This is a genomic window from Algimonas arctica (genome assembly GCF_014652695.1).
GTDB lineage: Bacteria > Pseudomonadota > Alphaproteobacteria > Caulobacterales > Maricaulaceae > Litorimonas > Litorimonas arctica.
On record NZ_BMZH01000003.1, the window covers coordinates 165,001 to 278,771 of the forward strand.

Annotated in this window: 114 protein-coding genes (1 of these 114 running past the window's edge); 50 read left to right on the forward strand and 64 right to left on the reverse strand. The window is 55.1% G+C overall.

Features of this window, described 5'->3' with window-relative positions; genetic code table 11:
* Positions 1 to 290: 290 nt before the first annotated feature.
* From IE105_RS04960 to IE105_RS04980, 5 genes are all read right to left on the reverse strand, one after another.
* Complete coding sequence (locus IE105_RS04960; RefSeq protein WP_189496045.1) at positions 291 to 1,610, reverse strand: serine hydrolase domain-containing protein; 1,320 nt, start codon at positions 1,608 to 1,610, stop codon at positions 291 to 293.
* 90 nt (positions 1,611 to 1,700) lie between these two features.
* The gene (locus tag IE105_RS04965; protein ID WP_189496047.1) at positions 1,701 to 2,768 is read right to left on the reverse strand and encodes an NAD(P)/FAD-dependent oxidoreductase; all 1,068 of its coding nucleotides are present in this window, start codon (positions 2,766 to 2,768) and stop codon (positions 1,701 to 1,703) included.
* Between the two features lie 82 nt (positions 2,769 to 2,850).
* On the reverse strand, positions 2,851 to 3,828 hold the full coding sequence (locus IE105_RS04970) for an alpha/beta fold hydrolase (protein WP_189496049.1): 978 nt from the start codon (positions 3,826 to 3,828) through the stop codon (positions 2,851 to 2,853).
* A 44-nt stretch (positions 3,829 to 3,872) separates the two neighbouring features.
* Positions 3,873 to 4,169 (reverse strand): SCP2 sterol-binding domain-containing protein, encoded by a 297-nt coding sequence (locus IE105_RS04975; RefSeq protein WP_189496052.1) that lies wholly within the window; start codon positions 4,167 to 4,169, stop codon positions 3,873 to 3,875.
* 140 nt (positions 4,170 to 4,309) lie between these two features.
* On the reverse strand, positions 4,310 to 5,185 hold the full coding sequence (locus tag IE105_RS04980) for a class I SAM-dependent methyltransferase (RefSeq protein ID WP_189496054.1): 876 nt from the start codon (positions 5,183 to 5,185) through the stop codon (positions 4,310 to 4,312).
* Between the two features lie 225 nt (positions 5,186 to 5,410).
* On the opposite strand from IE105_RS04980, the gene IE105_RS04985 reads away from it, so the two are divergent.
* Positions 5,411 to 5,923 carry an Hsp20 family protein gene (locus IE105_RS04985; protein ID WP_189496056.1) on the forward strand — a complete coding sequence of 171 codons (513 nt, stop codon included), beginning with the start codon at positions 5,411 to 5,413 and terminating at the stop codon, positions 5,921 to 5,923.
* Between the two features lie 130 nt (positions 5,924 to 6,053).
* On the opposite strand, the gene IE105_RS04990 is transcribed toward IE105_RS04985, so the two are convergent.
* The 3 genes from IE105_RS04990 to IE105_RS05000 are packed head-to-tail and all read right to left on the reverse strand — an operon-like array spanning position 6,054 to position 8,373.
* Positions 6,054 to 7,046, reverse strand: coding sequence for a 2-dehydropantoate 2-reductase (locus IE105_RS04990; RefSeq protein ID WP_189496058.1), 993 nt, complete (start codon positions 7,044 to 7,046; stop codon positions 6,054 to 6,056).
* Entirely contained in the window at positions 7,043 to 7,642 is a 600-nt protein-coding gene (locus IE105_RS04995; RefSeq protein WP_189496060.1) for a 2-hydroxychromene-2-carboxylate isomerase, read from the reverse strand. Before IE105_RS04995 ends, IE105_RS04990 begins: the two co-directional genes overlap by 4 nt.
* Positions 7,639 to 8,373 (reverse strand): SDR family oxidoreductase, encoded by a 735-nt coding sequence (locus IE105_RS05000; RefSeq protein WP_189496062.1) that lies wholly within the window; start codon positions 8,371 to 8,373, stop codon positions 7,639 to 7,641. Before IE105_RS05000 ends, IE105_RS04995 begins: the two co-directional genes overlap by 4 nt.
* Before the next feature lie 119 nt (positions 8,374 to 8,492).
* Between IE105_RS05000 and IE105_RS05005 the strand changes: the two genes are divergently transcribed.
* On the forward strand, positions 8,493 to 9,272 hold the full coding sequence (locus IE105_RS05005) for a thioesterase family protein (RefSeq protein WP_189496064.1): 780 nt from the start codon (positions 8,493 to 8,495) through the stop codon (positions 9,270 to 9,272).
* Positions 9,273 to 9,301: 29 nt separating this feature from the next.
* On the opposite strand, the gene IE105_RS05010 is transcribed toward IE105_RS05005, so the two are convergent.
* Positions 9,302 to 10,987: an amino acid kinase family protein gene (locus IE105_RS05010; protein WP_189496066.1), complete on the reverse strand. Its 1,686-nt coding sequence runs from the start codon at positions 10,985 to 10,987 to the stop codon at positions 9,302 to 9,304.
* 115 nt (positions 10,988 to 11,102) lie between these two features.
* Between IE105_RS05010 and IE105_RS05015 the strand changes: the two genes are divergently transcribed.
* Positions 11,103 to 12,074, forward strand: a complete 972-nt coding sequence (locus tag IE105_RS05015; RefSeq protein ID WP_189496068.1) for a polysaccharide deacetylase family protein — start codon at positions 11,103 to 11,105, stop codon at positions 12,072 to 12,074.
* Between the two features lie 12 nt (positions 12,075 to 12,086).
* Here the strand turns inward: IE105_RS05015 and IE105_RS05020 are convergent, their stop codons facing one another.
* Both IE105_RS05020 and ykgO read right to left on the reverse strand, forming a co-directional pair.
* Positions 12,087 to 12,908 (reverse strand): tetratricopeptide repeat protein, encoded by an 822-nt coding sequence (locus IE105_RS05020; protein ID WP_189496070.1) that lies wholly within the window; start codon positions 12,906 to 12,908, stop codon positions 12,087 to 12,089.
* Positions 12,909 to 12,962: 54 nt separating this feature from the next.
* Entirely contained in the window at positions 12,963 to 13,088 is a 126-nt protein-coding gene (gene ykgO, locus IE105_RS05025; protein WP_026942405.1) for a type B 50S ribosomal protein L36, read from the reverse strand.
* 191 nt (positions 13,089 to 13,279) lie between these two features.
* Here ykgO and IE105_RS05030 point away from each other — a divergent pair, with 191 nt between their 5' ends.
* Both IE105_RS05030 and mnmC2 read left to right on the forward strand, forming a co-directional pair.
* On the forward strand, positions 13,280 to 14,584 hold the full coding sequence (locus tag IE105_RS05030) for a lytic murein transglycosylase (RefSeq protein WP_189496072.1): 1,305 nt from the start codon (positions 13,280 to 13,282) through the stop codon (positions 14,582 to 14,584).
* A 64-nt stretch (positions 14,585 to 14,648) separates the two neighbouring features.
* A complete protein-coding gene (mnmC2, locus tag IE105_RS05035) occupies positions 14,649 to 16,331 on the forward strand; it encodes a tRNA (5-methylaminomethyl-2-thiouridine)(34)-methyltransferase MnmC2 (protein ID WP_189496074.1) in 1,683 nt (560 codons plus the stop codon).
* Here the strand turns inward: mnmC2 and IE105_RS05040 are convergent.
* From IE105_RS05040 to IE105_RS05065, 7 genes are all read right to left on the reverse strand, one after another.
* On the reverse strand, positions 16,312 to 17,220 hold the full coding sequence (locus IE105_RS05040) for a GIN domain-containing protein (protein ID WP_189496076.1): 909 nt from the start codon (positions 17,218 to 17,220) through the stop codon (positions 16,312 to 16,314). The two genes, mnmC2 and IE105_RS05040, sit on opposite strands and share 20 nt — an antisense overlap.
* The gene (locus IE105_RS05045) at positions 17,220 to 17,456 is read right to left on the reverse strand and encodes a hypothetical protein (protein WP_189496078.1); all 237 of its coding nucleotides are present in this window, start codon (positions 17,454 to 17,456) and stop codon (positions 17,220 to 17,222) included. The genes IE105_RS05040 and IE105_RS05045 overlap by 1 nt, the downstream gene beginning before the upstream one ends.
* Before the next feature lie 75 nt (positions 17,457 to 17,531).
* Positions 17,532 to 18,014, reverse strand: coding sequence for a PspC domain-containing protein (locus IE105_RS05050; protein ID WP_189496080.1), 483 nt, complete (start codon positions 18,012 to 18,014; stop codon positions 17,532 to 17,534).
* Positions 18,015 to 18,016: 2 nt separating this feature from the next.
* A complete protein-coding gene (locus IE105_RS05055) occupies positions 18,017 to 18,259 on the reverse strand; it encodes an envelope stress response membrane protein PspB (RefSeq protein WP_189496081.1) in 243 nt (80 codons plus the stop codon).
* 149 nt (positions 18,260 to 18,408) lie between these two features.
* Positions 18,409 to 19,113, reverse strand: coding sequence for a phage shock protein PspA (pspA, locus tag IE105_RS05060; RefSeq protein ID WP_189496083.1), 705 nt, complete (start codon positions 19,111 to 19,113; stop codon positions 18,409 to 18,411).
* A 72-nt stretch (positions 19,114 to 19,185) separates the two neighbouring features.
* Positions 19,186 to 19,320 (reverse strand): hypothetical protein, encoded by a 135-nt coding sequence (locus tag IE105_RS15505; RefSeq protein ID WP_267904659.1) that lies wholly within the window; start codon positions 19,318 to 19,320, stop codon positions 19,186 to 19,188.
* Positions 19,320 to 19,499, reverse strand: coding sequence for a hypothetical protein (locus IE105_RS05065; protein ID WP_189496085.1), 180 nt, complete (start codon positions 19,497 to 19,499; stop codon positions 19,320 to 19,322). The genes IE105_RS15505 and IE105_RS05065 overlap by 1 nt, the downstream gene beginning before the upstream one ends.
* A gap of 241 nt (positions 19,500 to 19,740) precedes the next feature.
* On the opposite strand from IE105_RS05065, the gene IE105_RS05070 reads away from it, so the two are divergent.
* The 3 genes from IE105_RS05070 (at position 19,741) to IE105_RS05080 (ending at position 23,755) form a co-directional block, all read left to right on the forward strand.
* Positions 19,741 to 20,796: a sigma 54-interacting transcriptional regulator gene (locus tag IE105_RS05070; RefSeq protein WP_189496087.1), complete on the forward strand. Its 1,056-nt coding sequence runs from the start codon at positions 19,741 to 19,743 to the stop codon at positions 20,794 to 20,796.
* Positions 20,797 to 21,127: 331 nt separating this feature from the next.
* Positions 21,128 to 23,305 carry a catalase/peroxidase HPI gene (katG, locus tag IE105_RS05075; RefSeq protein ID WP_189496089.1) on the forward strand — a complete coding sequence of 726 codons (2,178 nt, stop codon included), beginning with the start codon at positions 21,128 to 21,130 and terminating at the stop codon, positions 23,303 to 23,305.
* A gap of 87 nt (positions 23,306 to 23,392) precedes the next feature.
* Positions 23,393 to 23,755, forward strand: coding sequence for a hypothetical protein (locus tag IE105_RS05080; protein WP_189496091.1), 363 nt, complete (start codon positions 23,393 to 23,395; stop codon positions 23,753 to 23,755).
* Between the two features lie 40 nt (positions 23,756 to 23,795).
* Here IE105_RS05080 and IE105_RS05085 read toward each other — a convergent pair whose 3' ends face one another.
* The 3 genes from IE105_RS05085 to IE105_RS05095 form a co-directional block, all read right to left on the reverse strand.
* On the reverse strand, positions 23,796 to 24,917 hold the full coding sequence (locus IE105_RS05085; RefSeq protein ID WP_189496093.1) for an MBL fold metallo-hydrolase: 1,122 nt from the start codon (positions 24,915 to 24,917) through the stop codon (positions 23,796 to 23,798).
* A gap of 110 nt (positions 24,918 to 25,027) precedes the next feature.
* Positions 25,028 to 26,134: a sensor histidine kinase gene (locus tag IE105_RS05090; protein WP_189496095.1), complete on the reverse strand. Its 1,107-nt coding sequence runs from the start codon at positions 26,132 to 26,134 to the stop codon at positions 25,028 to 25,030.
* Positions 26,135 to 26,240: 106 nt separating this feature from the next.
* Positions 26,241 to 26,891, reverse strand: a complete 651-nt coding sequence (locus IE105_RS05095; protein WP_233353996.1) for a DUF2959 domain-containing protein — start codon at positions 26,889 to 26,891, stop codon at positions 26,241 to 26,243.
* A 206-nt stretch (positions 26,892 to 27,097) separates the two neighbouring features.
* On the opposite strand from IE105_RS05095, the gene IE105_RS05100 reads away from it, so the two are divergent.
* From IE105_RS05100 to IE105_RS05115, 4 genes are all read left to right on the forward strand, one after another.
* The gene (locus tag IE105_RS05100) at positions 27,098 to 27,604 is read left to right on the forward strand and encodes a nuclear transport factor 2 family protein (protein WP_189496096.1); all 507 of its coding nucleotides are present in this window, start codon (positions 27,098 to 27,100) and stop codon (positions 27,602 to 27,604) included.
* A gap of 208 nt (positions 27,605 to 27,812) precedes the next feature.
* Positions 27,813 to 29,405: a carboxyl transferase domain-containing protein gene (locus IE105_RS05105; protein ID WP_189496097.1), complete on the forward strand. Its 1,593-nt coding sequence runs from the start codon at positions 27,813 to 27,815 to the stop codon at positions 29,403 to 29,405.
* 98 nt (positions 29,406 to 29,503) lie between these two features.
* Positions 29,504 to 31,513: an acetyl/propionyl/methylcrotonyl-CoA carboxylase subunit alpha gene (locus tag IE105_RS05110; protein ID WP_189496098.1), complete on the forward strand. Its 2,010-nt coding sequence runs from the start codon at positions 29,504 to 29,506 to the stop codon at positions 31,511 to 31,513.
* 606 nt (positions 31,514 to 32,119) lie between these two features.
* Positions 32,120 to 33,292 carry an isovaleryl-CoA dehydrogenase gene (locus tag IE105_RS05115; protein ID WP_189496099.1) on the forward strand — a complete coding sequence of 391 codons (1,173 nt, stop codon included), beginning with the start codon at positions 32,120 to 32,122 and terminating at the stop codon, positions 33,290 to 33,292.
* Here the strand turns inward: IE105_RS05115 and IE105_RS05120 are convergent.
* Both IE105_RS05120 and IE105_RS05125 read right to left on the reverse strand, forming a co-directional pair.
* Positions 33,289 to 33,798 (reverse strand): CIA30 family protein, encoded by a 510-nt coding sequence (locus IE105_RS05120; RefSeq protein ID WP_189496100.1) that lies wholly within the window; start codon positions 33,796 to 33,798, stop codon positions 33,289 to 33,291. The genes IE105_RS05115 and IE105_RS05120 overlap by 4 nt on opposite strands.
* A gap of 364 nt (positions 33,799 to 34,162) precedes the next feature.
* Entirely contained in the window at positions 34,163 to 34,771 is a 609-nt protein-coding gene (locus IE105_RS05125) for a nitroreductase family protein (RefSeq protein WP_189496101.1), read from the reverse strand.
* An 82-nt stretch (positions 34,772 to 34,853) separates the two neighbouring features.
* On the opposite strand from IE105_RS05125, the gene IE105_RS05130 reads away from it, so the two are divergent.
* A complete protein-coding gene (locus tag IE105_RS05130) occupies positions 34,854 to 35,321 on the forward strand; it encodes a RidA family protein (RefSeq protein ID WP_189496102.1) in 468 nt (155 codons plus the stop codon).
* A gap of 364 nt (positions 35,322 to 35,685) precedes the next feature.
* A complete protein-coding gene (locus IE105_RS05135; RefSeq protein WP_189496103.1) occupies positions 35,686 to 36,030 on the forward strand; it encodes a DUF6481 family protein in 345 nt (114 codons plus the stop codon).
* A gap of 65 nt (positions 36,031 to 36,095) precedes the next feature.
* On the opposite strand, the gene IE105_RS05140 is transcribed toward IE105_RS05135, so the two are convergent.
* The 4 genes from IE105_RS05140 to ygfZ form a co-directional block, all read right to left on the reverse strand.
* Positions 36,096 to 37,241: a beta-ketoacyl-ACP synthase III gene (locus IE105_RS05140; protein ID WP_189496105.1), complete on the reverse strand. Its 1,146-nt coding sequence runs from the start codon at positions 37,239 to 37,241 to the stop codon at positions 36,096 to 36,098.
* Between the two features lie 78 nt (positions 37,242 to 37,319).
* Positions 37,320 to 37,949 carry a DNA-3-methyladenine glycosylase I gene (locus IE105_RS05145; RefSeq protein WP_189496107.1) on the reverse strand — a complete coding sequence of 210 codons (630 nt, stop codon included), beginning with the start codon at positions 37,947 to 37,949 and terminating at the stop codon, positions 37,320 to 37,322.
* Entirely contained in the window at positions 37,946 to 38,425 is a 480-nt protein-coding gene (locus IE105_RS05150) for a GNAT family N-acetyltransferase (protein ID WP_189496109.1), read from the reverse strand. Before IE105_RS05150 ends, IE105_RS05145 begins: the two co-directional genes overlap by 4 nt.
* A gap of 55 nt (positions 38,426 to 38,480) precedes the next feature.
* Complete coding sequence (gene ygfZ / locus IE105_RS05155) at positions 38,481 to 39,326, reverse strand: CAF17-like 4Fe-4S cluster assembly/insertion protein YgfZ (protein WP_189496111.1); 846 nt, start codon at positions 39,324 to 39,326, stop codon at positions 38,481 to 38,483.
* Positions 39,327 to 39,434: 108 nt separating this feature from the next.
* On the opposite strand from ygfZ, the gene IE105_RS05160 reads away from it, so the two are divergent.
* From IE105_RS05160 to IE105_RS05190, 7 genes are all read left to right on the forward strand, one after another.
* On the forward strand, positions 39,435 to 40,517 hold the full coding sequence (locus IE105_RS05160; protein ID WP_189496113.1) for a coiled-coil domain-containing protein: 1,083 nt from the start codon (positions 39,435 to 39,437) through the stop codon (positions 40,515 to 40,517).
* Between the two features lie 63 nt (positions 40,518 to 40,580).
* On the forward strand, positions 40,581 to 41,717 hold the full coding sequence (locus IE105_RS05165; RefSeq protein ID WP_189496114.1) for a hypothetical protein: 1,137 nt from the start codon (positions 40,581 to 40,583) through the stop codon (positions 41,715 to 41,717).
* A 5-nt stretch (positions 41,718 to 41,722) separates the two neighbouring features.
* Positions 41,723 to 43,666, forward strand: coding sequence for an ATP-binding protein (locus IE105_RS05170; RefSeq protein ID WP_189496118.1), 1,944 nt, complete (start codon positions 41,723 to 41,725; stop codon positions 43,664 to 43,666).
* Positions 43,666 to 44,340, forward strand: coding sequence for a hypothetical protein (locus tag IE105_RS05175; RefSeq protein WP_189496119.1), 675 nt, complete (start codon positions 43,666 to 43,668; stop codon positions 44,338 to 44,340). Before IE105_RS05170 ends, IE105_RS05175 begins: the two co-directional genes overlap by 1 nt.
* Positions 44,337 to 45,818 carry a DUF6638 family protein gene (locus IE105_RS05180; protein WP_189496121.1) on the forward strand — a complete coding sequence of 494 codons (1,482 nt, stop codon included), beginning with the start codon at positions 44,337 to 44,339 and terminating at the stop codon, positions 45,816 to 45,818. The genes IE105_RS05175 and IE105_RS05180 overlap by 4 nt, the downstream gene beginning before the upstream one ends.
* On the forward strand, positions 45,815 to 46,093 hold the full coding sequence (locus tag IE105_RS05185; RefSeq protein ID WP_189496123.1) for a hypothetical protein: 279 nt from the start codon (positions 45,815 to 45,817) through the stop codon (positions 46,091 to 46,093). The genes IE105_RS05180 and IE105_RS05185 overlap by 4 nt, the downstream gene beginning before the upstream one ends.
* Before the next feature lie 23 nt (positions 46,094 to 46,116).
* On the forward strand, positions 46,117 to 46,776 hold the full coding sequence (locus tag IE105_RS05190; protein WP_189496125.1) for a DUF1523 family protein: 660 nt from the start codon (positions 46,117 to 46,119) through the stop codon (positions 46,774 to 46,776).
* Here IE105_RS05190 and IE105_RS05195 read toward each other — a convergent pair.
* From IE105_RS05195 to IE105_RS05235, 9 genes are read right to left on the reverse strand one after another with little or no spacing between them, the layout of a single operon-like run.
* Positions 46,773 to 47,498: a M50 family metallopeptidase gene (locus tag IE105_RS05195; protein WP_189496127.1), complete on the reverse strand. Its 726-nt coding sequence runs from the start codon at positions 47,496 to 47,498 to the stop codon at positions 46,773 to 46,775. The genes IE105_RS05190 and IE105_RS05195 overlap by 4 nt on opposite strands.
* A gap of 31 nt (positions 47,499 to 47,529) precedes the next feature.
* A complete protein-coding gene (locus tag IE105_RS05200; RefSeq protein ID WP_189496129.1) occupies positions 47,530 to 47,871 on the reverse strand; it encodes a hypothetical protein in 342 nt (113 codons plus the stop codon).
* A gap of 8 nt (positions 47,872 to 47,879) precedes the next feature.
* On the reverse strand, positions 47,880 to 48,953 hold the full coding sequence (flhB, locus tag IE105_RS05205; protein ID WP_189496131.1) for a flagellar type III secretion system protein FlhB: 1,074 nt from the start codon (positions 48,951 to 48,953) through the stop codon (positions 47,880 to 47,882).
* Complete coding sequence (locus IE105_RS05210; protein WP_189496133.1) at positions 48,954 to 49,736, reverse strand: flagellar biosynthetic protein FliR; 783 nt, start codon at positions 49,734 to 49,736, stop codon at positions 48,954 to 48,956. It lies immediately after the preceding gene.
* A gap of 13 nt (positions 49,737 to 49,749) precedes the next feature.
* Positions 49,750 to 51,813: a flagellar biosynthesis protein FlhA gene (locus IE105_RS05215; protein ID WP_189496135.1), complete on the reverse strand. Its 2,064-nt coding sequence runs from the start codon at positions 51,811 to 51,813 to the stop codon at positions 49,750 to 49,752.
* Between the two features lie 15 nt (positions 51,814 to 51,828).
* On the reverse strand, positions 51,829 to 52,095 hold the full coding sequence (locus IE105_RS05220; protein WP_189496137.1) for a flagellar biosynthetic protein FliQ: 267 nt from the start codon (positions 52,093 to 52,095) through the stop codon (positions 51,829 to 51,831).
* Positions 52,096 to 52,128: 33 nt separating this feature from the next.
* Positions 52,129 to 52,443: a flagellar hook-basal body complex protein FliE gene (gene fliE / locus IE105_RS05225; protein ID WP_189496139.1), complete on the reverse strand. Its 315-nt coding sequence runs from the start codon at positions 52,441 to 52,443 to the stop codon at positions 52,129 to 52,131.
* A 2-nt stretch (positions 52,444 to 52,445) separates the two neighbouring features.
* Positions 52,446 to 52,841, reverse strand: coding sequence for a flagellar basal body rod C-terminal domain-containing protein (locus IE105_RS05230; protein WP_189496141.1), 396 nt, complete (start codon positions 52,839 to 52,841; stop codon positions 52,446 to 52,448).
* Positions 52,842 to 52,884: 43 nt separating this feature from the next.
* Positions 52,885 to 53,241 carry a flagellar basal body protein gene (locus IE105_RS05235; protein ID WP_189496143.1) on the reverse strand — a complete coding sequence of 119 codons (357 nt, stop codon included), beginning with the start codon at positions 53,239 to 53,241 and terminating at the stop codon, positions 52,885 to 52,887.
* Positions 53,242 to 53,364: 123 nt separating this feature from the next.
* Here IE105_RS05235 and IE105_RS05240 point away from each other — a divergent pair, with 123 nt between their 5' ends.
* Positions 53,365 to 54,696: a FliI/YscN family ATPase gene (locus tag IE105_RS05240; RefSeq protein WP_189496146.1), complete on the forward strand. Its 1,332-nt coding sequence runs from the start codon at positions 53,365 to 53,367 to the stop codon at positions 54,694 to 54,696.
* Between the two features lie 19 nt (positions 54,697 to 54,715).
* On the opposite strand, the gene IE105_RS05245 is transcribed toward IE105_RS05240, so the two are convergent.
* From IE105_RS05245 to IE105_RS05270, 6 genes are all read right to left on the reverse strand, one after another.
* Positions 54,716 to 55,552, reverse strand: a complete 837-nt coding sequence (locus IE105_RS05245; RefSeq protein ID WP_189496148.1) for a DUF1217 domain-containing protein — start codon at positions 55,550 to 55,552, stop codon at positions 54,716 to 54,718.
* A gap of 4 nt (positions 55,553 to 55,556) precedes the next feature.
* Positions 55,557 to 56,060, reverse strand: a complete 504-nt coding sequence (locus IE105_RS05250; RefSeq protein WP_189496150.1) for a flagellar biosynthesis repressor FlbT — start codon at positions 56,058 to 56,060, stop codon at positions 55,557 to 55,559.
* Between the two features lie 28 nt (positions 56,061 to 56,088).
* Positions 56,089 to 56,499, reverse strand: coding sequence for a flagellar biosynthesis regulator FlaF (locus IE105_RS05255; RefSeq protein WP_189496152.1), 411 nt, complete (start codon positions 56,497 to 56,499; stop codon positions 56,089 to 56,091).
* A 124-nt stretch (positions 56,500 to 56,623) separates the two neighbouring features.
* The gene (locus IE105_RS05260; RefSeq protein ID WP_189496154.1) at positions 56,624 to 57,850 is read right to left on the reverse strand and encodes a flagellin N-terminal helical domain-containing protein; all 1,227 of its coding nucleotides are present in this window, start codon (positions 57,848 to 57,850) and stop codon (positions 56,624 to 56,626) included.
* Between the two features lie 195 nt (positions 57,851 to 58,045).
* The gene (locus IE105_RS05265; RefSeq protein ID WP_189496156.1) at positions 58,046 to 58,432 is read right to left on the reverse strand and encodes a hypothetical protein; all 387 of its coding nucleotides are present in this window, start codon (positions 58,430 to 58,432) and stop codon (positions 58,046 to 58,048) included.
* The gene (locus tag IE105_RS05270; RefSeq protein WP_189496157.1) at positions 58,429 to 58,749 is read right to left on the reverse strand and encodes a rod-binding protein; all 321 of its coding nucleotides are present in this window, start codon (positions 58,747 to 58,749) and stop codon (positions 58,429 to 58,431) included. Before IE105_RS05270 ends, IE105_RS05265 begins: the two co-directional genes overlap by 4 nt.
* 61 nt (positions 58,750 to 58,810) lie before the next feature.
* Here IE105_RS05270 and IE105_RS05275 point away from each other — a divergent pair, with 61 nt between their 5' ends.
* Positions 58,811 to 60,295 (forward strand): flagellar hook-length control protein FliK, encoded by a 1,485-nt coding sequence (locus tag IE105_RS05275; RefSeq protein WP_189496159.1) that lies wholly within the window; start codon positions 58,811 to 58,813, stop codon positions 60,293 to 60,295.
* A gap of 23 nt (positions 60,296 to 60,318) precedes the next feature.
* Entirely contained in the window at positions 60,319 to 60,642 is a 324-nt protein-coding gene (locus IE105_RS05280; RefSeq protein ID WP_189496161.1) for a flagellar hook capping FlgD N-terminal domain-containing protein, read from the forward strand.
* A 44-nt stretch (positions 60,643 to 60,686) separates the two neighbouring features.
* On the opposite strand, the gene IE105_RS05285 is transcribed toward IE105_RS05280, so the two are convergent.
* The 8 genes from IE105_RS05285 to IE105_RS05320 all read right to left on the reverse strand — a co-directional run bounded on the left by IE105_RS05285 (position 60,687) and on the right by IE105_RS05320 (position 67,193).
* Positions 60,687 to 61,244 carry a flagellar basal body-associated FliL family protein gene (locus IE105_RS05285; RefSeq protein ID WP_189496163.1) on the reverse strand — a complete coding sequence of 186 codons (558 nt, stop codon included), beginning with the start codon at positions 61,242 to 61,244 and terminating at the stop codon, positions 60,687 to 60,689.
* A 10-nt stretch (positions 61,245 to 61,254) separates the two neighbouring features.
* Complete coding sequence (locus tag IE105_RS05290; protein ID WP_189496164.1) at positions 61,255 to 62,007, reverse strand: flagellar basal body L-ring protein FlgH; 753 nt, start codon at positions 62,005 to 62,007, stop codon at positions 61,255 to 61,257.
* Positions 62,004 to 62,423, reverse strand: a complete 420-nt coding sequence (flgA, locus tag IE105_RS05295) for a flagellar basal body P-ring formation chaperone FlgA (protein WP_189496166.1) — start codon at positions 62,421 to 62,423, stop codon at positions 62,004 to 62,006. Before flgA ends, IE105_RS05290 begins: the two co-directional genes overlap by 4 nt.
* A gap of 2 nt (positions 62,424 to 62,425) precedes the next feature.
* A complete protein-coding gene (gene flgG / locus IE105_RS05300; protein WP_189496168.1) occupies positions 62,426 to 63,211 on the reverse strand; it encodes a flagellar basal-body rod protein FlgG in 786 nt (261 codons plus the stop codon).
* An 89-nt stretch (positions 63,212 to 63,300) separates the two neighbouring features.
* The gene (locus IE105_RS05305; RefSeq protein ID WP_189496170.1) at positions 63,301 to 64,029 is read right to left on the reverse strand and encodes a flagellar hook-basal body complex protein; all 729 of its coding nucleotides are present in this window, start codon (positions 64,027 to 64,029) and stop codon (positions 63,301 to 63,303) included.
* Complete coding sequence (locus IE105_RS05310; RefSeq protein WP_189496172.1) at positions 64,022 to 65,362, reverse strand: hypothetical protein; 1,341 nt, start codon at positions 65,360 to 65,362, stop codon at positions 64,022 to 64,024. Before IE105_RS05310 ends, IE105_RS05305 begins: the two co-directional genes overlap by 8 nt.
* On the reverse strand, positions 65,359 to 66,225 hold the full coding sequence (gene motA, locus IE105_RS05315; RefSeq protein ID WP_189496174.1) for a flagellar motor stator protein MotA: 867 nt from the start codon (positions 66,223 to 66,225) through the stop codon (positions 65,359 to 65,361). The genes IE105_RS05310 and motA overlap by 4 nt, the downstream gene beginning before the upstream one ends.
* A 62-nt stretch (positions 66,226 to 66,287) precedes the next feature.
* Positions 66,288 to 67,193: a FliM/FliN family flagellar motor C-terminal domain-containing protein gene (locus tag IE105_RS05320; RefSeq protein ID WP_189496176.1), complete on the reverse strand. Its 906-nt coding sequence runs from the start codon at positions 67,191 to 67,193 to the stop codon at positions 66,288 to 66,290.
* 207 nt (positions 67,194 to 67,400) lie between these two features.
* On the opposite strand from IE105_RS05320, the gene IE105_RS05325 reads away from it, so the two are divergent.
* From IE105_RS05325 to IE105_RS05345, 5 genes are all read left to right on the forward strand, one after another.
* Positions 67,401 to 68,177 carry a flagellar motor protein MotB gene (locus IE105_RS05325; RefSeq protein ID WP_189496179.1) on the forward strand — a complete coding sequence of 259 codons (777 nt, stop codon included), beginning with the start codon at positions 67,401 to 67,403 and terminating at the stop codon, positions 68,175 to 68,177.
* Positions 68,178 to 68,331: 154 nt separating this feature from the next.
* On the forward strand, positions 68,332 to 69,606 hold the full coding sequence (locus IE105_RS05330) for a flagellar hook protein FlgE (protein ID WP_189496181.1): 1,275 nt from the start codon (positions 68,332 to 68,334) through the stop codon (positions 69,604 to 69,606).
* 25 nt (positions 69,607 to 69,631) lie between these two features.
* The gene (flgK, locus tag IE105_RS05335) at positions 69,632 to 71,014 is read left to right on the forward strand and encodes a flagellar hook-associated protein FlgK (RefSeq protein WP_189496183.1); all 1,383 of its coding nucleotides are present in this window, start codon (positions 69,632 to 69,634) and stop codon (positions 71,012 to 71,014) included.
* Positions 71,015 to 71,016: 2 nt separating this feature from the next.
* The gene (locus tag IE105_RS05340; protein WP_189496184.1) at positions 71,017 to 72,015 is read left to right on the forward strand and encodes a flagellin; all 999 of its coding nucleotides are present in this window, start codon (positions 71,017 to 71,019) and stop codon (positions 72,013 to 72,015) included.
* Positions 72,016 to 72,017: 2 nt separating this feature from the next.
* The gene (locus IE105_RS05345) at positions 72,018 to 73,142 is read left to right on the forward strand and encodes a flagellar basal body P-ring protein FlgI (protein ID WP_189496186.1); all 1,125 of its coding nucleotides are present in this window, start codon (positions 72,018 to 72,020) and stop codon (positions 73,140 to 73,142) included.
* A gap of 60 nt (positions 73,143 to 73,202) precedes the next feature.
* Here IE105_RS05345 and IE105_RS05350 read toward each other — a convergent pair whose 3' ends face one another.
* The 5 genes from IE105_RS05350 to fliF are packed head-to-tail and all read right to left on the reverse strand — an operon-like array spanning position 73,203 to position 77,626.
* Positions 73,203 to 74,219 (reverse strand): FliG C-terminal domain-containing protein, encoded by a 1,017-nt coding sequence (locus IE105_RS05350; RefSeq protein ID WP_189496188.1) that lies wholly within the window; start codon positions 74,217 to 74,219, stop codon positions 73,203 to 73,205.
* Positions 74,219 to 75,025 carry a flagellar type III secretion system pore protein FliP gene (locus IE105_RS05355; protein WP_189496191.1) on the reverse strand — a complete coding sequence of 269 codons (807 nt, stop codon included), beginning with the start codon at positions 75,023 to 75,025 and terminating at the stop codon, positions 74,219 to 74,221. Before IE105_RS05355 ends, IE105_RS05350 begins: the two co-directional genes overlap by 1 nt.
* Complete coding sequence (locus IE105_RS05360; protein WP_189496193.1) at positions 75,022 to 75,378, reverse strand: FliM/FliN family flagellar motor switch protein; 357 nt, start codon at positions 75,376 to 75,378, stop codon at positions 75,022 to 75,024. Before IE105_RS05360 ends, IE105_RS05355 begins: the two co-directional genes overlap by 4 nt.
* The gene (locus IE105_RS05365; RefSeq protein ID WP_189496195.1) at positions 75,375 to 75,977 is read right to left on the reverse strand and encodes a hypothetical protein; all 603 of its coding nucleotides are present in this window, start codon (positions 75,975 to 75,977) and stop codon (positions 75,375 to 75,377) included. The genes IE105_RS05360 and IE105_RS05365 overlap by 4 nt, the downstream gene beginning before the upstream one ends.
* Complete coding sequence (fliF, locus tag IE105_RS05370) at positions 75,974 to 77,626, reverse strand: flagellar basal-body MS-ring/collar protein FliF (RefSeq protein WP_189496197.1); 1,653 nt, start codon at positions 77,624 to 77,626, stop codon at positions 75,974 to 75,976. The genes IE105_RS05365 and fliF overlap by 4 nt, the downstream gene beginning before the upstream one ends.
* Before the next feature lie 153 nt (positions 77,627 to 77,779).
* Here fliF and IE105_RS05375 point away from each other — a divergent pair, with 153 nt between their 5' ends.
* From IE105_RS05375 to IE105_RS05385, 3 genes are read left to right on the forward strand one after another with little or no spacing between them, the layout of a single operon-like run.
* On the forward strand, positions 77,780 to 78,304 hold the full coding sequence (locus IE105_RS05375; protein ID WP_189496199.1) for a flagellar basal body-associated FliL family protein: 525 nt from the start codon (positions 77,780 to 77,782) through the stop codon (positions 78,302 to 78,304).
* Positions 78,305 to 78,314: 10 nt separating this feature from the next.
* The gene (locus IE105_RS05380; RefSeq protein ID WP_189496201.1) at positions 78,315 to 78,818 is read left to right on the forward strand and encodes a hypothetical protein; all 504 of its coding nucleotides are present in this window, start codon (positions 78,315 to 78,317) and stop codon (positions 78,816 to 78,818) included.
* Positions 78,815 to 79,399: a MotE family protein gene (locus tag IE105_RS05385; protein WP_189496203.1), complete on the forward strand. Its 585-nt coding sequence runs from the start codon at positions 78,815 to 78,817 to the stop codon at positions 79,397 to 79,399. Before IE105_RS05380 ends, IE105_RS05385 begins: the two co-directional genes overlap by 4 nt.
* Before the next feature lie 17 nt (positions 79,400 to 79,416).
* Here IE105_RS05385 and IE105_RS05390 read toward each other — a convergent pair whose 3' ends face one another.
* Genes IE105_RS05390 through IE105_RS05405 form a run of 4 tightly spaced genes read right to left on the reverse strand, consistent with a single transcriptional unit; the run spans position 79,417 to position 85,225 of the window.
* On the reverse strand, positions 79,417 to 80,928 hold the full coding sequence (locus IE105_RS05390) for a sodium:solute symporter family transporter (protein WP_233353998.1): 1,512 nt from the start codon (positions 80,926 to 80,928) through the stop codon (positions 79,417 to 79,419).
* A gap of 17 nt (positions 80,929 to 80,945) precedes the next feature.
* Positions 80,946 to 83,159 (reverse strand): alpha-galactosidase, encoded by a 2,214-nt coding sequence (locus tag IE105_RS05395; RefSeq protein WP_189496205.1) that lies wholly within the window; start codon positions 83,157 to 83,159, stop codon positions 80,946 to 80,948.
* Complete coding sequence (locus IE105_RS05400; RefSeq protein ID WP_189496207.1) at positions 83,159 to 84,940, reverse strand: sodium:solute symporter family protein; 1,782 nt, start codon at positions 84,938 to 84,940, stop codon at positions 83,159 to 83,161. The genes IE105_RS05395 and IE105_RS05400 overlap by 1 nt, the downstream gene beginning before the upstream one ends.
* A 3-nt stretch (positions 84,941 to 84,943) precedes the next feature.
* Complete coding sequence (locus IE105_RS05405; RefSeq protein WP_189496209.1) at positions 84,944 to 85,225, reverse strand: DUF4212 domain-containing protein; 282 nt, start codon at positions 85,223 to 85,225, stop codon at positions 84,944 to 84,946.
* Positions 85,226 to 85,414: 189 nt separating this feature from the next.
* Here IE105_RS05405 and IE105_RS05410 point away from each other — a divergent pair, with 189 nt between their 5' ends.
* The 16 genes from IE105_RS05410 to IE105_RS05485 all read left to right on the forward strand — a co-directional run bounded on the left by IE105_RS05410 (position 85,415) and on the right by IE105_RS05485 (position 104,180).
* A complete protein-coding gene (locus tag IE105_RS05410; RefSeq protein WP_233353999.1) occupies positions 85,415 to 86,539 on the forward strand; it encodes a Gfo/Idh/MocA family protein in 1,125 nt (374 codons plus the stop codon).
* Complete coding sequence (locus IE105_RS05415) at positions 86,536 to 87,588, forward strand: sugar phosphate isomerase/epimerase family protein (protein WP_189496211.1); 1,053 nt, start codon at positions 86,536 to 86,538, stop codon at positions 87,586 to 87,588. Before IE105_RS05410 ends, IE105_RS05415 begins: the two co-directional genes overlap by 4 nt.
* A gap of 54 nt (positions 87,589 to 87,642) precedes the next feature.
* A complete protein-coding gene (locus tag IE105_RS05420; protein WP_189496213.1) occupies positions 87,643 to 89,046 on the forward strand; it encodes an MFS transporter in 1,404 nt (467 codons plus the stop codon).
* Between the two features lie 3 nt (positions 89,047 to 89,049).
* Entirely contained in the window at positions 89,050 to 89,637 is a 588-nt protein-coding gene (locus tag IE105_RS05425) for a gluconate 2-dehydrogenase subunit 3 family protein (protein WP_189496215.1), read from the forward strand.
* A 2-nt stretch (positions 89,638 to 89,639) separates the two neighbouring features.
* A complete protein-coding gene (locus tag IE105_RS05430) occupies positions 89,640 to 91,340 on the forward strand; it encodes a GMC oxidoreductase (protein ID WP_189496217.1) in 1,701 nt (566 codons plus the stop codon).
* Positions 91,341 to 91,409: 69 nt separating this feature from the next.
* Positions 91,410 to 92,315, forward strand: coding sequence for a sugar phosphate isomerase/epimerase family protein (locus tag IE105_RS05435; protein ID WP_189496219.1), 906 nt, complete (start codon positions 91,410 to 91,412; stop codon positions 92,313 to 92,315).
* Between the two features lie 2 nt (positions 92,316 to 92,317).
* Entirely contained in the window at positions 92,318 to 92,848 is a 531-nt protein-coding gene (locus IE105_RS05440; RefSeq protein ID WP_189496221.1) for a gluconokinase, read from the forward strand.
* Positions 92,836 to 94,197, forward strand: coding sequence for a GntP family permease (locus IE105_RS05445; RefSeq protein WP_189496223.1), 1,362 nt, complete (start codon positions 92,836 to 92,838; stop codon positions 94,195 to 94,197). The genes IE105_RS05440 and IE105_RS05445 overlap by 13 nt, the downstream gene beginning before the upstream one ends.
* Positions 94,198 to 94,413: 216 nt before the next feature.
* On the forward strand, positions 94,414 to 95,940 hold the full coding sequence (locus IE105_RS05450; protein ID WP_189496224.1) for an efflux RND transporter periplasmic adaptor subunit: 1,527 nt from the start codon (positions 94,414 to 94,416) through the stop codon (positions 95,938 to 95,940).
* Positions 95,937 to 96,626, forward strand: coding sequence for an ABC transporter ATP-binding protein (locus tag IE105_RS05455; protein WP_189496226.1), 690 nt, complete (start codon positions 95,937 to 95,939; stop codon positions 96,624 to 96,626). Before IE105_RS05450 ends, IE105_RS05455 begins: the two co-directional genes overlap by 4 nt.
* Positions 96,623 to 97,858 (forward strand): ABC transporter permease, encoded by a 1,236-nt coding sequence (locus IE105_RS05460; RefSeq protein ID WP_189496228.1) that lies wholly within the window; start codon positions 96,623 to 96,625, stop codon positions 97,856 to 97,858. The genes IE105_RS05455 and IE105_RS05460 overlap by 4 nt, the downstream gene beginning before the upstream one ends.
* A 70-nt stretch (positions 97,859 to 97,928) precedes the next feature.
* Positions 97,929 to 99,269 (forward strand): TolC family protein, encoded by a 1,341-nt coding sequence (locus tag IE105_RS05465; RefSeq protein WP_189496230.1) that lies wholly within the window; start codon positions 97,929 to 97,931, stop codon positions 99,267 to 99,269.
* A gap of 518 nt (positions 99,270 to 99,787) precedes the next feature.
* Positions 99,788 to 100,483 (forward strand): histidine kinase dimerization/phospho-acceptor domain-containing protein, encoded by a 696-nt coding sequence (locus IE105_RS05470; RefSeq protein WP_267904660.1) that lies wholly within the window; start codon positions 99,788 to 99,790, stop codon positions 100,481 to 100,483.
* A 192-nt stretch (positions 100,484 to 100,675) separates the two neighbouring features.
* Entirely contained in the window at positions 100,676 to 101,830 is a 1,155-nt protein-coding gene (locus IE105_RS05475; RefSeq protein ID WP_189496234.1) for a hypothetical protein, read from the forward strand.
* The gene (locus tag IE105_RS05480) at positions 101,830 to 102,666 is read left to right on the forward strand and encodes a mechanosensitive ion channel family protein (RefSeq protein WP_189496236.1); all 837 of its coding nucleotides are present in this window, start codon (positions 101,830 to 101,832) and stop codon (positions 102,664 to 102,666) included. The genes IE105_RS05475 and IE105_RS05480 overlap by 1 nt, the downstream gene beginning before the upstream one ends.
* 80 nt (positions 102,667 to 102,746) lie before the next feature.
* Entirely contained in the window at positions 102,747 to 104,180 is a 1,434-nt protein-coding gene (locus tag IE105_RS05485) for an AMP nucleosidase (RefSeq protein WP_189496238.1), read from the forward strand.
* Between the two features lie 58 nt (positions 104,181 to 104,238).
* On the opposite strand, the gene IE105_RS05490 is transcribed toward IE105_RS05485, so the two are convergent.
* From IE105_RS05490 to IE105_RS05510, 5 genes are all read right to left on the reverse strand, one after another.
* On the reverse strand, positions 104,239 to 106,437 hold the full coding sequence (locus IE105_RS05490; protein ID WP_189496240.1) for a S46 family peptidase: 2,199 nt from the start codon (positions 106,435 to 106,437) through the stop codon (positions 104,239 to 104,241).
* 125 nt (positions 106,438 to 106,562) lie between these two features.
* Positions 106,563 to 107,012 carry a response regulator gene (locus IE105_RS05495; protein ID WP_189496242.1) on the reverse strand — a complete coding sequence of 150 codons (450 nt, stop codon included), beginning with the start codon at positions 107,010 to 107,012 and terminating at the stop codon, positions 106,563 to 106,565.
* A gap of 42 nt (positions 107,013 to 107,054) precedes the next feature.
* Complete coding sequence (gene pgi / locus IE105_RS05500) at positions 107,055 to 108,605, reverse strand: glucose-6-phosphate isomerase (protein ID WP_189496244.1); 1,551 nt, start codon at positions 108,603 to 108,605, stop codon at positions 107,055 to 107,057.
* Positions 108,606 to 108,728: 123 nt separating this feature from the next.
* Positions 108,729 to 109,478, reverse strand: a complete 750-nt coding sequence (locus IE105_RS05505; RefSeq protein WP_189496246.1) for a hypothetical protein — start codon at positions 109,476 to 109,478, stop codon at positions 108,729 to 108,731.
* A 339-nt stretch (positions 109,479 to 109,817) separates the two neighbouring features.
* On the reverse strand, positions 109,818 to 111,683 hold the full coding sequence (locus IE105_RS05510) for a ribonucleoside-diphosphate reductase subunit alpha (RefSeq protein ID WP_373299051.1): 1,866 nt from the start codon (positions 111,681 to 111,683) through the stop codon (positions 109,818 to 109,820).
* A 686-nt stretch (positions 111,684 to 112,369) separates the two neighbouring features.
* On the opposite strand from IE105_RS05510, the gene IE105_RS05515 reads away from it, so the two are divergent.
* The gene (locus IE105_RS05515; protein ID WP_189496248.1) at positions 112,370 to 113,518 is read left to right on the forward strand and encodes a glycosyltransferase family 4 protein; all 1,149 of its coding nucleotides are present in this window, start codon (positions 112,370 to 112,372) and stop codon (positions 113,516 to 113,518) included.
* Between the two features lie 158 nt (positions 113,519 to 113,676).
* Positions 113,677 to 113,771: the 5' portion of a YybH family protein gene (locus tag IE105_RS05520; protein WP_189496250.1), read on the forward strand. Its footprint extends 406 nt past the window's final position; the window shows 95 of its 501 coding nt (coding positions 1-95); the start codon lies at positions 113,677 to 113,679; its stop codon lies off the right edge, out of view.

Here is a 113,771-nt window from a genome sequence, read left to right on the forward strand (position 1 = left end):
AAAATTCAATCTCTGAACAGTCCGTCGCTCGCGCAATCAACCGTCCGTCTTCAGCTCGAGCGGGCCTCTAAAGAAACAAAACCAACAACGCAACACCCGAATTGAAACTTTCTCAACCCGACCTCAGCGCGCCAATAAACACCTCTTAAAAGATCCGCTCACCCCCTATACTGGGAGACACGTCTGAATTGGAAGAGGTGTCTCCAGACAGTTTGCAGTCACCACACCAACATTGGGGATAGCTCTGTGCACAAGGTTATAAAGCGGGCGATCTCAGGCGCGAAAACGCCTTAATCGTTGCTGATTTCATTGTCGTTTCGGGTTTCTTTCAACGTCAGGGCCTGAAAATCGCGGTGAATTTCAGGGTTCTCGCCACCGAAAAACTGCAGCATGATAATGCCATACGCATTGTTTTGCGGATCAATGAACATGTTCGTTCGCGCTGCGCCGCCCCAGCCCCATTGCCCCGGGTAACGTCCCGCGGTGAGTTGTTGGGCCTCCGTCGCAGTTTTCTGCACAGATCCACCATATCCAAAGCCCGCGCCTGTCTCTCCGCCGATCCAAGGAAACATCGTGACAAACCCGTCGCCCATATGATCCTGCATCATGAGACTGACCGTTTCGGGTTCCAAAATTGTAACGTCGCCTAAACGACCGCCATTGAGCATCATTTCAGAAAAGCGCGCATAGTCGCGCAATGTCGAGACCAGACCGCCGCCGCCAGAATTGGAGGCATAGTCAATCAAATAGGGGCTGTTTTGCCCGTCTTCGATCATATTATAACTGCCGTCGGGCTGAAGCATGTAATTCGATGCGAATCGGTCTTTTTGATCCGGGCGTACATAAAACCCCGTTTCCGTCATCTCGAGCGGCTCAAAAATACGCTCCGCCATCACCTCATCCAAGGTCTGCCCCGTGACCACTTCAGCGACACGGCCCAACACATCAATTGAGAGACTGTAATACCAAGCGGCACCGGGCTGTGCGACGAGTGGAAGGTGGCCCAACTTATTCACTTTTGTTTCCAGCGATTCGCGGCGTCCCTCCGGCGTATTCCCCCAGCTAAATATTTCTGAGGCGGCATAGGCCTCTTCAATCGGATTGCCGCCAAAAATACCGTAGGCCAAGCCTGCGCGGTGCAAGAGTAAATCCTCAATCGTCATCGGTCGTGCCTGTTGCGTATAGATCGGAACGCCGTCTTCGCCCAAACTGGCGACGCGCATCTCTGCCAGCGCCGGGATATATTTTGCCGCGGGATCAGTGAGCGCGAGCTTCCCTTCCTCAATCAAATCCATAATGACCACAGACGTGACCGGCTTGGTCATCGAATAGATCCGCCAGACCGTATCTTCTGTTACAGCCACGTCGCGTTCGCGGTCGCCGAGCCCAAAAGCGCCCTGATAGACGATCTGTCCCTCATCAAACACGAGCGCGGAGACGCCGATCACATCCCCCTCGGTGACAGCCGTCGACAGTAAACCGTCCATCGCCCCGGTATCAAAGGCAGGGATCTTAACGACAGCCGAATTCTGTGTGGGCGCGTCTGCGCCAGAGCTCGTCGCGCCGCACGCGGTTAAGAGCAAAGCGGGGATCAAATATCGTAATGTCATATGACTCAATAACGCAGCATTGGCCCCTCGCAAGCGCTCATTTGCCCTGCAATAAGGCACCTCACGCTAGGGAGCCTACCGCTAAGACGCCTATGTCAGCGCAAACCGAGTATCCGCCCGCCCGTCACACATCATATCTGCCAGAAGCGCGCCGGACCCGGCGCACAGCGTCCAGCCCATATGGCCATGACCCGTGTTAACCCAAAGATTGGAAACTCGCGTCTGGCCAATATAAGGACGCCCGGCGACAGACACGGGGCGAAGCCCTGACCAAACCTGTATCGGCGCATCCAGCCCCGCCATAAAATCCGGCGCAATGTGCCCCCAACGATCCAACAATGGCGTGACGCTGTCTTCTCCCCAGGTGCCAGACAGGCGCAATCGATCGGAAAAGCGCGTTAGAGCGGACCGGGACGACGCGTCCATGACCGGGACATCGGGAACCGAGGCCCCCTCAGGAAGCCTGAAATCTGCCGCCCAGCCGCGCACGGGACTAACGGGAAGATCAATGTCGACAGCCCGCAGCACAGTCGCACTCTGCGCGCCGCATGCGACGACGAGCCCGTCGGGCGTGCAGCGGTCTTGCCCAACCACAAGCGTCGCGCGGCCATCCTCATGCATTTCAATTTTTGGGGCCTGTGCGGCGAGCTGAATCTCTCCCCCTTGCGTTACGACCGACCGGGCCAAGGCGTCCCCAAACAGGCGGGCATCGCCGGACCGATCACTGGCAAAGAACAACGCCGGACGGTCAAATGTCTGCGAACTCTTGGCGCGGCGCTCCACCGGAATGCCGCGGGCTTGCAGCCGCGCAAACCCTTGATCGGCGTCAGCGTTATGATCAAAAATCTGAAAGCAACCCGGCGCGCGGGATCGCATAGCGGTGAGGCCCAAGCCCGTCATCCGGTCCTGCAAAAGGGTCATTGAGCGCAATGCGAGGTCTTGCACCGCCGCATCCACGGCGAGGTCATTGGCAGGCCCGGCCCAGTTACACGCTTGTGAGGGGTGGATCATGCCGGAGTTGGCAAAACTCGCCCCGCGCATAACGGTGGCTTCGCGTTCCACCACTGTCACCCGCGCCCCGCGCCGCAAGAGTGAGTCAGCGGTTGAGAGACCGATCAGACCGGCGCCGAGAATTACAATGTGAGGTGAGGACGTCATCGGACTGGCCCTCTAGCAGCGCGAGCGGGCGGGCCAAGGGGGCGGGGCAGTTGCGGGATGAATTTGCGGGGCGCCGAGCCCCCTAAAGCGCATGCTCTTCCAAGAAGGCATCAATCGCGGCGAAGAATTCATTGCGCATCACATCGCGCTCTAAGAACAGTTCGTGCTTTGCGCCGGGGATGACGTGAAAATCGGAGCCGGATTTCACCGCAAAAGTTTCGACCGAGGCCGGATCGACAATTTGATCGCCGCCCGCCGCGACCATGAGGCCGGGAATACCGAGCTGCGCCGCGTTACGGTTGATAAAACCCATGGAAATCAACGCCGCAGAAATCCACCCAAAGGTCGGTTCACCAACGCGAAGGCGCGGTGTGTCCTGAAAAAACGTCGCCCAACGCTTATAACGGTCCTTATCCGACGTTAGCCGATTATCCGCGAAGGGCACGGGTAGTCCGCTGCGTTGTTTTTGAAACGGCAGACTGCGGCGCGACAGCCCTAAGGCAGAGAGCACGCGAATGCCGCCGCGCATCAAACCGCTATCAATATCGACCAATCCCAACATCGGCGCAGAACAGATCACTGCGGACGGACTTAACACGCCAGATAGGGCCGCCTGCAACACAACCGTGCCGCCCATGGAATGACCCATAGCAATAAAGGGCTTGGGACAATGTGGGGCCAACGTGTCGCAAACCCACCCCAAATCATCGGCATAGTCTTGGAAAGACTCGACATAGGATTTTAGGCGATCTTCGAGTATCCGCCCCGAAAGCCCCTGCCCGCGCGGATCGGCGATCACGACCCAGAATCCACGCTGCGTTAGATCATCAACGACTTCGAGATATTTTTCGATGAACTCGGTGCGACCGGGGGAGAAAAAAATCGTCCCGCGCGGTTCCCCGTCAGTCGCCTGCGTCGCCAGAAGCACGCGCAATCGTTGCGCATGCCCGTGATCCCCCGCCGGCCGGTCGAGGAAATAGAGAGATAGTCGCGACTTTAAGCCATCCGGAACGACGTAGCCGCCCGGCTGGACCAACTCCGCCGTTTCAAAATCGAGCATCGAGATGCGTGTGATCGCAGATCCAAAAGCGGACCTGCAAGACCCTACATGTTCGAAAAGATATTTTGCAGGCCCATAGCAACGCTCATGTCGCCTGCGACTTTGAGCTTACCGGACATGAAAGCCATCATCGGGTCGAGATTACCTTCCGCCAGAGCGATGAAATCTGCTTTATCAACGCTAATCGTGCAATCCGCATCTTTCGCGGAATCGACTTCGGCAGTTGTGCCGTGTGCAAAGACGGAGCCTGCATCACCAAAATCGAATTTTACGGATTTGTCGAGGCCGCCAGCTTTGACCAGTGCGTCGTTCATGCGTGTTGCGATGACTGAATTTTCCATGGTGTCTCCATCAATGAATATTGGGCCCGTGAATATTTGGGCCAGTGTGTCGTTTGTCGTTGGGCCTATATGGGGGCGGGTTACGGACTCGCCAAGTCCAAATTTTGCTCGCCCCCTATTCGATAAAGTGAAGTGTGCCGTTACTCCGCAGGCTTGCGGAATTTAAGTGTCGCGCGATCGGACTCACCGATATTCAAATAAAGCTCGGCATCAAATCCGTTCGCATCCGCGGATCCATCTTCGGGCAAGCGTGAACGCGGCGGTAAAGTCCAAACGCCCATCGGGTGATCCGCCGTATCCAACGCATTGGCATTGACGTCAGAGCTTGCGACGAATTCCAGTCCAGCCTCGGCCGCAAGCGCCTTCATATAGCTTTCCTGCACATAGCCGCTGGACCCTTTGGGATCTTGCGTTCGCGTTTCTGGCAAACGGTGTTCGACGATACCGAGCGTCCCGCCCGGTTTCAGGGCCCGGGCGAATTCGGCGAAGGCCTCTTCCGCATATCCGCCGCCCATCCAGTTATGCACGTTTCGGAAGGTCAGGATTGTGTCGATTGAATTATCGGCCAGTGAGAGGCCCGCATCTTTGGAATAGCTGCCATAGCCAAGTGTGCCGTAAGCGGCGGTATCGCCGTATTTTTCTTTGAACGATGCGTTCCGTTCATCAACCCTGTCTGACACGCCATCCGGGAGTAGAACGGCGACATAGGTGCCGTCATTATTAGCCAGATAGGGCGCGAGGATCTGTGTGTACCAGCCCGGCCAAATCTCGGCGACCGTTTGTCCTGGGGCGATATCAAAGAAATCGAGTGTTGCTTGTGGGTTCCGGAATTTGTCGCGGGCGGCGTCATCCGCACGGCGCGGATGGGCGATGGCATCAGCCAAGGTCATCGGGGCTTGGACGGCCTCTGTCGTGGCCACCGCGGGGGTCTCGACCTCAATCGTTTCCGGGGCATCGGACGATGCGCCCGAACAAGCTGTGAGAAGGATAGCGGCAGTAATGAGCAATCGTTTCATGGAAAGGTCCTTATCCAGCGAAGGCGGGATGATTGTTATAATGTCGTACGCACGGTCTACCCACACTACGGATGATTTCAAGCCTGCAATCGTGTGGGGGCCTAGGACGTCAAAGTCAGCCTCCCTCTTGAAACAGGAAATCATAGCCCCACATTTTCGATTGCGCTGCGCCATAATGGGCGGCGCACCTATCGTTAACCGCATTGCTTAGAAAAAGGATGCACTATGAGAACCGCTACACACCCAGCCTATGATCTGACCCCGCTTTATCGGTCCTTCGTCGGCCTCGACCGCATGGCCAGCATGATTGACGCCGCCAGCGCCCAAGCCACAAATACGGCGAGCTATCCGCCCTATAATGTCGTCCGCCTCTCCGATGATGCCTATCGTATCGAACTCGCCGTCGCGGGTTTTACGGAGGATGACCTAAATATCGAAAGCGAACAGAATCGGCTGACCATTACGGGCAACCATGCCGATAAGAGCGCGAATGATACGGGCGATTACCTGCATCGTGGCATTGCCGAGCGAGGCTTCGAACGTCGCTTCCAATTGGCCGATCACGTGATCATCGAAGGAGCCACGCTCGCCAATGGCCTGCTGTCCATATCCTTGAAGCGTGAACTACCGGAAGCTCTGAAACCGCGTAAGATTGAAATTGGATCGAGCGCGTCGGCAACTGAACGTGGCGAAAAATTAATCGCTTCGAAAACTAGCGGAAAGCCAAAAGCTGCCTAAGTAAGATAGAGCGAACCGGAACTCCTTTTCTCCCCCTTAAGTGGTCCCGGACGCCACAAGCGACGCCGTGTGTACATCCCCCTCCCAGTCACACGGCGTCGCCCATTATTCTCCGCCCAAAATAATTTTATTATAAAAAGCGCTGAACCATTGCATTGCCGCTCATGCGCGGGGATGATTTTTGCGCAAAGGCCGCCTCAGTGGCAGTCATCACCGCGCGGGTGACCGGGACATCAAGACCAAGCCGTTCGGCGCGTCGCACAATTTCACCCTGAAGATAATCCAGTTCTGACGCGCGCCCCATTTCCAAGTCATCCAACATGGACGATCGCGCGGTCCGATCAACCTTCGCGACCCGGTCCATAATAGTGCGGTAAAGCCAGTCTGGCTTTGACATGATTTTGAGCAGCGCATCTGGATGACGCCCATTAAACGTCGCGACGCGCACGCTTTCGGCGTCCGCCACGGTAAGACCTTCTTTGATCATCCTGACCAACACCCGGCGGTAGCCCCGCTGCATCAATCCATCGCGCAGTGGGCCGCCCGACAGCGCGTTAAGTGCATTATTCAAATTGACCAGCAATTTCGCCCAAAGATTGCCTTCAATATCATCCACGACCTGCACCCCGACAGTGGCGCGTTGGAAGGGCGCCAATAAGGCGTCTGGCGCGTCTGGCCCGATGATGAGATCCCCGGTTGTGCCCCTGTGAAAATGTCCCGGCGATGGCGACGTCACATTAAAAGGCACGACCGCGCCGCTAATTCGTGCCTCTGGCAACGCGTCCCGCAGGGTCGGGAGATTGGACACACCGTTTTGAAACGAGATTACCCACGCGGTCGGGGCATATTGCTGGATCAGTTTAGCCGCCTCTTCAGTGTCCTGACTTTTCACGCAGAGCCCGATAATATCGGATCCGATCAGCGCGGACATATCCGTTTGAAAATCTATCCCATCCAGCTGCGTCGCGGGATCATCGAACTGGCTCAGCGACAGGCCGTTTTCAACGACGGCAGCCTTGTAACGGTCGCGCCCGATAAAGCGCACAGACGCGCCGCCTTCGACGGCTCGCCCGCCGAGATAGCACCCGATAGAACCTGCCCCGAAAATTGTGATTTGTGTCATGATGGCAAATGCCTTGGCTGCGCGCCGAACATCCAACAATTATCCTTGCCGAAATACATATCCTGAGCGTCAAACCATGTCGGCAGGCCGAACAGACCGCGATCAATCGCGGCTTGGGTTACATCCATTAGCGCTTGTTTGATCTCTGGCTCTTGCGTCCGCGCGACCATGGGTTCGCCGGGTAAGCCCGCCTCAGTCAGAACAGCCGCCAGAACGTCGGGCTTAGACACATCGCGGCCCGTTTCCCACATCGCCGTCTGCACGGCCTGAAAATATATCTCTGCCACCTCATCCGCATGGGCGACCATCGCTGTGCGCATCGCGAGGAGCGTGTTGACGGGGAAATGCGGGTTCATCTGAAATTCAGCGACATCATACATCGCGGCGAAACGCTTAATTTCGACCATCATATACTGCATTTTGGCTGGAACCCCGGCAAAGGCTTGCCACGGCGGCTGATTATTTGCGCCCTTGAATATGCCGCCAATTAACGCGGGTTTTAGGGTGAGCGTCAGCCCCTCGACCTGTGACAGCGCTTTCCAGGCCAGATAGACATTCGGACTGCCGAAATCATAATAGAAATCCAGATTCTTCATGACCAGTTTTCTCCATAGGGGCGCAGGTCCAGCTCGAACGTCCACGCGTCGCGCGGCTGGTGATGTAGATGCACATAACTTTGCGCAATATGATCTGGATTGAGGATACGGTCCTCGGCCCGCAACGCATCAACATTCGGCACATTGTCCCGTATGAAATTCGAATCAATCATCCCGTCAATAATCGTATGCGCAACATGGACACCCTTGGGCCCAAACTCCCGCGCCGCGCTTTGCGCCAGATTGCGCAGTCCCGCTTTCGCTGACGCAAAGGCGCTAAACCCAGAGCCGCCGCGTATCGAGGCGGTTGCCCCCGTAAAGATCATTGTCCCGTGGCCACGCTCCGCCATTCGCGGCAACACATTATGCGCGGTGAGAAATCCGCCAAAACAGGCCATCTCCCACACTTTGCGAAAAACGCGCGGCGTGGTCTCGACAATGCCAAAACGGACATTGGCGCCAATATTAAAGACGCAGACCTCAATCGGGCCGATCTTGTCTTCGATTTTCGCAACCAGCGCGGCCATTGCCTCTTCATCACGCGCATCAATTCCGAACGGCGTCGCGGCACCGCCCGCCGCGCGGATGGTCTCGGCTAAGCTTTCCAACTGATCCAGATTGCGCGGTCTGCGGGTCAGACACGCATGATAGCCTTGCGCGGCAAAGGCTCGGGCAATTGCACCGCCTGTGTCCGCACCGGCACCAATGATGAGGGCTGTTCCTTTATCCATACGTCCACTTGTGGGGCGAAATGTTGATGCGCACAAGTGAGAGACAGGCTTCAGAATTGTAGCCCTGCCAAACTCGGATAGGTCTGGAGCCCGCCTCTTTGACCCGCTAGGGCCGCAATATGAATCAGACGTTTCAAACTTTGGTCGAACAGGCCGCGACCCGATCCCCGGACCTGCCGGAAAGCTGGAAACAGGGGCGCACCGCGTATGGCGGGCTTAGCGCGGCCTTATTGCTGGCAAGGGCGCGCGGCGATCATTCCGACCTTCCGCCCCTCCGGTCCGCACTGGTGAATTTCACTGGCCCCGTCACATCGTCACCCGAGATTACCACCGAAGTGTTGAGGCAGGGCCGCAACGTCACGACGATCTATGCGCGTGCTGACGTTGAAGGCCGTGCAGTTTGCACCGCGACCTTTTCGTTCGGAGCGGCGCGCGACAGCCATTTGTCGGTGGACTGCCCCGCGACGCACACCCCCCACCCGGACGCCTGCGCGCCCTATACAGAAGACGGCTCAGCCTTCGTCCCGCCCTTCCTGCGCAATTTCGAAACACGATTGATTGAAGGCACACGCCCGATGGAAGGCGGCACCAAAGGCTATCTTCGGATGTGGGCGCGCCATTCGGATCCCGCATCGCGCGACGGCGAAATATCGCTCTTATGCCTCGCAGACATCCTCCCGCCCGCGACCTTCCCGATTATGAAAAAGATGGGTCCGGTCAGTTCGATGACGTGGATTTGCAATTTTCTCAGTGAACCCAAAACGCAAGACGGCTGGTATATGATCGAAGCCGAGCTCACCGCCGCACGGGACGGGTATAGCTCGCAAGTCATGCGGATTTGGAACACGGATGGCGATATAATCGTCGACGGGATGCAATCCATCGCGGTGTTCGTCTAACCGTCGCGTCTTGGTCTGATCAATGCGACCTAAGGCGTCGCGTTTGACAGATCATACAGGTCGGCCATCACGCTTTCTGTCGTCGGCCAGCGTCCGGCGCCTTTACCGCGAATGACGTAACGATCTCCATCCGTGAAATCGAAGACCGCATGCGCGTCTTCTCCGTCCGCTTTGGCGAGGAAATTATTGGGCGACAACGCGCGCAAACGAAGGTCCGCAACCAGTTTACCCGTATCCCCCGACACACGCGCGACCCGTTTTAAAATCGTGCCCGGTTTCAGCTTTTCATCCACTTGCGCCAACGTATCTCGCTCAATCTGCTCTGGCGTCAATTCCACGCCAAAGCCAAGCAAGCTGACCAGACGGATTTTCGCCGCGGCGTCATGACCATCGACATCGGACGTTGGATCAGCCTCGGCATAGCCCCGATCCTGCGCCAGTGTCAGCGCGTCGTCATAGGTCATGCCCTTATCCATCTCGCCGAGCATAAAGTTGGTCGTGCCGTTCAATAGCGCCTCAACGCGCGCAATCCGGCCTTTTTCACGGATGCACATTTCCAACACGGGCATACCGCCGCCCGCCGCACTGGAGAATAAAAGCTGCGCCGTGGACTGAGCGGCCAGATCAAGCAGCGCTTGCCCGCCTGTCGCCATCGCCTGTTTATTGGCAGAGACTACATGAACCCCTTTGTCCAGCATATCGCGGGTCATTTGTAACGCCGGCTCAATCGGGCCAGACACGTCGATGAAGATGTCAGGGTCAGCCGCGAATAAATCGGCACTCTCTGTCGTTAGCAGGGCTTCGGGATAGCCTTGGTCGATATATTTTTCCGGACTGCGGACCATGACCCGCACGATCTCAAACCGATCGGAATGTTCCGCGACACGACGCCAAACACCGCCGCCAACAATGCCGAGGCCCATCATGGCGATCCGAAGCTTTTTCGGAGACGTGATTTCAACTGGTTTGTCGGACACATCGCCCACTTGGCTTGACCCCGCGACGCCTGGTTTTCCAATGCGAAAGCGCTGTCCCGTGCTCTCGGCATAATCCAGCGCACGCGACGCGATCAGCGGTCCGGCTTTGCGGCGCACATCGGCGTAGGACACGCGACCATAACGGCGCAAAGGCTGGTCGGAGGCTTCGCGCGGATCGCGGTCATAGACACCGTCGACATCTTTGAGCAGTAAAGCCGGCGCGCCGAGTTGATCCGCGACATATAGGGCTGTGAGGTCGGAGCCGCCTTGGCCCAACAAAACAGCGCGATCCTTTTCACCAATCGCGACGAACCCCGGCATCACGACAATATCGTGATCTTTCAGGTCCTGCATCAGCTGGCCTGTATTTAACCCCGTCAGCACGGCGTTCATAGGATCGCCGTCTGCGGTCAGCCCGAGATCGCGCGCTTGGCGGACAAAGGCGGGCGCGCCGATACGCTCTAAAGCCAGAGCCAGCAACGCCGCAGACCGGCGTTCACCGAGCTGCAAAAGCTCGGGAAGATTACGGGCCCCGCCGCCTTCGGATGTGCCTTCCGGACCGATCCGGCGTGCTTCCGCCATCAAAACATCGGTTTGATCACCCTGTGCCGACGTCACCGCAACAATGTTCCACCCGTTGCGATAATGGCGATAAATCTCGGACGCCGCTTCCGTATAATCGGTGAGCGAGCGGAGGACCGAATGGCCAAAATTGAGGACGAGCGTAGGGACGGGCATGGGGCGGGCGTGTAGCGCGCTGGCGTGCCGACGCAACCACGATCACGCATGATTATGCCTTTTCTACGCTATTTTTCGTGTTGATTCGGATGGATTACCCAGCTTACCAGACGACATGATACGACTTGTCCCGATATTGCTGTCTTTCTGTCTCCTTGTTGGCTGCGCCGGACAAGGCGATCCAGCCACCGACACTGCCCCCGTGTCTGAAAAACGTATTGCGATGACCTATGATGATGCCCCGCGCGGGGATGGACTTGTTTTCACAGGACCTGAGCGGACGCGAGCCTTGGTTGAGCAGTTCGAAATCGCTGAGACAGGACCCGTCGCGATTTTCGTGACCACACGCGGGCTGGACACGCAAGTCGGCCAAGACCGCATTCATGCCTATGCCAATGCCGGACACCGGATCGCTAATCATAGTCACGCCCACATGTGGGCCAGCCGAACGGACACAGACGCGTATATTGCTGACATTGATCAAGCCGAAACAGCGCTTGAGCCTTTCGCCAATCGGCGGGCGTGGTTCCGCTTTCCTTATTTGGATGAAGGCGGTTACGGCGACGCTGACACAGCGACGCAAAAACGCGATACGCTGCGCGCGGCTTTGGCCGAACGCGACCTGATGAGCGGTTATGTCACCATCGACACCTATGATTGGCATCTAGATCGATTGTGGCAAGATGCACTCCGAGACGGCCTCACAGTGGATAAGGCGGCCCTGTCCAAAATCTACACGGATATGGTCGTTGATGCGGCTGAGCATTTCGACCGCATGTCGACCCCGCTGTTGGGGCGTCGCCCGGCGCAAGTTGTTTTGCTCCACGAAAATGATCTGGCCGCGTCTTTTACGGTGGATATGGTCAGCGCCTTACGCGCCAAGGGCTGGACTTTGATTGATCCGGATGAGGCATTTGCGGATCCCATCGCCGTGCAGCTGCCAGAGACACTGTTTTCGGGCATGGGTCGGATCGCGGCTTTAGCCTCTGACGCCGGTCAATCCGGTCGGGATTATTTCGATCACTGGTCGGCGAGTGAAAGCGGCATTGAAGCGCGCCTTGCCGCAGATGACGTGTTCAGCGAATAGCCTGCACCGTGATTAAAGAACGCCGCCATCCAAAATAGCTTCTAACGCATCGACACGATCAGATACGGATTTCAACGTCGGGTAAAGCCGCTGGGCTTCGCGGTAGGCGTCAAGCGCATCGTCCTGACGCCCCAAGCGTTCCAGCACATTGCCGAGCGTCCACAGCGCATAGAAATGGCGCGGCTCTAACGTTAACGCCCGTACCGCTTCGCCCGCCGCGCGCGCGAAATCACGTTCTTCCAACGCCAGTCGCGATGACCGCGCCCAGCCTTCAGCATAATTCGGTTCCAGCTCGGTCACATAGTCATACATGACCCGCGCGAATTGGTTGCGGTTGTGAGTTTGCGCGTCCGCTCCACGTCGTAATAGCAGGTTGACCGAGGCACTTCCGCTATTGAGCCAAACGGCCCAGATTTCCTCGGCGACCAAATTACCCGCATCCGCGTTTTCCGCTTCTGCCAGACGCGCGAACATGTCGTCCAGTCGCGCGGCGCGCTCTTCCATTGAGGACAGGCGGGAATAGTCCGGCTTATCAATACCAGGCGTCGGAGCTTCAGGGATGGATTGATCGGGCTCCGGCAAATCGGACACGTCAGGCGGTAGCTCTGGACCCGGCAATGGCTGTATAGGCGGTTGGATCGGGGCTATAAGCGACGGTCCCGGCTCAATCGTGATACGCGGGCGATCTCGCGGCTCAGTCTGTTCCTCCTCTGCGCCTCCTTCAACCTGCGCGACAACAGGCGCGGCGAACAACAGGCAGATCAAAAGGGCAAGAACAGGTTTCACACAAACAAAATGAAGCCCCTCGCCCGTCAAGGCAAGAGGCTGATTCATTGTAACCCTGTCACCTTGGCGCAAAAACGCCACGGTTACCTTAACCCTAAGGTCTTAACCTTGGCGGGCCTTAAAGCGGGGGTCAGTTTTGTTGATCACGTAAAGACGGCCCTTACGACGCACAATTTGGCAATCGCGGTGGCGGTTTTTCAGTGATTTCAGCGAGCTGCGGACTTTCATGGCTCGATGCCCTTTATATTAAATTCTGGCGCATTTTCAGCGGAAGCGGGCCTATATGGAGTGAGCCGAACGGAGTCAATGCATCGCCGCAGAGATCACGCGCCACAAAGCGCATCTTTAAGCCTTAAATCTGACATAACCGTCATAACTCCCCTCTATCGTAACAACTCACGCACTGGTAGAATAAAGTCATGCGTTATTTATTCTTTACCTTGCCTTTCGCCCTGATGCTGACGGGTTGCGCCACGTCCGATTTGACCGTGGAAGGCGGCGTCGGTCAAACGGCCGCCGTTACGGCGGAAGCCGTCGAACCGAAGACGGCCGTGATGAACGCCTCCACCGGCGCAAAAATGGACATTCCCAATATAGAACAGCGGTTTGCGATGTGGCAGTCGGACTTCACCACCCGGGCCGTGGCCAAGGGCTACGCCCCGCAATTACTCGCTGACACCGTCGGACGCGCGCGCTTTAATGCAAAAGCGGTGGAAAAGAACAACTCTCAGCCCGAATTTACCCGTCCCGTCTGGGCCTATATTAATTCAGCGGCAAACCCTGACCGGATCAGGACCGGGCAAGCCGAAATGGCGCAACATAAAGCTGAGCTGGATGATATTGAACGTATCTATGGTGTCCCTCGCCAGATCCTCACCGCGATTTGGGGACTGGAAAGCGCCTATGGTAATATCATGGGCACGCACGACATCATCGACAGTTATTCGACCTTCGCCTTCGAGGGACGCCGGGTTAAATTTGGCGAGACACAGCTTTATGCCGCGCTCGATCTCGTCCAGTCTGGGGCCGTGCGAATCGACCAGCTGACCGGATCATGGGCCGGGGCGATGGGTATGACGCAATTTATCCCGACCACGTTCCGCGACTATGCGGTCGATTTTGACCGCAATGGCAATACGGATCTCTGGGGCTCGGAAGCCGATGCGCTCGCCAGCGCCGCGAATTATCTGACCCGATCCGGATGGAAAGTCGGGCAGCCCGTCATGTCCGAAGTGGTTCTCCCGAACGGCTTTGACTATTCGACAACCGAAACTGTGCGCAAGCCCGTGTCCGAATGGATCGCCTTAGGCGTGAGGCCGGCCAACGGCCTGACCTATAGTCCGGCTGCCAGTGCTTTGGAGGCCAAATTGCTGGCGCCGGCTGGACATCGCGGGCCTAAATTCCTGACGTTTCGTAATTTCGACGCGATCAAGAAATATAATAACTCCACCAGCTACGTCATGGGCATTGCTAGCTTGGGTGACGCGCTCATTGGCGAAACGGCCATCCGCAATCCTTGGCCGGAAAGCGACCAACCGATCTCATTTGCGGATAAAGAGCGGCTTCAGCGCCGTCTGACCGCGCTCGGCTATGATACGGGCGGTGTCGATGGACAGGTTGGCCCTGCGACCCGCAAAGCCATACGCGCGTGGCAAAGCGCGAACGGCGTCCCGGCGGACGGCTATGTCGAACAGACTTTGTTGGCGCGGATTCTCGGTCAGTAGACGATTTTCGGCTTTGCACGATAATCTTTCCTCTTCATCGGGCATAAGGGCGCTATAGGCCCCTATGCCCGGCCCCACCCCCCTGACCCGAACCCCTGCTCCGTCACTTGATTTTTCGGTCCCCGGCACACCTGCCGCCGCTGATTTCGACGATATTTATTTCTCCGCTGACGGCGGACTGGATGAAGCCCGCGCGGTTTTTCTGACGGGCTGCGGCCTTCCGGAGCGGTGGATGGACCGCGATGTCTTCACCATCGCCGAATTAGGCTTTGGTTCGGGCCTGAATTTTCTCGCCACATGGCAAGCGTGGCAGACCAGCGGCGCGAAAGGCCGGCTCCACTATATATCGGTTGAAGGCTTCCCATTTGAGCAAGCCGATCTGCACAAGGCCTTGTCCCAATTCCCGGAACTCTCCGCGCTCGCAGCGCCGCTAATTGACCAATGGCCCGGTCCCGTGCGCGGACTTCATCGACGGCACTTCGGCAATGTCACTCTGACCTTGATCCATGACGCCGTCAGTCCGGCCCTCCGCGCGCAAACCTTCCAAGCGGACGCGTGGTTTCTCGACGGGTTTTCCCCGGCCAAGAATGCCGACATGTGGAGTCCAGCCATTATCGCTGAAATTGCGCGCCTGTCCGAACCAGGGGCACGGGTTGCGACCTTTACGGTTGCGGGTGACGTGCGTCGGTCCTTGAACGAGGCCGGGTTTGTCGTCTCGCGACAGCCGGGATTCGGTCACAAACGACAAAGATTAGAAGCCATCATGCCGGGCGAACCTATCGCCCCAACTGCGCCCCTCATCCCGACGATTATCGGTGACGGCATTGCGGGGGCATCGATTGCGCGCGCGTTTATGCGGCGCGGCCTCTTGCCTAGAGTTATTGCTGACCCAGATCATCTGGCGGCGTCCGGAAACGGGGCCGCGTTAATCAAACCGCGCTTTGATCTACAGGATAATCCGGCGTCTCGGTTTTTCCTGTCGAGCTTCCTTTATGCCCGTCACGCCTATCAAGACGCGATCCGGCATGAGGGGATTCTCCATCTCAATAAAAGCGCCAAAGAGCGTGATCGCCATCAACGCTTGGTGGATCAAGACTGTCTCGGCCGAGGCCATATGAAAATAAGTGATGAGGGCGTCTATCTCGGTAGTTCGCTTGTCATCGACACGGAAACGGCGCGGCAGTCTTTTCTCAAGGATATCAACGTCGAATCCCGCCATATCGACACACTCGATGCCCTCGACGGCCCGATTATTCTAGCGAGCGGCTATGGCATTCGCACCTTGCTGCCGGATACAACATTTCGATATTCACGGGGCCAGCTCAGTTGGACGAACGGTACTTTGGCCGGTCCCGTCACCTATGGCGGCTACGCGATTCCCATTCGTGACGAGATCCTTCTCGGCGCAACGCATGACCGGATCGAGGATCACAGCACAGCGTTTGAGTTAAGCCCCACAGCTGACGCGAAGAACCTCGGCCAAGCCCAAGCGCAGGGACTGTCCGTCGGACCAGACCTACGATCGTTCCGCACGTCCGTGCGCGTGAATTCGCCCGATACGCTACCCCGTCTCATTAAAATGAAAACGCAAAAGGCCGAACAGGATTTGTGGGTCCTGTCCGGCCTTGGATCGCGCGGGTTCACATTTGCCCCTCTACTGGGGGAGGCGCTGGTGAGCGCCTATTTAGGGGAGCCGTCGCCGCTCGACCAAAAGTTGGCCGCCCGGATCAGTCGTCTCCCCGGCTAAAATCGCTGGAACCCGACGTCGCTTCATCCAAAGTTCCGCTAATCGATTTGACGTAGACATCGCCAGAGCCTGAGGCCCGCACATAAGCGTCGCCGACAGCTGCATGAATATCAACATCACCGGAGCCGCTGTTGCGGATCGACAAGTCAGAGATCGTGCCGTCTTCGATGTCGACATCGCCAGAGCCGGATTTCTCCACGCTCAGGTCTCCTTCAATCCGCCCGACCGCAATGTCGCCAGAGCCAGATTTTTCAATGTTCAACGACCCGACTACGCGGTCAATATCAACTTCGCCGGAGCCAGATTGATCGAGCACAAACTGACCCGTTTGACCCACCTCAACATCGCCAGAGCCGGATTTTTCGAGATCAATCGTACCTGCGGATCCGATTTCTATGTCGCCGGAACCTGACTTTTCAATCCGCAACGTATCCGCACCGTCGATATAGGTATCAAAACAGCCTTGGATATCGAGATCCACATCGCCCAACATAATGTCAGAACGAAGTTGTAGCGAACTGTCGACGATAATAAGATTGGACCCCGAGGGGACACTCAAACGCACGTCAGGATAATCTTCGAGGCGTGTGTTGCCTTGGGTTCCGCGCCCGTTGAAATTCAAATTCCAACCAATGCCGGGACCGTCACAGGCTTTTCCGCGTTCCTTTTGAGAGAGCCCGCCATCGATGAAAATCTCGTTGCGGCTATCGCGGAAATCGATGGCATCTTTGCCATCGCGCAGAACGTCTAATCCGTCATTCCCCTCGACGATCGTGATCTGACCGACAAAGTCCTGGATCGTAATATCCGTCGCGCTCGCGGGGGCGACCATGGCACTGGTCAGCAACGCGGCGAGAATAACGGCCCGGCTTTTTATTGACTGAGCCATTAGAGCCTCACGCGGATGGGGGAACCGGACTTAAGCCGCAGTTCAATTTCAAAATCTGCCGTCTCGGCCGGATGTGTCTCAATTCCGTCGCCTGAAACCTCAAACCCAATTCCAGCGGCGCTTACGGATAGGCCGTCAAACGGGTTGCCTGGCAAAAGCTCGGTCAATGACGTGGCGGATGTTAAGGGTGTGGCGGCGAATGCGCCGGCCATCACAGTTGTTACGATGATATTCATGTGTCTCTCCCTTTTTATCGTGTGGTGTGTGTGGACCGGAGGCTTTCGTCTCCGGTAGTCAGCTTACTTTTGGCACTAGCTTTCGAGGTCCCGGAAATCGCGGCGGAGCTTCCACTCACGCGACGTCACAGAGCGCTCTAGGTCTTGCAGTCGCTCTTCGAGGGAGCGGAACTTGGAACGAACGTCCGAATATTTAGTCGTATCGCCCAGCTCGACGTCAATTTGTCCGTGACGTTTGGCCTTGCGTTTCGCGCGGCGGTGTTCGCGGTCTTCGCGGACATAAGGGGCGCGTTTATCGGACGGAATGAACATCCACATCAAGAAGTAGATAATGACGGGAAACCCAGCAAAGATGATGGCGAGTACAACCAGTATCCGCATCGGACCGTGGTCAATCCCGAGCCAGTCACCAAGACCGGCACAGACGCCGCCCAAAATACCGTCGATTTTATTGCGACGGAGTTTGTTTGGACCCGAATATTCATATTCGTCGTCAGAACCGTCCCAGTCCATGTCGAACAAGGAGCGCTGTGTTTTATTACGATATCTCTTAGTCATTATTAGCCCCTCCAGTTGGGGATCTCATCATCAAGAATGCGCTCTAGCACTTTGACGCGTTGATCAAGAATGTCGGCAATGCGCGACATTTGTTCGAGTTCGGCGCGGTGGGTTCCGTTTTCTGGGGTGCCGCCGCCACCCATACGCTCTTTGTGTTCATAGTGGGTCTTCAACATCGATGATGCGATGCCCATGACGATAGCGACGATGGGGATCATGAAGACCAGAACTTCGGGCCTAAACATTGTGGGGCTCTCTTTCGTTATACGTGGATCGGTTTGGTTGTGCCCGGGAGAGGGTGTGACCTAAGAAGGGTAATTCATGGCCACCGGGGGAAGGGTCTCCCCCGGACACGTTAGGTGCCTTGCCTAGTGTTTGCTAGGCGGCGTTCCGATCAGCTAGCCTTTTTGGACGGCTTTTCTGACTTGTTGGCCGCTTTAGGCTTGCTCATGCGCGCCTTGAGGGCTGTCAACTCATCTTCAAGTTCGTCATCTGACTCCAAGGCCGCAAATTGTGACTCGAGGCTTTCACCTTCACCGAGATCAAAGGCTTCAACATGCGCCTCTAACTCGTCAACTTTGCGCTCCATCCGCTCATAGCGGGACAGGGCATCATCAACGCGGGTGTCGACCAATTTCGTCCGCATCTTGACTTGGCTGCGAGCGACCGTGCTGCGCATTGTGAGCGCTTTATGTTTCGCCTTCGCTTCGTCGAGCTTGGTCTGAAGCTTTGAGAGGTCGCCGTCGGCTTTACCAATGGCTTCGTCCAGAACTTCGATTTCTTTACCAACCACGTCGGCCATGTCTTCGGCTTGACGGCGGGCTGTCAGCGCACCGCGAGCCAGGTCTTCCCGGTCTTTGGTGATCGCAAGTTCAGCCTTGGCCGCCCAATCGTCAGCGCGTTTGCGATAGTCGTCTTCACGACGTGTCAGCTCTTTGCGCTCGGCAATGTGGCGGGCGGCGTCCGTGCGAACTTCAACCAGTGTGTCTTCCATTTCTTGGATGATCAGGCGGGCGATCTTTTCAGGATCTTCCGCAGCCTCGATCATGGCGTTAAGGTTGGAATTAATGATGTCGCCCATGCGGGAAAAAATACCCATTGTGTCTCGTCTCCTTTGAGAATGGTGGGGTCGGAGGGTTAACTCCGAAGTCGTTAGTAGGGGTCTCAGCCTTTAGGCAAAGATGGCTGCGAGGAGGAAGCCTGCGGCGAAAAAGCCCCAGCATTCCTTATCGCGGGTGGTGACGTAGCGGACAAACCGCGCGCCTTTTGTCCGCCAATCGGTGGCACTTTGATTGCGATCATTCATTACAAAATCTCTTCGTAAGTGTTGACTGAACCGTGCAGGGTCATGGCGCCGTAGCTTCCAATCGTCCGGACGTTCATTGCGGCATAGCCGCGGCGAGCGCGGGCCCGACGGACGGAACGCGACGGTGAAGCCGCTCCGTTGATAGCATTCAGGTCATTATCGATGGTGCGATATGTCATCATCGTCTCCTTTCGTCTCTCTCGTTTCGTCCCGGGGTTCCGGGCTCTGGGTTGGCGGGGGTCTGTTGCCTCCGCTTCAGTGATTACAAGATGACCAATTGCGTGAGCGTTGTCACGATAAACTAAACGATTGAAATATAAGGGTTTTGCAGAATTGTTATCGGTAAACGGGAAATCGACTAGTATATTAAACTAATAATTGGCTAGATTTACCAATAACAATTAGCTAAATAATCCAAATATGACCATTCGCACCCAACCCATCGGTTCCGGCCCCACTTTTATGGCGCTCATGGACCGCGTTTCTGACTACGCATCGACCAACAGACCCGTCCTCATCGCCGGAGAGCGCGGTACTGGGAAGGAACTCATCGCCTCGCGCGTTCACTTTCTCTCTCCACGCTGGGAAAAAGAGAATGTTCACGTCAATTGTGCCGCCTTTACTGAAATCGAGCTCGACCGGGAGCTTTTTGGCCAAACCTTTATGGATGGTCGCGTCGATACGAACGGACGGTTCTTTGAAGCGGATAGCGGCACGCTCTTTCTGGATGCGATTGAGATGATGCCCCTGCGGTTGCAGGAAAAGCTGATGCACACGCTTGAGCACGGCAAGGTGCAAGCGACGGGTGAGCTTTATAATGAAGAGGTTGATGTCCGCGTGGTCGCGGCGACCGCGGTCGATCTCCCGAGCGCGGTGGCGCGGGGCGATTTTCGCGCTGACTTACTTGATAGGCTCGCTTTCCACGTCCTGACCCTCCCCCCCCTGCGCGCCCGGACAGACGATATCGCCGCGTTGGTGGATCATTTCGGACGCAGCGTGGCCCGTGAGCTGGGGGCTGAGCAATTCCCCGGCTTTACAGCGGAAGCGCAAGAAGAGATCCGGGCACACCGTTTTCCCGGCAACGTTCGTGAGCTGAAAAACGTGGTCGCGCGCAGCACCGTGCAGGCCTTCTTAGAAGATGAAAACCTCACAGAACCGATTGATGTGATAAATTTTGATCCGTTTGAGAGCCCCTACCGCCTCAGAGACGCGCGCCCGCCAATCGCACCGCCGACGCCCACGCCGGTAACGCCACAAGCGATAGACCCGGAGCATGTCAGCCCAATCACACCACAACCGGGGCCGACCCCAGCCGCGCCGGATAATTTTACCGATCGGGTGATGACCTTTGAGCGCCGCTTGATCGATGAAGCCCTGCGCGCGAGCCATGACCACCAAGGCAAAGCCGCCGAGCGGCTCGCGCTCAGCTATCATCAATTCCGGGGCCTACTCCGTAAACACGGGCTCAAGAAATAGCAGTCTTCGATATATAGAGAAAAATACCCGGCCTGCCGGGGGACGACAGGCCGGGAACGGAGGCAGACGATCAAGCCTGACGATCACCCCCATGACCGCCGCGCAAAATCGAACTCCGTTAACAGAACGGATGGCCCACAAACTCCATCCTTCATGCGAGGGTTGAGATGCCGCTCCTTGGCTGAATGCGAAATGAATACGCGCGGCGTTATATCGTTAAAACCGATTAAATACTTTGGAACCAACGATTGGACGGATGGAACATCATGGCCTACTCACGACTCAACCGCCCCTAGAGCGATCCACACGACAATAGCGAAGAGGACACCCCATGAACGAAATGTCAGTCAAAACAGGCGGGAAATGCCCCGTCATGCACGGCAGCGCGACGAGCAGCACATCGACATCCAACAAGTCTTGGTGGCCGGACGCTTTAAACGTAGAAATTTTGCATCAGCACGGGGCCCGGTCCAACCCAATGGACCCGGACTTTAATTACCGCGAAGCGCTCAAGACACTCGATTTCGATGCGCTCAAAGCGGACGTTAATGCACTGATGACGGACAGCCAATCTTGGTGGCCGGCGGATTGGGGCCATTATGGTGGCTTGATGATCCGCATGTCTTGGCATTCGGCGGGAACCTACCGCACGTCCGATGGGCGCGGCGGCGCCTCAACCGGCAATCTGCGCTTTGCGCCGCTCAACAGCTGGCCTGACAATGGCAATCTCGACAAGGCGCGACGTCTCCTGTGGCCGATCAAAAAGAAATACGGCAATGCCGTGTCATGGGCCGACCTCATCGTCCTGGCTGGCACAATCGCCTACGAAAATATGGGGTTGAAGACCTTTGGATTTGGCTTCGGACGCGAAGATATTTGGGCACCGGAAATCGACATCAACTGGGGTGAGGAGAAAGAGTGGCTCGCGCCAAGCGAAAACCGCTACGCCAATTTGGAAGACGCAGAAACGCTCGGCCCGAACTTGGCCGCCGTGCATATGGGTCTAATTTACGTCAATCCCGAAGGTGTGAACGGTCATCCCGATCCCGCCCGCACGGCCCAGCATATCCGCGTAACCTTTGAACGGATGGCGATGGATGACGAGGAAACAGCGGCCCTGACGGCGGGCGGCCACACCGTTGGCAAAGCGCACGGGAACGGCGACGCAGGCGCACTTGGCGCGGAACCTGAAGGCGGCGAAGTCCAAGATCAAGGCTTCGGTTGGATGAACCCCAACACGACAGGCAAAGCCAGCGGCCACATCACCTCCGGCATTGAGGGTGCGTGGACGACCAACCCGATCAAATTCGATATGGGCTATTTCGACATGTTGTTCGGCCACGAGTGGGAACTGACCGAATCGCCCGCCGGTGCGAAACAATGGAAGCCTGTCAGCATCAAGAATGAAGACATGCCCATCGACACGGATGATGGCACCACCCGCACCATGCCGATGATGACGGATGCCGACATGGCAATGAAGGTTGACCCGATCTACCGCGAAATTTGTGAGCGGTTTATGGCCGATGAAGCCTATTTCCGCGATACGTTCGCGCGCGCATGGTTCAAGCTGACCCACCGCGACATGGGACCGAAGGTCAATTATATCGGCCCCGACGTGCCGTCTGAAGATTTGATCTGGCAGGATCCTATTCCGGCCGGATCAACCTCCTATGATGTGAGCTCGGTCAAAGCGAAGATTGCGGCGACTGATCTGACGCCTGTCGACATGATCACCACGGCTTGGGACAGCGCCCGCACCTATCGCGGATCTGACAAACGTGGCGGCGCCAATGGCGCGCGCATTCGTTTCGCGCCACAACGCACGTGGGAGGCAAATGAGCCTGCCCGCCTGGACCGTGTTCTGTCCGTGCTAGACCCCATTGCCAAAGAGACCGGCGCGTCAATCGCGGACGTCATCATTCTCGCGGGTAATGTCGGGGTTGAGACCGTCGCCAAAGCCGGTGGGTTCAATGTGGATTTTCCCTTCACACCCGGTCGCGGTGACGCCACCGAGGCGATGACTGACGCCGAGAGCTTTGAGCCGCTTGAGCCTCTCGCAGACGGGTTCCGCAACTATGCGAAAGCACAGTTCGCCGGGTCCGCTGACGCTATGTTCCTCGATCGCGCGCAACTGTTGGGCCTGACAGCCCCGGAACTGGTTGTCTTACTCGGCGGGATGCGGGTCATTGGGGCCAATTACGGCGACGTAAAACATGGCGTTTTCACCGACCGGGAAGGCACGCTGTCGACGGATTATTTCGTCAATCTCACGGACATGTCCAACACATGGCATCCTGTGAGTGACGATATGTATGAAATCCGCGACCGCCAATCTGGCGCCGTGAAGTGGACGGCGACACGGGCCGACCTCGTCTTTGGCTCCAACTCGATCCTCCGCGCCTATGCCGAAGTTTACGCGCAGGACGACAATAAGGAAAAGTTCGCCAAAGACTTCGTCGCCGCATGGAACAAAGTGATGATGGCGGATCGGTTCGACGTGTCCTAATAGCTGCCATCAGAACAAATCGTGAGCCGCGTCACAAACTGTGGCGCGGCTTTTTGTTACATAAACATTCGATTGAATGTCGCCCATATGAGTTTCAATAACACACGGGATACGAGTAATATGGCAAGAAAATCGTCAGAAGACGTCCAAAAGCGGCAAGATGCGATCACAAAATTCAAGCGATTCGTGTTCTATTATGCGCTTGTGTCGGTGCCGGTCTGTCTCATAATCGTATTTTGGCCGTTAGCCGACAACGTCTCGGCCCATGGCAAAGCGGCTCACTATCTCGCGATACCCTTGGCCTTTATCCTCGGCTTGGTGTTCATGAGCATTATGTTTTTCTCATCGAACAGTGGCGGCGACGAACAGCCGAATTACGTTGAGATGGCCGAACGCAGAAACCGAAAACAACGCGAAACCGACGCGCTTAATGACAAAGACGCCTCCTAAAAGACCTTCGCGCCTTTAGCTTGAGCGTGCGACCCGACCGTCAACCGACCTTCGGAATCCGCGCCTTATAGGTAAATTGCCCCGCATCATTGAGCCGCCGCGACAGTAACCCGCGGCCTTTGAGGCAATTCAAATGCGCGACCGCTTCGCCAACAGCCATGATGCGGTTCGTGTCATCTATCGGACGGCGGAAGAGGACCGAGTAGACCTCGGTCGCCATTTTTGGCTCGACGCAAAATTCGTACAGGCGGTCGAGCGCTTTTTCGTGATGTTCGATCAGTTTGCTCAAACGTTTATGCGCGCCCCGGAACGGAACTCCGTGTGCCGGACCGATCAGCGTGTCCTCGGGCAGTTCTTTGATCAGTTTATGACAGGAGCTAATCCAATCATTGAGCGGATTACCTTCTGGTTCAGTCGGCCAAACGGAGACGTTGGAGCTGATGTTTGGCAACAATTGATCCCCTGTCAGGCAGAGACCCAATTCTTCACAATAGAGACAGGCATGTTCCGGGCTGTGGCCGGACCCGATAATAATCCGCCACGTATATTTGCCGATTTTGCCCCATTCGCCATCGGTGAGCCGGTCATAAGCGTGCGGTAATTCCTCGACGGCTTTCCCGAACCCGCCAAAGCGTTTCTTGTACAAGTCAATTTGCGGCGTGGTGAAACCCGCTTTGCGGTAAAAGGTGATGCCTTCCTGCGGGGCCGGATGGCCCGTATCCGCGACCAGCAAACGGCACAGCATATATTCGCCGCGTGTCATCAACAGGGGCGCGCCGAACTTGCGGCAAATCCATCCCGCGAGGCCCGTATGATCCGGATGGAGATGGGTGCAAATCACGCGGTTGACCGGACGTCCGCCCATCAGCTCTTTGAAATGCCCTTCCCATTGGCGTTTGGACTCGGCCATCGCGATGCCCGTATCGACCACCACCCAGCCATCCCCATCGCGCAGTGCGTAAAGGTTGATGTGGTTCAGCCCCGTCATCGGCAGAGAGAAGCGCAACCAAAATACGCCGTCCGCGATCTCCCGGACTTCGCCGGGTTGCGGTTTATCCTCAGTGACGAATTCCAACATGCGCGAGGACCGATCGCTCGGAATGAGCGAGGCATCTTGCGGGCTGGAGGGTTTTTTGGTTTTTAGGATTGAAGGGGTTTTCATGGGAATGTCTTATGCGGCCTCAATTGAAAAAGCCATATGCCGCACCTGACGTTCAAGAAAAGATCGCAACCGTGTAGCGCATCCTGCGTCTGAACGGCTCTGACGTCACATCATGTCGAGGCTATCCGAAAAGGAATTTTCGCATCCAACGTGTAGCCCCCCGTTGAATCGGGGCCTTGATCGACAATCCCTCCGTGTTGCGCGATGGCCGCCTTAAGAAGTCTTTGCCCCAGTCCGGTGGTTTCTTTTGGCTCTGGCGCCACGTCTTCGCCAGCGTCATTATGGCATAATAGGTGTATCTGCCGACCATCATGCGTTGCAGAGACCGTTATCTGGCCTGACTGTTGATTATGAAACGCGTGCTTCATCGCGTTGGCCACAAATTCATTGATAACAACACCTAGGCTTGTCGCGATCTTTGGCGGGATCATAATGGAGGCGGCATCAACTTCGAGAGATATTCCGGCTGGAATAGAATCGGCTAAATGGCCCGCGAGTGTTTGCAAATAATCGGATAGGTTAAGTGTTTCGCTTCCCTTCGAGCGGTGCAGTTCGCGATGAACCGCGCTCACAGCGTCGATTTGTCTGCGAACGGCTGAAAAGACGGCAGGCCAGTCGCCAGTCCGCGTCCCGAGACGCTCCTGCACATTCAGATTTGATGAAATTGTTTGCAGGCTATTTTTAACGCGGTGGTCCATTTCGTTGCGAAGCGCGTCTTGTGATTTCAGGGCCACACGCAATTCGAGTTCACGCATCACACGGCGAGCTAATATGCTCAGCACCTTTCGTTGCATGTCAGTCAGTTTATTAGGCTTTGTATCCAGCACACAAAACGTCCCGATCGGCAAGCCATTTTCAGCCCTTAAGAGCGCCCCCGCGTAAAATCGCAAACCATTGTCAGGTGCGAGGCAAAGTTCATTATCCGCTGTGCGTTCATCGATGAGCGTATCTTCAATTTCGACAAAGTCTTCTTCAAGAATGACGTGGGAACAAATGGACGTTGCGAGGGGGGTTTCCCGTACGCCCAGTCCCACTTCCGCCTTGAACCACTGTCGATGCTCATCAATTAGATTGATGACGGCAATCGGCGTACCGCATATCTCCGAGGCCAAAGCGACAATATCGTCAAAATCGCGCTCACGCGGCGTGTCCAGAATATCGAACTGGCGCAGGGTGGTCAGCCGGTTGTGCTGCTGTGGGTGAGGCTGGGCTTTCATGGCCTCTTATTCAAACATTATGTATGGGGGTGCAAGAAAAAGGGTTGTCCGTTTTCAGAGGCGGGATTTTATGTTGACCGTCAGTCTACGAGCGCGAAGATACCTACTATGCGCGCATATCTGAAATAAATGCATCGGCAGCAGAGATGGATTGTTCCATGTCGACGATTAGGCGCGCGACGTCGGTTTCGAGCTTTGCCGTCTCTCCCCCAATGGCCGCAATCGACCGCGCGTTGAGGTTATGTTTCAGGTACAGGACGCGGTCGTTGAATACGGCCAAAACGGGATCCATCGACGCGGTGGCCGCATCCATTTTAGCGGCGAGCACCTCATATCGTTGCTGGGTGTCGCGCAACTGCCGTTCGGATGTGCGGCGCAGTCCTGCATCGGAATATTGACCGAGTTCGGTTTCCCATTCTTTGAATAGATCGCGGGACACGCGTTTGACCGACGCGACGCGTGCGCGCGTTTCGTCCGCTTGGCTGTCGGCCCGGGCGTAAGCGCGTTTCAGATCATCATAGGTTTTTTCCAGATCGCCCCCGTCAACAGCCACGACTGCGCGGAAGGCTTCCAAAGCATCCGCGAATTCCTCTTTGGTGTCAGTCTGCGACTTGGCCACACCTTCGACGCGGTCCACGAGAATATCACGTTTCTCAATCCCGAACTTTTCTTGAACGGTGTACGCGACTGTCGAGCAGCCTGTCATCAGGAGGGGAGACAGGGCCAACGCCCCCATAAACAAAATTGATGCGCGCATTATTTGTCCTGTTTCTATCGATTTGAGGCACCCTAATCGGGCCGCGTCACTTATCTAACCCTGAATGTCAGGCTCGGTTCCGATCTGTGAAATTTTAGATCCTTGTGGCGCGTAAGCCGGGCAGAGCCCAAAGCCTGTATCTGACTATCTATTTCTGACAGTCTGTCGCATATTCCACGCACCAAACTTATAATCGGAGCGCGACCATGAAACCCCTTCTCTCTATTATGATGATGTCAGCCTGCGGCGCGGCCATGGTCGCCTGCACACATGCGCCGATGGAAACGATTACAACAACGACCGCCATGCCATCAGACGCCGCCGTCAGGGCGACCGTCCAAGCAGTTTATGATGGCTTTGCCGTTGGCGACATGGATATGGTCACACGTGACATGAGCGACGCCATTGTTTGGAATGAAGCCCAAGGCAACCCTTACGCCGATTTGAACCCCTATGTCGGCCCCAACGCCGTCCTCAGCGGATTATTTTCACGCATCGGCGGCGAATGGGATTATTTCACGGCAGACCCGATCGAATTCATCATGGATGTTCCGCGCGTCGCCGTGATTGGCCACTATAAAGCCCTTTACACAGCGACAGGCGAGACGCTCGACGCGCCTTTTGTCCACGTTTGGACCGTGCAAAACGGCGAAATCACAACCTTCCAGCAATATACGGACACACACGCCCATGTCACCGCGATGGGCGGGTAGGCAACGGATCAACCGACAAAGCGCCCTGCCGTCGATCACAACGGGCGCACGAGACGTCCGTAGAAACCTCCATAGTTTTCTCGAAAACCAAGAATAATGTTCTAGAGTGGAGGCGCGCAGCGTCCTCACAATTTGACGCAATGATCTTTCAGCTTGCGCCGAAATTCACGCATTGCCTTGCCTCCCTTCGCCCCGTAGTCAGCCCCTTATGCCCGTTATTGCCTCTAAAATCGACACCACCAGCGCGGAGTTCGCGCAAAACCGCGACGCCATGAGCGCGCTCACCGATGATTTGCAGCGACTTGTCGCGCATTACGCCCAAGGCGGCTCAGAACGCGCGCGGGAGAAACACCTGTCGCGCGGCAAACTCTTGCCGCGCGAACGCGTCGAACGCTTGCTTGACCCCGGCACGCCGTTCCTCGAATTCAGCCAACTGGCCGGACACGAGATGTATGAATTCGAAGTGCCCATGGCCGGCATCATCACCGGGATTGGCCGTGTCTCAGGCCGTGAATGCGTCGTCATCTGCAACGACCCGACCGTCAAAGGCGGCACGTACTTTTCCATGACGGGCAAGAAGCAACAGCGCGCGCAAGATATCGCGCTCGAAAACCGCCTGCCCGTTATCTACCTCGTGGATAGCGGCGGTGGATACCTGCCGCGCCAAGCCGAAATGTTCGCCGATAAGAACCATTTTGGCCGTAGCTTTTTCAATCAAGCCAAGATGAGCCGTGAAGGCATCGCCCAGATCGCTTGCGTTATGGGCAGTTGCACGGCGGGCGGAGCTTACGTCCCCGCGATGGCCGACGAAGCTGTGATCGTGGCCAACCAAGGCACAATCTTTCTGGCCGGGCCGCCCCTGGTCAAAGCGGCCACCGGCGAAGAAATTGACGCCGAGACCCTCGGCGGCGGGATGCTGCATGCGAGCCAATCGGGTGTCGTCGACCACCTCGCGGCCAATGACGATCACGCGCTCGCGATTGTGCGCGATATTATCAGCACGCTGGAACCCAAAGAACCGCACTTCCTCCCAACAGGTGAGGGCGACGCGCCGCTCTACCCGACCCACGAACTCGGCGGCGTTGTCTCAGCCGATATTCGCAAACCCTATGATTGCCGCGAGATTATCGCCCGCATCGTCGATGGATCACGGTTCACCGAGTTTAAAGCGCTTTACGGCCCGACGTTAGTCACTGGCTTTGCGGAGATCGAGGGCTATCCGGTCGGTATTCTCGGCAATAATGGCGTGCTCTTTTCTGAGTCCGCCATGAAAGGCGCGCATTTTATCGAGCTCTGCTGCCAACGCAAAATCCCGCTGCTGTTCTTACAAAACATCACCGGCTTTATGGTCGGGTCGAAAGCCGAAGCGGGCGGGATCGCCAAGCACGGCGCTAAGATGGTTCACGCCGTCGCCAATGCCCAAGTGCCTAAATTCACCGTCGTTGTCGGCGGCAGCTACGGCGCAGGCAATTACGGCATGTGCGGGCGGGCCTATGAGCCGCGCCTGATGTTCATGTGGCCCAATTCGCGCATCAGCGTGATGGGCGGCGACCAAGCCGCGAACGTGCTCGCCGATGTGGCGCGCGGCAGCGACGGCTGGTCAGACGAAGAGCGCGAAGCCTTCATGCAGCCGATCAAGGATAAATATGAAGTCGAGGGCCATCCTTATTATGCCAGCGCCCGCATCTGGGACGACGGTATCATCGCACCCGAAGATACGCGCACCGTTCTGGGCCTCGGTCTCGCCATGAGTGCCAATGCGCCCGTGCCTGAAATGAAATTCGGTGTGTTTAGGATGTGAGGATTTAATTTTATCCGGGGGATGAAATTATATCCGAACCGCGTGTCCACGCGGCAAAAGACAACTTCCTTTCTTTCAAGAAAAGGAATGGAGACATTATGACGACCAAAATCACCAAAATCCTGATCGCCAATCGCGGCGAAATTGCCTGTCGTGTCATTCGCACGGCCCGCAAAATGGGCATCAAAACCGTCGCTGTCTATTCCGACGCCGACCGCAGCGCGCTGCATGTGCGCATGGCCGACGAAACCGTCCACATCGGGCCAAGTCCCGCAGCGGAGAGCTACCTCATCGCGGACAAAATTATCGCCGCCGCCCAGCAAACGGGCGCGGATGCGATCCACCCCGGTTACGGCTTCCTATCTGAGAACCCCGCCTTTGTGCGCGCCTGCCATGCGGCGGGCATCACCTTCATCGGACCGTCGGCTGAAGCGATGGAAGCGATGGGCCTGAAAGACGCAGCCAAAGCCTTGATGACCAAAGCGGGCGTCCCTGTCACGCCGGGCTATCAAGGCGATAATCAAGACCCGGACCACCTCGCGGAGCAAGCCGGAAAAATCGGCTATCCCGTCCTTATTAAAGCGGTTGCGGGCGGCGGCGGTAAAGGCATGCGCAAGGTTGACGATGCCAAAGACTTTAAAGACGCCCTCGCCTCCTGCCAACGCGAAGCGACTGCCTCGTTCGGTAACGCCGTTGTCTTGATCGAAAAATATATCCTGTCGCCGCGCCATATCGAAGTCCAAGTCTTCGGCGACGCGCACGGGAACGTCGTGCATATGTTTGAGCGCGATTGCTCGCTGCAACGCCGCCACCAAAAAGTGATCGAAGAAGCCCCCGCCCCCGGCATGACCGAGGACGTGCGGGCCGCCATGACGACCGCCGCTGTAAAGGCGGCGCAAGCCGTGGATTACCAAGGTGCAGGCACGGTCGAGTTTATCGTCGATGGCTCCGGGAGCTTACGCACCGACGGGTTTTGGTTCATGGAAATGAATACACGCTTGCAGGTCGAACACCCGGTGACGGAAATGATCACCGGATTGGATTTGGTCGAATGGCAAATCCGGGTCGCACAAGGCGAAGCACTACCGGACCAGACCGAGATCACGTTGTCAGGTCACGCCGTCGAAGCGCGGCTGTATGCCGAAGATCCCGCGAATGATTTCGTCCCGAGCATTGGGCGTATTCAACATATAGATTCCAGCAGCCAGTCAGACGGCGACATAACCACCCGCGTTGATACGGGTGTTGAGAGCGGTGGAACGGTTTCAATATTCTACGACCCCATGATTGCAAAAGCGATCACCCACGCTGAGCATCGCGATGAGGCGATCTTAAACCTTGGACAGTTGATCGACGATATGGAGGTCACAGGGGTCAAGACCAATGCAGGCTTCTTAATCCGCTGCCTCTTTACCGATGACTTTATCGAAGGCCGGATCGACACGAGTTTCATCGCTGAACATGCGACAGAACTTACCGCGCCGGATTATATCTCACGCGACGAAACCTATGCGCTCGCTGCACTCGCGCTGCACGATCAGGCTACTGACTCGGCCTTTGGCGCATTTGGACGCCTCGAGGGGTGGCGACCCAACCTCCCCCCTCGCAACCGACATCACTTTATCAAGGACGGTGAGATGATTTCGGTCGACATTATTGACCAAAACCAGACCTCCGCGTCGCTTCTTGTTGAGGGTCGGGCCGTCCATATTTCCTTGGCCACGGAAGATGCGACTTTAGACAATGATGCTGCCCTCAGTCATTCTATATTGTGGGACAGTCTTGTTCAACGTGACGCAGTTTCGCTCACACGTATGGGCGATTTCATCATCGTCCCACGTTTCGTCCCCGGCGGGCAAAATGCCGCCACGTCCGGCAACGCCGTCATCGCCCCCATGTCCGGTAAAGTGATCTCTGTGCTGGTTGAGCCCGGCGCGACCGTCGCCGCCGATCAACCTCTCGTCATTCTCGAAGCCATGAAAATGGAAATGACATTGAAATCGCCGCGTGACGGGGTGGTCTCCGAAGTGACGGCGGTCGTCGGTGTGCTTGTTGATGATGGTCAGGCGTTAGTGACGTTAGAAGATATGGTGGCAGACGCGGAATAAACCCGCGTTTATTTCCGTACCCCAACGCCCCTGCACCGCATCTGACACAACCTCATCCCCGTCCACCCCTTTCCATGGTCTGTTAGCCTCACCCGTTTCGGACACGAGAGAGGCATTGCTCTTAGGCTGGCGGGGGTTTGGTAGGCTGGATTGTGGGCGAGTTAATGCGGCGCACATGATCCCATCCGGCAAAGTGATTGATGATCGGTTTGGACCTTTTGCACGTGACATTGGCGCAAGTTGATGTGTCGGGCTCTGGTTCAGAATGATCGGTAGACGGGACCGGACCGAAAGTCCGTCAGCTTGTCTCACCGTCCCGGACGTGACGAAGGTCTGCCGGGTTCACAAGGCTTTGATCGGGTGCGCTTACCAAGCGCGCGGACTTTGTCTGCTGAAAATGGTTCTATTCCCTCTTCCCCATCAGTGGGGAAAGTCCGCGCTCGTGTCACCTTGACCCGAAACGCCCGCTTGCCGACGCCTTGATGCGCGGTTGAACATGCCCGTGTGTCTTGTAATCGCCCCGACACTCGGCCGCGATATTTGGGCAAGACTTTCCCCTGCGGCTCGCGTTAGATAGGCCCGAACGATTTTCAAAATGAGACCCCGATGAGCACCACTTCTTACCCGACCCTCAAATTTGGCCATTCGGAAACGACCGACGCTATTCGCGAATCTGTCTATCAATTCTCGCAAGACAAAATCGCGCCGATTGCGGCCGAGGTCGACAGTTCTAATCAATTCCCACGTCACCTCTGGCCCGAAATGGGCGCGTTAGGATTACACGGGATTACTGTTTCTGAAGAACAGGGCGGATTGGGGCTCGGCTATTTAGAACACACAATTGCGATTGAAGAAGTCAGCCGCGCCTCCGCCTCCATCGGCCTGTCTTATGGGGCCCATTCGAACCTTTGCATCAACCAGTTGGAGCGCTGGGGGAATGCAGAACAAAAAACCAAATACCTCCCTAAACTCGTGAGTGGTGAGCATTTGGGGTCGCTTGCGATGAGCGAACCGGGGGCCGGGTCCGACGTTATGTCGATGAAATTGAAAGCGGAAAGCGCCCAGGGCGGCTATCTGCTGAATGGCAATAAAATGTGGATCACCAATGCGCCGACAGCGGATACGTTACTGGTTTACGCAAAAACCGATCCAAGCGCGGGTAGTAAATCCGTGTCCGCTTTCATCATCGAAGCAGGCTTTGACGGATTTTCAACCGCACAGAAGCTCGACAAACTTGGCATGCGCGGGTCTGATACATGTGAGCTTGTATTTGAGAATTGTTTCGTACCGGAAGAAAATGTCGTCGGCAAAATTGGCCAAGGCGCCGCGATTTTAATGAGCGGACTGGATTATGAACGCGTGGTGCTCTCCGCCATTTCCATCGGCATCATGCAGGCCTGCCTTGATGTCGTTCTGCCCTATATTCACGAACGCAATCAGTTCGGGAAAGCCATTGGGGAATTCCAACTGATCCAAGGTAAAGTCGCCGATATGTATGTCGCGCTCTCGACCGCGCGCGCCTATAGCTACGCTGTTGCCGCCGCCTGTGACCGTGGCGAAACAACCCGCAAAGACTCCGCAGGCTGTATCTTATATGCGGCGGAAAAAGCCACGCAAATGGCGCTGGACGCGATCCAAATTTTGGGCGGCAATGGCTATATTAATGACTACCCAACAGGCCGTTTATTGCGCGACGCCAAGCTTATGGAAATTGGGGCCGGCACCTCCGAGATCCGCCGCTGGTTGATCGGTCGTGAACTGTTCGGGGAAACGGCCTAGGTCGCAGTCGGGGTCGAATCGACACAAGAGAGACGCCGCACCCCCAGTTTAAAATCCCCGTCAATTCCGTCGGCGATGATGATCCCCATTTCGCGCACATCGGATGGGTCAAACGGGGCAACCCGGACGTTTCGCCCGAACACTGACGTTGCCATATCGGCAAATGACACCGTGACGTCGACCCAGTCCCCTGTGGGCGTTGTCGGAATGGGGGCTTGATAAGACACAGACCGGCCGCGCCAGCGTTCGGACGTGCGAAAGGTCATTTTATAATCGCGGCCGTCAGATCGAACCGTTAGGCGCAGACCGGTGGTCGCGCTCAAATCTCCCGGCGAGAGACGACGCCGTAGCGACGAAAATCCGCCGCCATTGGTATTTATAACGCCGCGAAAGACCATGTGATCGCCTTCCGCAAAGCGTGTGCCCTGCGACAGTCCGCCCATGACGCCGTCATTGACGATCTGCCACGGGGCGACGCTATTGGAATTGGAAAAGTCAATGTTCATGGCACAGCGCTCCGGTTGCAGGGACTGGGTTGGGCTCGCCGCACCGTTCATCGCGATCGCTAATAAGCACAGAGGAAGATAACGAAGGATCATATGACACCGGACAGCAAGAACAGATATTTGTTCTCAGGATACGCGCGCGGATAAGATCCGGTTTGTCTGGCCGATGGACTGAGCACAATTGGCTGAGTCAAAATAGGGGGCTGAAATGAAAAAGCCCTCGATCTCACGGGGCGCAATGGAGACCGAGGGCAAATTGGGTCGGGTCACCCCGTCCAACAATTTTTTGTTAGCCGCCTGACACAAATCTGTCACCTCAACAAAATGTGAATAGCTGTACTAACCTAGGTTTTTGCTATCAATATTACGTCTGTGATGACGCAAAGTGAATAACATCGTCACGGTGTGGCCGTTGCCGCGGTAAAGCGTCCTGTGTGGGTGTGCCGACATAGATGAAACCCGCGACTTGGTCGCCCGCGCTCATATCAAGCGCGGCATGAACCCGCGCATCATAGGCGTACCATTCCGTCAACCATTGCGCGCCAAATCCGGACGCCTGCGCAGCCAGACAGAGGTTCATACACACAGCACCAGCAGAGAGCTGCTGTTCCCAAACCGGCGTTCCGCGCAAGCAATCTTTTGGCGTGCTAATAACAGCGATAACGAGCGGGGCGCGTAAAAACCGGTCCGCTTCAAATGACACGCGGTCGTCGGGATGGTCAGGATTATCGGCCTGGTAAACGGCTGCAATATGGTGGCCAAATGTCGCGCGGGCTTCGCCTTGGAACACGACTAATGACCACGGCGTGAGCTTACGATGATCCGGAACGCGCGTGCCGATCTGTAGGATCGTGTCCAATTGATCGGCATCCGGCCCGGGGCCCGTCATCGCCTTGGCCAGATTGCTGCGTCGGGCGCTGAGAAAATCAAGGACAGCGGAATTATAAGACGGGAATGGAAACGAGTCTGACATGATAGCTCCTATACTGGACGATAGCATATAGACGGCTTAGGCAAGATACCAAGGCACGCCGCTATTAAATGGAAGTTCAAAAATGAACGTTGAAACACGCTTACAAGATCTCGGACTCACCCTACCGGAACCGATGGCCCCCGTGGCCAATTACGTGCCCTATGTGACTGTTGGAAATCAGGTGTTTATTTCAGGGCAAATCAGCAAAGTCGGTCACGAGCATATTACAGGGCGACTGGGAGATGGGCTAACGGTTGAGCAGGGCGAATATGCGGCGCGACTCTGTGGTTTGAATATTGTGGCCCAGCTCAAAGCGGCCTGTGACGGCGATCTCTCTAAGGTTCAGCGGATCGTGAAATTGGGCGGCTTCGTGCAGGCAACCCCGAACGCTACGGGGGCCGCGATCCCGCAGATCATAAATGGCTGCTCCGATCTGATGGTCGCGCTGTTTGGGGATGCGGGTCGTCACGCGCGCTTCGCAGTTTCCGCGCCGAGCCTGCCGCTTGATGTCGCCGTTGAAATCGATTGTATCGCGGTCATTGCGCCTTAGCGCGACCGTCATAAACACGGTTGAGGTCCGCCCCATATTGCGAGTAATTTTTAGTTGCAAGAAAACCGACCCTAAATTACCTTTGTTGCGAGTCGTTCGCACATAGGGGTTCCAGATGATTATACAATTGCCAGGGTCACAACTGATCAACCTCTTAGCGCAACTGACCGACGAACAACGACATCAATTCGCCTCAAAAGCCACTCTTGCGCCGCCACACCCCCTCTGTCCGTGTGAATGTGGCCCTGATTTCGCAAAAATCACAGATTTAGCGGAACGTTTCGTGCCCCCACGCCTTGATTTATAAGATCACACCCCCGATATAGCGGCCTTCCTGAAACCCGATGAAAAGAAACATGTCCTTATGAGCATACCCGGTCAGACATTTAACGACCGCCTTCAAGCGCAAAAAGAGGCCAAGATGGCTATGCTGAAGCGCGCGAAGGAGAAAGAACTCGATCCTGCCGAAAAAGAACGGCTGATGGAGGAGCGCACGGCCCGCAACGCGGCTCGAGAAGAGCGCGAACGCAAGCGTGTAGCGGAAAAAGCGGAAAAGATCGAACAAGAGAAAGCCGAGAAGGCTGAACGCGAGCGCAAGAAAACGCTGGCGGAAGAAGCCCGTAAAAAGGCTAAAGAAGATCTCGTCAAGACGCAAAAAGCGCAACGCGACGCTAAATACGCGGCCCGAAAAGGTCGCAAAAAGCGCTAAGCTGCGTCACAAAATTTTAAAATGCCCGGTCTTGAGCCGGGCTTTTTTTATGACGGATTTAACGTTTATCCGACTTTACGGACGAACACAGCGCCGGCGGAATATCCCGCGCCGAATGAGCAGATCAGCCCCGTTTCTCCCGCAACAAAATCATCAGAATGTTTGTGAAAGGCGATAATCGATCCGGCCGATGAGGTGTTGGCATATTCATCCAGCACGACCGGTGCCTGAGATATATCAACATCCTTACCCAGCACCCTTTTAGCGATCAAAACATTCATATTCAGATTGGCCTGATGGAGCCACATGCGTTTGAGACTATTGGGATCGAGACCGAGTTTATCCGCTTCGGCTAAGATCAATTTGGCGACCATCGGCACCACTTCCTTGAACACGCTACGCCCGTTTTGAGTGAACAGTTTATCGGTCAGGCCTTTACGACCGCGATCACCATACATGCCATCATCTTCCGGAGCCGTATGATTGAGGAAGCCAAAATTATTGCGAATATTATTGGAAAACTGCGTCACCAATTTGGCGCCAATGATTTCCCAATGGCTATCGGGGGCGACTTCTTCACGTTCCACAAGGATCGCCGTAGCGACATCACCAAAAATAAAGTGACTGTCCCGATCCTTGAAGTTCAAATGCGCGGTGCAAATTTCAGGATTAATCACCAGCACAGACCGCGCCTGTCCGCCATAAATCAAACCGCGCGCGGCTTCTAAGCCGAATGTCGCGGAGGAGCAGGCGACATTCATATCAAATCCAAAACCCTCAACGCCGAGCAAATCCTGCACTTCAACGGCGACGGCGGGATAGCCGCGTTGCAAGTTGGAACACGCCACAATGACCGCGTCCACATCGGCCGCAGTTTTTCCCGCTCGGGCGAGCGCATCCTTCGCCGCCTTCACGGCCATCTCGGCCAGAACGGAGGGTTCTTCATTTGGACGAGCAGGCAGGCGCGGGGCCATGATATTGGGGTCCAAGATCGGGTCTTTGGACAAAACATAGCGGCTCTTAATACCAGACGCTTTTTCAATAAATTCTGCCGATGAAGGCGCGAGCGCATCAAGCGTGCCAGCGGCAATGGCCTCAGCATTTTCGATGTTCCATTTTTCGACATAGGCGTTGAACGCGACAACAAGTTCCACATTGGAAATGCTGTGTTCTGGTGTCCACAATCCAGTGGAGGAGATGACGGCTTTCACGGGCGACGACCTTTTATGACTGTTCGGCTTTTATTATTACCCAGCCCGTCTAACGAACCTTGTGCGTGCGTCAAACAGCTAGATGAAGCGAGCAGTCAAACTCGGCTCACGTGCGCAACACTCCAATTCGTGATCATTGATCATCCCGACAGCTTGCATAAACGCATAAAGTATGACGGGGCCGACAAATTTAAACCCGCGTTTTTTAAGGTCTTTGCTCAGCAATTCAGAGATGTCGCTCTTCACCGGCGCGTCAGAAAAATTGGCCCATTCATTCACTACAGGCGTCCCGCCCACGTAATCCCAGAGATAGTCCGCAAAATCGATACCCGCCGCGCGCATATCCAAATAGGCCCGCGCATTCCCAATGGTCGCATCGATCTTTGACTTAGATCGGATAATGCCGGGGTCCCCCATCAGGCGCGCTCGATCTGCGTCCGTATAATGCGCGACAATATCAGGATCAAACCCGTCATAGGCTTTGAGCAGATTATCTCGTTTTCGCAGGATCGTAATCCACGCCAGACCCGCTTGTTGACCATCCTGAATCAGTTTGGAGAATAACGCCTTGGGATCCCGGATCGGACGCCCCCATTCCGTATCATGATAATGGCAGTACAGACGGTCAGAAGGCGGCACCCACGCGCAACGCGGACGGTCTCGATCATGGACATAATCATCTGGGGCCGTTGTGTTGGGTCCACTCACAACAGCTTCTCCATACCGATATTACAGCGCGCGTAGATCGGATGCGCGCCCTCATGATTGATCGTCCAACCATTGCGCGCATAAAGGCGAAGTGCGGCCGCATTACGGGTGTTTGAAAGAAGAAAAAGATGTTTCAGGCCCAGCTCATCGCGGGCATAATCTTCAACGGCGTCCATCAGCTTTTGCCCGACACCATTGCCCCGAAAGCGGCCATCGACCGCCATTTTAGTCAACTCCCATTGGCCTTGCTTATCGCCCGTCAAATGCGGTTTTAACGCCACAGCGCCCGCAACCTCGGTCTCAATATGCGCGGTAAAAACCTGTCCGCCATTGTCCAAATATATTTCTGGCGTCGCAACCATCACTTTGTCAGACAGCTCCAACACATGCAGCTCTTCGATCCACTCGGCATTAAGCGCGGCAAAGCGAGGCAACGAAGCGCGGTCATTGCGCCGGATTGTAACGAGGTCGGTCATAAGTAAAGATTGGCAGGATTGGAGAAAATGTAAACGGGGTGATTAATCCCCTGACCTAATCATCCGATCCGAGCACACTCTTCATCACCTCGACCCGCGCGTCCCGGACCGTCGGCCCTTCAGTCGCGTCACGCAAACGGTCCAAGCGCACCAAAGCCAACCCTTGGAGTCCGTTCACATGGAGGACTTGTCCGACCGAGCGCTCGCCGCATTTAATTTTATCGCCCGCCTCAGCAGGTGCGCTGAGGACGAGACCGCGCATCCGCTTCCTCACCGTTGTCATCCGCTTCATACGCGAGACAACTTCTTGGCCGACAAAACAGCCGCCGTTGAAATCAACGCCGTTTAATTGATCCATACAGGCATCTGCCGGAAAGGTCGTCTGGACGCCGAAATCCCATTCACTGTCCGGCACCCCGAGAGACAGGCGGTGCCTATCCCAATCGCCCGTATCAGGCGTCAGCCTATCCGCAATTAAGCGACGTCCCAAGGCGGGCATACGGGGGTCAGGGTCGCCTATCTCGCACCCGTCTTCGACGCCCCAAAGACAAGACACGTGATGCGTGTCAGACACATCATCAATCTCAATCGGGGCCCGCAAACGATACATTTTTAGGCGTTTGTGCAGAGCGCCCCCCATATCAGGCGTCGTATCAATCAGCAGGTGATCGCCTCGGTCCGTGACAAAGAAATCGGCGATAATCTTACCTTGCGGTGTCAACAAAGCCGCAAACGTCACGGGTCCGCGTAGTGAATTCGTGATCAGTCCAGAAAACCAGTCATGCACATTCTCCCCAGAAAGCTTCAAAACGGTTCGCGGACGGTGGTGGGTTAGCATGGTATGGAGATAGGGCGGGCCGACACGCCCTGCAACGTCGCGCCATGACGCAAGAGCGGCCAAAGACCAATTTCGATAAAAATCGTTGTGATTATTATTGAAAATCGATAAATGAATACCTACCTATTTGGTATAGAACACCCAAACATAGGGACGGAAAGGGATAATATTATGGCCACATTTGAAGCGCAGATTGAACAATCCAAGAAAGAAGTGGCCGAGGCCCAAAGCAAAATTTCGGAGCTGTCGAGTCGGATCGATACGGCGCGCGCCAAAATGAGCCAAGGCACCGATATTTCGCTTGATATCGAGAGCGCGTCGCTGGACGATGTCCATGCGCATACGGATCTGATGAACGCCAATATCGCTGAACTCATCATGGGTTTGGACGATGTCACTGCAGGTTTTTCTAAAGACTTCGACTCCATGCGGTCCAAAACTGGCTGGGAAAAATTCGTCGGAATCTTTTCAAAACAGCGCGCCGAAAGCCTGCGGTCTGAGCGCATTCGCGCCGCGACGATTGAGGATAAGCTGCAAGACCTGATCGCGAAATCCAACACAATCCAAGCCATGTTGCAAGAACAACTCAATGAGCTCGGCCGTCATAAGAACCAAGTTGAAGGCAACCTGCAACGCACGCTCGCGGATCGCGAAGCAGCCGTCGATACGTTGGAGCAAATCAAGGACGAGATCACGGCGCTTGATCCGACCATAATTGAGTTGGAAAACAAACTGTCGATGGCGACGGACGCCAAGGAACGCTCAAAATTAGAAAGTGAGCTATCCAAAGTCAATTCACGTCACAATGAGCTCGCGCAATTGGAGCAGGTCAAACTGTCGGAGTCCCAAACGCTGGAACGCTATATCGAGAAGGGGAAAACCTGGATGGATAGTCTGCAAAACCAGATCGCGACGCAGATGGTCCTACTCAACAAATTGTCCACCGACACGAAACAGCGGGTTGTCCTCTATGATGCGCTGTCGAAATCATTGAAGACCGCACAGCAACAAGACGTCGCGCATAAGATCAATGAAATCGGCGTGGCGACTGACAAGGAAGCCCAAGTCGCCATGGCGGCGATCGGCGCGGCCACAAATAATAAAATGGCCGAGATGATGGAAAGCCACGAAGAGCACATCGTCTTCGCGCGTAAGGTGCTGGAAGAAAAAGCCAAAGCTGATGAGCGTTTCGCCCGCCGGTTTGAAAAGATCGTCGAGAAGCACGACGCCAATGCCTATGGAGACGGGGCCTAGTTATTACACTGTCATCCCGCGCCGCATTTCATGGGGCCGGGACGGCAGAGTGAAACGCATTTTATGACCACACCCCAAAAACTCGATCTTACTTATGAGCACCGCGTCCTAGATAGTGCGCGGGCGGCCCGTCGCTATTTCGCAAAATTCGAACGTATCATCGGCCACCTTAGTGCGGTCGCCAAGCTCTCGGTCGAAGAACGTCAGCTCGGGAAAACCGAAGGCGATATTCTCGGCCAATATTTGCTCGATTTGAACAATAGTTTCACAGCCCTGTCCTACAAATATCTCATGACCAATCGGTCGGCGAGTTCGGGACAGATCAGTATCGACAAAACCGAGTCCGGATTTCCGATCTTCTCTGAGATCATCCAGCTTGCGAGCGATGCCACGCAAGCCAAAAAACACCTGAAATCCCTGCCCGATCAAGCGCGATTAAAGAAGGATATGGTCAGCCAGATTTTGACCGAGCTATCCCCACCCACTGCGCTGCAATATGCCTTGGCGCAGCGTATTTATTACGAAACCTTGGAGCGTGAGCCGCTTTTCCTGTCGCAGAACCATCCGCAGGCCGTTTGGGTTGGCAAAGTTTTAAAGCAACGCAAGCGCCGCTATATCATTCACTGGGCGGTCTATGACTCCAAGACTAATATCCCGGTTGTCTACCTCATGGAGGTCGATGATACGGGCTCTCGCGCGCTGCCCAATGACGAACGGCGCTGGCCGCGGCTGCAAGACGCCCTCATGGCGCAAGCCCTATCCGAACTGAAACTGCTGACGATTGCCAAAGGCATCGACACGGATTTCAAAAACCTGCATCCCAAACGGCTTAGGCGCTTTCATTTGGGCCCCATGCACAGCCATGCGTTTACCGAACAACATGGCCCGATCCGCGACGTGCTGGCACAGGCCGCAGGGAAACCGGGGCTCGACTGGGCCTTGGCCTGGACGGTCGAGACGTTGCAGTCTGAGCGGCAGGAATGGGTCAAAACGGGCGTATTTAATGCGGCGTGGCGGCAAGTGTTTAAGCTCGATGCTTACGGTCTTGATGGCAAGACGGACGGCTACACGGATATCTCCCGCGCGCTAATCCTGCCGCACCGCGCGTACCAAGTCCTCGAAGAAAACCACGCCCAGAGTTTCGACGGCATCCGAAAATATGTCGTCGGGCAAAACAACACCATTCTCAGCTACACATAGGCCTTATGTCAAACCCGTCCGACCTCATGGAAATCAAAGAAACTGCGATTGCAGACAAGATCGCAGCGGCGCAATCGCTGCTGGATGGGTTCGACCACACGCCGCGTTTAGCCAAAGCCAAAGACGTTGAACCAGCAGCCGGAAAATCCGCCGGCATCCCCGGACGCCGCCGTTTCCGCAGCACAACACCCGGCCTTGTGACACAAAGCACAGCAAAGGCGGAGGGCGTGAACCTCATCGCCCGCGTTGAAGATACGTCGCCCGATGATGCCTTGATGAGTCCGGTTCAAGCGGGCGTGCTGCACGCCCTGCGACGCGCCCTCGCCACGTCGCTGACCGTTGTGGACCAATATGCCGACGCGACCGGCCTGTCGGCGCTCATGAAAGATAATCTTCAGGGCAAATTATCCGGCGGGAAATCGGCGGAGTTCATCGAAGGCCTCGCCGCGTCTTCCGTTATCGCGCTGCATGTCTTTGCCAATATGGCGAGCTTTCTGCTCTCCACCCTGCACGAAACGGGCGAGCTGTCCGTTGACGTCGGCGACGTCGAAGAGGTGCTGACGGATAATCCACAACTGGCACTCACAGGCGCGCTGTGGGAACTCGACCAAGACCTCGCCGTATTCGCCAATAGCGAAGACACGCTCATCCCGACGGTCACAGCGTTCTTGGAACAGCTGATGGACAAAGCCGCGATGCGCGCGAGCAACCTGCCCCGCCTCGATGCGTTCACATCCGTCGCTTACCGCGTCGAGGAGGACGATTTTGAGATCAGAGGGTTCGAAGCCGCCTCCCGCGCGCGCTCGACCAAGCTGACCATGACGTTTAAAAAACCGCACGAGGTCGTCGGCAACCACATCGCCAAATACCAAAGCATGAAACTGTCCAAAATGCTGATGGCGTATGATTTTGAGCGCAAGCTTAATCCGTTCGCCGATCTCGGCGGTTTCATCTTCACCTTCATGGGCGACGGCATGCCGGGGACGGGCAAGACGACCCTGATCCAAATGATGGCGGGCCTGATCAATGACTATTGCAACAATGCGGACTACCCGTTCCGCTACGCCAACCTGTCCACCGATTCAATCGACAGCTACCAAGGTAAGTCGGCGCAAAACGCCAAAGCCTTCGTTAAAACCATCATCGATCCCGGCGTCATCGGCTTTGGCACGATTGACGATATTGACCAGCTCGCGGGCAAACGCGGCGACCGTCAAAGCTCCGCCGGACAGCTCGAAATCACCGCTGTGCTGATGGAAAGCTTCGCGGGCGCGAACACGGTCGTGCGCGGCAACTGCACCTTTGGCATGTTTTCCAACTATCCCGAAAATGTCGATGACGCGCTGCGCCAACGTGCCGCCGCGCGCTTCCTCGTCGATGGCCCGAAATCCCGCGAAGACTATATCGACATCCTGCACCTGCTGATGGGCAAGAACCACGACATCCCCGTCGGCGATCACGAGTTGTTCGAAGCCCAAGTGATCCAAAAAGCCGTGCAAGCGAGCTACGACAGCTACGCCCGCCCGAAGGAAGAAGGGCTCGTCGCTGTGTTCGACGCGATCCAGAAAAGCACAGGCAAGCTCGACACGATCGCTAAGCTCGGCACCTACCTCAAAGCCATTCAGGAAGCCGACCCGCGCTTCACCGGACGCGCGATCAAGAACATCACCGACGCCGTCAAAGTCCGCGCGATGGACTTCGAACTGCCGGATGAATGGATGGAAAATACTGACCTGTTCCTCACCAAAGACTATGACACCAAACGCGCCATGATCGCCGACCTCTCGACCGAAATCACCGTCGACATGGTGATCCAAGAAATCAACCGCTACGCCGATAGCGAGTTCCGCTATGCGGATAAAAGCGATGAGATTGCGATCGAGAACATGGTGCGGGATTACGGGCGTCAGGAAGAGGCAAAGCGGCGCTATTTGGGGGGGAAGGGGTGATGAAGAAAATTGATAGAAGTCTCACAAATATCAAATTTAAACTAGGATATTTAAGACTTAGCGCGAGTCAGCTTATAATTTTATTCGAAAAGATTGGCATCGAACATGAAGTTTCTGCTGAAAATAATGACTACGAGTTTGAGAACTTCCAAGACATGAAAGCAAATAAGGAACTTCTCGTTGGGCGGCCAAAGATACAATTGAGGCTCCCCAACCCCACCGATATCCACTCAAGCACAATATACATCGATCTAAGTGGTAACTGCGAACTGAGAGCTTATTCATTAGAAAGCCACACTCAATTGGCGGAATTGGAGAAGTTAAAGGAAAGATTATCGGCATTTAAAACCCCGTTTTCCTTCATTGGACTCTTGGGGTGGCGTGACGTAATATTGCTATTAACTTCAATCGCATTCTTCGTTTGGGCAGTTCTAACTGCTAATAGAAACAATCCTGCGAATATCGTTTTAATCACGTCATATTCCGTCGCCATTCTGGCAAGTTTTTTATTTTGGGCTTCATTTTTCTTAAATAATTTTTTCAGACCCATCACCAACAAAAATATTGTAGGCACATGGGATAGAATAAAGGACAACATCTATTCTCACGTTGTTATTAGCACTATAACAGCAATAGTTGTTTTAATTGCTGCATGGCTTGGTTTTAAACCATGATGCGCCTCGTCAAAGCCGGGCTGATGTTTGGCAACCTCTATGAGGTGTCGTCGCCGGCGATGGTCGAGCGGTATAATCGCGCGCTGGATTATTTGATCGGCAAGCGCACGGCGCTGACGGAATTCCATGTCGATATTGCGGGCTTCTCGCCTGAGGTGGCGGATGAGTTGGACGATCAATATTATCTCAACCCGCACGGGTCGAACCAAATGTTTATTCTGCTGTCGACCGATCAGAAGATGGCGCCCCTGCTTGGATCGGCATTCTCGACCTCGCGCTCGATCCTGCGCCAATATATGGACGAGAATGAAGATCAGCTATTTGGCCTGACCGCGCGCGAAGCGGTGGCGGGGGAGCTGCTCAATTCCGTGTTTAAGATCGACGAGCCCGCCGACCTGCTCGACATCAACCAAATCGAAGTCACGGCCGACACGACCCAATCCCATGTCGCCGAAGCCGCTACGCTCACAACTCAGATCGACCGCTTCCTGTCCGAGGACGATGCGTGGTGGGATGATGTGTTGATTTCTGAGATGATCGAGCTGGCCAAGCGCACCGGCAATATTCAACGCAATCCGGTCAAACTGGGCAGTAAAATCTACGAACAGGGCAATTATTTCACGACCCATCTGGGCGGCGTCTATGTGTTCCGGGATGCGGACACGCCGACCGTGATTGCGCGCACCAAAATTGACGGTCTGATTGATCTCGACGTTGAGCAAGTGCTGACGCTGGATGACCGCGAGGCGATTTCGGACTGGCTCTATGAAGAAGGGCTGACCGAACTGGTCGTGCAACGCCCCAATCAGGATAGCGCCTTGGTGATCCGCCAGAAGATGGATTTTATTGTCGCCACCGTCGCGGCGGAACAAGGTCATGATTTGGACGGGCTCTCGCGGCAGAATATGCGGCAGCTGGAGCGCCGCTACGCCAATGAGCTGCCCGAAGAATTTCTCGGCCTGATGGATGTGTGGCGCTGGGCTTCGATGGGCGGGCGCGTGCCGAAATTCAACGCGGACAATCCGGCGTTTTTCTACGCGCTGCGGGGCTCGCAGAATGCGGACCGTGACCTCGTCAACATGTTGCTGACTGATTTGTCACGGCTGGATTTTCGCCAACTGTTTATCTGTCACAAACCGCTCTTCTATGAAGCCTATCGTGACTGGTCCGACAGCAAGAAAGACTTTGTCGTGCGCTTTCTGGAGCAGGAATATGCGATGGATAAGGCGGGCGCGCGGGAGGACTTGTTTGGCGGTGAACCGTCGATGGAAGACGCACCGGACCCAAGTCAACGGAACACGCGTCCCAACACGAAGCGCAAAAACCCGTGGGACCCCGCTAAGCCCCACAAGAAAGACGGCTGGAAACGGGATGATGACGACGACGATGATGATGACGACGGCTGGCATCGGAAATCGAAACAACGCCGCGCCTATGAAAAACGGCAGCGAGAACAAGAAGAGAGGCGAAAACGATGATTGGCCTTATCCGCAATATTGTCGTGATCTTTTTGATCCTGACCGTCGTCTATGTGATTTTAAGTCAGTGGAGCCGGTGGCGGGAACGCGTTCGACTGGCCGAAGATTATCGCGCGCAGACCGAGCTGTTCCAGCAAAGCGAGACGGAAGACAATTTCGTGGCGCGCGGTATGGCGCGGTATAACCGGTCGCTGCGGTCCAAATTATTCTTAAGTGTCTATGCTATTCCGGGGGCGATTGCGACCTTGCTGGTTTGGCTGGCGCAGCATTCATAAGAAATTGAACAGAGGAATTTGAAATGAAATGGCTTCGACATATTCCGGCGCTCATCCTGCTGATCGTAGGGGCCGTGCTGCTCAATTATTATCTCCCCGACCGCGACGTGGTGCAGATCGTCGGGACCGAGGTTAAACGCATTGACGTGGAGTCTGGCGCGCCGTTCTGGGACCGGGCTGATATTGGCACCATCGAAGGCTCGACCCGAGATGTGCGGTTCATCAATGCCGAGTTTGAAAATGGCAACACGCGCGTCTACCGCAACGAAGATACGGGGTGGGGCTTTCCGCCCTATTTCAAATTCGACAGTGGCGACGTCACCGCGCAAGCGCAAAGCTTGGCCAAGTCAGACGGGAAATGGGTTGCCGTGCGCCACTATGGCTGGCGGATTAAGCTGTTTTCGATTTTCCCCAATGCCACGTCGATCAAACAAGTGTCCGGTCCGGACGCGTTGCTCATTCCCTGGTTCAATATCGTCTTTATCGGGCTGCTATTGCTGATCTGGTTCTTATTGTGGCGGATGATCACGCGTTGGAAAGCCAAACGAATTGACCCGACATTGGACGCTGTTGGTGATTCCATCGGTGACGCCGCTCGCGATTTTGGCGATAATGTCGAGGCTGGCAGTGACGAAGTCCGTAGCCGTTGGCGCAAGATTTTCGGGTCGAACAAACCCCGCTAGGCTGACCGTTTTCGTGCCCAACGGTCTGACAATATAACCCCGGCAAACAGAATCAGGATGGAGAAAAAGGCCAGCCACAGGCCCCACAACCAATGCGGACCAAACCACAGATCCGCGAGCACACCCGTGTCAGATCGGTAAAGACGTCCGCCCACTTCGCCCCCGCCGATGAAGAAATAGCCAAATGACGTAAGCGCGTTCAGGCACAAGGCGATGGCGATGATGGTCGTCACGTACAGCAATACCCGATGCGGCAACCTCCATCCTGCCAAGGCAAAGAGCCCCGCCGAGACGCTAAGCGTGATAAAGGTGAACCCATCGGCCGCCCTGAAGAGTGACAGAGCGAGCAGGGCAGCCAAAAGCAGCAGCGTGAACCGGTAGGCACTCAGGGCACGGGTTAGAAAAATCATGATCACACCCAAAATCGTCGGACCCATCAATCCAACGATGATCGTCGCCGCGCGTGAAAACGCGCTCCACGACGCTGTTTGCGCCAGTCCGGAAAAATTCGGGTAAATCGTCAGTTTGTAAAACTCGCCGCCTGTCATCAGCGCCCCTAGCCCGTGCCCAAGCTCATGCGCCCAGGTTGAGAGAAACATCACCGGCACGCGCACAAACGGGATTTGCATGACCATGAAGATGACAACACATAGCCCCCAAAATTGCGTCGCAGGGAGGCGCATCGGCGGTGTCTTGGCAGGCTTTAATTTCGTCACGGACATACGGTCTGTTAGGCGGTCATGGCCGTGTGCGCTAGACTCGGTCTTCGGCGCGAGACACCTCAAGCCGCGCAAGCTTGCGTGACTCAACAGCCAACTTCTTATCGGCAATATCGAGTGAGAGTTTTTCTCGCGCAAGGGTGAGACGCTTCGTTTTTAGGGTTTGGCTCTCGCGGTCTAGTCGCGCGATTTCGGCGCGCGCACTGCTGCCGGCCATGGCAGCAATTTGAAACCCCGCCTCGACTTCACCAAGGCCCAGCCCGTCGCCTTGCTCTTGCAGTCGCGCCCGTTGTTGCGTCAGCCCCGTTTCCTGCGCTGCCAAAGCGTCGATCCGTGTTTGAATAGAGGCCCGTTTTAGAGCTAAAATCTGACGCACGGGCACGGCTAGTATGCCCCTTGTTTCGACAGGGTTTCGGCCAGATGGATGGCTGAGGCGACGGCGGCATAATGTTCTGGGCGAATTTCTTCCCCGACCTCGACCGTGGCATGCATGGCCCGCGCACACGGCGGATCGGAATGAATAAGCACGCCATGTTCTTTGGCTTTTTCCCGGATCGCAAACGCGAGGCTATCGATGCCCTTTGCGACACAGACAGGCGCCCCACCGCCCGACCGGTCCCACCGCAGCGCGACGGAGTAGTGCGTCGGGTTCACGATCACAACGTTCGCTGTGGCCACGTCATTGAGCATTGTTGAATTTGAAATTTCCCGCGCCCGCGCCCGACGCTGGCTTTTCACCAGCGGATCGCCTTCGTTTTTCTTATGCTCGTCCTTTACCTCTTCACGGGTCATTCTGAGTTTCAACAAATGCGACCATTGCGCGAACGGTAAATCGACCGCGGCAATAAAAATTGTCGCTGCAATCATCCAGACGAGAAGCAATAAGCTCTCCCCTACAAGTTTTTGAAACAAATAGCCCGCCGGACGGCCGATCTCGTGACTGATTTCCCCCGTCAGCCGGATCAGATAATAGCCCGCTGCAACACAGATAACCACGAGTTTAACGGCCCGCTTGGCAAATTCAGCCATACCATCGCGACCATATTTTTGCTTTATATTGGACAGCGGACTAATCTTCGAGAGCTTCGGTTGAATTTTGTCAGGCGCAAAAATGATGGTGCGTTGCGCGATCAAGGACAAAAATACCGCTGTGACCATAACCAGCAATAATGGCGCAAATAGGAACGCGATCGTTCCAAACAATTTCTTCGCCGCACCGCCCGTTAGTAAAAGGTCCCCAGACCGTATCGGGTATTCAAGCAAGCCTGAGAGTTGTGACATGGCTTTAAGGCCGGTTGATCCGCCCAGCGTCAGAATCGCAATCGCAAGACCGCAGTAAAGCGCGATCGAAGACACTTCCGCAGACTTGGCAATATCACCCTTTTTGCGGGCATCGTCGATTTTGCCTTGGGTGGCGTCAAAACTCTTTTCCTGACTACTGTCATTATCACCGGACACCTACGAAGCCTCCGCCATAATCGCCAGGAACATATCGACCCACGCCACCAACATAGCGCTGGCGCAAATCACCAATAAGAACAGACCCGACATCGTCATGCCCGGCAGACCCACGAAGGAGACTAATAGCTGCGGCATCGCTCGGTTTAAAAAACCCAATATAAGGTTGTAGACGAAGTTCAAAATCACAAAAGGCAAAGCCAGCGACAAACACATCCGCAGCAAGGCGACAGTGAGTTCGGTCAACCAATTGGCCGAGACTTGTAAATCCAGCATGGTCCCGACCGGAATATCGGTAAAGCTGTTGGCGATCACGCCTATCAGCTCAATATGCAAGTCCATCGACACAAGAAGCGTCACCCCCGTCAGCATCAGTAGCGTGCTAATCGTTGTATTGGGTTCCGTCGCGATACCCTCGCCCAGCACCTGCGATAGGGACAGGGACTGAGATACAATCATACCCAGAATTTGCAAACCGTGTACGGCAAGGCGCAGGGCAAAGCCCATTACGAAACCTGTCATCGCCTCAGACGCGACCAAGGTAAGAATCCCTTGATCGCGCAGCAACGCCAGATCGTCCTGCAAAATAGGATAGAGCATAAACGCTGTCATTCCGGCGACAGCAATCCGGAATCGCGGCAGAATTGCGCGCTCCCCAAAAACGGGGACAAGCATGAAAAAGAGCGACAGTCGTGCAAATAAGCCAAAAATTGGCCACACCATTTCAATCAGCGGGCCAAAGGCTTCGGCCAGCTGCGCGAGGAATTCGCCGCCGCCCATCATGGCAGAACCCGCGTCATGCGGAGCCGAGAATAAGCGGCTTTTCGTTGGCCGCGATCTCGGCGTAGGACAGAACGGGGTTTTTCACGCCTTTGGTTTTCAGCACCGAGCGGATGAACCGACGCCAATGACCCGGGGCCGCGATCACCGCGTAACTGCCTTTGCGTGCGGCCGTATCGAGCTGGGCGCGCACATCATGGGCAAATTGATTAAATTCTTCCGGCGATAGAGCAATGTCAGAACGACCCACCTCGTCACGTGTCTCCCGTTCACCTAACTTGGCCGTCCAATCTTCACCGATCCGGATAATTGGAAGCTGTCCGGTTTCGTTCCGATATTGCCCGACAAAGTGACGGGACAAACGTTGGCGTGCCACATCTGTGATTGCCTCGGCATTCAGGTTCGCGGACTTCCCATCCGCAACTGTTTCCAGCAACAGCGGCAGGTTACGAATCGAAATCCGCTCTTCCAACAAGAGGCGCATAACGGAGTGCAGTAACTCAATAGGCGCTTTATCCGGGAAAAACTCATCGACAAGACGACGATTGCCATCGGCCCGGTCCGACTCGGTCACCCCTTTAAACGCATCCAATGTTTCGCGCAGGGCGCGGCGCGTAAGCAACGCCGGTAGATTGTCTTGGATGACTTCCAAAAGATGGGTCGCGAGCACTTCAACCGGAGCCACCGTGGTAACACCCAGCAAAGTGAGTTCATTTTCATGTTCGGGATCGACCCAACGCGCCGGAGCCTTGAAGACAGGTTCTTGCGTCGTGTCGCCGGGAATTTGCGTATGTTCATTGGCTTCAATCAGGGCCAGTCGACGGTCCGCCATTAATGTCTGTGTCGCCATATCTGCGCCGTGCAGCCGGATGCGATAGCTATGGCGTGGCAAAGCCGCATCGTCAGACAATCGGATCGGGGGCAGAATAAACCCGTATTGAGTCGCGATATATTTGCGGATTTTCTGCACGCGTTTATCGACACCGAAATCAGTTCCCATGACCGTAGCCACCAGATCGCGTGACAGCTCAACAGAGAGTTCGTCCAAGTCCAGCATATCGCCCATCGTCGGTTCGGGCTTAGGCGGCACGATACCGGCTTCTTTCTCTTCGAGCTTGGTCACGTTCTGGGCTTTCTGCCAACTCAGGTACGCCGCGATCCCGAGGCCAATTGAGCCCAACATGAAGGGCATGACGGGCAGGCCCGGAAACAGCGCGAAGACAGCCATAATGCCCGAGACGGAGGCCAGTGCGGCTGGGTGACGACCAAACTGTTCGAGCAAAGCCAAATCCACCGCGCCGTCACCGCGGCCGCGCGACAGCAACAGACCCGCCGCGATGGAGATGATGACGGCCGGGATCTGACTGACCAACCCATCCCCCACGGTTAGAATCGCGTAATTACTGGCCGCTTGACTAAAAGACAGGCCATGAACGCCAACCCCGATACCCATCCCAGCAATCAGGTTGAGCAAGGTGATGAGAATACCAGCGACCGCGTCGCCTTTCATAAATTTGGACACACCGTCCAATGACCCGAGGAAAGCCGTTTCTTCTTGTTCGCGTTCGCGTCGTTTACTGGCTTCTTCGTGGCTGATGGCGCCTGCGGCCAAATCAGCATCAATCGCCATTTGTTTGCCCGGCATGGCGTCCAACGCAAAGCGAGCGCCGACTTCCGCCATACGCCCCGCACCTTTGGTGATGACCATGAAGTTGACGATAACGAGGACCGAGAACACGATTAGACCAATGGCGATGTTGCCGCCCATGACGAACATGGCGAAGCCTTCGATAATCGATCCGGCCGCGTCTGTACCCGTATGACCCTCCCCGATAATGAGCTTGGTCGAGGACACGTTCAGCGACAGGCGCAGCAGCAAGGACGCCAATAAAACGGACGCAAAGGCAGAGAAATCGAGCGGCTTTTCCACAAACAAGGTCATGGTAAAAATCAAGATCGCAAAGGCGAAGGACGCCGCCACACCGATGTCCAAGACCCATGACGGCATGGGCAAGATCATCATGATGATGACGGCCATAAGGCCGACGGCGAGACCGATGGTGGCGCGACTAGAGTTCATTACCGGGCCGTCCGCCTAGCCGCCAACAATAGCAGGAAGGACGTGATTATTGAACAAAGACAGGCAAATATTCGTCATGTAACCAATCGTCATAAACATCACGACCAGCATGGCGGCCAGTTTTGGAACAAACGTTAGCGTCATTTCCTGAATCGATGTCAGCGCTTGGACAAGGCCCACAATCAGACCGACCACTAGCGCGGAAATCAGCAAAGGCATCGCCATCAACGCGGTCGCCCAGAGCGCTTCGCGGAGCAGGCTCAAAATGCCGAATTCATCCATGAGACGGCCTTTCCAAGACAGGCGTTGTGACCATTAGATCGGCATCCGAAGAAGCTCTTGATAGGCTTCGACAACCCGGTTCCGCACAGTCACGGCGGTTTCCAATGCCATCTCGGCATTGGCCAGAGCTTCGACGACAGATTGCGCGTCGGTTGTACCGGCCGCGTATTGGGTCGACGTTGTTTCCACCGTTTTCAAGACGTCGGAGAAACTCTCGACGCCTTTGGCCACGACACCGCCATCATTATTCGGTTTGGGCTGCTCAAGCCCCGCGGGGGCTGTAATCCGTTTGGCCGCGCCATAATGGCGTGAGGCGCCAAGCGCGGCAGCGTTTGAGGTGATATCCATGATTACTGCCTCAGAAGACCGAGCAGGCCGCGATACATTTCGCCAGCTTGCTTAAACGTTGTCAGGTTGGCTTCGAAGCTTCGGTTAGCTTCGCGCGCGTCGGCCATTTCAATGATCATGTCGACATTGGACGATTCCACGAGACCTTGATCATTCGCCAGAGGGTGATTCGGATCGAAAATCATCTCGCCCTGCGATCGATCAAGTGACGGACGCGACACACCCACCGTGGTCAGACCACTTTCGCGATCAACCTGTTGGGTGAAATTCATCAACTTGCGTTTATAGCCGTGTGTATCGGAATTTGAGAGGTTCTCAGACGCGACTGAAAGGCGCTGCGATTGTGCGCGCATGCCGGAACTCGCGGCATTCATGGTCTGTACAATTGGGTCTATCATCGGCGCGAAATCCTTTCTGCGCTTAAGCGGGTGTCAGAGGAGACTAGAGATTTTTGCCAACCGCTGTTTTCATCATTGTGAGGGTGGATCTGTATATAGAGACCGCTAATTCGTGATCCTGTTGGGCTTTGGAGCCGCGCATCAACTCATCCTCCAAGCTAACAGTGTTGCCATTGGGAGAGCCGACGGAGGGACGATCCAACGCCTCCAATGGATTGATGCCGGCGTCCGTGCCGGACAGTTTCTGTGATTCCATCACGGCGGAGAAATCAGCGACATCTTGGGCTTTGTAACCTGGCGTGTCCGCGTTCGCGATGTTTTGGGAGATAAGGGAGTGACGTGTGGCCGCGTGGCGGGCCATATTGGATGATAAATCCAGAAGCGAAACTGTGTGCGCCATGACTGCAATCCTTGCAAAGGGCGTTAATGCTGTATTGACGATTAGAGCCGAGGGTTGAATCAATGGTTAACAGACCTGTAACAAAATTTTTCCTGTCCATCCCGTCGCCTTGAAGGGCACCCCATGCCCAAGCCGCCCTCTGAAAACCTGGCTACACTGACCGCCCAGTTCGCTACGCCGCTGCCGCCGCTTGTTGTACATTCCGGTCGCGTTCTCTCCTGCGCCGGACAGACCGTGCAAATATCCGGCCTGTGTGGTCGCGCTGGGATTGGCGCGAGTATCATGATCGATGGCAATCGTCGCGGCGACGTCATCGCCGATGACGGTCACAGCGTGACCGTGGCCCTGTATGGATCCGGACAAGGGCTCACATCTGGAATGCGCGCAGATCTAGTGCCCGTTACGACGCTGGCGCCGGGGCCGGACTGGCTCGGTAAAGTGTTGGATTTTGACGGGCGGGATGCGGATGGAAAACGTCCCAGACAAGGCGCTAAACCAGCGGACCTGAATGCAGCTCCGCCGATTGCCGGACATCGGCGGGCGTTCGGAGACCGCATTTGCACGGGATATTCTGCAATCGATACATTTTTGCCGCTTTGCCGGGGTCAACGTGTGGGCTTGTTCGCGGGATCAGGCGTCGGCAAGACGTCCCTCCTTGGCGGCTTAGCGAAAAGCACCGGTCAAGCCAGTAGTGCCGACGTCACCGTGATCGCTTTGATCGGTGAGCGGGGACGTGAAGTTCGCAGTTTTGTTGAGGAGGTTGTTGGACCTGAAGCGATGAAACGTACCGTTGTTTTTGCCGCAACATCCGACCAACCGCCGGCCGCCAAATTGCGGGCTGCGCGGTTGGCTATGGCGACAGCGGAAAGCTTTCGTGACCAAGGACAGCATGTTTTATTCTTGTTTGATAGCCTCACCCGGTTTGCCCAAGCGCATCGCGAAGTTGCGCTTTCTGTTGGCGAAACGCCGGCTTTACGCGCTTTTCCACCATCGACATTTCCGACCCTCGCAGGGTTATGTGAGCGCGCCGGCCCCGGAACAGACGACACAGGCGGCGATATTACCGCCGTCTTCTCAGTCCTTGTGCAAGGCTCTGACATGGAAGAGCCGATCGCCGATACGGTCCGGGGTATTTTGGATGGTCACATTATTTTGGACCGCGCCATCGCGGAGGGCGGCCGCTACCCAGCGATTGATGTGGGACGCAGCATCTCTCGGTCCCTGCCTGAAGCGGCAACAGAGTTACAGAATGCCATTTTATCCCAAGGGAGAAGTCTTCTTCGGCGGTATGAGGACGGTCGATTGATGGTGCAATCCGGGCTTTATGTCGCCGGAACGGACCCCGTGTTAGATAAGGCTGTGGCCTGCCAGCCTAACTTGGATGGATTTTTGCGGAATGCCAACGTGGCAACAATTGACGAGAGCTTTATCGCGCTCGGCCAAGCGATTTCTTAGTGATTATGAGAGCGAACCGCTAAGTTGAATTTGATAGAACGAGACTAAACAAGCTCTGCGTTCCAAAGCCGCCCGTGAGCAAAGACAAGGCGCTGGCACCCGGTGTCAGGGCCGAGGGACCATTTTCGATTTGGCGCTGTAACAAGAAATCTTTGATGGTCTTGTCGACCCCCTCTGTCGTTGCGAGCGCAGCGCGTGGGTCATCGCCTAAGCGTTGTTCAGCCCGCTTTTGCAGGTAATCCGCCTGTTTATCGACATCGAGATTTGAAAATCCTGTCGGCAAAATAAAGGCCGCATCAAAGATTTCCATAAGTGGCGCGTTACCAATAATTTTATACCAAAAGGATCGGTCACTGGCGCTATTTGCGGCTAAATCAGAAATTTCACTTTCAAAATTAAGCGCTATACGTAGGTCAGGCTCTTGTTCCCCGACGGCTGTCTGGAAAGCTTTATCTGTATAACCATTAACCAAATCATCGACAGTGGCGGCGCTTAGCTGGATATTTCCATCGCTATCAGCCTCAAATACGCGCGCCAACTCAATGAAATCATCATTGTTCAACCGTTGCGCAAACCCTTTAGGATCATCGGGGCCTTGCGAAATGATCCGCCGTACAAACGCGCCTTTATCAATTTCGCTTTCAAGCCCAAAACTTTGCAACACAGGCAAAAGTAACTGACGGTCGCCCATCAGATCATCAAGTGTAAACGACTCTGAGAGTTTTTCGCGCATGCCATCGACATTGCGCTTAATATCTGTCGAGCTTTCAAACGTCGCCTGTTGCCGCTCTTGCGTGGACTTCAGAAACGCATACCCCGACAGGGACCCGCCAATCAGACTTGGCTGAATTGCCATCGCATTAACCTGCAGCCGCCACGCGGCGGCGTGTCACGGTCTGAGCTGAAACAGTCTGGATCACTGGTCGGCTCCGCGTCGAATTATTTCGAGACTCGTCTTTCTGAGTCGGCTCAAGGCCAAGCAAGTCCGCTTCAATCGGAATTAACGGCTTAAGACGGCAGAGAGCAGAATAAATTCGACCATCAACCCACGCTTTATAGGATTTCAGCAATGTGTCGGACAGGGGCGTTCCTTGAAAGACAGTGCTGAGAGAGCGGTATTGTTGCTCGACCGCATCACAGGCTTCGTCGCCTGAACTGTCGCCGGACAGAAGAATTTGAATCGCGCTATAAAGGCGCGTGACAGGGGTGCGGACTTCGTCAGGATGGATCACATCAGAGAGACGAAGCACATTTATGCCTTCGCCTTCGACACAGATTTGTCCGCGTTTGGGGCCATTCGATAGAAGGGCGCCGTTTACGATAAACTTTTCGTTTGGTTTGAGGCTGATAAGCAGGCCGGCCATGAGCAATCCTTTATGCGACTGTGAGTCTTTATGCGGCTTGCGAAGCACCAGAGCTTTCGCCCGGTCGACCCAGCAGGCCCTGCATAACAGCGATATTAATGTCCAAAAGGACGTCAACGGTTCCCGTTCCGGCATAGAGGCCGTGCGTATGGAAGCGAACAAAGCGAGCCAGTCCCCTCAATTGGGTCACCAACTCTGTACCGAGCTTATTATCCGGATGAACGAGGTCGACCGTAAGAATATCCCAAAGCTTGAGGTTTTCAGAGAGAACCTCTGCGGCTTCAGATGTCAGTTTAAAATCAGGACCGGAATATGGGCGCAGCTTGGAAATTGCCGTTTGAAAGACCTGAACTTCAACATCGCGGTCGGAGCCTATCGCGCGGCCCGTAGTGCCATAAACGCTTTGGGCGTTGAAGGCGTGGGCGGTCATAAGAGCCATAGCGAAATCCTGTGCTACCGAGGCGATCGGTCCGTCGTCGCCTTAAGCGGCACGCCGGAGATTTAAAGTTCCCCGGCCCGAAGGGCCGAGGGAATATTCGTTTTGGCCGAAGCCTAGGTTAAGCCTATCGGAAGAGGCTCAAAAGGGCTTGTGGTGCTTGGTTAGCGATCGACAGAGCCTGTACGCCTAGCTGCTGCTGAACCTGCAGAGCTTGCAAACGTGCTGACGCTTCTTCCAGATTGGCATCTGTCAGTGTCGATATGCCGGCTTTCAAGCTGTCGCCCAAAGAGGAGACAAAGCTGATCTGGCTGTCAATACGGCCCTGTTTCGAACCGAATGCAGCCGCCGCATCGATAGCGCTCGTGAGGAAGCCTTCAATGTCAGTCAATGCTTGTGCCGCTGTCGAGTCCGACGTTGATACGTCGAGAGCATCAAGACCTTCCAACAGCCCTGCTGGGGTTGCCGGCTTGGTTTGTGTCGCGGTCATTGTGACCTGAGTCGTACCCGCTGTGACGTCTGTATCTTCGATTGACAGCACATTGCCTGAGCTGACAGTCGCTGAAACGCCTGCGTCCAAGACACCATTCACATCGTCATTGATCGCCGCTGCAATCGCCGTGACATATTCTTCAACTGTTTGGCCTTCTGTGGAGACGACTGTAATTGCTCCGCCTGCGCCTGTACCCAGGTTCAATGTCGTTGATGTCCCGGTTGTCAGTTCAGCACTTGTATCAAAGACGAGTGACCCGACGTCAGTTGGAGAGGCATTTGGTGTATATGTGTCGTTCACGAAGGTGATATTACCACCGTCGCCACTCGACAAAGAACCTGAAGAACCAACGGCGTCAGTCGTGAGATTTTGACGCGCAACTGTGATTTTTCCTGTGCTCACTGCGCCGTTTGAATCACGGTTCAATGATGACAAAATTTCGATGTTACCTTCGCCTGTCAGAAGGTTCTGACCATTAAATTGCGCGCCCGCGACAGTTGATTGGATCTGCGCGACGGATTCGTTAATGTCGGTCTGGAGCTTACCACGGTCAACATTGCCTTCTTGAGCAGCAATGATTGAGTCGCGGATGTCTTTGAGGTTCGTCACGACTTCTTCAGCCGCAGTCCGAGCAACACCCACTGTGGCTGAACCCAAGTTCAGAGAATTACCAATTTGTTCGAAACCTGCGACATCAGTTTCCATCACTGTTGCGATTGACCAAAGCGCTGCATTGTCTTTAGCAGAGTTGATCGACTTACCTGTCGCAATTTCGTTTTGAACTTGACCGAGGTTCTTGTTGATCCCTTTGAGGGTATCGAGCGCAACCATTGCGCCTAAGTTTGTATTAATACTGGACATTGGATTTCACCTAATGAGCGGGACGTTGCCCGTGTTGAAATTGCTTCGTCAAAACCCTTTCGGATTAAAGTCGAAGGTGACCAAGTCGTCCTGACAATTGGGCGGAAAACCGACCGCGCTCTCCTGAGCTATTCTTCGTTTGTAACGCGTGAATTCTAACAAGTAGTGAATTTCGATAGTTTTCAAGACGTAAACTTAAATTGTCTTATTATACGGCGATCCCAGGTTCTTCATCCTGATTTGCCCCCCGGTCCGGTCATAGGCCCCAATGTCACCGTCGGCGCGGATCAACCCTTCAATCCGCGCCTTCGCATCGCGCGCGCCGTTCATGGCTGCGCCGATTAATCCGCGGGCCTGTTCTGCGCGTTGATTGATGATTCGCATCGCCGCCTCGATCCGCGATTTGTCAAACCCGGGCAGTTGAAAATCGATCCGCATGGCGTCGAGGCCGCGCATGGCGTCCGCAGTTTCCATTTGCACCGCAAGCAGGTCTTGAAAACGACCCTCACGAATAACGTCAATCTCCGCAATCAGAGCCCGATCAATACGGCTCAACATTGTTAGAATTCGCGTGTCGCTCATGATGTTTCCCCTGCTGCTCCGTAGCGCTCCAATTGCCTATATATAGAGTCCGCCATTCCAATCCCGCCTTGATCCGCCATTCGTTCGGCCAATTGTTCGACATAAAAACTGCCAAAAGCGGAGGCCATTTTACCCTCGCCAGACGTCAAAGATTCAGCGAGGCCGGAATGGGTCAGCATTTGTGCGATGAAGGCGGCTTCGAAATCCTTGGCCACCTCTTTTAACGCGGCTGTGTCCTTTGCCCCCGCCACCGTGCTCTCCGGCGTCGGTTTCACCGTTTTCAAAGGTGTCAGGGAATTAAGATCAGGAACTAACATAAGCCTTCTTTACCCACAGGCCGTAAACACTCGGTAAACCATATTCGTTCAATTTGACCTTATGTCGGCCCTTCCCAATGTTTTGATGACACAGACAAACCCGCGCGCAGCGTCGCCTGCTGCGGCTGGGCTAAAATTGACCGCCGACAGGAACAGCGATTATCAAGGGCGGAGTTTCGAAGAGACACTGTCAGACCAGACGGACGTTAACCCTCACGCTTCCGGCCAGACCACTGAGCCAGAGATAGGTCTAACAACACACCGAGATATTCAGCTCAATGACAATGATGTCGCCCGCAAATTGAATGTTCCTCAGCTTGGCGAAACGGAGGGATCCGTTGATCGAGCTGGCCTGATGCCTGCGGGAAACCTCTCATCAATCGGGCTCGACGTCTCAATTCCGGTTGAAGACACGCCCATCCATATTCCGATGACGGACAGTGTTCCTGTGCCAACGGCTCAGACGCTTCCGTTAGCTGACACTCCGATGGCCGACACACCGACCATTTTACCGATCACCCACATCGCTACCCTGACAAACGCCGATGCGATCTTGCCAACCTATGTGGTTGCCGGTGATCCGATTAGTGCGGCTCTGCCCCAAGCCAATGTGCCTGAAGGCCTGCCAAACCTCGCGCCCTTACCAACCCTCACCGCCGTCGGAACAGCGTCAATGCTTCCAATTTCGGCTGGAAACGGGGCCGCGCCACCAACAACCGCGCCCGCGTCAACATTGACCCCGACACCTGTTGCCCTTGTGAACCCTGTGCCAACAGAGGGCGAGCTACTCCCAACATCTATCGCCGAAGCGGGCGATAATACGCCAACTCCAGAATTTGACGCCATTGAATTTGACGCATCGGACCGGCCTCGCCTGTCCGAACGGGCCGCCGAAACGGCTGAGTATCGGGCCTTGGCGAAACCGACTGTCGGCGCCTCTGACCTCGCCAAGCTTGCCGATGCGCCAACACAATCCACACCGCTCTTCGCCAATAGTGACATGCCTGCGCCCCTAAAATCCGTTCCGGTCATTGCGACCGCGCCAACATTGACACCCCTCTCTGGCATGAGCGATCGATTGGCGGCGACGATTTTGCAAACAACGAACGCCCAACCGACCGTGACAATGGATAAGATACCGCAAGCGGTCGTCGCTATTGCTCTGTCGGCCAAAAGCGCGACCTTGCAGATTGATCCGCCTGAATTGGGCCGTATTCAACTCGATTATCAATTCGATAGTCAAGGCCGCACCGTTGTGACGCTCACGCCGGAATCAGATGCCGCACGGGCGGCCTTAATGGACCGTATGGCCATTATTACGGCAGCGCTGGAGCAAGGCACGAATAGTCCTGTTGATGTCAAACTCGGTGATGCCCGCGACTTCGGATCAGAATTCGGACAAGCCTCTCAGGAGGGTGATAATACCGGATCAGACCCGCAAGACAGTTCAAACGGCTCGGCCTCTACAACAACACAAACTGATGACCTTCAACGCTTTGTACGCGCCCCTATGGGCGAAGCGGAGCGCCTTCATATTCTCGTCTAGGATTGACCTAAGGATATACTATTATGGATCTCTCGATTCTTACCAATGCGGCGTCAGCGAAAACGACGACCTCCCAATCAACGACCTCACAGAGCACGGAATCTTCGTCCGTGTCGGAATCAGCTAACGCTGTGAATGAGCAGTTCGATACGTTCCTGAATTTGCTGACCGCACAAATCAAAAATCAAGACCCGCTCGCGCCGATGGATTCAACACAATTCGTCGAACAACTCGCGACCTTCTCCAATTTGGAGCTTCAGGCTAAAAACACGGCCATTTTGGAAGATATTGCGTCGATGATGGCGCTGCAGCTCGCCGCCACAACGACGCCCACACCAGAGAGCTAGCCCCCTCGCGATAAATCGCGCGGGTATTGCGGCGTTATGAAGATTTAGTGGTCCTGACGTGACAGGTCGAGGATCAGGACTTTATTGACGCCGCTTTCGCTAATATCGTTGGCCGCGCGGGATAGTGTTTCGCGTAAAATCTCATACGTGTCTGATGACGTCAGCTCTTGATCAAAATATCCATCATCTGAGAGCTGTAAGAGCTCGCGAATGAAGCCGTCACGAAAGCGTGGCTCTAGCCGGAACATTTCATCGCGTTGGTTCGACGGAACTTCCAAAGCGAGATTGAGTAAAATCAGAGCGTCAACGGCATTGTCTTTCAAGACTGGGACAACGAACTGACGCTTAAATTTGATGAAGTCCGTTTCCCCACTATAGCTTTCATCGTCCGCGCTGCCATGACCTGACGCTTTCTTCTCACTCTTCCCATGCGAGTCAGTTTTCACTGGCTTTCCGTGACTGTCGGCCTTTTTATCATGGCCTTTGTCATCGTGGGAGCTTGAAATAGGCGCAGGCGAACCGTTGCCGCCGATTTTATTCGCCGAAACGACTCCGCCGGCAGCAAAAACCGACAAGACGACAAGAAAAAGAAGGGCTTTCATTGCATAATTCCTAGAATGGGATGATTTTGTCTAGAACACGGGTTCCGGCGCGGTCATTGGCACTGCGCGACACAGCGCCGCTGCCATCATAACCGACTTGTGCATTCGCGATTTTGTCGAGTGTGATGACGTTGCGACGACTGATGTCTTCGCGGCGAACGATACCCGAGACGAACAACGTTCGGGCTTCCCCTTCAACCTGAACATTCTGACGACCAATAATGACAAGATCACCGTTCGGCGTCACTTCCGAGACTTGCGCGGCAAGCGTTAAGGACAAGGTCTCAGCCCGACGTAATTGCCCGCTGCCATCAACATTAGATCCGCGCGTGATCGACATTGCCGGATCCAGAGTTTCTCCGGAGGGCAAGATATCTTCGATGAGTTTGGTCAGCCCAAAGAAACTGGGAATGGACAAATTTTGGCCGGACTGGCGATCTGTCGCGACAGAAGCCTGCATGTCAGCGGAATCATCAATAGTGATCTGCACGGTCAGAATATCCCCCGGTCCACGCGCGCGGCGGTCCCCAAACAGGGAGTCAGGACTATGACTCCAGAGTGACGCGGTCTGATAGACGGCGGGCTCTACGCTTGGCGCAGGTTGCGCGTAAGCCAGCGGCGCTGTGGTCATTGGTGCTGCGGCCCGTTTCGGACCTCCCGTTGTTCCACACGCGCAAAGCGCAACCCCGGCTAGCAACATCGCCGCAAACCGAAACTGTATTCCACAATTCATCATTTGTGTCGTCGTTGGCACCCTACTCACGGCGTAACCTCCACTAATCCAGGGCCGATAATCCGACCGGTAACGCGCTTTCGCGACGTCGTATTTATGACTGAGACACGATCGCCCTCAGCTCCTTCACCAAGCGATCGCCCGGTTGTTTCCATGGTCAGCGACCCGCGTCGGAAAACCAACGTCACATTATCGTTGCGTTCGACCTGCAAAGGCGTCCGTACGTGACGCGGAGTCATGACGGCGCCAGCGCGCACAGAGCGAATTAACTCCTGCCCCACGTAATCCTCTGTCGCATAAGGTCCGGTCACATCGCCTTCGCGAATAATAGCGCCGCGTTGCAAAGGACGGTTGGTTGTGACTTGTTCGGAATTGTCGGCCATGGCGGCCTGCGGGACGGTCGCAAATCCGAGCAGCACAATGATGATCAAGATTAAACGGGTCATGATCAACGAATCCGTGTCGTCGCGGAGTACATTTCGTCTGCCGCTGTGATGATCTTGGAATTCAGCTCATAGCCCCGTTGCGCTTCGATCAGTTCCGAGATTTCTTCGACCACATCAACTCCGCTATCCTCGAGATAGCCTTGCCGCATGACGCCAATCCCGTCGGATCCGGCCGTGCCGTTAATCGGTGAACCAGACGCTTCCGTTTCGCGGTAGAGATTGCCGCCCAGCGCTTCGAGGCCTTTTGTGTTGGCGAACACATTAAGGCTGATATTGCCAACCGTTTGGCCCCGAGGAACATTATTGAAATATGCCACGACCTCGCCGTCGGGAGAAATCGTCACGCGACTAGCATCGGTAGGAATCGTGATCTGGTCTGCCAAGGACAGACCGTCTGAATTGACCATCAGCCCATCCGCATCGCGGTAGAATTTACCGTCGCGCGTAAAGGCCGACTCGCCGTCTGCCTGAATAATTTCGAAGAACCCTCGACCATTGACGGCCAAATCTAGATCGCCACCCGTTTCGCTTAGCGCACCTTGGACGATTTCCATAGAGACTGTTGTCGGACGAACGCCCATACCGATCTGGATGCCAGCGGGGACCACGGATCCGGTTTGAGAGGTCAGCGACCCCGGTGTTTGATATTGCTGATAAATGAGATCGGCGAATTCGGCCACGCGCGGCTGATAAGCCGTCGTGCTCATGTTCGCGATATTGTTGGCGATGACGTCGACCCGCATTTGTTGTGCGGACATGCCAGTTGCGGCGATTTTCAAGGCGTTCATCCTGAAGCCTCCTTTTCCCTGTTAAGTCTTGTTGGGTTGAAATTCCGTGAGTTAAGTACTGTTTGCGTGTGGTGTCTGAGTGAGTGTCATTATTGTCTGAGCGTTCTGGCAACGCTGCGGATGCGCTCATCTTCAATATCCAGCAGCGCCTGGCCCGCATCATAATGGCGCTGCACTTCGATCATGCGCGCCATTTCCAACACAGGATTGACGTTGCTTTCTTCCAAGAAACCCGAGGCGATGTTGGGAACATCCACGTTTTGAATGTTTTCGCCGGTCCAGAGATTATTGCCTTCGCGCTGCAATGTTTCTGTATCGGCCGTGAAAACGCCGACGCGGCCAAGTTCGACGCCGTCTGATGAAATTGTGCCATCGCGACTCACTTGAATGGACGCCGCTTCCTGCGGGATGGCGATTTCTCCGCCGCCTGTCCCCAGCACCGCATGGCCTTGTGGGTTGACGAGAATACGGTCCGCATTGAGCATGAAATGACCGGCGCGTGTCAGTCTTTCGCCATTCGGTGTTTGGACTTTAAAAAAGCCTTCGCCCGTCAACGCCATATCCAGTTCACCGCCTGTGGACTTCAAGCCCCCATCCGTCAGGTCCGTAGCGTGAGCGCCGAGGCGGCCCATTGATAGGCTGGTCGCGCCGTCAGGCGAGGAGGTTCCCGCTTCGATTTGACGAATATATTCCGAGAAAACCCCGTGTTCTGCCTTAAATCCTGTGGTGCCCATATTGGCGACATTATTGGCCACGGTTGAAAATTCGCGCATCAGACCCGACTGACGGGTAAGCATGGTATAGACGGCATTATCCACGGCTCAAAACCTCCCGGTAGGTGTCCATATCTACATTGACGGTGTCGAGATAATCCGTCAGCTCAGGGCCACTCAGATGGTCCGGGGCCGCCGTCTTTTGCAGAGATGATTTGAAATCAGCCGCGTCTACGGACAAACTACCCGACGTCAGGGCTTGCAACCGGGCTTCGGCTTTAGCCTTAAGAGCGGGCGAAAATTCGATACCCTTGCCTTCAAGCCGACCAATGACATCTAGCGCTTGAATCGCTTTAAGCGGGTCATCGGCCTCAATCGCTTCTTCCAGCCGGACCGCTAAGCGGGCGCGTGCCCCCTCATTATTGACCAGATTATTGGCGCTCGTCACGAGCTCTGCCACATAAACAATATCGTCATCTTCAATGGCTGAAGTCAGAAGTCGTTTTTTCGCGTTATCGCGTACCTGTGGGTCAGGACTTTCCGACAAGCGTTTTAATTCAGAGCGCGCAGCCGGCGCGGCATTAATTTTCCGCATCAGGTCAAGCGCAATCATTTGCTCTGGGCCATCACGTTCGGCGATCCATGACAATCGTGTTCTTGCGCCCACCGGGTCGCGTGACATTTTCAGAATCCCATCGAGCAAGATATGTTCCGGGTCGCGGTCATGATGCGGCTGCCCATGAAGTTTCGCATCGATAAGCGTATCTGAGACACGTCGGGTCAGACGAAGATTACCGGCCAGTCCCGCGCGTATGGCGATCTGAACGCCGAGTTGTCGGCGTAAGTGGGTATCCATACCGGCCAACGCAGCGGTTAATACAGTTTCATCCTTAGCATCGAGCACATGGGCCGGGTCCGCTAAGGCCTGCCAAGGCAGAAAAGACGGTCCACATTCACCCGCACGGCTCAGATCAACCGGGAGCGGCCGACCATCATAACTCGGGTCAATGAGGTCTGCGAGCGCTCCCGCAAGGACTGCATTTTCAGGCCAATCGACCCGCAATTCGGTGAATAGACCTGTCGCAAAACTGCCCTGCCCGCCGTCGAAAAGCGGGGCCAAAGTCATACAATCCGAGGCCGCGCCTGTTGACTGAGGATTTTTGCCGCCAGCCGTAATTTCTGCCTCGCTCAACTCACGGTTTTTAAGATCAACCAGCCCATTTCGTCCGGCAGCCTCAAACAGGTTGCGGAGGTTATTCACCTGGCTTTCCACGTCTTGAGACATGGCAACTGGCGTCTCTTTGAGCGCCACTGCGTGAACTGTGTCCGGCTCATCTGTGTCCGAAGGAGGATTCGCAAACGTACTAATCGGAAACGCCGAAAGCCCGAGCACGAGAACGCTCAGGCCAAATTTTGATATGCGGGTCTCTTGCTTCACGCTGCTTGTTTCAGCGCCTTGATGGCGTCCTCAACTTCGGAGAAGCTCGGCCTGCATCCATGCGGCGCACTTCGACGCGCCACTTCGATACATAATATCGTGTCGTTCTTATGGAGGCTGGAGACCAAGACCTCGCGCATCAGAGAATAAAAGTAAGCTTCTTGATCCCGGATCTGTTTCACTCGGTTCGCCAGCGGTCCAACTAAGGAGTAGGCGAGGAACACGCCGAGGAATGTCCCGACCAAAGCGCCGCCGATCATTTCACCCAAAACTTCCGGCGGCTTATCGATCGACGCCATTGTTTTAATCACGCCCAGAACGGCCGCAACAATTCCCAATGCGGGCAAAGCATCCGCCATATTTTGTAGGGCGTGACTGCCGTGCAGACGCTCTTCCGTCATCACTTCCAGCTGTTTGTCGAGCAGTTCTTCGACCTGATAGACATTGTCGAAATTCATCAGCATGGACCGCATCGTGTCGCAGATCAGTTCTACGAAATCTCTCGAGGCCAGGATGCGCGGGTATTTCTGAAATACCACTGAATTTTCAGGATCTTCGATGTGCGATTCAAGATCGACCGGGCTATCTTCTGATAGACGAACCAGCTCATGCATCAGGCAAAGCAAATCAGAATAATCCTGACGTTTCCATTTTGGACCTTTGAACACCGCAAGCAGGTCATTCATCGTGCTTTTGATCGTGTGCATGTCGTTGCCACAGACAAAAGCACCGATCGCGGCGCCGCCAATCATCATCATTTCAAACGGAAGTGAGTGCATGATGATGCTCATCTTCCCGCCTGCCAATATATAGCCGCCGAAGACGCAAATTACGGTAATAACAATGCCGATAATTGAGTTCATAAATGTTCGTTACACCAGCAGGTGTTAATTCAAAGCTAAGTGCGATAGAGTAAGATTGTGGATCATGCTGGCACAGGCTCGGCCTTGGGTGCGGTCCGCAAATTTTCTGGCGCCACGCGGAAAGATGGGTCTAACCCCCGATTAAGCCGAACGGCCTTTAACCCTTTATCCGCCCCTAAAGACGCATCGGTCAGCGGCACGGGGCCGTCGCCCATTTTAACGTTTAATTCTAAATGATCGAAGCGCAGACCTGGCAAGCCAATCACCTGCCCAATTTTCAAACGGCTACAATCCGCGACACTCATTCGAACGCGGTCTGCCACAGCTTGAATTTCGACATGGCAGGGACCGAGGCGGGGCGGAAGGCTTGGCGCCTTCGGAAGGGGAGACGCAACGGTGTCCTCAGATTGTCCACTGGCCAATAATTCCGTCGTGACGATCAGAACGATTCGCATGTCTCCGCCATCGCCATCAAGATAGGCGACTTCCATCGACAAAACCTCATAGGCAGTGAAATCAGCAAGCACCGTGTCCCGTTGCTCAACGGCCCAAACGTGTTCCGCCAAACCTGAATGCGCCATAATGCGGGTGTCGTTTATGCTGTCCCCGAGCGACAGCATATTCTCTTCAGCAAAGGGCCGGAGCACCGCAAGCGCAGCCGCATCAAGACCGGAATCAAGTTGCAAAACATCTTGTGCGGCCATTTCGACCAAGGGGTCTGTGAGGGCGACAGCGATACGGCGAGATCGACGAGATCCGCGCGTTGTCATTATAATGCCGGGAATTACATCCGCTTTCGGCATCGCCCAATCGGCGTGCGTGAGCTCAATTTGCGCGTCTTCTAGCGACAGCCAGTCGCATAGCGCACTATTAATACTGGGAAGAAGTGACATCGCCATATCTGTCGCGTTCGGACGATCTGAGTCCGGTTTGCTAGCAAATGCGATTTTCCGGGCAATGACGGACAAGACGATTCTTTCGTTCTCGGCCCATCCTGGGCCTGTACACTGTCCCAACTCTCATCAAAAGGTTGCGTAAAGGTTGACCGATTGACCTAAATCACCCCGAAACTTCATAAAAGATCAACCATGCCTCGTACCAATTTAGCAACGGCTCTGCGCTAAGACGGGATTTGAACCGATCCTCCGGACCATTATTATGCTGAGATTAGATTTATGAGCGCCGGACAAACCATCATCATCAAACGCCCCAAAATCGTTAAGGGGGGCGGCCATCATGGTGGGGCTTGGAAAGTTGCCTATGCTGATTTCGTGACAGCGATGATGGCGTTTTTCCTGCTGATGTGGCTGCTTAACGCGACATCCGAAGAACAACGCAAAGGACTCGCAGACTATTTTAGTCCCTCAATTCCGATTGCGGCCGTGTCTGGCGGCGGAGCCGGCGCACTTGATGGGGAAGAAGTGACCCGCGCCCCCGCCCTCTCAACGGCCAGTCCAACCGAAGGAATAAATGATAACCTCGCTGGCATGCCAGACGACGCGATGGTCGCCGCTATGCAAGCAGCCTTGATCGGAGAAGAAACGGAACTTAGCGATCATATCAGCGTCCGTATGAGCCCTGAAGGTCTTGTCATCGAACTCACTGACAGAGATAGCCGCCCCTTATTTGCTTCGGGCCGGGCAGATCCTTCACCCATTTTAATGAAACTGACGGCCGCCGTCGCGCAAGCCTTAGAAGAAGTCTCGAACACAATAAAAATCGACGGGCACACGGATAGCCGCCGCTATGGCAATGGATTGCAGGGGTATAGTAACTGGGAATTATCGAGCGACCGCGCCAATGCCGCGCGTCGGATGATCACACAAGCCGGCCTACCTGAAACACGGATTACGGAAGTCTCAGGCCGCGCCGCCACCATGCCCTTTGTCGATGATCCGCTTGATGCCCGCAATCGACGTATTTCGATTACCCTGTTACGATCCGGTGGTTAGTCACAAAACAGGCTCATTCGCGCGTCTAAATCCTGGGTTAGTAACCTCTGATTCATCCTATACCTTTTCTTAAGGCTGTTCGTTTAGTTCTGTCCTTGGTTCCAGAGAACCCCGTCCCAGCGCGTTGCTGGATTCGGATTCAAGGATTGAAACGATGACAATAACCTCCTCGCTCAATGCGGGCGTAATGGGCCTGAACGTGAACGCCACACGCCTCGCCTCCATTTCCAACAACATCGCCAACTCGGCTACTTACGGCTATAAACGCGCTGACGTCGATTTCAGCTCCTTGGTCGTTGAGCAAGGCCGCAGTGTCTATTCTGCGGGTGGCGTTCGCGCAACAGCCACACGAGATGTGTCTGACGCAGGCTCATTGATCTCAACCGGCCGGTCGACAGACATTGCCGTTAACGGTTCCGGCATGCTGCCAGTCACCACACTCGCTGGACTGGACCAACCCGCCGCAGAACGTGACTTTATGATGGTTCCCACGGGTAGCTTTTCACCGGATGCCGACGGTTACCTGCGGACAGAGAGTGGGTTATTCCTGACAGGGTGGGAAATTGATGCGGATGACAGCCCGATAACGACGGGTCGCGGCAGCACCACCGGACTTGTCCCAATCAATCTAACAGCCGGACAATTTAGCGCTGAAAATACCAGCCAGATCCAACTGGGAGTCAACCTTCCTGGTGATCCGTCGGGTTTACCAGCAAATAACACCCTGGATGTCCCAATTGAATATTTCAATCAGATTGGATTGCCACAATCACTCGACACGGTCTTCACGCGGAATGCGGGCGGAGATTGGGACGTTGTCATCAATGACAATTCCACAGGAACCTCTGTTCAGACCGCTACGTTCAACATCACGTTCGGTTCAGACGGAAGTCTTGACACCGTGACCCCAGGTGCGGGCGCTGCTTATAATGCGACCGACGGCGAAGTTTCAATCACGCTGCCAAACGGTCCGGTCGACGTCTTTGTTGGACGCCTCGGTACGACCGAAGGGATGAGTCAGATCGGAACAGCCTTTCAGACACAGAATGTTTCCGCCAACGGGTCGCCTGCTGGTGAACTACAGTCGATAGAATTTTCACCTGATGGCACCCTAGAAGCCATATATAATACAGGCGCGCGACGGGCATTATTCCAAATCCCAGTTGCCGTGGTCGCAAACCCCGATGGCATGCAAGCCACCGGCAATCAGGCCTACCGTGTGACACGTGAAAGTGGCGACATCTATCTTTGGGATGCCGGCGAAGGCCCATCTGGTGGTATTGCTGGATATTCATTGATGGAAAGCAATACGGATATTGCCGCAGAGCTAACCAACCTGATTGAAACGCAACGTGCTTATTCTTCCAACGCTAAGATCGTTCAGACGGTCGATGAGATGTTGCAAGAAACCACGAACCTGAAACGATAGGTTAGACCGCTAAAGGTCGCCCACTATGTCGCTCGTCAGTAGCCTTTCTAATGCCCGCGCCGGAATGGCCGCGACACAGGCCCGTGCGCAAACGGCATCGGCCAATATCGCTAATGTTTCGACGCCGGGCTATGTCCGGCGCGAAACTGATTTAAGTCAAAGCGGGCCGACCGGCGTTACCGTCACGGGGTCATCTCGGATTCAGGACAATATCGTCGTTCAAACCCGGCGCGATGCACAATCGCAAAGTGCGCGGTCTGATCTCATCGATACCGTTTTAACGCGCACGCTTTCCGCTTTTGGCAGTCCGGGGAGCTCTAACGGCGTGTTCGGTGCATTCACCCAATTCGAAAGCGATCTGCAAACCCTCAAATCAACGCCTGAATCGGCTGCCTCGCAATCAATTACAGTTGATTCGTTGAAAGATCTCACAAGCGCCCTGTCTGATGCGTCAGAAGCGTTACAATCGGAACGAACCCAAGCTGACGCCAGTATCGCGTCCGACATTAAATTTGCCAATCAACTCGCCGCGAATATTTACGACCTGAACAGCGATATCACCAGTGCCAAAGCCAATGGGCGCGACACGAGTCCTCTACTGGATCAGCGCGACAGTCTACTTGACCAGCTCTCCCTCATGATACCGGTGGACGTTAAGCATCTAGAAACAGGGGCTGTCTCTGTTCGCACATCGACAGGTCTTAACCTCGTCGGCGCGACAGTCAATAAAATCGAATTTACCCCGTCCGCCCGAGTCGGGCCAATAGACACGACATCGGCAGATGGCGGGCGGTTGTCCATTCCCACCATTGATGGCCGCCCCATCGCGCCCGGTTCTGGCCCTCATGCGGTCACAGAAGGTCGAATCGCGGCCAATCTTGATTTGCGAGATAGCGTCTTGCCCCAGCAAGCCGCCATGCTTGACAATTTCGCTTATGACCTCGCCGCGTCACTCGAGGCCTTGGGGGAACCGCTCTTACTCGATAATGGCGCGCCCATTGATGCCTTGAACAAAATCGGCCTGTCACAACGGCTGGGCGTTAACCCGCTCATTGATCCAACGCACGGGGGGTCCCCATCCCGCCTGCGCGATGGCCTTGCCGCGACCACCCCTGGTGCGCCTTCTGACGATACACGCCTGTCCGCTCTTGCGGATGCGCTGTCACCGTTTTCCACTCAGCTCGCAACAGTTGTTAGCGATGTCTCATCAGACGCTCTCCGGGCGCAGCGGATTCACACAGGAAATGTGGCACGAGAAATCACGTTGATCGAAGTGGATTCCCAACTCAGTGGCGTCGATCTTGATTACGAACTTCAAAGCCTGCTGGCAATTGAACAGGCCTACACCGCCAATGCGCGCGTCATTCAAACCATTAGTGACATGTTTGATACATTGGCGAGGATCTAATCATGCAATTCTCGCTCACACCTGACATTCTATTCAACACCCGTCAGTCACGACAGAACGCGACCCTGCGGGCGCGGCTGGAAACGGTCGGCCAGGAAGCGATCACAGGACGGCGCACCGATGTGCTGCAGGCGACCAATGGCCAAATCGGAGATGCCTTTTTGCTAGAAAAGGCATCGCAAGATATCTCCCGTCAAGTTGGCATGGCAAACCTCGCAACAGCGCGACTCGACGGCGCCACGAATTCAATCTCGACGATCCGCGAAACGCTAATTGATTTCTCATCCGATGCACGCGTCTCATTCGAAACAGGCAGCAGCAACGAATTTGCTTTGATGGCATCGGGGGCCGAAGATGCCCTGTCCCACGTGATGAGCTCTCTTAGCCTTCGTCATGGTACACGACACCTCTTCTCTGGCACACAATCCGCGGGGGGGCCTTTGGCTTCGCAGGAGGAATTGCAAACCGCCATCAACGCAGCCATTTCTGGTGCCGCATCAGGCACAGACGCGGTCACGGCCATCAACGATTATTTTGGTGCAGGCGGTGGCTTTGAAACCGACATTTATCAAGGCAGCGTGGAAGATGGACCCCGCTTACATATCACGGATACGGATAGCTTTGATCCACTGCCCAAAGCAGACGATCAACTCTTTCGCGACATGATGCAAGGCTTTGCCATGATAGCCGGCGCGAGTCAGGCCGCAACAGAGGCCGACCGAGATCAATTGATCGAAGCTGGTATAAACTTACTCAACGGTGCAGTCGACGGCGCGCTTGTTACAGAAAGCCGTCTCGGCGCGGCGCAGCAAAGCATCGAACGGATTGAAGCAGGCCTGCAAACCGAAGCGTCCCTTGTCAGCACGACCCTGAGCAAACTTTTGGGCCGCGACGTCTTTGACGCTGCCGCCGAATTGCAAGCCTTAGAAGGGCAACTTGAAGCCAGCTACACTGTCACCGGCCGCCTTGGCTCTCTCTCACTCGCAAACTTTTTGAGGTAATGATGCCCCGATCTTTCCTCCACCGCACCTTCTCCGCGCTCGCTCTTGGCGCACTCGCCCTTGTTCCCGCGACAGCGACCATGGCCGCCGAAGTCCGCATCAAAGACATTGCCGACGTGCAAGGTGTTCGTGGCAATGATCTTGTCGGCTACGGCCTTGTTATTGGGTTGAACGGCACGGGCGATACGATCCGAAATTCCCCCTACACCGAAGAGGCCCTAACCAACATTCTCGAACGAATGGGGGTCAATGTTCAAGGCACTGATTTCCGCCCCGACAATATTGCCGCCGTTTTCGTGACAGCCACCTTACCGCCGTTCGCCCGCGAAGGCTCACGGATTGATGTGAATGTTGCCTCCATTGGCGATGCGTCTAGCCTCTCCGGTGGGACGCTCATCATGACGCCACTCAACGCCCCCAACGGTGAAATTTTCGCACTCGCGCAAGGCAGCTTGTTGATTAGCGGTTTTGAGGCGGAAGGTGACGGCGCCAGCTTGACGCAAGGCGTTCCAACAGCGGGATCAATTCCTAATGGCGCCCGGGTCGAACGCGAAATCCCGTTTGACTTTCGCAATCAGAAAACCGTGCGTTTGGCTCTACGCTCGCCAGATTTCACGACAGCCGGCCGCATGGAAGCCAGCATCAATAAGGCTATCGGCCGCAATGTTGCGACTTTGATGGATCCCGGCACGGTTGAGGTCGACCTCAGCTCCCTTCAGGGCAATGCGGCCCATGCGATGGGTCGGATCGAGAATATGACATTGAAATCTGCTGAGATCGCCCGGGTCGTGATCGATCAGCGGTCCGGCACAATTGTATTGAGCGAAGCAGTCAAAGTTTCGTCTGTCGCCATCGCGCAAGGCAATTTGACCATTAAAATCGCAGAAACGCCCGTAGCCTCTCAGCCTAATCCGTTTGGGTTTGGCGAAACGGTGGTTCTACCGCGTACGAACGTACAAGTACAAGACGGCGAACCCGGTCAAATTGGAATTGTTCAAGAAGCTGTTGAATTGCCTGATCTTGTCGCCGGACTGAACGCGTTAGGCGTCTCCCCGCGCGAAATGATTGATATTCTTAAAGCGATTAAAACCGCTGGTGCACTTCATGCCGAACTGGTGCTGCAATAGCCCCACATAGAAACGCCGCCATCACGGCGGCGTTCATCGTCATCACGTCGTAAAGTCTAGCTACTCTTCTTCCGGCATAGGAAGGAGTGTGACTGTGCCGCGGCGGGACAGGCCAAGGATTTCGCGCACAAGCCCCCCTATGGCCCGGTCCTTAGTGCCCTCATCCATCTCTGGCAGCGCTTCTATATCTTCGCGGAATTGATCTGCCATACGCTGCGCAATATTGCCTAGGAGGAAGGCCGAGACCTCCGGCGCGGCGCTTTCAATTGCAGCCAGCCCATTGATAAGAATGTCCCGACCCACTTCGCGGAACACGGCTTGAACCGACTTGGTGGGTAAGCGCAGAGGTAGATCTTCGATCCGCAGCAAGGTCGCACGAATCGCGGCCGCCCGGATTTCGTCTTGTTGTTCCAACCGCGTTAACGCTGCATCGCGCAAATCGCGCGGTAATGTCCCTAAGGTCTCCCCAATCATGATGATTTTAGGGTCAGATGCGGGATCAATGGCCCCGTCAAGCAATTGCGTTTTGATCATACGTTCGGCTACAGCTGCGGCAGCAGGCGCGGGATCATTCGGACGAGACAGTTGAGCAATCGCCTCAACCGCATTCTCCGGTGACATCAAACCGAGAACGACGGGAATCCTGTCGACAGGCAAACGATTGAGCATGAGCGCAGCCACGGACCCGTGCTGCTTGTCAACATACTCAGCAACCACTTCAGGATCCAATTGGCCAAATTCAGCCCAAACATCTGACGGCGGTTCAACAAATACATTCGGGCCGCGAATTTTTTCGACCAGCGTTTCGCCAAGGGCCTTCGTAAGCAAATCCAGCGATTCACGTTCCCCGCCACGCAGGCCCGTCCGCCATGTCATCAACTGCGTAATAAACTCGGCAAAGGCCGCGAGCACCTCTTCCTGCGAAACAAATGGCATATCTTGCAGCGCGCCCCGAATACGGCGCATCGCAGGCAGGCCGAGTTGTTCGGCGAGTGGCTTAGCTTGCTCTGGCTTTAAGGAAACGAGCACAACGGCGGCGCGTTGTTCGGGCGTTAATCGGGACAAAACAGTACTCATCACGCATATCCCTGCAATAAGGCCTCAGTAATTTTCAGCCAACCATCCGCCAACACGAAAAAGCCCAGCTTAAACGGTAAAGAGACGACAGCGGGCGGCACCATCATCATCCCCATTGCCATCAAAACCGACGCAACGGCGAGGTCAATGGCCAAGAACGGCAGGAAAATGGCAAAGCCAATCTGAAACGCGGTTTTAATTTCCGAGAGCATGAACGCGCTGGTCAGCAAGCCAAGCGATGGCTCTTCGCCCGGTGTCCAATCGCGACCCGGAATAGAATCGGCAAGGCGTTGAATTGTGTCAGGCTCGACCCGACCACTCATGAAAACGCGGAACGGTTGAATCGCGAGATCAAACGCCATTTCCTCGTCCAAAACCCCGTCCATATAGGGTTGCACACCCAGCGCCCAACTGTCCGCAAATACGGGTTCCATAATAAAAAACGTCAAAATTAAACCAAGGCCCATAATCATAGAGTTGGGCGGTGTTTGTTGCAGACCCAACGCTTGGCGAAGGAAGGACAACACAATCACAATTAAGGGTAAGCACGTCACCATCATGGCGATGCCCGGCGCGAGGCTGAGCACTGTCACCATCAGGAACAGCTGAACAATTGATACGTCCAGAGCCACCGGCGCGTCCGCCGCATCGCGCAAACCATTGCTTAGCGCGTCGCCGACCGTTTCTGGATCTGGCGCAACTTGTGCCAGCACATCCGGCGCAAACCAGAGCGCAAGGCTGCCCAATGCGATCGCAGCTGCCAGACGGCCTAAAGGACGACCCAGAGTGAGACGTGTGAGTGTCATCCCAACGCGTCTTCGGCCACATCAACAACTTGCGTGATCCGCACGCCAATGCCGGCCCCATCTTCCATTTCGACCAATTCACCCCGCGCAATCACACGGCCATCAACACATAGGTCAACCGGGTCTTCGACCCCCCGATCCAGCGCCAAGAGGCTGCCTTCATCAAAGCCTAAAAGCTCCGTCACAGTGGGTCTCGCCGACCCGACGATAACATCGACGGTGACGGGTAATGCATAGATAGAGCGTTTGAATTTCGCGCCGCCTTGTTCATCGCGGCGCTCCAGCACAGGCGCTTCAGGTGCAGCCTTCGCGGAAGGGTCTGGAAGGGTGTTTGTTGGTGTATCAGTGCTCATGATGCGACCTCAGCAACGGGCGAAAGAGAATGGGTTTGGGGAACAGGTTTGCCGAGGCGAACCAGGCAAGCATTAATCAAGGCCTGCGCATCAATCCGTGTCGTCCCGTCGCCATCGCGCAAGTCGAGACGGTTCATTGGCACGGCGGGATCATTCTCGATTTTGACCGAGACTGTGTCTGGCATCGGCCCCAGATCGAGCGCAGGGTTTTTGCGCAAATGCAAGGGTACGGTTCGCAAGGAATCGGCGGCAACGGATAATTCATCCAACAGCGCACTGCGCAAACTTGCGTCCGCCAGATGCGGCAGCACACCCTCTAGAACGGCGGTAATAAGCTGAGTTTGTTCCGCTTCGATCCGCGCAACATGTTTCGCAAGCGCGTCTTCAACCAATTGCGACAAACGCAGGCCGAGGTCGGACGCCGTTTTCTCTGCCGCTTTCACAGCTTTTTCTTGCTCAGCCAAGCAGGCCGGACAGGGCTGGCAATGCGCGGCACATCGGGTTGTTTCCTGACTAATCAAGGGACGACGTAGCGCGGAGAGTGACGTTGGTGACGCGGGTTCAAACGGGGGAACCTGAAGGCGGACGACTGTGCTCATGCCGCAATCCCCGGCCGAGCATTACCCGACGGTGTCTGTTCGGATGTGGTTGGTTTATCAAGCTCGAGCCAGCTGGCGAGCAAGGCCGCCGCATCATCGAGATTTTCTCCTACCACTTCAGTCAGTTCCGATTTCGGGTCAGGCGCCGGTAAGCCTAAGACGGCGCCCGCAGACCCGCCAATAAGTCCGGCGGCCGCCACAGCAGCGGGATTATTCATATCCACGTTCGCGCCGTCCGGCCCTGACAAGCTCATCGGAGACAGCATGCCACCAGCGATTGGACGGGCTGACGTCACGCCGCCACGTGACGCTTTGATCAAGGGGCGAACAACAAGGAAACCCAGACCCAGTGCCAGCAAGCTTAGAATGCTCAATTGGGCCAGCCGACCGCCATAATTATCGACGAACCGTGTCCCGGCGCCCGGAAGCGTGATCATTTCGCCCGGTTCAGGACGGTTAAACGCCAGCGTATCCACGCGCAACACATCGCCGCGTTCCGCATCGAGGCCAGCCGCCGCACTCGCGAGGTCGCGCAAAACGGTCAGCTCTTCCTCAGTTCGCGGCGTATAAGTTACGGTCCCGTCTTCCGCGACTTCGCGGGTATGATCTAAAAGAATAGCGACACTCATTCGCGTGACTTTGCCCGGCAGGCTTTCCGTCGTTGTCAGGATTTCAGAGATTTCATAGCGGGTTGTTTCGCTCGTCTGAGACTGTTCGCTTGTTGAGTTCCCGCCGCCTGCGGCGCCTTCAGGCAAATTAGACGCAACGGTCACAGCACCCGTAGTGCCGTCACTTTGATCCGATCGATCACTCGTCGTGGTCGACCGAATGACGCGGCCATTCGGGTCAAATTTGCGTTGAGTTGTGTTGACCCGGTCTGTTTCCAGATCCAAGGCAACGTTCACCCTAACATTGCCAGCGCCGACGCGCGCTTCGAGCATGCTGAGCAATTCCGACTTTAAAGCCGAAGCGCGACCAAGTTCACCCGACGCATCCGCCATCGTCCGGTCATCGACACCGGGACCCGCCAAAAGTCCGGCCCGTGTATCAATAATCGCAACATCTTCGGGTTTTAGACCCGGCACGGCAGAGCCGATAATATGCTGCAGCGCTTGGGCATTGCGGGCATTAATGGGGGGATCGGCCTCGACGGTTACAGACGCCGTGGCGGGGAGACGGCGGGCAGTTAATCCCCGGCCCGCCCCTTGTCCGATATGGACCCGGGCAGAGCGAACGTTTGGCATCGCCAAAACTGTCCGCGCCAGCTCACCTTCTTTGGCGCGCCAATAGGCGGTGTCGAACATATCAGACGACATGGCGAAACTATTCATTCCGTCAAACAGCTCATAACCGACAACATCTTGGCGCGGTAAACTCTCCCGCGCGAGTTCTAAACGGAGCGAATCACGGCGCGATGCCTCGGCATAAATAGCCCCACCCTGAACGCGGTAAGCCACATCCATTGTATCAAGGCGGGCAATAATTTCACCGGCGGCTTGAGCTTCTAAATCGGCATAGAGAAGCGACAGTGTCGGCTTGGACACTTGTTGCGCAATCAGGCTAAGCACGAACAAAGTCGCGATAACAGCGGCGGCGCTGATGATCTTCTGTTGGAGTGACAGAGATTTAAGTACGGCAATCGGGTTCATCCTGAGCTCGCTAAACGTGCATCCTGCACACCACTTGCCAGAGCCGTGTAAACGTTAATTCGTTAATCTAGTGTTTACCGTAACCATTCAAAACAGTTTCGAAGCCATTAATTTGGATTCGCAACAGAAAGCCGAGCGCCGATTATGGCCATCATGAAGAAGAAGAAAGGGACTCCCGCCGCACCTGCGTCCGCAGGTGACAGCAACGCTGCGCCTAATTCTTCGCCTCAGAAAAACGGAAAACTGTTAACGATCCTGTCTCCTGTGCTCATTTTCGGCGCCACATTCGGCGCGACTTGGTTCACGAAGCCGTCTGCGCCCCTCCCTGCGCCAATAGAAATCGAAGATCATACAGCCGCGACACATTCCGCTGAATGGACGCCGCCGGAACCAGAATACACATTGGCGATGGATCCGATGACAATTACGGCGGGAACGCATGGGCAGATATTACGCCTCGGCATTGCCATCGAAGTGTGGGAGAAGGACCCCGATATTGATGTCGCCCGTCTGCGCGATGCGTTTACAACCTATTTGCGCGCGTTAGAGCCCAGCCAACTGGCGGACCCCAGCTTTCATATGCGTATGAAACGCGCTCTTTTACACCGCGCCCGCGTGGTGACCGGCCAGGACGTTATCGCCAACGTCCTTATCACCGACTTTCTGCTGACTAGCTAGGATGGACCCTATGGAGATCGAATTTATCAAGGATATCCTGCTGATCGCGCTATGTGGTGCGTCCGCCTTTTATTGCTGGATGCTGTCGCAGCGCCTCAAAAAACTCAATGACCTGAAAAGTGGCGTCGGCGCCTCTATCGTGACGCTCACTGAAGCGATTGAGCGCACCCACGCGGCCGCGACGACAGCGAGGGGCGAGTTGTTCGAATCGATCGAGGAAATTAAGGGTTTAGTTGCGGATGCCGAGAGCAAAGCCGTACGCTTAGAACGCATCATGACGGATTGTGATGTCAAAGTGGTCGAGGCCGAGCAGGCGACGAACGCGTTGAAACAGGTTGTCGAAATTGAAATCCCGGGGGCGCGTCGTAAAGCCCTCAAAACAACTGAAGGCTTGCTAAAGGTCATGGCCGATATGAAACGCCACACGGCCGCCATGCCGCGCATCGTCTCCAGCCAACCGCGCGCCGTCGAGACGAATAAGTCTACGCCGACACGCCGGAGCCATGTCGCATGAAATCGTCCATCCTCATTGCCTTAGCGATTGGCTTTGCCGGTTTTGGAGCCTTGGAAGTCGCGGCGCTGAACCCCGCTGACGCCATGACGCCAAAACCGACACCGGACGCGGCCCTGACGGACCCTACGCACGTGGCTGCGAAACTCGATACAGAGCATACTCAGGCCGCGTGCCTTACCCCGACTTTGGTCGCCGCGTTTGAACCCCGTCATAAGGCTTTAGAATCCCGCGAAGCCAAACTTGACCTGCGACAAGCTGAGTTGGAAGATTTGGAAACCACGATCCAAACCCGCCTTGGTGATATGCAAAAAACCCGCGATGAATTGAAAACTTTGACAGCGCAAATCGACGTCGTTGCCGGCAAAGATATTTCTCATTTGGTTGAAATGTATTCAACTATGAAGCCGAAAAATGCTGCCGCTATATTCGATCGCATGGACCCCGCCTTTGCCGCAGGGTTCTTACGGGAAATTGATAGCGCCCGCGCGGGCGTCATCATGGCGGAAATGGGCGAAGAGCAATCCTACCGTATCAGCCTATTGATTGCTAACCGCCACGCCGATTGGCGCAATAAAGGTTAAGTGTCCTAACGCGGACATCAAACGCTCATCTCCTCGTGACCGGCCCGCGCAAACACATTGTGCGCGTCCCAAATTGGCCGCTTGCCAAAGGCAGTGCTGAGCAAGAGCGCAAGCGCAACGCCGCCGAATAAAGTCAACGCCATCACGTGGATATAGTGCAGCGATATGCCCGGTGTCTCGCCCAACGGATTAGTTGCCCAACCATAAAACCCGACGCCCGCAATCACAGCGATGATCATCGCATACGGGTTCACATTACGGAATAAGAGCCCGACAATAAAGGCGGATAAGATCGGCATCGAGAGCAGGCCATAAAGTCGTTGAACCAAGTCGATGATGGATTGTTCTGGGTTGTTGAAAATCGGGATCATCGCAAAGCCGAGCAAGACCATCGCAATAGAAACCCAGAGCGACAGGCGCTTCACATTCGGTTTTTTATTCACATATGTTTCGTGAATATCCATGACCCATAGCGCGGCGGATGCATTCAAGATGGAATTAAACGTGGTCAACACAGCGGCGGCAATCGCGGCGGCAAAGGCCCCGGAAATCCACGTCGGCAAGATATCACCGACGAGCGTCCCATAGGTTTCGTCGCCAATATCGCCATAAAGCTTAAACGCGACGATGCCCGGCAGCACAATAATGGGCGGGATGATGAGCAAGCGTATGCCCGCGGCGGCTAAAATCCCTTTTTGCGCTTCCTTGACGCTCGGCGAGGCCATGGCGCGCTGCGTAATCGTTTGATTTGTTGACCAGTAAAACATCTGGATAAACAGCATGCCCGTGAACAGAGTCGCGAAGGGGATATCGCTATCCGGCGCCCCGATCATCGTCAGGCGTTCTTTGGGAATTCCAGAGAAATCCCAGCCGATGGCATTGAGCGAAATAATAGTGACCGCGACCGCCAAGGTTAGCAGCAATACGCCGGAAAACGTGTCTGAGACGGCGACCGCGCGAAGACCACCAAAGATCGCATAAGCCGCACCGACAACCGCGAACAGCGCCGCAATCACATACAGGTTCACGTCTAACCCGAACAAGTTGATTATAAACAGCGACCCGCCATAGAGGATCGCCGGCAGGAAAATAAAAATATTGCCGAGCAGGAACAGGATCGAGATCAGCGCCCGGATATGCTTATTATTATAGCGGCGTTCCAACAGTTCCGTCGTCGTCGTACACTTATATTTATAATAGACGGGAATGAAGATGAAGGTCAGCATCACGAGACCCGCGACAGCCGCCAGTTCCCACCACGCCAAAAGCGCCATTTGCGCCCCGTTCATACCGACCAGTTGATCCGTCGACAGGTTCGTCAGTGTGATTGAGCCCGCAACGAAATACCACTTCAGCCCCCCGCCCGCGAGGAAATATTCTTTTTCCCCGTTTTCCCCTTCGCCGCGTGCGGCGCTGCCGCGACAGAACCAATAAGTCAGAAAGGCGATTAGTCCCGTCAGCCCGAGGAAAACCACAAATTGGCTAACACTTAATTCCACAATTTTCCCCTGCCCCGTGTTCGGAGTCATAATTTCGTGGCCCTGCCCTATATTCGCCGCAGCACAAAGAGATAAGCGCTAAAATCGCCCTCGGGCATACATTGAACGCCGGACGCGACCTCTCGGGCGGACACGCGCGGCAGGGGCAAACCACTCTGCATCAACGCATCGCCGCGATAGATTACCTTGCTATCAGCGTGGTGATACGCAGCCGTCGGCTCCAGACCCACATAATAGACCCGACGGGCGGGCATATTCGGACCGGAGAGACTGTGGAAATAAGTCAGGTAGATCGTCTGTCCATCGCGGGAGGAATATTGCCACGCGACTTCATTTTCCGTCTTCTTCACTCGGTCAAAACGCCCTCCCACCATGTCCGCCTTCGTGTCTTGTGCAAACCGCATCCAATCGGAGAGCTCCCGCTGATGCGCGGCAATATCCGCCTGCCCCAGCGACACACCGCGCGCAGCACAGAAAGCCCCGGCCAGAAAGCGGGTCCGCACGGATGACACACGTCCATTCTGATGATTGGGTGACGGGCCGATATAGGCCGCCATGACGTCCAACGGAAAGAGGTGGGACGCGCCGCCGATAATGGCAAGCCGCCCAATCGGGTCGCACATGTCGGAGATCCAGCCTTGCGGCATGTAAGAGAGCATACCGAGATCAAAACGATTGCCCCCCGACGCACAATTCTCGAACAACACCTCAGGATAAGACGCCACGAGCCGGTCCAGCAACGCATAAAGGCCGAGCATATAGCGATGCGGCGTCTCTTGCTGACGCTTTCGCGGTAACGCCGCGCTGCCGACTTCCGTCATCGTGCGGTTCATATCCCACTTCACATAATCGACGTCGCCGCAGGATAGAATCGCATTCAGAGAGTCGAACAGATAATCCTGCACATCGGCGCGAGACAGATCGAGTGTCAATTGGTTGCGGCCCAGCGACGGCACGCGGTCGGGGACATGTAAAATCCAATCGGGATGCTGCGCGTAAAGCTGGCTTTGCGGATTGACCATCTCAGGCTCGACCCAAATGCCGAATTTCAATCCCTTGGCTTTCACCTTCGCCGCAAGCGCCGGAATACCGGACGGGAACCGTACCGGGTCCGCCCCCCAATCGCCGAGCGAAGACGTATCGTCCTGTCGCCCGTCAAACCACCCATCATCTAGCACGACCATGTCGACGCCGATCTGTTTCGCCGTCTCAGCCAGCGACAGAACTTTGTCTTCATCGATATCGAAATAGGCCGCTTCCCACGTGTTGAGATAGGTTGGGCGCGGGACATGACGGAACCGTTCCGGCGAGACGCGGTCGCGGATAAAATCGTGCCAATGGTGGGACAGCGCTCCAAGCCCGCGCCCGGAAAAAGTATGCAACGCTTCCGGCGTCGTGAATATCTTGCCCGGCTTTAACCGCCAATTGAAATTGAATGGATTGAGGCCCGCCAACACGCGCACATCGTCAAATTCCCCTTTTTCGACGCTGATGGCAAAGTTACCGGAATAGACCAACGTCGTGCCGTAACAGCGGCCAAAGCTCTCTGTCGCGCCCGCCTGTAAAATCGCGACGTAAGGGTTATGGGCGGATGAGGATGTGCCGCGCGCGCTATCGGCGACGAAACGCCCTTGCGGCAACGCGATGCGCTCTTCGTTAAACTCGCGTGACCATGTACCGTGGAAATGCTGGATTTCGTAATCGTCCGCAGGCAGGTCGAGCGCGCTGGAAAACACGTGCCGCAGATCAATGTCGTGATCGCTCAAATTCTCAAAGGTCGCTGACCGGGCAAGAACACCGTAATCCGCCCAGACCGTGTAGGAGAGCGTGACCCGCAAGCCGTGCAAACGATCATGGAGTGTCACGATCAGCGTCTGTGACCCGTCCCCTCGCGACGACGGTAGCCCGTGGAGAGGCGGTTTCACCTCAACAATTTCATGCGTTTCATAGAGCAAGGAAAAGACCGTATTCCCGTCTGCATTCTGTCCGTGAAAGGCGGGGAAACGATAATCAGACGTGCCAAAGCTTGAATATTCTTGCGGCGTATCGGACAGGGAATAATAGGGTGTGCCCTGAAACGTCGGCACAACATGTCGGTTCATCCGGCGAGGATGGCGCGGGACGCCAAGGGGGTCCGATAGCGGCCCGCCATAATGCAAATGTTCGAGAACGCCTTCCTGTGAGACGCGGAAGACATAGGCGAAATGCGCATTGGACAGCGCAAAGGTCAGATCGTCAGATATTTGGATCAAATCTGGCATTACAGATCTATGGCGGCTGGAGACGCACTGCGCGTTCCGGGAATGCGGATGTCTTCAACGAGGTCTTGTACGGCTTGGGGTGGTTCGGGGGTCAGTAGAGACACAACCACACCAGCAACCGTCGCCACCCACATAAAGACAAAGCCGATCCCTTCGGGCGAGACACCGAACAACCAAAGGTCCGGGTTGGTATTCACGAATTTGAAATAGTAGATATAGGCGAAGGTCGTCACGAGCCCGGTGAGCATGGCGCTGATCGCGCCTTCTTTGTTCATGCGTTTCCAAAAAATCCCGAGGAAAATTACAGGAAATAAGGACGCCGCCGCGAGGCCGAAGGCGAAGGCGACAACTTGCGCCACAAAAGGGAGCGACGTCGCGAAAATCCCGAGCAACCCTGCCAAGACCACCGCCGCCGCCGCCGCCCATCGCGCGGCCCGCATTTCCTGTTTCTCGGTCATATCCGGTGTGAAGGTTCGTTTGAGCAGATCATGGGACACAGCCGAGCTGATCACCATCAGCAATCCTGCCGCTGTGGACAGGGCAGCCGCCAATCCGCCCGCGACAACGAGACCAATAACCCAATTGGGCAATTGCGCGATTTGGGGATTGGCGAGCACGAAAATATCCTGGTTCGGTTCAACCTCGTTCGCGAGACCGTCCGGTGCATCAGGGCCGCGATACTGCATGACACCATCGCCGTTTTTGTCCTCATATTTGAGCAACCCCGTCGCTTCCCAATCCTTATACCAGACCGGAACAGGTTTGCCGCCATCGGCCAGAATTTCAGCGGACCGCACGTCATAGTTTTCTGCATCTGTGATGTAGATGGCCTCATTGACGGTATCGATAAAGTTAAACCTGGCGAACGCACCAACCGCAGGGGCAACCGTGTAAAGCGCCGCAATAAACAGGAGCGCCCAGCCCGCAGATTTCCGCGCCGCGCGAGCGGATTTGACCGTAAAGAACCGAATGATGACGTGCGGCAATCCCGCCGTACCAAACATCAACGCCGCCGTGATACAGAACACGTCTATCGTCGATTTATCGGTCGAGGTATATTCGCGGAAACCCAAGTCAGTCACCACCGTGTTAAGCTTTTCCAGCATGGAGACGTCTGTGCCGACTGCATTACCGATGAAGCCCAGTTGCGGCACCATGTTGCCTGTGATGGCGAGGCTCATGAAAATCGCTGGGACAGTGTAAGCAAAGATCAACACGACATATTGAGCGACTTGCGTATAGGTGATGCCCTTCATGCCGCCGAGCACAGCATAGACAAAGACGATCCCCATCCCGATCAAGATACCGACATTAAACGGTACGCCAAGAAAGCCCGAAAAGGCGACGCCGACGCCCTTCATCTGTCCGGCGATATAGGTGAAGGACACGAACAGCGCGCAGATCACCGCAATGACGCGCGCGACTTTCGAATAGTAACGATCTCCCACAAAGTCGGGTACTGTGAACTTCCCGAACTCTCGCAGAAACGGCGCGAGTAACAGTGCCAGCAGAACATAGCCGCCCGTCCACCCCATGAGATAGACCGAGCCGCCATAGCCCATAAACGCGATCAGCCCGGCCATCGAGAGAAACGAGGCTGCGCTCATCCAATCCGCGGCTGTCGCCATCCCGTTAATGGCGGGCGGCACGTCATGTCCGGCAACATAGAACTCTTCGGTCGACCCAGCGCGCGACCAGATCGCAATGCCAATATACACACTAAAAGTCAGGATTACGAAAAAATAGGTCCAGAACGTCTGATCACCAAAGACAATATCCATGACCTAGCCCCGAATTCCATGTTTGGTTTCGAGCTGGGTCATGCGCACGCAGTAAATGACGATGAGGATCAAAAACACATAGATTGACCCGTTTTGCGCGAACCAAAAACCGAGCGGAGCGCCACCGATAGAGAACGCATCAAGAGCATCACGGAACAAAATGCCCGCCCCGTAAGACACCGCAAACCAGACGATAAGCAAACCTATCGTGAGCCGCTTGGTCGACGTCCAATACGCGCGCTTAGCCGCCTCCGACGGTGGTGTTTTCGTTTCAATCTTTGCCATGCCTATTCCCCGCCTCACGCCTCGGTCTTGTGTCAGACCCTTTTATTGCTTGTTGCCGAACGCCGCGCGCAAGGGAAGCCGTGATTTTCAAACCAAGGATTTTCCGTCATGGCTTGACAGGCTCCCACACCGTCACGATAGTGATAGCGTTAACACCATAAATGATCAATTTGAGCGGGGAGGCTCGACGTGAATCAAAGCATACTCAAAATGGGTATGGTCGGAGGGGGCTCAGGCGCTTTCATTGGCTATATCCACCGCCTCGCGGCGCGGCTTGATGGTCAAATCGAGCTGGTATGTGGTGCGTTTTCCCGTGACCCTAAAAATTGTCGTCAAACCGGGCAGTCCTTGGGGATTGATCCGGCACGTTGCTATGATGACTATGAGGCGATGATGGCGGGCGAAGCCGCCCTGCCCCCCGCGCAACGCATGGACTTCATAGTTATCGTGACCCCCAACCACGTGCATTTTCCGGTCGCCAAAGCGGCCCTTGAGGCGGGGTTTCATGTTCTGTCGGACAAGCCCGCGACGCTCAATTTACAAGAAGCGCGCGATCTTTCCGACATCGTTTACAAATCCGGTCTCTCCTATGGCCTGACCCACACGTACCTGGGCTATCCGCTCGTCTCTGCGGCGCGCGCAATCATCGCCGACGGTGGCATTGGCAAGGTTCGCAAAGTGTTTGCGGAATATATCCAAGGCTGGCTGGCCGTGAACGTCGATAATAAACAGGCCGATTGGCGCACCGATCCGGCGCGGTCCGGCGCGTCTGGCTGCATGGGCGACATCGGCACACATGCCCATAATTTGGTTGAATATGTGACCGATAAAAAGATGACCCATGTCGCGGCTGACCTCACGATTTTTGTCGAGGGTCGACGGCTTGATGATGATGGCTCCGCGCTATTCCGCATGGAAGATGGCATCAAAGGTACGCTGTCGGCCTCCCAAGTCTGCGTTGGGCGTGAAAATAGCCTGTCGTTTCGCATTTACGGCGAAACGGGAGGGCTTGAATGGTATCAAGAAGAGCCCAACACGCTGATCCGCACTTATGTGGACCGCCCCACAGAAATCATTCGGTCGGCGCAAGGCTATTTGCCCGAACATATTCAGGCACAGTACCGCGCGCCCGCTGGACATCCGGAAGGCTATATCGAAGCCTTCGCGAATGTTTATCTCGAATTTGCTGAAGCCTTACGCACTGACGGCGGCGTCAAATCGGGCATGGACGCAGCCCTGCGCGGCATGGCGTTCGTGGAAGCCTTGGTCGAAAGCAGCAACAACGATTCAGCCTGGACGGAGATCAAACCATGAAAACGATGAAGGGCCCCGCGATCTTCCTGGCCCAGTTCATGGGCGACAAACCGTTTGATACGATGGAGAACGCGTGCCGCTGGATGGCCGAAGCCGGCTATCAAGGTGTGCAAATTCCGTCCGATAATCCGGTCTGTATCGACCTGAAACTGGCGGCCGAAAGCAAAACCTATTGCGACGAATTTAAAGGCCAATGCGCCGAATGGGGCGTGGAGATCACAGAGCTCTCAACCCATATTCAAGGGCAGCTTGTCGCTGTCCATCCGGCTTATGACACCGCGTTCGATGCCTTCGCGCCCAAGCATCTGCACGGCAAACCTGACGCGCGCCAAGCGTGGGCGGTTGAGCAAGTCATGTTCGCCGCCAAAGCCTCACAGAACTTAGGTTTGGACCGGTCCGTGTCCTTCCCCGGTGCGCTTGTCTGGCCCTATATGTATCCGTGGCCACAACGGCCTGCGGGTCTCGTCGAAGAGGGCTTCAAGGAATTGGCCAAGCGCTGGCGTCCGATCCTCGACTATTATGATGAATGCGGCGTCGACGTTTGCTACGAAATTCACCCCGGTGAAGACCTCCATGACGGCGTGACATTTGAGCGGTTCCTCAAGGAAGTCGACAACCACCCGCGTTGCAACATCCTTTATGATCCAAGCCACTTTATCTTGCAGCAACTCGACTACCTCTCCTTCATCGACCATTATCACGACCGTATCCGCATGTTCCACGTCAAGGATGCTGAGTTCCGACCCAATGGCAAAAGCGGCATTTATGGCGGCTATCAGGACTGGGTTGATCGTCCAGGACGGTTCCGCTCGCTGGGCGACGGTCAGATCGACTTTAAAGCGATTTTCTCAAAACTCTCGGGCTATGATTTCGATGGCTGGGCCGTTGTTGAATGGGAATGCGCGCTAAAGCACCCAGAAGACGGCGCGCGCGAAGGCGCACAATTTGTGAAAGACCATATGATCCGCGTGACGGACAAAGCCTTTGATGATTTCGCCGGCGGTGACCTCAGCGTTGAGGCCAATCGCAAAATGCTGGGCTTGACTTAAAATATAACATGACCGGTTCAGCATAAGAATGCGGACCGACAGGGGAGAATGAGAATGACAATAGTGGCCGCGGCGGGTCAGCCCGTCGGTATCAACCGCAACCGCCTGTTCTGGCTAAGTTGCCTGTCGTTGATCGTCACCGCGATGACGTTTGCTATTCGCGCGGGCATCCTCACACAACTCTCCGATGAGTTCGCGCTGACAGATACGCAGCTTGGCTGGGTCAACGGCATGGCCTTTCTCGGCTTTCCGCTGGCGATGGTTGTGTTCGGCTTCCTGTATAATGTGTTGGGGCCGCGCCTCATCATGATCCTCGCCTTTCTTGGCCATGTGCTCGGGTTGGTGTTGACGATCTATGCGGGCGGGTTTCTCAGCCTCTTAATTTCGACCTTCTTTATCGGCTTTGCCAATGGCTCGGTCGAAGCGGCCTGCAACCCGATGGTGGCGGATCTTTACAAGGACGACAAAACCAAGTGGCTCAACCGTTTCCATGTCTGGTTCCCCGGCGGCATCGTGATCGGCGCGGTGATTTCTTATATTATGACCAATATGGGCATTGGTTGGCAGCCACAAATCGCGATTATGCTGGTGCCAACGACGATCTACGGTTTCATGATCTTTACCACCGTGTTCCCTGATATTGATCCGGACAGCAAATCGATGCGTCTGGACGCCAAATCGATCCTGTTGATCAGTGCCGTGTTCGGCCTGCTGGTCCTGATCGGCACGCCCAACACACTCTTGGCGGCTGTGCCCGGCGGGATCTTGCTACCGCTGATCCTCGTACTTGGACTGGTCTATTTACTAACATTCGTTCTGACCGGGCGACACCGCGACGCAATCTTGCTGGTGGCCCTGATGGGGATCATGTCAATGACATCGACGTCAGAGCTGGGCACGCAGCAATGGGTTGAGCGTATTCTCGGCAGTTCTGGCGCACAACCTATGCTGATCCTCGCCATGGTCACGGGCATTATGGCGGTCGGTCGCTTCTTTGCCGGACCCCTCATCCATGCGCTGAATCCATTGGGCGTGCTTCTTCTTAGCGCAGTCATGACAACATTGGGCTTATTCCTGATGACGATTGTGTCCGGCGGGATGGTCTATTTGGCGGCGATCGTGTTCGCGGTCGGCGTCTGTTATTTCTGGCCGACGATGATTGGCGTGACAGCACAATATGTCCCGCGCAGTGGCGCACTGGGAATGAGCCTTGTTGGCGCGGCGGGCATGTTCGCATTAACGATCTGGAACCCCGTCATTGGTGGCTGGATTGATGCGGCGCGTATGACGGCAGAGGAAACAGGTTTGACGGGCGACGCGATTGAAGTCGCGGCCGGTCAAGGCGCATTATCCAAACTGGTACTGTTCCCGATCATCCTGATCGTCTGCTTCTTGATTCTTTATCTTTTGCGAGGCCGCTTGGCTGCGAGCGCAGACCCCATTGCCGAGGAGGGCTAACCCATGTCCGATCTTATCATGAACCGGCGCACAGCGATCACGTCGCTGCTCGCGATTTCAGCGGCTGGCGCGCTGGCCGCGTGTGGCCCGTCCGAAAACATCACGTCCTCATCCGAGGCCGGAATGGATATGGACTATGCGACCCCAACGCAGTTCTTCAGCGTCTCCGAAATGGCGTTTTTATCAGCCTTCGCACAGACAATCATGCCCAAGACTGAAACAGCGGGCGCCGTCGAAGCCGGCGTTCCGGACGTCCTGCAGGATTTAGCGTCTGTCTGGGGTGACAGTGGCTACCGTCAATATTGGCGCGAAGGCGTTGCGTCTCTTGTCGAAACCTTCAAGCGATCGAGCGACCAAGACTTCGCCGAACTGACGCCGCAGCAGCGGCTGACTATCCTTCGTCAATTCGATACCGACGTTTTTGACGGCAAGATCACTCATCCGTTTTACCGTGACGCCAAGGTCACGATTATTCAGGCCTTTTACATGTCTGAACCCGGTGCGTCCGAAGAGCTCGCTTACGAGCCCGTGCCCGGAGAATGGATCGGTTGCGTGCCGCTCTCTGAATTTCCTAAAGCATGGGCAACATAATTATGGCTGATTTTGATGTCATCGTCGTTGGCTCCGGCATGTCCGGCGGCTGGATCGCAAAAGAAATGTCTGAAAAGGGCTTCAAAGTCGCCGTGATCGAACGCGGACGGAAAGTTGAGCCGGAAAAGGATTATACGGATCACCTCAATCCGTGGGACAAGCCTGACCTTAATCGTCTGACCGAGCAGGATAAGGAAGACTATCCAATCCAGCACACCTCTTATGCCTTTCATCCCGACACAAAACAGTTTTGGGTGAAGGATAAAGAGCATCCTTATGAGGTGCCGGAAGGTCAATCCTTCACATGGCGGCGGGGCTATCACGAAGGCGGCCGTTCGATCATGTGGGGACGGCAAAGTTACCGCATGTCCGAGATCGATTTCGAAGCCAATAAAACAGATGGGCACGGTGTTGATTGGCCGGTTCGCACGGCAGATATGAAACCGTGGTACGACTATGTCGAGACCTTCGCAGGCATCTCCGGCTCGACAGAAAATCTAGAAATTCTACCCGATAGCGTGTTTCAGCCACCGCATGACCTGACCTGTGCCGAGTTGGATTTCAAAGACAAAGTCGAAGACACATTTCCCGGTCGTCGCGTTATACCGGGCCGCGTTGCGAATCTTACCGCGCCGACACCTGAGCAAACCGCCTTGGGACGGGGCCGCTGCCAAGCGCGCAATCATTGTTTTAACGGCTGTAGCTACGGCGCTTATTTCAGCTCGAATTCCGCGACACTTCCTGCGGCGCGGCGCACCGGAAATATGACATTCATCCCTGATACCGCCGTGCATAAAGTCGTGCATGACAAGACGCTGGACCGCGCGACAGGTGTTGAAACCGTCAACATTAAAACGGGCGAAACCAAAACCATCACGGCCCGCGTTATCTTCCTTAATGCCGGCACAATCCCGACCAGCATGATCCTGCTGAATTCCGCCAATGCGGATCATCCGAACGGGCTGGCCAATAGCTCGGGCCAACTCGGTCATAATCTGATGGACCATCATTCTGGCGCGCGTGGGCAGGCAACAATGCCCGGCAACCTCGACAAATACCATTTTGGACGCCGCCCGAACGGGTTCTACATTCCGCGCTTTCGGAACCATACCGAAGAAGCCGAAGGGTTTATTCGCGGCTTTGGTTATCAAGGCTGGGGCATGCGGTCGAGCTGGGGCAGCGGCGTTGGCAATAAAGGGGTTGGCACAGACCTAAAAGATCAACTGCGTAGCCCGGGCGCGTGGAGTATCGGGATGGTCGCGTTTGGGGAAGTCCTGCCAAACTTTGATAATCATGTTCGCCTTCACCCGACAAAAACAGATAAATGGGGTTTTCCAATTCCTATTCTCGACGCCAAATGGGGCGAGAACGAACGCAACATGGTCCGGCAGGCCACCCGTGATACGCGGGCCATGCTGGAAGTCGCTGGCGCGATCAATATCTGGACCGATGATCCGGAGACAGCCGAGCCGAATTCGCCCGGTAACGGCATTCACGAAATGGGGACAGCTCGGATGGGACGGGATGCGAAAACATCGGTCCTTAACGGGTTTAACCAAAGCTGGGACGTGCCGAACCTGTTCATCACCGACGGGTCCTTCATGGCGTCTGGTGGCTGCCAGAACCCGTCACTGACCTATATGGCCTTTTCCGCCCGTGCCGCGAACCATGCGGCAGAATTAATGAAAGAGGGCGTTCTTTAGCCGACAGGCTTGAGTGCCCTTTTTCGTCCCCACGATGAACACCGTACGATCAAGGAAGGTCGAGCCGCAATGACCCATAAGCTGAGTCTAGACCGTAGACACTTCCTGAGCGCCAGCGGGGCGCTTATGCTCGCAGCCGCCTGTCAGCCCGCCGCCATCGCCCCGGCCGGTCGCCAGCACATCACCAAGATCGGCTTGCAAACCTACAGCTTGCGCGAAGCCTTAGGCCTTGATTTCGTTGGTACGTTCCAAATGATCAAAGATGTTGGCTATGACTTCGTTGAGCTGAACGGTCGTAACTTTGCGGACCGCGCGCCGACTGAGCTACGCAAAATTCTTGATGATGTGGGCCTCCCTGCGCCCGCGACCCATGTCGATTATAAGAGCCTCTCGGAAACTCCGGCGCGGCTCGGCGATATTGCCGCGACGCTCGGCTGTGACTATGTCATCCTGCCGTGGTTAGCGGACGATCAACGCGGCATGGAGGATTACAAACGCCATGCAAAGATGCTCAACCTTGCGGCGGAAACTCTCCGTGCGACGAATATCAAGCTGGCTTACCATAACCACCATTTCGAGTTTTTCGATCTGGGACGCGGCATCACAGGCATGGATATCCTGCTATCGGAAACGGACCCGTCCCTCGTCTCGTTTGAGCTCGACTTTTTCTGGGCGGCGCTGGCGGGTGTCGATATTCCTAAACTGCTCGCCGCCCATCCCGGACGGTTCAAGCTGTGTCATATTAAGGATATGTCCGGCGACCCGGCCCCTTACGCGGCTAGCCTCGACTTCGCGACAACTGTTCAAGATTTGATGGTCAATGTCGGCGAAGGGACCCTGCCGTTCGAGACCTACTTCGCGCAGAATTCCGTCTCCGGCATGGAGTATTTCATCGCCGAACATGACAATCCTCCGCAACCGTTCCGACAGTCCATTCAAACCAGCTATGATGCGATTAAGGCCATGCGCTTTTAGTCATGTCGTCCTCACTCCGATCCCTGATTGTGATTATGGGCGTATCAGGATGCGGTAAGTCAACAATTGGACGGGCCTTAGCGGCAAAAAACGCGTGGCCATTTCTTGAAGGCGATAGGTTTCATCCCGCCGAAAATATTGAGAAAATGGCGTCAGGAACACCGCTCACGGATCAAGATCGCGTGGCTTGGATGGACGGGATTTGCTGCGCCGTGGATGCGCATGCGGCTCCGGTCCTTGTGTTGGCCTGTTCTGCCTTAACGCCTTTTGTCCGCAACCGATTGGGTCAAATCGGGCGCAATCTTATTTATGCCCACCTGAAAACCGATAGTGTCGATATGGTCGAGCGCCTCGGTTTTCGCGATCATTTCATGCCGGCGCAGCTTCTATCCAGCCAATATGCCGCCCTGTCTGTGCCTGACGGGGCGTATGAATTCGATGCCAGCAAACCCGCTGACAGAATCGTGGTGCAGATGATGGATCGCTTCATCGGCGGCCCGACTGACATGAGGCCCCCTCGATGGAATTCGTAACCACCTACCAGCCCGTCTTGGCCACCCTGGCCGGTATTACGGCGCTCTTGATCCTCATTTTACGCGCCAGGATGAACGCATTTGCGGCCCTCTTATTGGTTGCGATCCTCTCAGCTGTTGCCGCCGGAATGTCGCCTGACCGCGCGTTGGCAACGGTCAGCACGGGCATGGGCGGCGTGTTAGGCTTTATTGCGCCCGTGATTGGCTTAGGGGCCCTATTCGGAATTATTTTGGAAGCCTCCGGCGGCATTCAAACGCTGGCCAATGGGGCTGCCCGGTTGGGAAGTCCCAAACGTCAAAAATGGGCGATGGGGGCGTTAGGGCTGGCCGCAGCGACGCCTGTTTTCTTTGATGTGGCGCTCATCATTCTCATGCCGTTTATCGCCGGATTGGCCAAAAGAAGCGGTAAAGTTGCCCTTTATTTTGGTCTTCCGCTCTGTGCGGGTTTGGCCGTCGGTCATGCGTTCATTCCGCCAACTCCCGGTCCGATTGCGATCGCTGAGTTGATCGGCGCCAATTTAGGCTGGGTTTTGCTGTTCGGGAGCTTCACGGGACTGATTTCAATGGCTGTGGCAGGGCCGATCCTGACGGGGTTACTCCAAAAACGAAACGCCCTGCCCCATGGCGACCTCAAACTGTCAGATTTTTTCAAGGACGAAAGCGCCGTCGCCGTTAAAAACCCCATGCGCCTTCAAAAGGCAATCGGCCTCATCCTCTTGCCGCTGGTTTTGATTGTCGCCGGCACGCTCTCAAAGCTGGTTCTGCCGCAAGGACTGATCCAAGACATTTTCACCCTGATCGGCCATCCATTTTCTGCCCTACTCATTGCGAGCGGTACCTGTTGGGCCTGTGCGCGACACGCAGGTGTCAAGAGCGCCACAATCCAATCCGCCATGTCGCGCGCCTTTGAACCTGTAGGCGTGGTCATCCTCGTCACTGGCGCCGGCGGCGCGTTCAAACAAGTGCTCGTCGATACGGGTGCAGGCGAGCAAATCGCCAATGGCGTTCTGTCAATCGGCCTCACGCCGCTGGTGATGGCTTTTGTTCTCGCGCTGATTATTCGGGCGGCACAAGGTAGCGCAACGGTCGCCATGATTACGGCAGCGGGGCTTATCGCGCCAATCCTAGCCACGCTGGCTCTCTCTGACCCCCAACTGGCCTTGATCACCATCGCGATTGCTGCGGGGGCGAGCGGTCTGTCTTACGTCAATGATTCAGGTTTTTGGCTGGTCAGCCGCCTCTTTGGTCTCACAGAAAAAGAGACCTTAGCGACGTGGACTGTATCAACGACCCTCATCGCCGCGACAGGATTAATCTGCACGATGATCCTCTACCCTTTGGTCGGCTAGGCCTTTGTCTTAAAACCCCATCCAACCCTCAATCGGTCCGTATTAGATGTGTTCTATATCCATTAAACCATCGCTTTAAGAACTGATCGTCATCACCGCATTCATACGCCTCATAAAAGGTGCAAAACCTTCCGCCTATTAACTTGACGAACAGAATGTTGGCCGCGATGGCAACATTGAATATCGATAAATTGGCTTTAGGGGGCTTGCAAGCGGATGATCTTTTCCGACAAACAATCACGCTGGATTCAGACACCGCTCAATCCGATAGTTTTGTTCGGCGCGCTCGTCTTGGTGGCCTGTGGTAATGGCGGTGAACCCGCCCAGTCAGTCAGGTCCCTGCAAACCGTGTCTCCGTCGACGGGCGACATTACCCGAGTCGTCGGCGCCACCGGAAAAATTGTTCCTCGCCAAGAGGTTATGGTCGGGTCCGAAGTGTCTGGTCGCGTAATTGACGTGCTCGTTGATTTCAATTCCACCGTCAAAACGGGACAGGTCTTAGCGCGGATTGATCCGACATCCTTTGATAGCCGCGTTCAACAAATTGTAAGCCGGATCGATTCCGCTCGCGCCGACATTAATGTGCAGAAAGCATCGGTCGAGAGCGCACAAGTTAATCTCGATAATGCGGTGCTTCAGCTCACGCGCCGTGAAGGTCTGTTTGAACAACAAGCCATTAGCCAAGCACAACTCGAAAGCGCACAGCGGGATGTGGGGGTTTCCACCGCCAACCTAAAACTGTCAAAAGCGCGCGTCGTGTCTTCCGAGGCCAGTCTGCGCCAACTCGTCGCGCAACTCGAAGAGGCCCGCGCCGATTTGGAACGGACAACAATTTTATCGCCCATTGATGGGGTCGTGATCGACCGAAAAATTGATCCCGGCCAGACCGTGCAGGCGAGTTTTTCCGCACCTGAGCTATTCACGATCGCCGCTGATCTGTCGCAAATTCAAGTTGAAGCCGTGATCATCGAATCTGATGTCGCGGGACTAGAAGCCGGCGACACGGCGCGGTTCACCGTTGATGCCTATCCGGATGATCCGATTGAGGGTATTGTCGAGCAGTTGCGGTTCAAGAGCCAAGAAACCAACAATATCATCTCTTATATTGCCGTTATTGGCGCGGAAAATCCGTCCAATCGCTTGATGCCCGGCATGACAGCGAATTTGCAGATTATTACAGAAATTAAGAGCCGGTCGCGCCGCCTCCCCGTCAGTGTCGAGCGGTTCCGTCCATCGCCACGCGATCTAGAACAATTTGAAAAACGCAGTGAAGACAGCGCGGAAGACGAAAGCCTCCTCTCGCCAACATTTGCACGACTGACGACAATCGGACTGCCGCAAAGTCGCGTCGAGAGCTATCGTCAGCAAATCGAACCCGCCACGCAGCGCATGCGGGATTTGATCAACGACCCGACAAAATCCTTCATGCACACGCCGATGCGGATTGCGATGAACGAGCTGATCGACAATCAACTTAAGACATATTTAAATGCATCGGAGCGCCAAGCCTACACGGCCCAAGTCGGTCTAGAGCGTACAATCCGACCGGTTGAACTCTGGGTGGCAACGCCCGACGGAAAGATGAGTAAACGGACCGTGAAACTGGGTCTATCGGATGGATCCTTTGTCGAGGTCGTTGACGGACTTTCTGATACAGACAGTGTTGTCATCGGCGTTGGCGTGGCTGGCAACGATCAAGGTGGACGTTCCGGTGGAGGGCGCCCAGGAGGACAAGGGCGATGATCGTCACACGCAACCTCCGTAAAACCTATATCTTGGGCGGACAGGAGATTCACGCCTTGGACGGCGTCGATTTAACCGTTCCCGCCGGTCAATTTCTGGCCGTTGTCGGCGCATCAGGGTCTGGCAAATCGACCCTCATGAATATGCTGGGCGGGCTCGATAAACCTGATACGGGGGACGTTGAAATCGACGGGCAGAATATCGTTAAGCTCGGCCTTCGCGGGCTCGCCCGGTTTCGCAATGAAACATTGGGGTTTGTCTTCCAAAGCTTTCAACTCTTGCCCCGTCAATCGGCGCTCAGCAATGTCATGTTACCGCTGACCTATCGTCGTCCGGCTCCCGATAATGCCAAAGATGCCGCGCAAGCGGCCCTCACGGCCGTCGATCTTGCCGACCGGATGCTCAATAAACCGACCCAGCTTTCGGGCGGACAGCAACAACGCGTCGCCATCGCCCGCGCTCTCGTCGGTCAACCCAAGCTTTTGCTTGCCGATGAACCCACTGGCGCGCTCGATAGCAAAACGTCCGAGAATGTTATGGCTCTGTTAGGCCGACTGTCCCGAGACGGGCTGACTATCGTGCTGATCACTCACGACCCGGAGGTTGCGACCTATGCGGACCGTGTTGTGACGATGCGGGACGGACGGATCGTCGAAGATGTAATGAATGAGGCGGTGGCAGCATGAAACTCCTCAAGCTCGCCTTTAGCTCCCTGCTCGAACGCAAAATGCGTAGCCTTCTGACGATGCTCGGCATCATCATCGGCGTCGCCGCAGTCTATGCAATGTTGGTCATCGGTAACGGCGCCAAAGATCAAATCATGGATAGTTTGGGCGGGATCAATTCACGCTCTATTTCCTTGAGCCCCAACTGGACTCGTGGTCGGGCGTCCAACCGCAAACCCTATCGCCGCTTTACAGAAACGGATGTCGAACAAATTCGGGGTATTCGCGGCGCGGAAGCCGTGTCCGGCATGATTAATAGTAGTGAGTCCGTTGTTGTCCCCGGCACAGACTCGCAATCGGATATTCGCGGAACGGATCAGGATTACCTTGCAACCAACGACATGACACTGTCGGCCGGGCGCAATCTCAATCCTGAAGACCTTGAGTTCTCCCGCACGGTCGCCTTGTTGGGATCCAGCGCGTCTGAGCGGCTGTTTGGCAAGAGTTACCCCATCGGTGCAACGGTCGTGATCAAACGTATCCCGTTCGAAGTGGTCGGCGTCTTGGAAACCTATGAAGCGCAATGGTCGCGCGGCAATGATGAGAATGATTTCATTATCATTCCCCGCTCGACGATGCGGGCGCGCATTAGTGGCGATGATTGGTTGGTCAAAAACAAAGTCGACAATATTCAGGTTGTCGGAGAGACTACGGAATCGCTCACCTTTATCGAAACCGAAGTCGATTCCATCTTGCGACGATCCCGAAACCTCTCCGCTGCAGACGCGCCCGATTTTCGCATTTTCAACTTTAGCGCCAATCGACAACAGCAAGCGCAGGGTCAACAAATGTTCACCATTTTACTTGCCTCGATCGGAGTCATCACGCTGATTGTGGGCGGAGTCGGTGTGATGAATATTATGCTGGTGAGCGTCGCCGAGCGAACCCGCGAGATTGGTCTACGCATGAGCGTGGGCGCGCGCGGGTCCGATATTCTGCTACAGTTTCTTGTTGAAGCGCTGGTGCTCTGTGCGATTGGTGGGGCCATCGGTTTGGCGATTGGTTATGGCGCAGGCGAATTCGTCGAACGGTCCAGCAGTGTGGGTAATGAGTCGGTCTTGAAAATTCGTCACAGCCTGCCAACGGCAATGCTCGCTTTTGGGTCCGCGCTATTTACCGGTATCGTTTTTGGTTTTCTGCCCGCCCGCCGCGCGAGCCGTCTCAATCCTGTGGAGGCTCTGCGCCATGAGTAAGCCCGCTCTGAGGACGTTACCCCTCATGATTCCCTCGATGAAACAGGCGCTTTTGCGTGGGGCGGTTGCTATGTCCGCATTCGTTCTGATCGGTTGCGCAACATCACCCAATGGAGCCGAAACTGAGATTAACGCCTTAAATGGTACAATCCCCGTCAGCGCGCTTGGCAGGATCGCGGATCACCCTGCCGAGTCTTTCGCAGACCTTCTACCAGACCCGTTGCTCGCGGATTATCTCGCTACGGCACTCACAGGGAACAATTCCGTTGAACAAGCCCGCATCGCGGTTGAGGCGGCGGACCTGCGCCTGACACAATCCCGCGCACGCAGAGGCCCATTTATTGGACTGTCCGGCTCCACAGGCGCGTCGACTGGCCTCGATGATTTTGATTTGAATGATAGCGCAAGATTGGGGGCCAGCCTGTCTTTTGACCCAGATATATTTGGGGAGATTCGGGCCACGGTACACGGCAGCCAGGCGCAATTATTCCTCCGACAGGCTGAACTTGCGCGGTTGCAACGCGCGATTTTAGCGCGAACAGCCCAAGCCTATGTCCAGGCGATTGAAACCGACCTTCAGTTGGCCTTAGCACAAGAAAATTTTGAGTTTCTTGGCGAAACCCTTCGCGTGTCCCGGGCGCGGTTCGAGGCGGGAGACATTGCACGCTCTGATTATGCCCTCTCCGAAGCCGAATATGAAAACTCCCGCGCCAGTCTCTTTGCGCAACAATTGGGCGCGCGCGAATCCCGCCGGACGTTGGCGGATTTAGTCGGACGCTACGATGTTGAAACGCTCCCGGTCGCCACGACATTGCCCCCAATTGCCGCGCAGCACGCAACCATACGCGCAACGGCGGACCGAGCGGTCTTGGCCCGGTATGATATCGAAGCACAGCGTCTCGCCGTTGTCTCTGCGGCCGCTAATCTTGATGCCACAAAGGCCAGCACACTTCCCGGCATTAGCCTCAGCGGTTCCGCTGGTGGAGGGCTGAGCCTATCGGACCTGTTCGACATTGACACCTATGTCACGAGCCTCTCAGCAGCGATTAGCGACACGGTGTTTGATAATGGCCTTGATACCGCGCGTATCGCTGAATCCCGCACCCGTCTTGATGCGGCACTGGCCACTTATAGCGAAGCGTTGCGCGATGCTTACCGCGATGTGATATCGTCTCTGGACCGCCTAGAGGTCTTTCAAACACGGCTGATTGCCCTCGACGCTGCCAGTCGCGCGGCAGGACAAGCGTTAGAGCTGGAACAAGTCCGGTTCGATTTAGGCGAGGCGATCCTGCTGGATGTTCTGACCGTCCAACGTCGTGTGAACACGATCCAATCGTCGCGCATTCGCGAGGAAAGCGCCATTCGGACAGCCTTAATCGATGCCTATCTTGCCGCGGGACCCGCGCGTTAGCAAAAAATGAGCGTGGTCTGGACCAAAACCGACCTTGTTTCCCGGCGTAGCGCCTTGCCCTTAATGCGTTTATCAGACACTTCTCCCAAATATCGGCTGTGACGTCTCTATCCTATACAGAAGATTTCGTGGATGTTTGCGCTTCCGTAAAAAATGGGCTCTAGAACGGATTGCTACAGGAGCCGCAACTTGCACCGTGATCAGTGCCTTCTCATCTTGGAGAATCGAAGCCGTCATTTTTGCGCTTTGGTGTCTGTGTTCCGTCTGGGAAGTGATTGCCTTTCGTCGATTTGCGACTTGCCAGGATAGCCGAAGCGCAGAAGCGCACATGCTGATTGCAGTTTTCGCAAATATGTCCGTCACGTCGGCCCCGATTGTCGTGTGTATTGTTGAAAGAGAACTGGGGTTCGCTATCGGTCGCTTCTCATCGCCTCGGTCACGCCTTGTGCTATCGCAATCTTGATCACGACAGGGACACTCGCCTCCTATTATTTTCAACGCGGCGATCTATTTCTCGCATGTTCCATGTTTTTACGTCCGCTTTGTTATGGAGGAATGGTCCTTTTACTTCACCTGACGATGCGAATGCCGCAAAATCAGATTTCTTAGCCAGTATGAGTCATGAAATTCGAACCCCGGTGAATGGTATTCTCGGCATGAATGAATTGATGATGCAATCCGATCTGACGGACGCGCAAAAACAGTTCAGTCGCATTATCAAAATGTCTGGTGAAAACCTCATCATCATCATCAATGACATCCTTGATTTCGCAAAATTGGAGGCTCGAGAATTCACGCCCCATCCTGAATGGTTTAGCGTCAGTGAACTCGTTCAAACCGTGGCGACACTTGTCAGCGCGAAAACCGACCCGAACAAAGTCCGAATTGAATATTGGGTCGACCCGGCTATACCAGATTGGCTGTTCGCGGATGCCGTGTGCTTGCACCAAGTTCTAACCAACCCAGCCGGAAATTCTGTTAAATTCACAGACCAAGGCTACGTCCGATTGGTCGCTAGACCGAACCCTGATGCGTCTAATACCACGCAGCATAGCCTGCGATTCACTGTCGAAGGCACAGGCACAGGCACAGGCATAGGCATAGGCATAGGCATAGGCATAGGCATAGGCATAGGCATAGGCATAGGCATAGGCATCAACCTAAGAAAAATTGACAGGATGTTCGAAAAATTTAGTCAGGCCGCATTTACGTGACGAGCGAAGTGGGCCTTGGCTCTACATTTACAGTTGAAATTCCACTGGATGATGTGTTCCTCGCGTCGGTTCAATATTTCGGACGACAAGGCGAACATCGCAGCTTAATGTCATTATAATGACGCCCTGCATTATATCCTCCCCCGATAAGCGAGTGAGTCTGGATAAGATAAACCGTCTGGATCTTCCCGTATGAGTAAGCCAGCCCCCTTTCAACCGCTCGGAAAATTTGAGTGGCCCAGCACCACAGTCAACCGCGGCGTTGATCTGGCTCTGAGCCAGCTTCTAAAATCACTCCGACGATCCAATAAAGATGCGGGTATTGACCCTAATTTACTCTCGCCCGCACCGAGGGACCTGCTCGACAGGATCTGCGAACCGCCCGCCCATTTTCCTTTGTTGGCCGAGATGGACGCGACGCTGTCGGCATGGACGGCGGATGAGAGCGCCTCTGACAGAGTTCAAACGATCATTTTACCGCCGTGCGACCGAGAAGACCTGCTCGGGCAATGGGCGAAGACCCATACCCTACAGACGTTTGGCACAGATCGAAAGATGGCCGAACTTGATGCGCTGGATGATCCGCACGCCACGCCGCTTGTCATCCCTAAACTAGAGCGCCGCTTTCTACGCACGCGCAGCGGCTTGCACGATATTCGCCAATTGCTTGACCGCCTTTCGGTTATGGAACGCCGGATTATTATCGGTTGTAACAGCTGGGCTTGGCAATTTTTGCGCAAGAGTTGCGAGATCGACTTGATCTTTGACGCGCCCATGACCTTTCAAGCCTTTGACAAAAACAGGCTCAGAGTCTGGCTCGGGACGCTGGCGCTAGACCCGGCGGATGGGGCCAACCTCTGTTTCCGGTCCGCCAGTTCCGGCCAAGATGTGTTTAGCAATGGTGAAGGCGAAGCCGACGTGTCCGAGTTTATCAGTGATCTCGCCAAAGCCAGTATCGGCGTTCCTTGGGTCGCTTGGCACTTATGGAAAGACAGCTTACACGTTGCGAATGCCATCGAGGCCGATGAGATGTCCGTGGAGCCTATCATATCAGAGGCGGATCCGCGCGAGACAATCTGGGTCACAGATATTCGCCCGCCGTCTGTCCCAAGCCGCAGTGATCAAAATGCCTTACTCGTGCTACATGCCCTGTTGATCCACGGGGGCCTGACCGGGGACCAAATTGTCCAGACCGTTCCGCTCGTGACATACACGCATGTTCTGGCTTCGCTTGTGCGGTCTGGATTGATTGATAAGGTTGATGGACTATACCGCTGCCGCCCGGCCGCCTACCCGGTCATACGGGACGGGTTGAACAATAGTGGTTATCCGGTGGACGTTCTGTGATGCAATCTGGGCCTAAAACCACAAGCGAAAAAGCCGCTAACCTGCTCAATGACTGGCAGGATATCAGCTTTATTCAGATCGCCACTATCCTGTTACTGTGTTTCGGTACAATTTGGCTTCTTCGAAAGACCATTCCGTTTCTTGCCGAGCGCGTACCCAGCCGTTTACGGCTATATTTGCTTCGCGCGGTACCGATCTTGCGCATGATCATTATTATTTCTGCGCTGCTCTGGATAATTCCGATTATCTTTAACATCACGGTGCAAAACTTCCTCGTCATTGCGGGCGCAGCGAGTGTCGCCATCGGCTTCGCCTTTAAGGATTATGTCAGTAGTTTGATTGCGGGCATTGTCGCAATTTTTGAACGGCCTTACGGTCCCGGTGATTGGGTCGAAATTGAAGGCGACTATGGCGAAGTCATCAACCTTGGCATGCGTGCTATCCGGATACGAACCGCGACTGATGATATAATCACCGTTCCGCATGATGCGATCTGGTCGAACAATATTTCCAACTCGAATACCGGGTCACAAACGCTCATGTGCGTGGCAGATTTCTATCTGGACCCCCATCATGATGCGGCAAAAGTGCGCCGAGAACTCGTCGATGTCGCGCTGACCAGTGCCTATCTTGATTTCCGAAAGCCTGTACTCGTCGTCTTAAAAGAAACAGAATTTGCGACGCGCTATAGTCTCAAAGCCTATCCGTTTGATCTGCGCGACCAATTCAAATTCGTCAGTGACCTGACCGATCGGGGTAAAGGCGCGATCCGAGACGCAGGCGCAAAGCCGGTCTCTATGCCGCATTTTGCCTCAGAGGATGTCGCCAAACTATAAGCCCATCGTCACAAAAACTTGGCAAGCGCCTCATACATCGTTATGGGCGGCGAATTTTATTCGATTCCGAGAAATAGATCATGACCGATATTCAGCAAATTCACCCGAGTGATATCGTCGACCAATTAGTCGACCTGTACGACCAGCAGGTTGGGCTGCTGCGGACACGGTTTGATGCTTATGCGGCGGGTCATGTCGAGAATTTAGATTCCGTCCACGCCGTCTACCCCCAACTCAACGTCTCTATTCCCGCCGAAGAAGCGGTAATGACCAGTAATTTGGCGTTGGGGCGTGTCGCTACCCGCCATGAATTCAGCACCACCATTACGCAGCCTCAACTGTTCCGTCCCTATTTGGAAAAACAGATTGCAAAAGTGCTGAAACAATTTTCGGCCAAAGTGCATGTCGGTTTGTCCGACAGCCCAATCCCGCTTAATTTTGCCCTTGAAGCGGCGACAGCGGGTCTTGACCTCGAAACGCGGCAAGCGCTTCCGACTTATTTTTATACACCGAACCTTGTTGCGACGAACGACCATATTGTGGATGGCCGCCAAATTTTGGACCGCAATACAGATATGCCACTAGCGCTGTTTACAGCCGAGCGGGTCGATTACTCTCTGCATCGCATTCGCCATTATACCGCGACCAAACCCGAGAACTTTCAGGATTTCATCCTGTTCACGAATTATCAGCGCTATGTCGATGAGTTCATCGTATGGGCGCTCGAGGAAGTAAAAGCCGGACGCGCCACCCATCTGGTTGAGCCGGGTGGCCGCATAACCGGCGCTGATGGCATTCCGTCCTGCGATCCTATCGCCAAAGTGCCGCAAATGCCCGCCTATCACCTTGTTCGGGAAAAGCACCGAGGCGTCACATTAATCAACATTGGCGTCGGACCCTCTAACGCGAAAACCATCACCGACCATGTCGCTGTGCTTCGCCCCCATGTTTGGTTGATGATCGGTCACTGCGGCGCCCTACGGCGCACACAACGGTTGGGGGACTATGTTCTGGCCCATGCTTATTTACGCAAGGACAAGGTTTTGGATCACGTGCTCCCGCCGCATATTCCTTTGCCGACACTTGCTGAAGTCCAATTGTCGTTGAGCAAAGCAGTTCGCCTTGAAACGGGCGCAACCGCGGCAGACCTTAAAGATTTGCTTCGCACGGGCACAGTTGTGACCACCGATGATCGCAACTGGGAGCTGGCATTTGAAGACTATGCCGTTGATTTGAACAAGTCGCGCGCGATTGCGATCGACATGGAATCCGCCACAATTGCCGCCAATGGCTACCGCTACCGTGTCCCTTACGGGACCTTGCTCTGCGCGTCGGATCGTCCATTGCACGGCGAGATCAAATTGCCGGGCATGGCCGATGCCTTTTATCAGGAACGCGTCGGGCAACATCTACAGATCGGCCTGCGCGCGATCGATATTTTGCGCGAAGAGTCAGATGCTGGAACTCTCCATTCGCGTAAACTGCGTAGCTTTGACGAGCCGCTCTTCCGATAAAGAAAAAGCCGCCCGGGTCATGCCGGGCGGCTTTTTCATTTAAGTCTGTTGACCGGTCTTACCGGCCACGCGCGTTGACTATGTCCATTTCTTCGAGCAGGCGATCGGCATTGTCGACCTTCTCCATAACCCAGAGCATGTAGCGGCTATCGACATGGATCGAACGCACCGTACGCGGATCAAAATCCCAATCCGAATTCACGCTTTCAATCGTGCCGTCAAACAAGAGCCCAACCAGCTCACCGCGCGCATTCAGCGTCGCCGAGCCGGAGTTGCCGCCTGTTGAGTCAAGGTCCGTCAAAAAGTTGACCGGCACGGACCCAATGGAATCAAGCGCATACCGCCCATAATCCTGCGTCGCGATCAGATCGAGTTGCGATTGTGGAGAGTTGAACGGATCTTCGCCCGTCTCTTTTGCGGTGATCCCTTCCAGCGTCGTGAAAGGATCATAACGCATCCCGTCCCTCGGCGACCCGCCCATGACATTGCCATAGGTCACGCGTAGCGTGGAGTTCGCGTCCGGATAGGCGGTGAAGCCCTGATCCTTTTGCCACGCAATGATCGCTTCCATATATTTGGGCTGAAGCATAGCCAAACGGCCCGCCCGGTCCTTGGACGCGGCTTCTTGCTGACGCACATAATCATAGAGCGCGACGGCGAGACGCATAAATGGATCTGCGCTCGCTTTCAGTTCGTCAGGCGTTGCGTCCATCAGTGACAGGCGCGTGTCGAGATTACCCAGCACTGTCGAGGCATAGTAACGATCGAGGGTGGCGGACAGGGCGGCGTCGCTCATATCGTCTGTCAGACCCATAGCCATATCCAACTCAGCCACACGTCCAGATTTTGGCTGCGCCAGATAACCGCGCAGGAACATCATCCATTCGGCTTTGTCGACAGCCGCGTCATAACGGCGATCCATCGCCGTCATGGATTGCTTCATACGGCCCATGTCACGGTCCTGATAACCGCTTTCGCGATCTACATTGTCTTTCAGCTGTTCATGCGACAGGCGATAGAGGCGCTGTGCAACGCCTAAAAGCTGCGGACGGGTGGCGTTATTATACCAATAGGACGAGCGTTGTTCCTGTGCGCGCTCAGCACTGAGCGCGTCCAGAGCGACGAGCGCTTCGGCGTAACCCGCGTCCGGGGCTTCCGCCGCGATCCACGCATTTAACGCGGCCTCGCGCTCTGCCCGACGCTCCACAAGGCCGACGCGGCGCGCGCCTTCCATCTGACCGCCAAGGTTTTTCATATAATTGTTAATGCCGGCGAGACGGGATTCATATTTGATCCGCGCATCGCTGCCCGGCTCTGACGCGCCTTCGATTGCCGCAATCCAGTTTCGCATCCGTGTCTCGTCGGTCGGATAGCGCCAGCTAAAGGTGTTCTCGACCTCGGCTAAGCGCGTGTAGCGGGACGTGCGGCCCGGATAACCCGCGACCATGACAAAATCGCCGTCATCGAGTCCCGCAGCAGACACTTTCAGCGTGTGGGCGGGTGTGAACGGGACATTGTCTTCGCTATAATCGGCGGACTCGCCATCCGGGGAAACATAGGCCCGGTAGAAGGAAAAATCTCCCGTGTGACGGGGCCACATCCAGTTATCGATGTCGCCACCAAATTTGCCGATCGGGCCCGCAGGCGCATAGACCAGACGGACGTCTTTTATTTCCAGACTTTTGATGAGTTTATATTGCAAGCCGCCATAGAAGGACGCGACATTGCAACGATGGCCTTCATCCTCTTCACACTCCGCGACGATGGATTTACGCGCGCTATCAATCGCAGCGTAGCGGGATTCGCCCACTAGCGTATCAGACAATCCGCCCGTGATGTCAGCCGTCACATCATCAACATCAACGGTGACATAGACTCGCGAGCCCGGAGCGGCCGGCAGCTCAGCCTCAAAATTTGCGGCGAGGAAACCCTCTTCGAGATAATTATTCTCTTCCGTCGAATTATATTGGATCGAGCCATAGGCGCAGTGATGGTTTGTCACGACAAGACCTTGTGGCGAGACGAAAGACGCGCTGCATCCTCCCAGTGACACGACTGCGCCCATTGGAAAGCCCGTCAAATCCGAGATTTGTTCGGGTTTCATCTTCAGACCTTTTTTACGCAGATCTTTTGCAATTTCTGGCAGTTGGTCGGGGGTAAACATGCCTTCCACGGCGGTCGCCGGAAGGCTGTAGGCAAGACCCAAGGCCAGCAGTGAGCTGGCCAGCAAATGTGTCGCTTTAAGGGATTGGCGCATGAAGGTGTCTCCTGTCGAATGTTCTGGACCCGCGTTAATCAGACAAACAGGAGAGTAACAAGAACTAGAAGTCCCGAGAGACGAAACTCTATGCCCCGAATTCGCGGCCTCGCCGTTAAAACGCGTTACAGAGGACTCACTGCAGGACTGTTGGTTTGGAACATCGCGACAATGTCGTGGCGTGAATAGGGTTTTGTCAAAATAGGGTAGGCCTGATAGCGCACGGGAAAGAGGCTCGCATCGCTATAGCCTGTGGCGAAGATAAAGGGCACGCCCCGTGCGACCAACGCATCCGCAACACGCTCAGACGTTCCGTCCTCAAGCGTGAAATCAAGAATCGCAGCGCTCAGCGCTACTTGATCGATGATGTCCAATGCTTCATCACAGCATTTCGCCATGTGAACTGTGGAGGCGCCAAGCTCAGTCACGACTTCCTCGACATCCATCGCGATGATAAAATTATCTTCGACAATTAAAACATCACCGGAAAAAATCGGGCCGAATGAAGAGGAGCTGCGCAAAGCTGGAGGCAGCGTTGATGGCGCATTTCGCGCCACCGTTATGTTGTTTGTCATAAGAAATCTTAACCGATTTCACGAAGAACTCAATAACATAGGTTAACAGGCTAGACGAATGAGAGCCTTCGTCGAGGGGTCATGATCGCCAATTTCACGGCGCTCTAATTCTGTCAGGATGGTGTCCGCCAGCACTTTACCAAGCTCGACACCCCATTGGTCAAAACTATTAACGCCCCATAATACGCCCTGAACAAAGGCTTTATGTTCGTATAGCGCGATAAGGTAGCCAATGGCCGACGGCGTCAGTTCATCCAGCGTCAATGTTGTTGACGGACGATTGCCCGGAAACATTTTTTGTGGTGCAAGACTGTCAATATCGGCGCGGTCTGAATTTTCCTTGCGAACGACCGCTTCTGATTTGCCCATCATCAGCGCTTTACTTTGGGCAAAACAATTGGCCAGCAGCGCGCGGTGATGTTCTGGGCGACCTTCGTGATCGGCCAGAACAGCGACAAAATCAACGGGTGCGCCACCCCGTCCGTTCGGGCCAGTCCCTTGGTGTAACCACTGAAAGAATGCGTGCTGCCCATTCGTACCCTCATCACCCCAAATGACCGGACAGGTTAGACCTGCGGGTTTGCCATCACGCCCAAAGGACTTGCCGTTGCTTTCCATTTCGAGCTGCTGGAGGAAGGCCGAAAACTTACGCAAACGCCGACTATAAGGAATGACAGCCAAACTGTCATACCCGAGCGCGTTCCTGTTCCAGACGCCGATCAAGGCCATAAGAACGGGGATATTCTGTTTAAGCGGGGCATCACGGAAATGGCGGTCCATAGCCGCCGCCCCGTCTAGCATTTGCGAAAACGCATCAGGTCCATACGCGATAGCCAATGACAGGCCGACAGCGGACCAGACTGAATATCGTCCGCCGACCCAATCCCAAAAGTCAAAAATATTGTCAGAATGAATGCCAAACGCGATGGCCCGGTCCCGGTTGGCCGATACCGCTAGGACATGATCTCTGGGCGAACATCCGGCCTGCGCCAACCAGTCCCGCACAGACTCTGCGTTCATCTTTGTTTCTTGTGTGCCGAAGCTCTTCGAGACCACTATGACCAGCGTGCGCTTAGGGTCGAGTCCCGCCAGCGCGTCATTGACCGAGGCGCCGTCAACATTATTGGCGAAATGCAAACGCGGGCTCGCCGTCAAAGTCGCGGCAAATCCGTCCGCCACCAGACGCGGCCCCAGATCCGATCCGCCAATACCAATATGGACAATATCGTCAAACTTACCTGAAGCACGGATGTCGTTAGAAAATACTGCGATACGCGCGCGCATGGCGGTTACTTCGTCGGCAACGGCCTCACCGCCAACACCGCGCAGGGCTGTGTGCATCACGGCCCGTCCCTCCGACACATTGATCGGTTCGCCTGCGAATAGTTTTGCGCGCCATTCTTTGACATGTTTCGCATCCGCCAAGGCGAGCAAGGCCTCCAGATCGTCGAGACTGACGCGCTGTTTGGAAAAATCCGCTCGGATCGGGCCGATACGATGGGCCATTCGGCTCAATCTATCGGGCTCAGAAATGAAGAGGTCAGCGATATTGTCGGTCGACGCCGCACGCGCCTTAAGATCATCAAATGTCATGCCTTGCCTATGGGCAAGCCTTACAAAATGTTCAAGCGTTCAGAGATCGCATAACACTCAGTATATAGCAGATGACCGGATTATGCGTCGCGAGAGGCGATCTCACACTCAGACAAGGTCAGTCTAGCGTTTCCACGTAAAGGAGAGCGCGGCAGCGTCTTCATTATAGCTGAACCCTTCAGCATTCGCTTCCCGGCGCAAATAAGAGAGCGACACGTCAGCATCCCCAATCCGGTAACCGAGTCCCGCTTGCGCATCGCCGACAATGATCCGGTCCTGTAAATGAAACCGGCCTGAGGACAATTGCCGCATGCCGTCCGGTGAATAGGTCAATGCTTCGGCGTCAGCGCCCGCAAAGAGATACCACGTATTCGTCTTAATATCAGAGCCACGCCGCAAATCTTCGCCGATTTCAACAACAGCGCCGACAATGGCCGAGCTGCTGTCATCATCAAAGCGGAAGCTGGCGCGCGGACGCAGCACAAAATCGATGCCCCCGTCTTTTTTGGCCGTGATATATTCGGACAGGCCCAACGAGAGACGGTCAGTGCGACGTTCACAACGTCCCGCCCCAGACAGGCAATCTGGATCAGACACATCAAGTTTAAAGAGGGTCGACCCAATCGCATCAATCGGCAAATCGATTGTCGGCATATCTAAGCCAAATGTGGAAAGGGTCGTGAGATCGTCTAAGGCCCGAGACGGGCCCGTTGGCAAATTGTACGAAAGGCCCGACGCGTCGCGGCTCGATGACGCTTTCGGCAGCTGAATTGTGCTTAAATCCAGATCATCTTTTGTATCTTGGGAATGCGCCGCAGTTGCGAATGCGATTGATGCCAATAGGGTACAAGTAAAGGAAACAGTGCGGCGCACCGTCTTTTGAGCCTTTTTTGCGGCCCTGCGATGGCTGGAATCAGCCAACATCATCAATCCTTTGTTCAATCATGAGACACTAAATTTATTGTCTCAGCTCATTTCATACTCTTTCGAACCTGAATGGTTCCTATTATTGCCTCAAAAACTCGTATCCTTGCAACTGCAAGAATCGTTCCGTTTCACTTATCACCTGTGATTGGCACTAAATTGTGGCAATCATGTCACGGCTTTCTTAATTATACGCAAAAAAAGGCTCGGAGCGTACTCCGAACCTTATATAGGGTTAATATTCTATTCTAACTCGCCCAAACGAGTGATTTTAAGGGGGAATGGGCCTTATTGGCAGGCGATACATTCCTCATAATCTGTTGGGGCCGCCGCTTCCATTGCCACTTCCATTTCAGATTTCGTATTATCAGAGCCCGCAAAGCCCGCACGCTGCATCGATTTAGAACGGCAATAGTAAAGCGATTTCACGCCTTTTTCCCACGCCTGCCAATGCAGCATATGCAAGTCCCATTTATCCACATTACCGGGCAGGAAAATGTTGAGCGACTGCGCCTGACAGATAAGCGGCGCGCGGTCGGCAGCATGCTCAATCACCCAGCGCTGGTCGATTTCAAACGCTGTCTTGAACACATCTTTCTCATGGGCGTCCAAGCACTCGAGATGCGCCACTGAGCCTTCATTTTCCAAAATAGTCGCCCAGATACCGTCTGTATTCTTCCCTTTAGCCTCCAGCACTTCTTCCAAGAGCGCATTGCGAACTGTGAAGGAGCCAGACAGCGTCTTGTGAGTGTAAATATTGCCCGGAATGGGCTCAATACCCGCGGACGTACCGCCGCAAATGATCGAGATTGACGCCGTCGGCGCAACCGCCATCTTGTGCGAGAACCGCTCCATGATGCCTTGATCGGCGGCATCAGGACAGGCCCCGCGCTCTTCGGCGAGCTTGATAGAGGCTGCGTTTGCGCCAGACCGGATATGGTTGAACAGGCGCATATTCAGGGACTTGGCCATCGCACTTTCAAACGCGACGCCTTTTTTCTGCAACAAGCTGTGAAAGCCCATTAAGCCGAGGCCAACGGAGCGTTCGCGCATGGCGGCATAAACCGCGTCGCTCATGCCTTCCGGGGCGCGGTCGATGAAGTCCTGCAATACATTGTCGAGGCAGCGCATAATGTCTTCGATAAAGCCGTCGACATTTTTCCACGCATCGAATGTTTCCGCATTGACGGACGACAGACAACAAACCGCTGTGCGTTCCCGGTCAAATTGATCCCGACCCGTGGCCAGCATAATCTCAGCACATAAATTCGATTGCTGCACCTTAAGGCCGACAGCGCGTTGATGTTCGGCGAGCTGACGGTTCACCGTGTCAGAGAAGATCATATACGGCTCCCCTGTTTGCAGGCGCATCTCAATAATTTTTTGCCACAAAGCGCGCGCATCAACCGTCCGCATAACCTCACCAGACGCCGGGCTTATCAGCGAAAACTCTTCGCCATCGCGGACAGCTTCCATGAATTCATCGGTGATATTGATCCCGTGGTGCAAGTTGAGCGATTTACGGTTGAAATCGCCAGACGGCTTCCGAATTTCCAAAAACTCTTCGATTTCTGGATGGTGGATGTCGAGATAGACAGCCGCCGAGCCGCGACGCAGTGATCCTTGGCTGATTGCGAGTGTCAGGCTGTCCATCACGCGGATGAAAGGAATGATACCGGATGTTTTGCCGGCCCGACCGATCTTTTCACCAATGGAGCGCACAGCGCCCCAATAGGTGCCGATCCCGCCGCCATTGGACGCCAGCCAGACATTTTCGTTCCATGTGGTGACGATACTTTCCAAGCTATCGTCAACGGCGTTGAGGAAACAGCTAATCGGCAGACCACGCCCCGCCCCGCCATTGGACAGCACAGGCGTCGCTGGCATGAACCAGAGCTGGGACATGTAATCATAGAGCCGCTGTGCATGGGCATCGTCATCGGCATAGGCGACAGCGACACGGGAAAACATATCCTGATAGGACTCACCGGGCAGTAAGTAGCGATCAACCAGTGTTTTCTTGCCAAAGTCCGTCAACAACGCATCGCGTGAGCGGTCCTGCTTCGGCGCCCGAATATTCCGCAGATTTTTAGCGGCTTTGGGTTTCTGGCGCTTGCGTGAATCACCGCCTTTGGGGTTGATCACCGCTTGCATGAGCTGCTCAGCAGTCTCCGTCGCATGATCCAGCTCGGCCACATCCAGGTCTTTTCCAAATTCGTCTTCACTCATCATCACAGCGTTCTCTTCCCTGGCGTTACCAGCCCTTTAAGACCCAAATGACCCTGCAACCCGACAATAAAACGGGCGCTTTCGTTAAAGCAATGAAAACGAAGCAGGTCACTTCTTAACTACATATAGTGGTCAGCCTACCCAACTCGTCAACACCTAGTGTCGTTCCTCGTGCGCGTAGATGGTGAACAAGTCGTTAACGCCTTGGTTTCACGACAAAGTTTTCGCCTTCTTGTCATCGGCACGTCATATCGATCACTATTGATTCGAACGGTAAGTCTTTGAACTTTTTGAAAGAATCGAAAGCGAAATGAAAGGGGCTCAGCCGTGTCTGATTGTGTATGACTCGGTATAACCATCCCGCCTGCGGAACGATCCTATCCGTGCGGCTCAATAGACCCCGCTTATAGTCCCCCAAAACATAGGAACTGCGTCAACAAAGCCAATATTATGACCCTGTCTTTACCCCGGCCTCGAATCACGGCTCAGACTTTGCTCTATCTAGAGCGCACAACAGCCTCTATCACGCACACACTTTCCATACTGCACGCCAACCCCGTGGTTCCGCGGTCCGCGACACTCAGGGAACTCGACCGGAGCCCGCAACCCTCATGAAAATTCTGCTCGTTACCGATGCTTGGCACCCGCAGATGAACGGCGTGGTCCGCACCCTTGATACGACCATCACCCATTTGCGCGAACGCGGTCACACGGTGGAGGTCATCGCCCCATCCGATGGGTACTGGACTTTGCCACTCCCGACCTATCCAGACATACGCCTTGCGCTTTTTGCGAAACGAGACGTCGAGCAACGCATGGCGCGGTTTGGACCCGAAGCCGTCCATATCGCGACCGAAGGTCCCTTGGGCCAAGCCGCGCGTTCGCTCTGTCTGCGCTGGGGCATGCCGTTTACGACCAGTTATCACACGAAATTCCCGGAATATATCAAAGCCCGTGTCCCCTTCATACCGATGTCGCTGACCTATAAATTTGTCCGTGATTTCCATAATCAAGGCGGACGCACGATGGTGACAACGCCGAGCATGGCGTCGTTTTTGGTCAGCAAAGGGTTTACGGGATTAGGCGTTTGGGCGCGCGGCGTGGATACGGACCTATTCCACCCTAACAAGCGGACCGCGCCAGACGACGTCTATGCGGGTTTAACGCGGCCGATTTTTGTTAATGTTGGGCGCGTCTCTGTAGAAAAAAATATCGAGGCCTTTCTTGATCTTGATCTTCCGGGCACCAAGGTCGTTGTTGGCGACGGACCACAAATGGACACGTTGAAAAAACGCTATCCCGACATTCGTTTTACCGGGTCCAAATTTGGCGAAGACCTTGCGCGACACTTCGCCGATGCTGACGTCTTCGTCTTCCCTTCCAAGACAGATACGTTTGGCCTTGTCATTATCGAAGCGATGGCCTCCGGGACGCCCGTCGCGGCGTATCCAGTCAGCGGCCCGATCGACATTATCCCGGATTCTGGCGCCGGCATTATTGATGAGGATCTGAGGACGGCCAGCCTATCAGCGTTGGAGTTGTCACGCGAAGACGCCCGTAAACATGCGCTCGCCTATAGTTGGGATGCCGCGACGGATATTTTCTTTGACTATCTGACACCCGAATATGAACCCATCGCGCGTCGACGCTGGAGACGTGTGCGCAGGATGGTCAAGATCGCCAGCTCACCCATGCATATTATCCGGCGGGAGATGCGGAAATTATGGCGGACCCTCCGCGGCAAAAGCGTGCGACGGTAGCGCCCCCGCCCGTATTTTCCGCCAACCTGCAGTCCACCCTTAGGCCGTTAATTCGAGCTGACGACAGGGTGCCAACGCGGTTTATAACTTGTGTTATCTCACTCAATCACGAACACTGTCGGATATTAGGCACTGTTTGAGGCGGAATAACAATTACCATGACGCGAAGACCTTTTTTTATCGGGTTACTTTTGATGGGGCTTACGGCCTGTCAATCAAATCCACCCGCGCTCTCAAACGATGATCGAGACGC

What these genes read in the sequence shown, in the direction of transcription:
- IE105_RS05440 (WP_189496221.1), top strand. Translation starts at nt 92,318, where the DNA reads ATGTCGTCCTCACTCCGATCCCTGATTGTGATTATGGGCGTATCAGGA.
- IE105_RS05125 (WP_189496101.1), bottom strand. Translation starts at nt 34,771, where the DNA reads ATGTCAGACTCGTTTCCATTCCCGTCTTATAATTCCGCTGTCCTTGAT.
- IE105_RS05375 (WP_189496199.1), top strand. Translation starts at nt 77,780, where the DNA reads ATGAAGAAGAAGAAAGGGACTCCCGCCGCACCTGCGTCCGCAGGTGAC.
- IE105_RS05190 (WP_189496125.1), top strand. Translation starts at nt 46,117, where the DNA reads ATGAAATGGCTTCGACATATTCCGGCGCTCATCCTGCTGATCGTAGGG.
- IE105_RS05270 (WP_189496157.1), bottom strand. Translation starts at nt 58,749, where the DNA reads ATGTTAGTTCCTGATCTTAATTCCCTGACACCTTTGAAAACGGTGAAA.
- IE105_RS05085 (WP_189496093.1), bottom strand. Translation starts at nt 24,917, where the DNA reads ATGAAAACCCCTTCAATCCTAAAAACCAAAAAACCCTCCAGCCCGCAA.
- flgG (WP_189496168.1), bottom strand. Translation starts at nt 63,211, where the DNA reads ATGAACGCCTTGAAAATCGCCGCAACTGGCATGTCCGCACAACAAATG.
- pgi (WP_189496244.1), bottom strand. Translation starts at nt 108,605, where the DNA reads ATGACATTTGATGATCTTAAGGCGCGTGCGGCGTCGACCGACAATATC.
- IE105_RS05355 (WP_189496191.1), bottom strand. Translation starts at nt 75,025, where the DNA reads ATGACACTCACACGTCTCACTCTGGGTCGTCCTTTAGGCCGTCTGGCA.
- IE105_RS05275 (WP_189496159.1), top strand. Translation starts at nt 58,811, where the DNA reads ATGTCGGCCCTTCCCAATGTTTTGATGACACAGACAAACCCGCGCGCA.
- IE105_RS04970 (WP_189496049.1), bottom strand. Translation starts at nt 3,828, where the DNA reads ATGCTCGATTTTGAAACGGCGGAGTTGGTCCAGCCGGGCGGCTACGTC.
- IE105_RS05220 (WP_189496137.1), bottom strand. Translation starts at nt 52,095, where the DNA reads ATGGATGAATTCGGCATTTTGAGCCTGCTCCGCGAAGCGCTCTGGGCG.
- IE105_RS05105 (WP_189496097.1), top strand. Translation starts at nt 27,813, where the DNA reads ATGCCCGTTATTGCCTCTAAAATCGACACCACCAGCGCGGAGTTCGCG.
- IE105_RS05250 (WP_189496150.1), bottom strand. Translation starts at nt 56,060, where the DNA reads ATGGCCGGCCTGCTTATCAGCCTCAAACCAAACGAAAAGTTTATCGTA.
- IE105_RS05020 (WP_189496070.1), bottom strand. Translation starts at nt 12,908, where the DNA reads ATGAATCAGCCTCTTGCCTTGACGGGCGAGGGGCTTCATTTTGTTTGT.
- IE105_RS05365 (WP_189496195.1), bottom strand. Translation starts at nt 75,977, where the DNA reads ATGAGCACAGTCGTCCGCCTTCAGGTTCCCCCGTTTGAACCCGCGTCA.
- IE105_RS05465 (WP_189496230.1), top strand. Translation starts at nt 97,929, where the DNA reads ATGTCCGCATTCGTTCTGATCGGTTGCGCAACATCACCCAATGGAGCC.
- IE105_RS05475 (WP_189496234.1), top strand. Translation starts at nt 100,676, where the DNA reads ATGAGTAAGCCAGCCCCCTTTCAACCGCTCGGAAAATTTGAGTGGCCC.
- IE105_RS05325 (WP_189496179.1), top strand. Translation starts at nt 67,401, where the DNA reads ATGAGCGCCGGACAAACCATCATCATCAAACGCCCCAAAATCGTTAAG.
- IE105_RS05280 (WP_189496161.1), top strand. Translation starts at nt 60,319, where the DNA reads ATGGATCTCTCGATTCTTACCAATGCGGCGTCAGCGAAAACGACGACC.
- fliF (WP_189496197.1), bottom strand. Translation starts at nt 77,626, where the DNA reads ATGAACCCGATTGCCGTACTTAAATCTCTGTCACTCCAACAGAAGATC.
- IE105_RS05050 (WP_189496080.1), bottom strand. Translation starts at nt 18,014, where the DNA reads ATGACTAAGAGATATCGTAATAAAACACAGCGCTCCTTGTTCGACATG.
- IE105_RS05350 (WP_189496188.1), bottom strand. Translation starts at nt 74,219, where the DNA reads ATGAGTACTGTTTTGTCCCGATTAACGCCCGAACAACGCGCCGCCGTT.
- IE105_RS05435 (WP_189496219.1), top strand. Translation starts at nt 91,410, where the DNA reads ATGACCCATAAGCTGAGTCTAGACCGTAGACACTTCCTGAGCGCCAGC.
- IE105_RS05390 (WP_233353998.1), bottom strand. Translation starts at nt 80,928, where the DNA reads ATGACTCCGAACACGGGGCAGGGGAAAATTGTGGAATTAAGTGTTAGC.
- IE105_RS05135 (WP_189496103.1), top strand. Translation starts at nt 35,686, where the DNA reads ATGAGCATACCCGGTCAGACATTTAACGACCGCCTTCAAGCGCAAAAA.
- IE105_RS05405 (WP_189496209.1), bottom strand. Translation starts at nt 85,225, where the DNA reads ATGGCAAAGATTGAAACGAAAACACCACCGTCGGAGGCGGCTAAGCGC.
- IE105_RS05265 (WP_189496156.1), bottom strand. Translation starts at nt 58,432, where the DNA reads ATGAGCGACACGCGAATTCTAACAATGTTGAGCCGTATTGATCGGGCT.
- IE105_RS05385 (WP_189496203.1), top strand. Translation starts at nt 78,815, where the DNA reads ATGAAATCGTCCATCCTCATTGCCTTAGCGATTGGCTTTGCCGGTTTT.
- IE105_RS05400 (WP_189496207.1), bottom strand. Translation starts at nt 84,940, where the DNA reads ATGGATATTGTCTTTGGTGATCAGACGTTCTGGACCTATTTTTTCGTA.
- IE105_RS05380 (WP_189496201.1), top strand. Translation starts at nt 78,315, where the DNA reads ATGGAGATCGAATTTATCAAGGATATCCTGCTGATCGCGCTATGTGGT.
- IE105_RS05015 (WP_189496068.1), top strand. Translation starts at nt 11,103, where the DNA reads ATGATACGACTTGTCCCGATATTGCTGTCTTTCTGTCTCCTTGTTGGC.
- IE105_RS05150 (WP_189496109.1), bottom strand. Translation starts at nt 38,425, where the DNA reads ATGACCGACCTCGTTACAATCCGGCGCAATGACCGCGCTTCGTTGCCT.
- IE105_RS05000 (WP_189496062.1), bottom strand. Translation starts at nt 8,373, where the DNA reads ATGGATAAAGGAACAGCCCTCATCATTGGTGCCGGTGCGGACACAGGC.
- IE105_RS05100 (WP_189496096.1), top strand. Translation starts at nt 27,098, where the DNA reads ATGAAACCCCTTCTCTCTATTATGATGATGTCAGCCTGCGGCGCGGCC.
- IE105_RS05340 (WP_189496184.1), top strand. Translation starts at nt 71,017, where the DNA reads ATGCAATTCTCGCTCACACCTGACATTCTATTCAACACCCGTCAGTCA.
- IE105_RS05455 (WP_189496226.1), top strand. Translation starts at nt 95,937, where the DNA reads ATGATCGTCACACGCAACCTCCGTAAAACCTATATCTTGGGCGGACAG.
- ykgO (WP_026942405.1), bottom strand. Translation starts at nt 13,088, where the DNA reads ATGAAAGTCCGCAGCTCGCTGAAATCACTGAAAAACCGCCACCGCGAT.
- IE105_RS05360 (WP_189496193.1), bottom strand. Translation starts at nt 75,378, where the DNA reads ATGAGCACTGATACACCAACAAACACCCTTCCAGACCCTTCCGCGAAG.
- IE105_RS05210 (WP_189496133.1), bottom strand. Translation starts at nt 49,736, where the DNA reads ATGATGGGCGGCGGCGAATTCCTCGCGCAGCTGGCCGAAGCCTTTGGC.
- IE105_RS05230 (WP_189496141.1), bottom strand. Translation starts at nt 52,841, where the DNA reads ATGATAGACCCAATTGTACAGACCATGAATGCCGCGAGTTCCGGCATG.
- IE105_RS05195 (WP_189496127.1), bottom strand. Translation starts at nt 47,498, where the DNA reads ATGTCCGTGACGAAATTAAAGCCTGCCAAGACACCGCCGATGCGCCTC.
- IE105_RS05115 (WP_189496099.1), top strand. Translation starts at nt 32,120, where the DNA reads ATGAGCACCACTTCTTACCCGACCCTCAAATTTGGCCATTCGGAAACG.
- flgK (WP_189496183.1), top strand. Translation starts at nt 69,632, where the DNA reads ATGTCGCTCGTCAGTAGCCTTTCTAATGCCCGCGCCGGAATGGCCGCG.
- IE105_RS05005 (WP_189496064.1), top strand. Translation starts at nt 8,493, where the DNA reads ATGAATCAGACGTTTCAAACTTTGGTCGAACAGGCCGCGACCCGATCC.
- mnmC2 (WP_189496074.1), top strand. Translation starts at nt 14,649, where the DNA reads ATGCCCGGCCCCACCCCCCTGACCCGAACCCCTGCTCCGTCACTTGAT.
- flgA (WP_189496166.1), bottom strand. Translation starts at nt 62,423, where the DNA reads ATGACCCGTTTAATCTTGATCATCATTGTGCTGCTCGGATTTGCGACC.
- IE105_RS15505 (WP_267904659.1), bottom strand. Translation starts at nt 19,320, where the DNA reads ATGAATGATCGCAATCAAAGTGCCACCGATTGGCGGACAAAAGGCGCG.
- IE105_RS05110 (WP_189496098.1), top strand. Translation starts at nt 29,504, where the DNA reads ATGACGACCAAAATCACCAAAATCCTGATCGCCAATCGCGGCGAAATT.
- IE105_RS05040 (WP_189496076.1), bottom strand. Translation starts at nt 17,220, where the DNA reads ATGGCTCAGTCAATAAAAAGCCGGGCCGTTATTCTCGCCGCGTTGCTG.
- IE105_RS04975 (WP_189496052.1), bottom strand. Translation starts at nt 4,169, where the DNA reads ATGGAAAATTCAGTCATCGCAACACGCATGAACGACGCACTGGTCAAA.
- IE105_RS04980 (WP_189496054.1), bottom strand. Translation starts at nt 5,185, where the DNA reads ATGAAACGATTGCTCATTACTGCCGCTATCCTTCTCACAGCTTGTTCG.
- IE105_RS05430 (WP_189496217.1), top strand. Translation starts at nt 89,640, where the DNA reads ATGGCTGATTTTGATGTCATCGTCGTTGGCTCCGGCATGTCCGGCGGC.
- IE105_RS05170 (WP_189496118.1), top strand. Translation starts at nt 41,723, where the DNA reads ATGTCAAACCCGTCCGACCTCATGGAAATCAAAGAAACTGCGATTGCA.
- IE105_RS05450 (WP_189496224.1), top strand. Translation starts at nt 94,414, where the DNA reads ATGATCTTTTCCGACAAACAATCACGCTGGATTCAGACACCGCTCAAT.
- IE105_RS05045 (WP_189496078.1), bottom strand. Translation starts at nt 17,456, where the DNA reads ATGAATATCATCGTAACAACTGTGATGGCCGGCGCATTCGCCGCCACA.
- IE105_RS05120 (WP_189496100.1), bottom strand. Translation starts at nt 33,798, where the DNA reads ATGAACATTGACTTTTCCAATTCCAATAGCGTCGCCCCGTGGCAGATC.
- IE105_RS05285 (WP_189496163.1), bottom strand. Translation starts at nt 61,244, where the DNA reads ATGAAAGCCCTTCTTTTTCTTGTCGTCTTGTCGGTTTTTGCTGCCGGC.
- IE105_RS05130 (WP_189496102.1), top strand. Translation starts at nt 34,854, where the DNA reads ATGAACGTTGAAACACGCTTACAAGATCTCGGACTCACCCTACCGGAA.
- IE105_RS05345 (WP_189496186.1), top strand. Translation starts at nt 72,018, where the DNA reads ATGCCCCGATCTTTCCTCCACCGCACCTTCTCCGCGCTCGCTCTTGGC.
- IE105_RS05185 (WP_189496123.1), top strand. Translation starts at nt 45,815, where the DNA reads ATGATTGGCCTTATCCGCAATATTGTCGTGATCTTTTTGATCCTGACC.
- IE105_RS05420 (WP_189496213.1), top strand. Translation starts at nt 87,643, where the DNA reads ATGACAATAGTGGCCGCGGCGGGTCAGCCCGTCGGTATCAACCGCAAC.
- IE105_RS05255 (WP_189496152.1), bottom strand. Translation starts at nt 56,499, where the DNA reads ATGGCTCTTATGACCGCCCACGCCTTCAACGCCCAAAGCGTTTATGGC.
- IE105_RS05245 (WP_189496148.1), bottom strand. Translation starts at nt 55,552, where the DNA reads ATGGCAATTCAGCCAAGTCTGATTGGCGGGTCCCTGTCGGGGTATGCG.
- IE105_RS05480 (WP_189496236.1), top strand. Translation starts at nt 101,830, where the DNA reads ATGCAATCTGGGCCTAAAACCACAAGCGAAAAAGCCGCTAACCTGCTC.
- IE105_RS05330 (WP_189496181.1), top strand. Translation starts at nt 68,332, where the DNA reads ATGACAATAACCTCCTCGCTCAATGCGGGCGTAATGGGCCTGAACGTG.
- IE105_RS05425 (WP_189496215.1), top strand. Translation starts at nt 89,050, where the DNA reads ATGTCCGATCTTATCATGAACCGGCGCACAGCGATCACGTCGCTGCTC.
- IE105_RS05460 (WP_189496228.1), top strand. Translation starts at nt 96,623, where the DNA reads ATGAAACTCCTCAAGCTCGCCTTTAGCTCCCTGCTCGAACGCAAAATG.
- IE105_RS05235 (WP_189496143.1), bottom strand. Translation starts at nt 53,241, where the DNA reads ATGGCGCACACAGTTTCGCTTCTGGATTTATCATCCAATATGGCCCGC.
- IE105_RS04965 (WP_189496047.1), bottom strand. Translation starts at nt 2,768, where the DNA reads ATGACGTCCTCACCTCACATTGTAATTCTCGGCGCCGGTCTGATCGGT.
- IE105_RS05470 (WP_267904660.1), top strand. Translation starts at nt 99,788, where the DNA reads ATGTTCCATGTTTTTACGTCCGCTTTGTTATGGAGGAATGGTCCTTTT.
- IE105_RS05030 (WP_189496072.1), top strand. Translation starts at nt 13,280, where the DNA reads ATGCGTTATTTATTCTTTACCTTGCCTTTCGCCCTGATGCTGACGGGT.
- IE105_RS05510 (WP_373299051.1), bottom strand. Translation starts at nt 111,683, where the DNA reads ATGCAAGCGGTGATCAACCCCAAAGGCGGTGATTCACGCAAGCGCCAG.
- IE105_RS05240 (WP_189496146.1), top strand. Translation starts at nt 53,365, where the DNA reads ATGCCCAAGCCGCCCTCTGAAAACCTGGCTACACTGACCGCCCAGTTC.
- IE105_RS04985 (WP_189496056.1), top strand. Translation starts at nt 5,411, where the DNA reads ATGAGAACCGCTACACACCCAGCCTATGATCTGACCCCGCTTTATCGG.
- IE105_RS05095 (WP_233353996.1), bottom strand. Translation starts at nt 26,891, where the DNA reads ATGCGCGCATCAATTTTGTTTATGGGGGCGTTGGCCCTGTCTCCCCTC.
- IE105_RS04995 (WP_189496060.1), bottom strand. Translation starts at nt 7,642, where the DNA reads ATGAAGAATCTGGATTTCTATTATGATTTCGGCAGTCCGAATGTCTAT.
- IE105_RS05090 (WP_189496095.1), bottom strand. Translation starts at nt 26,134, where the DNA reads ATGAAAGCCCAGCCTCACCCACAGCAGCACAACCGGCTGACCACCCTG.
- IE105_RS05160 (WP_189496113.1), top strand. Translation starts at nt 39,435, where the DNA reads ATGGCCACATTTGAAGCGCAGATTGAACAATCCAAGAAAGAAGTGGCC.
- motA (WP_189496174.1), bottom strand. Translation starts at nt 66,225, where the DNA reads ATGAACTCAATTATCGGCATTGTTATTACCGTAATTTGCGTCTTCGGC.
- katG (WP_189496089.1), top strand. Translation starts at nt 21,128, where the DNA reads ATGAACGAAATGTCAGTCAAAACAGGCGGGAAATGCCCCGTCATGCAC.
- IE105_RS04990 (WP_189496058.1), bottom strand. Translation starts at nt 7,046, where the DNA reads ATGACACAAATCACAATTTTCGGGGCAGGTTCTATCGGGTGCTATCTC.
- pspA (WP_189496083.1), bottom strand. Translation starts at nt 19,113, where the DNA reads ATGGGTATTTTTTCCCGCATGGGCGACATCATTAATTCCAACCTTAAC.
- IE105_RS05445 (WP_189496223.1), top strand. Translation starts at nt 92,836, where the DNA reads ATGGAATTCGTAACCACCTACCAGCCCGTCTTGGCCACCCTGGCCGGT.
- IE105_RS05070 (WP_189496087.1), top strand. Translation starts at nt 19,741, where the DNA reads ATGACCATTCGCACCCAACCCATCGGTTCCGGCCCCACTTTTATGGCG.
- IE105_RS05415 (WP_189496211.1), top strand. Translation starts at nt 86,536, where the DNA reads ATGAAAACGATGAAGGGCCCCGCGATCTTCCTGGCCCAGTTCATGGGC.
- IE105_RS05495 (WP_189496242.1), bottom strand. Translation starts at nt 107,012, where the DNA reads ATGACAAACAACATAACGGTGGCGCGAAATGCGCCATCAACGCTGCCT.
- IE105_RS05490 (WP_189496240.1), bottom strand. Translation starts at nt 106,437, where the DNA reads ATGCGCCAATCCCTTAAAGCGACACATTTGCTGGCCAGCTCACTGCTG.
- IE105_RS05175 (WP_189496119.1), top strand. Translation starts at nt 43,666, where the DNA reads ATGAAGAAAATTGATAGAAGTCTCACAAATATCAAATTTAAACTAGGA.
- IE105_RS05055 (WP_189496081.1), bottom strand. Translation starts at nt 18,259, where the DNA reads ATGTTTAGGCCCGAAGTTCTGGTCTTCATGATCCCCATCGTCGCTATC.
- IE105_RS05165 (WP_189496114.1), top strand. Translation starts at nt 40,581, where the DNA reads ATGACCACACCCCAAAAACTCGATCTTACTTATGAGCACCGCGTCCTA.
- IE105_RS05080 (WP_189496091.1), top strand. Translation starts at nt 23,393, where the DNA reads ATGAGTTTCAATAACACACGGGATACGAGTAATATGGCAAGAAAATCG.
- IE105_RS05180 (WP_189496121.1), top strand. Translation starts at nt 44,337, where the DNA reads ATGATGCGCCTCGTCAAAGCCGGGCTGATGTTTGGCAACCTCTATGAG.
- IE105_RS05260 (WP_189496154.1), bottom strand. Translation starts at nt 57,850, where the DNA reads ATGTCCAGTATTAATACAAACTTAGGCGCAATGGTTGCGCTCGATACC.
- IE105_RS05010 (WP_189496066.1), bottom strand. Translation starts at nt 10,987, where the DNA reads ATGCCCGTCCCTACGCTCGTCCTCAATTTTGGCCATTCGGTCCTCCGC.
- fliE (WP_189496139.1), bottom strand. Translation starts at nt 52,443, where the DNA reads ATGGATATCACCTCAAACGCTGCCGCGCTTGGCGCCTCACGCCATTAT.
- IE105_RS04960 (WP_189496045.1), bottom strand. Translation starts at nt 1,610, where the DNA reads ATGACATTACGATATTTGATCCCCGCTTTGCTCTTAACCGCGTGCGGC.
- IE105_RS05065 (WP_189496085.1), bottom strand. Translation starts at nt 19,499, where the DNA reads ATGACATATCGCACCATCGATAATGACCTGAATGCTATCAACGGAGCG.
- IE105_RS05515 (WP_189496248.1), top strand. Translation starts at nt 112,370, where the DNA reads ATGAAAATTCTGCTCGTTACCGATGCTTGGCACCCGCAGATGAACGGC.
- IE105_RS05395 (WP_189496205.1), bottom strand. Translation starts at nt 83,159, where the DNA reads ATGCCAGATTTGATCCAAATATCTGACGATCTGACCTTTGCGCTGTCC.
- IE105_RS05485 (WP_189496238.1), top strand. Translation starts at nt 102,747, where the DNA reads ATGACCGATATTCAGCAAATTCACCCGAGTGATATCGTCGACCAATTA.
- IE105_RS05215 (WP_189496135.1), bottom strand. Translation starts at nt 51,813, where the DNA reads ATGAACTCTAGTCGCGCCACCATCGGTCTCGCCGTCGGCCTTATGGCC.